This window comes from Belliella aquatica, from assembly GCF_014637795.1.
GTDB lineage: Bacteria > Bacteroidota > Bacteroidia > Cytophagales > Cyclobacteriaceae > Belliella > Belliella aquatica.
The window spans coordinates 1-115,343 of the sequence record NZ_BMFD01000008.1; the positions used below are offsets into that span (position 1 = coordinate 1).

The window sequence follows — 115,343 nt, forward strand, 5'->3', positions numbered from 1 at the left end:
TCTCTTTGTTCCTGACGTCTTGGATATCTTTATTCTTAATCTATTTCAATACACCTAAATGTATCCAATTGTCGTTTCGTCTTACAATACTTCAATGAACTTGTTCTCTGCTATTAGAGACATGTTTCAGGATACTTTCCCTGAAAGCGAGTGCAAATATCGGGAGATATTTTTAAGTTCCAAAATTGAAACACAAAATATTTTAAATATTTTTTTTCGCTCTAATTTTTAATCTTTTTTAGATCTTAGAACATCAACTTTTTGATGCGCTTCCCTCGATTGGGAATGCAAACATAGAGCACTTTTGTAAATTTACCAAACCCAGAGTTTAAAATAATTTGGAAACTTTAGTAACCTGCTGTTATCAAGCAAAATAATTTATTTTGCTGCTTTAAAAAGTAGCACTGTACTACATGGTTCTCCATACATGATTGATTTGGCCTGCGCTTGAATTAAGCTGACAACTCTACTATAAGCAAACATTGGGATCGGATATTTGCTACAACCCTTTATTACAACTGGTCTATTTTTATAATCATCAAGATCAATCTGAGAAATAGCTTTTTCAAAAAGATGTTGCTCTAATGATTGTAAATCACCTATGACATGCTCGATCTGATGCTTCGTCAAGTAAGTGCTTACTAAAATAAAAGCCCAAACAGGCACAATAGCATCTTCAGTACATTGAATAGCTACGAGCTTACCTTTATAATTTTCCCAGTTCAACTCTTTGAGCGCTGCTCTGAAATCTTTCTCTCTCAGCACTAATCCTTGAAACAAGTACTCCTTTAGATCAAAAATCACCCTTTCCTCATTTCTATAATAAGTCTCAAGGTCAATTGTGACAATGGGGCTGTTTGCTACTCTGTTAATTATTTCACTCATGACAAAAATGGATTTTTCTTTGAACTTAGAACTCTAAACTCTTTCAAGTAGTTCGGTTCAAAGTACGCCAGGTCTTCAAAATCAGAATCTACAAATTTCTGGTACGCTAATCCCCCAAGTGCATTACTAGAATTGAATTTGGATAAAAAACGTGCGTTTTGATGTTTCAAAACTTCTTTAGCTTTTTCCGCACCATCTCCAAGGAAATACACTAAACCATTCTCCAAATAACTTATAAAAGAATTTCCTTCTAAAATGACCGGGGAAGCTTTTTCCACAATCACACCATCAGAGTTTGCAACAATAGCATAAACCTCCATCCTCCGAGCGTCAATCATTGGGATAACATGCTCATTTTTCTCACAAAAAGGAATCACTTGGCTTGCTAATGCATCTAACGATGGAATGTCTATTAAAGGAATATTTAGTGCATAAGCTAAGCCTTTGGCAACTGATACACCAATCCTAAGGCCTGTGTAAGACCCAGGGCCCGAAGAAACAGCCACGGCATCTAATTTTTCAACTTCAATATTCAATTGACCCAACAAAGACGAAATCAATCCCATGATCTTTTGGGAGTGGACATTATCTAAGTGTATTTCATTCATTCCTAAAAGTATCCCCTTCTGATGAACTGCAACAGAACAGACTTTGGTAGCTGTTTCAATAGATAAGATCAATGCCATATATTCAGTCTACTTTTTCTTTGTAGATGCCGTTAGTATATTTTTTATTTCTAATGGGCTAGCCAGTACCTTTAATGATTGCTCGATATCGGGATCATTTTTCAAGGATGCTTCTATCACACCTTCTTGATAATAATATCTAGAGATCAATTCATCTTCCAACGCCTCTTTAACTTCATCTTTAAAAGTGATTAAGTCCTGCTCTTTGCTGTGAGTGACTTTCTTCTTTAGATCTTCTATTTGGTTTTTGATATCCTCGTAGTATTTCTCTTTTTCGGCATACTTCTCCAAATCCTCTATTGATTTTTCCACAAATGTGGTGTAGTCGTACTCCTTGCCTTCTAACCACGCAACAAAATCCTCATAAATTTCATCTGAGACTTCAAATTCTCTTGGGCTAGCAATTTCTTTGTTTTCAATAAAAAATTTATTCCCAAAATCAAAAATATGATTCCTTGCCACCAAACTATACGTAATTGGAGCATAAGTTTTATTTTCTGTTTTAGTGTCTGGCTCAATCCCAGCGCCATCCAGTACAATTCTACCGTTTTTTGTTTTGAATTCATTTCTCAAAGAATCGGGAATAGAACTTCCATTACCTGCAATATCTTTTTTACTGTAATCAATTGCTTGTATACATCTTCCACTCGGAATGTAATATTTCGCTGTGGTTACTTTAACCTGAGAATTATAAGATAAAGGAATGGATGTCTGTACAAGGCCTTTTCCAAATGTTTTCTTACCAATCAAAATCGCTCTATCATAATCCTGTAGTGCACCTGCAACAATCTCGGAGGCAGAAGCACTTCTTTCATTAATTAGAACCACCAATGGAATATCTTTGTCAACAGGAGATTTCGTTGTTTTGTAAACTGAATTTACACTTTCTAGCTTTCCTATCGTTCTTACTACTTCCTTTCCTTTTGGAATAAATAAATTTACGATTTCCACTGCCTCTTTCAGAATCCCTCCTGGATTATCACGAACATCGAGGATCAACCTTGTAATTCCCTGAGATTTTAGATCTAACAGAGCCTTTCTCACATCAGCAGCTGCATTTGTTGTGAAATCTGTTAATTTAATGTAACCAGTCTGATTATCTACCTTCCCATAATAAGGGACATTACTGATTACTATTTTTTTCCTGATTAAATCAACAGACAAGGTATCATCCCCCCTTTTGAATTGAACTGTAACTGATGTGTTTGCAGGTCCTTTGAGCAAAGCTGATATATCTGCTGTTTCTTTTTCCTGAACGTTGACACTATCTACCTTCAAAAATTCATCACCAATCCTCAAACCAGCTGCTTGAGCAGGAAACCCTTTATAAGGCATCAAAACCATGTTCTTGCCAGTACGATTACCAATTAATGCACCTACCCCGGCATACTCTCCGGTGGTCAGCAATCTAAAATCATCTGCATTTTCTTCAGGAATATACTCTGTGTATGGATCAAGCTCCTCTAGCATGGCATTGATACCAACTGTCACCAATTCCTCCGCGTCAATTTCATCTACATAATAAGAGTCTAATTCGCGTACTAGGGAGGCAAAAATATCAAGGTTTTTGGCGATTGTAAAAAGCTTGTCATTCTTTAAGGTGAAAGACAACATCAAGCCCGATACCAGGACAAAAGCTACTAAACCAATTAATGTTTTATTTTTGAATTTATTGATCATATTTTTTGGATTTCATTGGACAGGTGATCCAATTTAATAAGTATTTTTTGAATGACAGGTTCAATCTTCTTGAACGAAGGAATGTCAGAAGAGACGTAAATTAAAGCAATTTTTTTTTTGACTTCAGCATTTGCTAACAAATGTTTATTTAGTCTGTAAGCTTCTTTGATTCTTCTTTTGACTTGGTTCCTATCAACTGCTTTCTTGATCTTCTTTTTGGAAACAGAAAAAAGTACTTGATTAGTTTCAATTAGTTCTAGAGGAAGATCCAAGTAAAGAACCTTAAAAGGATATAAAAAAAAAGAGGAACCTTTATCAAAAAGTTCCTTTATTGACTTTTTAGAATGTAATCGTTCATTCTTAGAAAGTGTGTGATTCATCGCATTTTTATTTACGTACTCAACATACGAAATTAATGCTGAGAATTATTTCTTAAGTGTTTTTTCTGAAGAAACAGTAAGCTTATGTCTACCTTTTGCTCTTCTTGATCTTATCACTCTTCTACCGTTTGCGGTAGACATTCTTTCTCTGAAACCGTGTTTATTTCTTCTTTTTCTACGAGAAGGCTGAAATGTTCTTTTCATGACGCTATGATTTAATATTTTTTGTGCTTTCCTGTGAATCCTTTCTAGCTTCACCCTAAAAAGGACTGCAAAGATAGATAGGTTTTTTTTATTTACAAATCAGTAGATTACTTTTGTTTGAATACTGAATACAAAGATACATGCAATATTCTATTTCTCGAAACTCAAGTACTTCTCAATTCATCCAAATCACCCTGAATCTGCCTTGCAGTGCAAAAGAAAAAATAAATTTACAACTTGCTGCATGGAGACCAGGAAGATATGAATTGGCGAATTATGCTCAAAAAATTCGTGGTTTTGAAGTATTCTTTAAAGAAAATAAGGTTTCATGGGAGAAAAAGACTAAAGACTTATGGCAATTTGAATCTATAGAAGAGGGGGTTTATGAAATTCACTATGAGTTTTATGCCAATCAGATGGACGCAGGTGGAACTTGGTCGGATGAAAGTCAGCTGTATCTTAATTTTGGCAATTTTATCTTAGAAATTCTAGACCGAAAAAACGATCCTATTGAAGTCACTATCGATTTTCCTAAAGATTATCTGAGCGCGACAGCCCTACCCTATTGCGGTAAAAACCGATGGTCAGCAACATCTTATCAGCATTTGATAGACAGTCCATTTTTAGCGAGTAATAATCTTCAACATTATGATTATCAGGTCTATGATTCTACATTTCATCTTTGGTTCAATGGCGAGATTCATTTTGATGTTGAGAAATTAATCAAGATTTTCACTTCATTTTCCCAATGTCAAATTGAAGCTTTTGGAGCATTTCCAGCGCAGGATTATCATTTCATTTTTCAGTTGCTCCCATACAAACATTATCATGGAGTTGAACATCAATTTTCTACTGTGATCACATTTGGGCCAGCAAAATCCTTAGCAGACCCAAGCCAAATGAAAGAATTGATCGGAGTCAGTTCACATGAATTGTATCACTTTTGGAATGTTTGTCGAATCCGTCCAAAGGGTATTTTGCCTTACGACCTATCAAAAGAAGTCTATCTCAACACAGGCGTAGTTTTAGAAGGAGTCACAACGTACATGGGTGATTTATTCCTTTTAAAATCAGGTTTTTTCAATTTACAAGAATATTGTACAGAAATCCTTAACAAGCTACTTCAAAAAGAATTTGATAGCTTTGGGTGGCAAAACCAGAGCATAACAGCGTCCAGTTTTGACCTTTGGCTTGACGGATACAAGGCTGGGATTCCAGACAAAAAAGTAAGTATTTACAATCGTGGCGCATTGATTTCGCTTTGTCTTGATTTGCTTTTGATCAAATCAGGAGCTTCTTTATCTCAAATGATGAAAGTAATGTGGCTTCAATTCGGCGAGAAAGAAATTGGCTACGAATTGGCTGATTATAAAAATATTATTTCTTCTTACATCCAAGACAAAAGTTTGATTGAGGGGTTTTTTGATAAATACATCTTCGGTAAAGATGACTTGAAACCCATCTTGATAACTCTTTTAGCAGAATTTGGAATACAGGTCGATGAAGAATTTGACGAGAACAATCCACTTTTACATCAATGTGGTGTCCGAATTCTAGAAGGAAACATCAAACAAATTCACCCAGAAAGTGATGCTTATTTTAAATTGATGATTGATGACAAAATTCTGAATATTAGAAAAACTGATTCTATAGAGTCCTTTTCAAACACAGATGAAAGCTTATCAATCAACATAGAAAGGTATGGAAGAATACTAGAGGTAGAAATTAAAAAACAAAATCTAAATGTTTTCCCTAGATTTAAGACTTCTGTCATTGAAGTAAATAAATACACTGAATTGTGGATTGGGTAGCATAAAAAAAGAGGAGGTTTTTGATAAAAACCTCCTCTTTCAATTTGAAAAACTATTGATTTTATTTAAAATCTTCCTCTGTCAAGTCTTTGTTAAACTCAACAGACACAAACTTGGTTTCAAGTGGAAATGGAATCATTGGGCTTTGGATAATCATAGTTCTTGGCACCAATACGCCATCAGTTTCTTGATAGTCAGAATAAGTGATATCGCCAGCTGCATCTGAGCTCGTTTTGATTTTCAAACTTGAACTTACACTGTAATATTCCATTGTTTTCATACCATTCGGTAAGTTCAAAACAATTGCATAAGCTTCTTCACCATCAACATCTTCTGTCCCTCTAAGCTCTAACTCTATCCCCAATTCTTCATACTTAGTTTCTGGAAACATATATGCTTGAAGAGAAATCGTGCTTAACATTTCTTCAGGTATAGGCTGAACTTGTCCCATTACAGTCATGGTACATTTACCATCAAGCAAAATGGTTTTTTGTTGAACGTTTCCCATTACAGAAGTTTGCTGCTTCATCCTTACATTTTCAGCATCTGAAATTGAAAGCATTTCAATTTTTGTTCCTTGAAATTCCGCTTCTGCCAAAAGGTAGGCATTTCGGATTTTGTCCACATTAGCTTGACCTCCAATAGCCTGAATGTAATTCGCTAGTATTGTTTTAGGATCATTTACTAATTCTGAAATTTCAGTATTAGATTGGTTTGAAATCGTCAGCGTGTTTGAAACTGCTCCTTGAGCGATTCCAAAAGCTAGAACAGGGATTAAAAGTGATTTGATTTTCATATTATTTTTAGGTTAGTTAAAAATTAAAATAGCTAGACTGAAATTCAGTCTAGCTCTGTATTATTAATTAAAGATAGTCTCTTCGATACTTGAATTGAAAACAATATTGTTTACAATAGCTTCTAAAGGAACTGGAATCATTGGAGATTTTGTAATCATTTTCATTGGATATAGAACTCCATCTATTTCCTTATAATCTTCATACGTTACTTCTCCTGATCCTTCGCTTTCAGATTTGATTTTAAGACCTGTTGCTACACTATAATAGTTAACAGTTGCTGCTCCCATTGGGTTAGACACGATCAATTTGTAAGCGTCTTCACCATCTACATCTTTTATCCCATCTACTTCAAGAGTATATCCCATGCTTTCGAAATGTATTTCAGGGAAAATGAACATGGTCATTTTTAAAGCTTCAAATTGCTCATCAGTAAGCGGCATTGAAGCACCATTTGCTTGAACTAGACCCTTTCCATCTTTTAAAGTAGTATTTGACATGACATTGCCACCCATACTTACTTTATTTGAAAATGCTTGATTTCCTTCATCATAATAGAAATCTAAACCTAATTTCATGCCTTGAATCTCTGCAGATGACTCTACAGTAGCCGTTTTGATCGCTTTCAATTTATCCTTACCACCTATAGCGCTGATATACTTATCAAGTACAACACTAGGCGTAACGTCAGCATCCATTGCAACCAATCGCTCAGGTTCACCCATGTTGGTGAATGATTTGACCTCACCAAATGCGAGCAAACTTTCTTTGACCTGCGCACCGTTTCCGACAACAGTAATGTACATGTTTTCTGGTTTTAAGAATTTCTTTGCCGCGGCGTTGACATCTTCAACTGTAAGTGCATTTAGTCTCTTTAGATAGGTGTTATAGAAATCCTTTGGCAAGCCGTAGCGCTCTGTATTAATAGCGAAATTGGCTACAGTACCTGGATTTTCTAATGAACGACCAAAAGATCCACTTAAATTAGATTTAGCAGCTGCCAATTCTTCCTGAGTAATCCCATTTTCACGCATGTTTTTGATTTCATAAATAATCTCATAAACAGCTGAATCTGTAGCTGAACCTCTGACACTCGCACCCGCAGAAAAGCTTGCTATCAATCTATCAGATCCTACACTTGCATAAGCACCATATGTGTACCCTTTGTCTTCTCTCAAGTTCATGAAAAGTCTACCAGAACCTCCACCTCCGAGTACTTGACCCACAATTCTACTCGCCAAGTAATCTTCACTAGGCAAATGATTTTGTATAGGATAAGTGATGTTGATTACTGATTGCTGTGAAGATGATCTATCTACTAAAGCAACTACATTTTCAGATGGTGTAGTAGGTAAAGCATACGTAAAACTTGGTACATCTCCTTTTTTCCAGGTAAAAAAATGTTTTTCAACCAACTTTTTTGCTTCCGCTAAACTCACATCACCGACAATTGCTAAGTAAGCAATATTTGGCTTGAAATAAGTGCTATAATACTGCTTGATATCCTCTACTGTGATGTTTTCAATGGTAGCCTCTGTCTCAACTTCTCCATAAGGATGGTCAGATCCATAGATTAATTTACCTGATAAAATACTTGAAATGGTACTTGGATCATTCTTCGCCAATGCCAAAGCAGATTTTGACTGTGTTTTCAACTTTGCAAGTTCATCTTCTGGAAACAGAGGATTGTATAATACATCCGCCATCAATTCCAAAACCTTTTCTTGGTGCTTGGTCAATGTAGAAGCAGAAAGAGAAGTAGCGGTAGCAGAGATCCCTGCTCCTAGGAAGTCTATTTCTTCGTTGAACTTATCTTTGGATCTATTTTTCGTTCCGGCGGTCATCATCTCACCGACAAATCCTAACATGCCAGCCTTATCTCCTTCAAGGATAGGGTCTCTGTCCAAGATCAAAGAATAAGTCACCCTTGGAAGCTTGTTGTTTTCGATTACAAAAACTTTCAATCCATTTTTTAAGGTAAAAGACTCAGCATCACCAAATCTAATCTCAGGTGCAGGTCCAGGCTCAGGCATTTTCGATCTATCTATCTGTGCTATTGCAGCGGTAGAAAAAACAGAAAGAATAAAGTATATAAATAATTTTTTCATGTTGATCACATTTGAGTTTTTGAACTTATTCAGTTGCATCTGTTGGCTTTGGAAGGTATTTTAATACTACTCTACTGTCTTTGTCAAGATACTTTTGAGCAACTCTTTTGACATCTTCAGCAGTCACTTTTCTGAATAAATCTAGTTGGGTATTGACATAATCAGCACTTCCATAAAACACATGGCCTTGAGCGAGTGATTGAGAAATATTTGCTACAGAACCAAAACTGTTGATGATTTGATTTTCTTTGATGTTGATCAATTTCTGTAGGTCATTTGCATCGATTCCTTCAGTTTTGACTTGATTCAATACTTCATCAATAGCAACGTTCAAATCATCCACATCAACTCCCATATTTGCAATCGCAAGAACAAGGAACATTCCTCCATCTTCCAAGTCATTTGGTAGTGCAATCGCTTGAACAGCCTTCTGACTTTTATCAACAAGTTCTTTATACATTAAAGAGCTTTTTCCAGACAACAAATATGTACTCAACAAATTCAAGGCATAAGTATCAGGATGGTCTTTTTCAGGCATCAAGTAGCCTTGAAAAATTGCTGGCAACTGAATGTTGTCATAAACTACATCCTCGATACTTTCAGTCAATTTCTGAATTTGTATGTTAGGTCTGTAAGGCTCAATGGTTCCTTTTGGAATTTCACCAAAATACGCTCTTACCAATCTCTCAGTCTCTGCATAATCTATATCACCTGCTATAGAAAGTGTTGCATTGTTCGGCTTGTAATAGGTAGCATAAAACTCCATAAACTCTTCCAATTGAGAAGCTTCCAGATGTTCTGCAGAACCGATAATTGGAGATTTGTATGGATGATTTGGATACAATCTAATTGGGATTTCCTTTTGGAAAGAGCCATAAGGTCTTTCTTCCATTACTTCCTTCATTTCTTGTTTGATTACCTCTCTTTGCGTATCCACGCCAACTTGATCAACTTTAGCTTGAAGCATTCTTTCTGATTCCAGGTAAAGCGAAAGCTCTAATTGATTAGATGGAAGAATCTCGTAATAGACTGTATAATCTTGACTCGTTCCAGCATTTAGTGTTCCACCAGCTGATTCTACAATTTCGAAAAATTTACCTCTGGGGATATTTTCTGAACCTTCAAACATCAAATGTTCAAAGAAATGAGCAAAGCCAGTTCTTTCAGGGTTTTCATTTTTTGACCCTACATGATAGAGTACAGAAGTTGCTACTATGGGTGTTGTGTTATCCTGATGTAGGATGACATGAAGCCCATTATCCAGTGTGAATTCCTTGAACTCGATTTTGTTTTGACCAAAAACCGATAGAACGAAGAATACACCGAAAAGTGATAACAAAGCGGATTTTCTCATAAATATATAGTTAATAATTAATTGATAAATTCTCTAAATACAATAACCATACTCGATAAATTGTTTGAATGGTGATAACAATTTTCAAATGTGATCAAAAACTAGTTTAAACGGACGTGAAAGTTAATTCCAACGATGCGAAAAATCAAAACATTAACTCAAATAAATACTATTTTTAAACACAGTGATCATAATCGGACAAATTAAAATAATTAAACGTTCAAAATCGTACAGTTGGCCTCACGCTTCCATTTTCTGAATAGATATACATAAACAGCGTTTGAACATCTTTCTTGATAGACCTAGGATTGACAGTATTGTTGTCAAAATGTGTGGTTTTTAAATCTAGATCAATCAAAACTTCTTTTTCATTTAAATCATAAAGTTTATATTTTGTATAGATCCAATAATCAGGATAATTCCAAAGAGGGGGTTCACCATTCATGTTGTATTCATGGTAGAGCATAGTAGCCCCCAAATTACTTAATCGAGAATATTTCCTTCTCACAATTTCCAAATCAAGCAAATACCTCACTCCCAATTCGGTAAAAAGCTTCTCCCGATTTCTTTCAGTAGTAAAATCGCTAATCCCCACTGATTTCAATTCGATTTCATGATAATCTGTGTCCCAAACTTCCCTAAATCCATAGCTTTTCAATTCCTGCGGGAGTGTTTCTAAAAAAATCCGATAATCTCTTTGGGAAAATCCTGCTGGCAAATTCACCAAAATAATTTCACTCCTATCCAGCGGTGGTAATTCTGAATTGATTTGGACTCCTTCCACCATTTGTCGAACGGGTCTACCGCAACTTTGCAATCCGATAATCAGCATTAGGACTAGCAGAACAGATTTAAAATCAAGACGCTTCATTTTTCAAGAACTTTTGATTCAAACTTAGGAAGTAATCCTTTGACTTTAATAGTGTACTCCCATACCATGAAAATAGTTCTCCGTCTACTATTTTAACTTGTGTATTAGGAAGCTCTTTTTGATAAAAAGCCACATGTTTTTCTTTATAAGGAAAAGGCTCTGAACTGAGTAATAAAAATTCTGGGTTCAAGTTTTTGAGAACTTCTAAATCTATTTTTGGATATCTTTTTTCTTGAACGAGGTTCTCAAAACCCGCAAATGCCAGCATTTCATTGATAAATGTATTCGATCCTACCGTCATGATTGGATCATTCCAAATGAGGTAGATGGCAGTTCCTTTTTTAGAAAAAGGATTTTTAAAATCAATTTTGATCTGATTGGAAATATTTTTTGACTCAGCGACTTTATTTGTCAACTCACCAATATTCTCAATCATCTCTACAGCATCTTCAATTGTAAAAATATCGCTCATCCACACTGGATACTTTTCTGCCAACTTTTCTATTCCCTCCTGATAATTTTCTTCCTTATTACCAATAATCAAATCAGGCTGTAATGCATCGATTTTGTCAAAATGAAAGTTTTTGGTTCCCCCTATAATTTGCTTTTCCTTTTTAAGCCCTTTGGGATGAATGCAAAATTTGGTAATCCCCACAAGTTCATCCCGTAAGCCTAGATCCACCAATAACTCAGTCTGCGAAGGCACCAAAGAAATAATCCTCTTCGGATACTCGGTGACAGTCACTTTTCTGTTGAGTTGGTCGGTGTGGGTTGGCATCTTGAAATTGGAAGATTGAAAGATTGGAAAATTGGGGATTAGTTGATTGAGCGACTAGGCATTAGTTGATTGAGTGACTAGTCAACTCGTTTAACAGATAACCTAATCACTATTCAACTGATAACTTAATAACTCAATTAACTAATCCCCAAATAAACTATACGACATATCTAAAATCAAACTTTGGATCGAAGTCTTCTAGGAATCCTTTGATCAATTGAATGACTTGTTGAATATCTTCTTTGCTGGCAGTTTCCACCGTTGTGTGCATATATTTCAATGGCAGTGAAATCAATGCTGATGGTACTCCCTCGTTAGAATAAGCAAATGCATCGGTGTCTGTCCCGGTAGCTCTTGAAGCTGCGGAACGTTGGAAATTGATTTCTCTTTTCCTTGCTGAATCAATGATCAGATCCAATAATTTTTTGTGAACAGATGCTCCATAAGTTAAAACAGGACCCTTTCCTGCAACCAAATCTCCTGAAGTGATTTTGTTGTACATAGGCGCCGTAGTATCATGACACACATCAGTGATGATCGCTACTTGAGGTTTGATCCTCGCAGCAATCATAGATGCACCTCGAAGACCTATCTCTTCCTGTACAGCATTTACAATATATAATCCGAAAGGTAATTTGACTTTTGATTCATGAAGTAACCTTGCTACTTCAGCAATCATAAACCCTCCTACTCTATTATCCAAAGCTCTTCCGCTGTAGAATTTATCATTCAATTCTGTCAATTCATCCTGAAATGTGATCACACAGCCCACATGAATCCCCATTTTTTCAACTTCCTCTTTGGTCCTCGCTCCGACATCGATAAAGATATTGTCCAATGTTGGTGCATCTTCTTTCCCATCTTTTCTCACATGGATCGCAGGCCAACCAAATACTCCTGGAATGACTTTTTCATCTGTGTGAATGTTGACACGCATAGATGGGGCGATCATGTGATCAGAACCACCATTTCTTCTGACATAAATGTAGCCTTCTGGAGTAATGAAATTGACAAACCAGCTGATTTCATCTGCATGGGCTTCAATTACTACTTTGAATTCAGCATCAGGATTAATCACCCCTACTGCCGTTCCGTAATTGTCTGTAAAATGCGTATCCACAAAAGGCTTGATATAATCTAGCCAAACTTGCTGACCCGACGCTTCAAAACCTGTTGGACTCGCTGTATTGAGGTATTTGTAAATGAATATTTCTGATTTTGACATGATTTTAATTTTTAAAATGTCAACAGTCGACGGTCGACTGTCAACTGAAGACCAATTTCACTATTTAAATTGTTCTATTTAATGGCCCATTTGGATAAATAAATTTCATTAAAGATTACGTGTTTTAATACAAGTAGCCACTTAAAGTGATTAATCATTTTATTTGCAGGTACTGAGGACTGTCGACAGTTGGCAATTATCCGTATGATTAAATTATTAATTTCACGGATTTGTGCCATGCGGATAATTTTATTTTAACGAGTTCTTCAATGCTTGTATTTTTTTAATCAACTCTTCATATTGATTGTAAAGGCTTTCAAAATTACTTTCTGAAATTATTTTTCTTTTTCTTCCTAAATGCAAACACGAAACAACTTCTATAGCCGACCGAATCCCGTAATTTAAAAACCGTTTAAAATCTGGATTTGTTTGTCCTGTTGATCCTTCTGCTATATTCAATGCAACTGAATCAGCAGCTCTTTGAATCTGTGATGCAAGGATAAATTTTTCATGATTTGGAAAATCATCAATTAACAAACTCACCTGATAGGAAAGCTCTATTGCAATTTGCCATACTGTCAACTTTTCAAACTTGAACCCCATGAAACAACTATTTTAAACAAGTATTACTTTCAAAAACAATTACAACGTATATCACGAAGCGGTACCGAAACTGTTGTCTGCCGACAGTTGACTGTTGACTATAAAGGGATATTCCCATGCTTTTTCCTTGGGAGCTTATCCACCTTGTTTTCTAGCATTTTGAATCCGCGGATGAGTTTGTCTCTGGTTTCTGATGGGATGATGACTTCATCTATAAATCCTCTGTGAGCTGCTCTGTATGGATTTGCGAATTTGGCTGTGTAATCGTCTATTTTCTCTTGAAGCTTTTCTTCAGGATTTTCTGCATCTGCAATTTCTCTTTTGAAAATAATTTCCGCTGCTCCTTTTGCTCCCATCACCGCAATCTCAGCTGTTGGCCAAGCAAAATTCAAATCTGCACCGATATGCTTGGAGTTCATCACATCATAAGCGCCACCATAGGCTTTACGTGTAATCACTGTAATTCTCGGAACTGTCGCTTCAGAGAATGCATAGAGTAACTTCGCTCCGTTGGTAATAATTCCATTCCACTCCTGATCTGTTCCGGGCAAAAACCCTGGTACGTCCACTAACACCAATAAAGGAACATTGAATGAGTCACAAAATCTAACAAATCTCGCAGCTTTGATTGAGGCATCATTATCCAAAACACCCGCCATAGACTGAGGCTGATTGCCCACTATTCCGATACTTCGCCCAGCTAATCTTGCGAAACCGACCACGATATTATCAGCGAAATTTTTATGAACCTCTAAAAATGAATTTTCATCCACTATTCCATCAACGACTTCCCTGATATCATAAGGATGATTGGCATTATCAGGAATAATCTCATCCAAGACTGGTCTTGATTCGTCTTCTTTCAATTCATACGCATAGACAGGCGCTTCATCTTCACAGTTTTGAGGAATGTAACTCAGGAGTTGTTTGAGGTGATTGATACATTCCAGTTCGTTGGCACAAGAGAAATGGGTAACACCACTTTTTGCACTGTGCGTACTTGCACCGCCTAGCTCTTCGGCGGTAACGGTTTCTTGAGTCACTGTTTTGACCACATTTGGTCCTGTGACAAACATGTATGAAGTGTTCTCAACCATCAAAATAAAGTCTGTGATGGCCGGTGAATACACTGCTCCTCCGGCAGATGGACCCATAATTGCTGACAATTGAGGAACTACGCCTGAAGCTAAAGTATTTCTGTAAAAAATATCTGCGTATCCACCAAGTGATACAACACCCTCTTGAATTCTCGCACCACCAGAATCATTCAATCCGATGATAGGAGCGCCATTTTTCATGGCCATATCCATCACTTTACAAATTTTCTCCGCATGGGTTTCAGAAAGTGATCCTCCAAAAACAGTGAAATCCTGAGAATATACATAAGTCAAGCGGCCATTGATTTCACCATAACCTGTGACCACGCCATCTCCTAAATAATGCTCTTTGTCCAAACCAAAATCCTTGGCTCTATGCATGACGAACTTATCAATCTCTTGAAAAGAGCCTTCATCCATCAATAAATGAATTCTTTCTCGTGCGGTGAGTTTACCTTTTTTATGTTGTGCAGCAATCCTAGCTTCTCCTCCACCTAAAAGTGCTTCTTCGTTTTTCTTCTTGAGTAAATCTATTTTATCCTTATTGGTAGGTTGTGTGTAAACACCTTTAGTTTCGCTATCCATGTGAGTTTAAAGTTAATTTGGTTGTTTCAAATATACGGAGCACAACATTAGTGCAAAAACATTTCTGAAATTAGGTTAAATAAAATCAAAGTTAACATCCTGTTATTTTTTGTGTTTCCTTGAATAATGTCTTTATAAAAGCGCTGAATTCCTTCGCTTTTAAATAAAACTTCTATATTCGCACAAATTAATTTTGACTGGTATGATCCCAAGGAAAGCAGCGATTATTGACATGGGCACCAATACATTTCATTTGTTATTGGTGGAATTGAACGCAGGAAATTTTACCACGATCTACAAGGAAAAAGTTGCTGTCAAAGTAGGACAAGGCGGAATTAGTAAAAACACCATCACTGAGGATGCAAAGAAAAGGGCTTTTCATACACTGCAGCATTTTAGAAATTATATCGATGGAGAGGGAATTGTAGAAGTCTTTGCTTTTGCTACGAGTGCAGTTAGAAATGCGGATAATGGGAGTGATTTTGTCCAAGAAATTAAAGAGAAATTCAACATCAGTGTAAATGTGATCAATGGATCTCAAGAAGCGCAGCTGATTTATGAAGGAATAAGGTTCAGTGGCTCGTTGAACGATGAAAATCATTTGATGATGGACATTGGAGGTGGATCGGTTGAATTTATAATTGGAAATAACCACGAAGCACTTTGGAAACAAAGTTTTGAGATCGGCGGTCAGCGCTTGTTGGATCTTTTTCATTACCATGACCCGATTCTTGAAGAGGAAAAAGATAATCTCACGCAATTTTTAGAAGAGAAACTCCCTGACCTAATCGCTGCACTGAACATTTACTCCCCAAGCAAACTTGTGGGTGCTTCTGGTACATTTGACACGCTGAGTGACATGTATTATGCTTCCCATGATTTGAAAAAAGGAAAATCCGAACAAACTTTCCTACTTCCTAGAGCTGGATTCGAAGTGATTGCTGAGCAATTGCTCACCTTGAACAAAGCCGAAAGACTCAAAATACCAGGAATGATTCCCATGCGTGTAGACATGATTGTCGTGGCTTCTTGTTTGATTTCTTACATTCTCAAATATATCAACACAGATATGCTTATCTGCTCCAGCTTTGCTTTGAAAGAAGGCGTTATTTCCCAATTGATTGGAAATAATTCCTTAGCAGATGCATCAATAAATTAGATCAAATTACTATCAGTTAGTAATCATTTACTATGAAAACATTCAGTTACAAAGAACTTTTTTCATTCACCAAAAATATGCTTCTCAAGATCGGATGTCCAGATCGAGATGCGGAATTAGGAGCCAAGGTTTTGCTTTCTGCTGATTTGAGAGGGGTAGATTCGCATGGAGTTGCTAGACTTTCGGGCTATGTGAGACTTTGGGAAAAAGGAAGGATCAATGCTAAACCGAATGTTCACGTCAGTTATGAAACTCCCAGTACCGCTGTAGTAGATGGAGATGGAGGACTTGGTCTTGTAGTTGCGCCTTTTGCGATGCAGGTAGCGATTGAAAAAGCAAAAACTGTCGGTACGGGCTGGGTATCTGTCAAAAATTCCAACCATTATGGAATCGCAGGATATCATGCTATGATGGCCTTAGAACATGATATGATTGGAATTTCACTGACGAATGCCAGCCCACTCGTAAGTCCGACATTTTCCAAAGAAAGAATGCTTGGTACCAATCCGATTTCTGTTGCCATCCCGGCGAAAAACCAACCTCCATTTGTAGCAGATATGGCCACCACCACTGCCGCCAATGGTAAATTGGAGATTTTGCAACGCAAAGAAATGGATGCTCCCTTAGGCTGGGTTCAGGATGCTGATGGCATACAAACCACAGATGCCAATGGTGTGAAAAAAGGCGGTGCACTCTTGCCACTTGGTGGTGACAGGGAACATGGTTCGCACAAAGGATATATTTTGGGATCGATCGTGGATATCTTTTCAGCTGTTCTTTCAGGAGCAAATTATGGCCCTTGGGCACCTCCATTCGTGGCTTTTTTAGAACCTGATCCCAATCCAGTTGGAAAAGGGTTAGGGCATTTTTTCGGAGCGATGCGCGTGAATGCATTTAGACCTGCCGATGAATTCAAAACTCATATGGACAATTGGATCTCCAGATTCAGAGCAGCAAAGCCGATTGAGGGACATGATAAAGTCTTGATCCCTGGAGACCCAGAACGGGAACTGGAAACAGAAAGAATGTCAAACGGGATTCCTTTGATCAAACCTGTTGAAGATGATTTGAGAGCTTTGGGGATTAAGTTTGGGGTAGAATTGTAATTAAAATTTCTATTCCCCAACACAAATTGCACTGATTCAAATTTTTTCGTCTTGAAAAAGTACAATATTGGAATAATTATATGTTTTCTTGGTTTTTCGCCAAAAGTCGACGAATGGTCGGCACGGGACACGGACGGGAGGAAGACGGGGGAAAATAAGATATTTTTAGAAATTAATATGATTATTTTATAATAAATTGTATTATTTTAATATGGATAAATTGAGGGAATCTCACGGAAATTGATGTAAATTCTCGGGATTATTACCTCAGATGAACTCAAATGAACTCGGTTGATTAAAGATAATTTCTTTCCTCGCTGAATGGATTTAAAGTTACAAAGTCGTATTGAGTAATAATTATCTTTTAATTATTTCAAACTACATTTCGGTCCAACTTTAAGGACGATGACCTTGAGTTGTGAGAGCAAATAATGAAGGACATTTGAATTCTTTGCCTTACTTTTTTCATTGATAAAAAAGTAACAAAAAATCTAGGCCTGTGTTGATGCTTTTAAATTGGGATTGCGGATGTTTTGAATATTACATTTCTTGACCCAATTTAATTTTAAGCCACTTGCTTCAACCTAAAAATGAGTGGATCTCGCTGCAAGCCGCGAGCTAACTCATTTTTTTAACGGTTTAATCAATTATCTTAAAACTACCAAGGGCCGTCCTTAAAGATACCAGGAGTTATGAAAAGGCGGAAGAAAAAAGGTACTGCTAAAAGTATTTGAGGTTTTACCTTTATGTAAACCAATTCCCCTTCCGAAGTCGTCATCGAGGACTAGACAGCAATCGAACAGCTCAGGATTATCCAGCAGCTGGAGGACGAGGACAGACAGACCACCTTCAAGCTGATTGACAAGATGCTCACCTACAAAAAAAACTTCCAGAAAAATGTCGCTGCGCTAAGCAAAAATCCGGACTTATCGGTTTTTTTTTAATAAATAGCTCTAACTTTTAGGATGTCAACCATATAATCAGCTCCCTTATGAACATTATAAATCCTACTGTCATTAATGAATAGATAGTCACATTTCTTTTAATCTTATATTCAGAATTAAACTTATGAATACCTACTTTATCTCTCCGGATGATCCGAAAGTAGAGATATACACCCAATATGAAAATTAATAAACCTATAAAAATCATCATCATATTTTAACTCTACGAATTAAGCCAATCCTCAAAACACCAATCGGAACATTTAAAATGAATATACTAAAACTTGACTATTTAAATTTAATAAAACATGAAATAAAACCCCTCCAATCAATAAAGCATACACAAACCATCTATTTCTATATTTCCAAATTGCATTAAATTTATTAATAGCTACCTTAACTTTTCGGATTTCTTTGTTATACAAATACATTCCTAAAATAAACATTACCAAGCCTAATATTACTTTCATTTGTAATTATTTTTTTTGGTCGGAATACATCTACGATATTTACTGATGTGTCAAAACAAGTTTTAAAAAAACTTGACCTATCGTATTCATTTGCAAATAATTACCTAATACCATGATTTACAACCTCAGTAACTTTGTCAAATTGGCAATTGGATACTTTATGTTTTTCAAACAGATCTTTTACTTCTTCTAAAACAAACATGTAAAATGTCCCATCTGGATAGAAGAAATGGCTGCCATTCCATGTAGATACATCAAAATATAAACCTACATTAGCCTCGTAGGGATCTCCCCATGAAACAATAGGCGGCATTATTTTCTTGATGCTTTTTTCGTTAATAATGGAGCCTACCTTTGACACAATTGACAGGAGTTGGTAGCCATTAACATTTTCGTTTTTTCTATTTTTAAGAGTAATGGGCCTTAAACTAAAACCTTTAAATTTTGCTTCTTTTAGTATAATTTGTACTTTTTCTGAGACCAAATAAATACCCGGATAACCTGTTGGAACTATATCGTAAAATTGACTCCCTTGCAACCAATTGAACATAATCTCATCATCCTTACTTTCAGATGAAAACAAATAATCCTCTTCTATATCTTTATTAAGTATTTGAGCTCTAAAACTATTTCTTTTATCTGAATCTGAAAACAAGAATACTTTATTTAAATCTAACATGTTTTAATAAATCTTAAATTGTTCAAATATTTTCTGCCCAAAATTAAATACATCTTGTTCGGTTCTGGGATTTGATTTAAAGAATTGCTGCCATGAAGCGTTATTTCACCTTTGGCTTTAATTTAGGTTTTATGCGATGACTTGGTGTGGTTTCCTAAACACCCTCCTAATCCAACCAAATTATAATTGGAAAATACAAGACTATCATCACCCATAATCCACTTCAATTATACCTATAATTCATGAGTAGTTTATTGAACTAGAATAAAAATAGTCATCAGGTTTCTCAACAATTCCAGATCTCACTGGATTCTCATAAATATAATTCATTCTACTTTCGATCATTTGTTTTCTTTTGATCAGTTTTAGATTTGAACAACCTGTCATAAAGACCATATATCTGAGTCCTATTCTTCCTGTAAATTTTCACTTCATTTGGAATTTCAGACCATCCTTTCCTTGGAGGATTTATATTTAAAGAATCTGGTATAGGATAGTAAAGAAGAATTCTTGAGTTTTTTGGGTTTTTTTCTTCAAACTCAACTATAAATGAATCGCCAATTTTGGCACTGTAATCCCCTTTTCCAAATCCTGAATTAAAGAGTTTGGCTGAATAAATGAACTCATACTCAACATTTCTATCTGCTTTAAACCCTGTTGTTATATTTGTTACAATTCCTATTGTATAGTTTTTAGGTATCCTATTATAATTATATTCCCAAGCAAAATACAATATGTAGCAAGCCAAAAGGATTAATACAGCTTTTTTTCTATCACTCATCTTTGATAACTGATTTTATCCCTGTTCCAAAAGTTATTCTTAAAGGTTGATTAACGTGATTAACACGCCAATACAGGCAATCTAGCAGATTTCTTTTAATCTTCAAATTTGAGTTAATAGAACGATTCTCCTTTTTTAAAGTATCCTTATACAGACTCAATTCTTTTGTATATTGAAGTCCTCAAACCTTATTATTTTTAAACCTATGGAAAACCAACAACAAGGGAGAAGATCTTTTATCAAGAAATCCGCGGCAGCATTGGCTTTGATGGGATTAGGGTTGCCGAGTTTTGGACATATTCAAAATAAGCAAACCCTGAAAGTAGCGCTGATTGGTTGCGGTTGGTATGGGAAAATGGATCTTTGGCGCTTGATTCAGATTGCTAATGTGGAAGTGGTCGCACTTTGCGATGTAGATCAAAATCATCTTGCTGAAGCAAATACACTTTTAAAAAATAGATTTTCCGGACACACTCCAAGCCTCTACAAGGACTATCGGGATCTTCTCAAATCCCATCAATTAGACATCACCATCATTGGTACGCCAGATCATTGGCATGCATTGCAGGCTATAGCGGCCATGAAGTCGGGATCGCATATTTACCTGCAAAAACCCATTTCTGTAGATGTTATCGAAGGCGAAGCCGTGGTCGCTGCCGCAAAAAAGTATAATAAAATTGTCCAAGTTGGACTTCAGCGACGAAGTACTCCCCACTTGATCGATGCAAAACAAAGGATCATTGATACTGGTGTTTTGGGAAAAATCTCTCAAATTGAAATTTGTAGCTACTACCACATGCGCTACAATGAAAATCCTCCTTTACAGGAAATCCCAAGTTTTTTTGATTATGATTTATGGACTGGACCTGCATCCTTACGCCCTTTTGATGGACTGCCGCACAAAAGAAAGTGGAGATCTTTCATGGAATATGGCAATGGTATCACAGGTGATATGTGCGTACACATGCTGGATTGTGTGAGGTGGATGCTTGACTTAGGTTGGCCGCTAAAAATCTCCGCAATCGGTGGGATTTTCGTGCAAAAAGAAGGGAAATCAAATATTGCGGATACACAGACTGCCATATTTGAGTATGAAGAATTAAATATAGTTTGGCAGCATCGTACTTGGGGCAATCCTGAAGACCCAGAATACCCTTGGGCATTTAAGATTTTCGGAGAAAATGGCTATCTGGCAGGAAGTCCTTTTCAAGCTGATTTCGTTCCCTTGGATAAAGACCAAGAAAAAATGCATTGGGATGCAGTGTACGAAAAAGAAGCATTTCCAGAAGACGTAGATGAAAAAGACATTGAACTCCATGCCGTACCAGCAACAAGGAAGCATTTCAAGAATCTTGTTGACGCTATAAAATCAAATACTGATCCAGTTGCAAATGTAATGGAGGGCCATATTTCTACAGCTTGCTGCATTTTGGCAAACATGTCTATGGAGCTTGGAAGGCCTTTAAGTTACGACCCAAAAACAATGACAATCCCTTCTGACAGTGAAGCTTCTGCATTGCTTAGAAGACCATACAGGAAGCCTTGGATTCATCCTGAACCAGACGACATCTAATTTTTTTTAATCACCATTGTAGCATTTTTATACTTCGGTCCGTCATAATAGAGAAATGTCGCTAAAGAAATTTCTAAACCAACTATTATGATTACTACAATGAAGATGAAGCACAACATGAAAACTGTAGCCATGCTACTTCTCCTCACCTTAGGTTTTGGCCTAGCAGGATGTTTGGATGACAATGAAAGCACCCCAATTCCTCCGGCCGCATTTATTTCTATTTATCATGGTTCGCCCGATGCTCCGAATTTAGATGTTTTCGCCAACAGCAATCGTGTCACCACAAATCCCTTTCGCTACGCGGAAACGCTCCCTTATAGCAGGTATTATCTGGGAGAGCGTACATTTAAATTCTCTCCTTATAATTCCGTGACTTCACTCCTAGAGAAGACTTTTACCATTGAAGAAGATGTGGTTTATTCTATGTTTTTCACAGGTATGGAAGGTGATTTAGACGCTATTCTTCTGACTGATGAATGGGCTACGCCAAATCAGGCGAGTGCACAGTTGAGGTTCGTCCATCTTTCTCCTGATGCCGGATTAATAGAAGTTCAAGTAGAAGAAGGAGATTCTCCATTTGTGGACAATTCTGATTTTAAAACTCACTCCAATTTTGAAGATCTTGATGCAGGAACTTACAATATCAGAGTTGTGTCGAAAGTATCCGGCGAAACTTTAGTCACTGCAAACAATGTAGAATTGAGGGGAAACAGAGTCTACACTTTGGTACTTCGAGGACTACAGGAAGAAGGGACTGAAGTTGAAAAAAGGCTGAATTTGCAGTTGATTACCAACTTTATCAATTTTTAAAGTTTATTATCCGCAATTATATCAGTATACGATTTTTATAGTAAAATCTTCCGGATAAGTCAACAGTCGACTGTCGACGGACAACAGATGATTAAAATATAATGAGTTCATTATTTCAAGTGGCTACTAGTATAAAAGCGGATATACATATAATTAAACTTGTTTATCCTAAAGGGTATTCGTAGGTAATTAAAAACCTTTTAAATATTATAATCGGATTATAACGACTTAAAATAAACAAATCAGTTAACATAAATCATCAGTCGACTATGGACTGTTGGCTGTCGACAATTTGAGTTACGCTGCAATATTTAAAAGTATTATTGAGGATAATCAAATTAACTGTTTTTCAGGGTGATCCCGGGATATTTTATATCTCGGGATATTTTTTTTAGCCGAATAAGTCCGAACTCAGATATCTATCACCTCTGTCACAAGTGATGCATACGATCACTCCTTTATCGATTTCTGAGGCTATTTTCATGGCAGCAAATAGCGCCCCTCCACTGCTCATCCCTGCCAAAACCCCTTCTTCTTTTGCAAGTCTTCTTGTCATGATACTTGCCTCTTCTTCGCTAACATCGATGGTTCTATCCACTCTTTTTGGATCAAATATCTTTGGCAAAAACTCAGGTGACCACCTTCTGATCCCGGGAATACTCGACCCATCTGTCGGTTGGGTTCCTACAATCTGAATTGCTTTATTCTTTTCCTTGAGATATTTTGACACCCCCATGATGGTTCCTGTCGTTCCCATAGCAGACACGAAATGTGTCACATTCCCATCCGTATCTTTCCAAATTTCCGGACCTGTACTTTTGTAATGGGACAGATAATTATCCTCGTTAGCAAATTGATTCAGCATAAAATAACCTTCTTCATTAGCCATTTTCTCTGCCAATGTTCTGGAATACTCGATCGTCTTTGCCGCAGGTGTTAAAATCACTTTTGCTCCATAGGCTTCCATAGACAATACTCGCTCTTTGGTGGAATTATCTGGCATAATCAAGGTCATACTTACTCCAAGTAGATTGGCAACCATTGCCAAAGCTATTCCAGTATTCCCACTTGTAGCCTCCACCAACTTATCACCTCTTTTGATATCCCCACGTTCTAGAGCAGATTTGATCATGTTGTAAGCAGCTCTGTCCTTGACGCTGCCCGCAGGGTTTTGCCCCTCTAGTTTACAAAAAATCTTCACATTGGGATTTATCGGAATTGACTTCAATTCCACCAAAGGCGTATTCCCAATCAATTCTAGTAATTTCATATCTGACGTGATTATTAGTCTTTAAATTAGCTTAAAAAAAAAACTTCTATCTACTCGATGTCATTCTTGAAGATGTACATGTCTGTTGTTTCGGAAGATGCATCGTACATCTTGGCTTGATAATAAATCTTGCTCTTTGGGAGTACTGACCTAGTCAACCATACATTTCCACCAATCACGGACCCTTCACCGATCACAGTTTTACCTCCCAAAATAGTCGCCCCTGCATAAATGACTACATTGTCTTCGATGGTAGGATGTCTTTTGGTATCCGCATCTTCTTTGTGCACACTCAAGGCTCCCAAAGTCACACCTTGGTACAATTTCACATGATTGCCAATCACAGTTGTCTCTCCGATCACCAATCCTGTTCCATGATCAATGCAAAAGTGATGACCAATTTTAGCTCCCGGATGTATATCAATTCCTGTCTTGCTATGTGCAAATTCGGTGATGATTCGAGGAATCATTCTGATCCCGAGCAGGGTCATTTGATGTGAAATCCTGTAGGCAGCTATCGCATAAAACCCTGGATAGCATCTTAATATCTCAGCTCTTGATTTTGAAGCTGGATCTCCTGCAAACATGGCATCTACGTCTTGGTGAATCGCATCAAATACACCTGATAGACTCTCAAAAAACTGATCACTCAACTCCCTTCCATCACCCTGATGTAGGTGTTTATTTCTGACCAAAATATCGGAAAACTGCGCATTCAAAGCCTCCAAACTTTCTCTCACCTCCTGCTTTTCTTTGATAATATTCAAAGCATACTCTGGAAAAAGTAAGCCCAAAAGACTTTCAAAAAACGTTTGTATCAATTTGGGAGAGGGGCACTCAGGGCAATCTTTGTGAGATTTATATATTTTGTCGACTAAATTTTCCATGTTCTATTGTGATTACGAATCAAAGAACAAAACCTACTCGAATTACATAAGGTTCATTATAGGGTGATCTAAAATTATCATGTAGTAGGTTGTATAAAAATGTAAAATTCGCTCCTCCTCTAGCGCCAAAAGGAGTAAAATAGCCTGCACCCAAAAATAACGAAGGAACCCACTCTCGATTGTACTCATTTGATCTTCTATCAAACAAGTCAAAGTTCAGCATCTCATATTCTGTATGAGCAAAAACATTCGGCAGGACGTTATATCTCAGAAACGTCCGTCCACCATATAAACTTCGATTTCCTGTACCTGCGCCTACAAATCTTCTGTCGTCAAAGTATTGATAAGTCGCTCCAACACCACCTGAAAACCGATCTGTAATCATCGCCCCCACTAGAGGTGAAACATCAATCAATGTGATTGTACCAAATTGCATGGCGAAGTTACCACCGTAATATAACCTATCCTTGAGCGGTGGATTACTTTCTGTATCTATCTCTCGTTGAGCTTGAGCGACAGTAGCTAAAGAAAAAAATAGGATTGTAAGGACTACAAAATTGAAATATTTTTTATTCAGGAATGATAACATAGAGGTCTTCTGTTTTCTTTTTCATTAAGTACCTTTCACGAGCAAACTTCTCCAGAAGTTCATAATTGCTCATCAATTCCTCTCTGTCTTGTTTGATTTTGGCTTTTCTTTCGAGAAGATATTCTTTTTGATTTTCAAGTTCTCTGACCTTTGTGCTCAATTTGAATTGTGAAAAAATATCATTTGAATCAATGAAAATCATCCATAAGACAAAAAGTGCGGTAAAAACGAAATAGAAATTCTTGGTGTATTTGAGATATTTACCCATGATTATTGTGCTAGATTCAAAACAAATATAGAAAAATCAATTGCATTGGGAAATTGATTTTTAATGAAACTTTTCAGCTTACGTAAATTTCCAAACGAAATTTTCTCCAATTATCACTTAATGAATGGTTTTATGGTTTTGTTACTCTAGTTCCTGTAGCCTTTTTATATATTGTGGTGAGAAATCTATAACAAACTATGCATAAAAATTTACGTCAACTCAGCATACTGACTGCAGTCTTCCTTTTCGAAGCTGGCATCATCAGTACAAATGCCCAGCAAATCAAGCCAAGCAGCTCCAAAGAGATGCAAGAGGCTTTCCAGAAACATCAAGAGATGTTTGCAAATACCCCTTTCAAAAACTACCCTTTACGGAATATTGGCCCAACAAATATGTCTGGTCGAGTGACGGATATAGAGGTAAGTTCTGATTTTAAAACTTATTATATCGCTGCTGCTTCAGGTGGTGTATGGAAAACAAGCGATAATGGGCAAACTTTCGATCCTATTTTTGATCATCAAGGAGCTTTAGGCATGGGTGATATGGCCCTTGCCCCTTCAGATGACAATATCATTTGGGTAGGTACAGGCGAAAACAACTCAAGTAGATCTACTTATGCTGGCAATGGTGTATATAAATCTACTGATGCAGGAAAGACGTGGGAGTTTATAGGATTTCCACATTCACAGCATATTGGTCAGATTCAAATCCACCCGAGCAATCCAAATATCGTTTGGGTAGGTGTGATGGGTTCTTTATACAGTAAAAATCAAGAAAGAGGACTTTACAAAACTACTGACGGAGGAAAAACGTGGAAAAGAACACTTTTCGTAGATGACAACACCGGTGTGATTGATATCAAAGTTCAGCCAGGAAACCCGAATGTAATCTTAGCGGCAACTTGGGAGAGAATGAGACAAGCGCATGATTTTATCGGAAATGGTAAAGGTTCGGCAATCTGGAGATCAGAAGATGGCGGGGACACTTGGAGTAAGTCAATGGCTGGATTCCCACAAGACGAATTTGTAGGGAGAATTGGATATGACTTTAGCTTAAGCAATCCTAACATTGTCTACGCACTACATGATTATCAAAAAACAGAGGAAACAGAAAGAAGACCAAACAACAATTCTAATTCTGATGCACTGACTTTCGAAAAGTTCGAAAGTATGTCAGCGACTGATGTCATGGCGTTAGAAGATGATGCTTTGAATCAGTTTTTGAGAAGAAATAGATTTGCTTCAAAATATGATGCCAAGTCGGTTAAGAAATTAATTGAAAATAAGAAAATCACTCCAACAGATATCGCTACTTATAGCAGTGGTGGCGTAGATGCTAACTCAGCGATTATTAATTCATCAGTGATCGGCGCAGAAGTTTATAGGTCTGAAGATGCTGGAAAGTCTTGGAAAAAAGTCAATGAAACCGCCTTGGGAAGGGTATATAATAGCTATGGTTATTATTTTGGGGAAGTAAGAACAAGCACCCAAGACCCCGATGAATTATTTATCCTTGGTGTACCTTTGATGGTATCTAGAGATGGAGGTAAAACTTTTGCGAATACGGATTCAGTAGGGAATGTTCACTCTGATCATCAATCAATGTGGATCAATCCAAAAGATTCTAAACATATTCTATTAGGAACTGACGGTGGATTATACGTTTCTTATGGAAATGGTGAACGATGGACACACCTCAATGATCAATTGACAATCTCTCAATTCTACTCTATCATGGTAGATGAAGCGACGCCTTACAATGTCTATGGCGGTATGCAAGACAATGGTGTTTGGTATGGCAAATCTACTGGTAGGCCTGCTGAAAGATGGAATTCACTATTTGGTGGAGACGGAATGGTCGTAGCCGTGGACACAAGGTCTAATGATATTGTTTACACAGGTTCACAGTTTGGTAACTACTATAGAATCAATACTTCAACCAATGAAAGAAAGTATGTTACCCCTGGCCACGATATTGGGAATAAGCCAAACAGATGGAATTGGAGAACTCCAGCTACCTTGAGTAAGCATAACCAAGATATCTTTTACATGGGTTCTCAGTATGTTTATAGAAGTTTGGATAGAGGTGATACATGGGAAACAATCTCTCCAGATTTGACCAAAGGCACAAAAGAGGGCAATGTCCCATTTGCTACGCTAACTGTTGTTGAAGAGTCTCCTTTAGAGTTTGGAACCTTATATGCAGGAACAGATGATGGAAATATCTGGAGCACCCGTGATCATGGGAAATCTTGGATCAACATTAGCAAAGGTCTACCACAAAATCGCTGGGTAAGTAGTGTCACACCTTCTCAGCACGTAGAAGGACTTGTGTATGTTACTTTGACAGGGTATAGAAATGATGAGTTCACACCTCACATTTACAAAAGCACCAATTACGGTAGTACCTGGACAGCTATCATAGGTAATCTCCCACTCGAGGCGATGAACATCATCAGAGAAGATCATCATTACCCTGAGATTCTTTACATTGGTTCAGATCATGGATTGTACATCACTTTGGATGGTGGAAAAAGTTATGACCTAGTCCAAGGAAACATCCCAAATGTCTCGATTTATGATATGGCTATTCAGAAAAAAGAAAATGACCTTGTCATTGGATCACATGGTAGAAGTGTTTACATCATGGATTTGAATCCTTTGTATGAAATGGTCAAAAATAAGGAAGCTAGCTTAAGCATCTTGAGCGCTTCAGATGGGCAAATGTTCCAAAGAAGGGGCACACCAAGCATGAACGCGCTTTTCTACGTTTCAAATTCAGGGGAAGTGACGATCAACATTAAAAATAATAAGGATGAAATCGTCAAAACTTGGAAAGAAAGCTTTGGAAAAGGGTTCAATCAGGTGATTTGGGATTTGAAACCAGAATCAGGAAATGCTTCTCGAGGAAAATACAAAATAGAATTGAGTAGCAACGGACAATCAAGTATAAAGGAATTTGAAGTCAAATAATATGATTATCCGCAATGAGACTAGCATGAGATTTTATCATGAATAATCTTGCAGATAATTGTTATTAGTACATCAATTGCCTTTAAGTACACCATTTTGTATGGCTACTTGTGTGAGAGCAGATATACTTATCAAATAAAACAGGGGATCGAAAATCGATCCCCTGTTTTTATCTTACGAATCTCCATTCTGATCCATCGCCAAAAAGTTCGTAACCTTCTTCACTGAAGGTCTTGAGTTGCTCAGGGTCGTTGATTCTATTTTTGATAATATAGTCGGTCATCAAGCCTCTAGCTTGCTTGGCGAAGATTCCGATAATCTGATATTTGCCGTTTTTGTATTCTTGAAAAACAGGAGAGACAACCTTAGATTTCAACGCACTTTGATCAACAGCTTTGAAATATTCTTGAGAAGCAAGGTTTACTATCGGCTCACCTTTGGCTACTTCATTAATTGCTTTGGCTATTCTCGAACTCCAAAATTCGTAGAGATTTTTTCCTTTATTATTTTCAAGTTTGATCCCCATTTCTAATCGGTAGGGTTGAATCAAATCCAATGGCTTCAAAAGTCCATAAAGTCCAGATAAAATCCTCAAATGCTCTTGTGCAAACTCAAAATCTTCTTTTGAGTAATTATCCACATCCATCTTAGTATAAACATCGCCTTTGAATGCCAACATCGCTTGCTTTGCATTATTAGGATCAAAGGTTTTTTTAAATTCCTTGTACCTTTTCTCATTTAATGAAGCAATGTTTTCGCTTACTCCCATTAGCTTGCGGATATCATCAGAGCTCTTTTTCTTCATGATGGAAACCAACTCAAAAGTTTCCTTTTGAAAGTCAGGAGTAGTGAAAATATCCACATCAGTACTCGTCAAGTCAAGTGTTTTTGCAGGTGATATTAAGGTTATCATATTATTTCAATTATTCAATTACTACTATCGCCTCTCTGAGGGTTTTGGTTATGTTTTGATTATTACTTCTAAACCTCACTACGACCGGATATGTTCCAATCGGCACCATTTGACCATTGACTGTCCCATCCCAAGGGCAATATCCTTCAGTGACATCTCTTGGCAAATTCACCTCTTCACAATAAAAAATCAATTCTCCCCATCGATTATAAATAAATACCGAAAGCTCATCTATAAAATCGTTGGTGTAAACCACAAATTGCTTGGTAGGATCACTTGGTCGCATAGCATTTGGGAATCGCACCATCAGATCACAGTTTTCTTCTACCACAAAACTGATCTCCTCAAAGCACCCTAAATCATCAAATACGACAAGTCTATAATTTCCTTTTTCGGTTGGAGTGAAAGTAGGATCTGTAGAAATAGGCTCTTCCTCCCCTTCTATATACCACTCGTAGTTGTCGTAAATCCCAGGATCTAATTCTACAACCACATTTTCAATGGCACAGATGGTATATGAAGGCTCCAAAACTGGTGCTACAAGATTTGATTGTCTGATTGCAACCTGTTCTTGGCCAACAATACATCCAAAATTATTCCTGATCACAAATTCATAAATACCATTTTCCAAGACAGTAATCACATCCAAATCAGTAAAATCTGGTAGAGGTGTTCTTGTTCCTCCTTGAACAAAAGTCCATTCGATATTGGTATCAGTCAAATCGCCAATGATGCTGATAGTTGTGAAAGGATCTTCCAAGCAAAATGGTAAAACCTCTACATCGTATTCCAAATCAGTCACAAACTCACCAACAGTAAATTCAATTGGAGGAGTTGGACAAGCAGATCCAGATCTAGGCTGCACATCTAAAGTGTAAATCCCTGCAGTTGAAGGATTAAAATCTTGACTTCTACCTACTACCGTCCCAGACTCATTTCTCCAAAAGAAAAACACCTCTTCAGGAATTACTCCTCCATTCAATACCGCTTGATAAGTCACTCCATCTACACAATCCACTTGGCTTTCTATCAGGTCGTAATCTATTGCGTCATTGATATTAACTGTAATCGTTCTTGTTCTTGGACAATCGTCATTATTTCCATCAAACCCTGTGATGGTATACACCCCAGAAATAGTCAGTTCATAATTTGTCCCATCTGCGGAATTGATAATATTTCCATTGGCGTCTTCAACCAAATAAGATAAGTTATCATTTGCAGATAAAGGAGCAAAAACAAAGGCTTCACAGGCTTCAACATTTGAAGGCACTGTAAAATCAACTAAAAATTTTCGATCAATCGTGGCTGTACCAACCGAAAGTGCACAATTATCAGCAACATCTTCCACTTCAATAAAATACTCACCGTGCATTGCCTCCACTATTGTAGTCTGATCAGAAAGGGGACCTGTTAGCACTTGTCCATCACCTTGCCTTGTTATTGTGTAGATATAATTTCCTGTTGGTGGATTACTTAGCGTGATTGTAATAGATCCAGGAAGGATCTCATTATTCCCACAAATCTCGTTTGTCCTTTCCAAATTGATATTCTGTAATTCAGCAGGTGGATCAGTGTTAATTATGAATGCTGTCTCCGTAAACTCACAACCAAATGCTGTCTCCGCGCGAATCGTATAATTTCCCGGCGCCAAATCAGTGAATACTGGCAAAACCGTTCCTGCCGACACATTGGTAAAAGAGTCACCTGTTTCCAATATTTCAATCAATGCAACATCTACCAAGACAGTAATCTCAAAAATTCCATCAGGAGTATTACAATCAGCTGTAGGATTTAAATAAACGATATCAAAATTAGGAAGTGGGAAAACCTCCAATTCTAACACTTTTTCGGCTAAACAACCTTCTAAGATTGGGTCTTCGGTAACAAATATAATCTCATATTGTCCCGGTCCTGGCAAATCCAAAGCAGGCTCTAATTCCAACTCGAAAGCAAGTCCAACTGGAAACTGAACTCTAGTAGGATCACCTATTCTCTGATAGAACCATTCTCCTGCTACAGGCGTATCCGGTGCAAAAACCACAATCGTCTCATCATAACAAACCTCCTCAGCTGTTTGCGTAAGTTCAAACTCAAAGGCAGGACCTACAAAAACTGATTGAGTAGCAGGGCAAGTGTCAAAAAACTCTGATCCCTCTGGAACTCGGTAAGAAACTGTTACCGTATAGATACTTTCTTCATCTACTGTAATCGAATTTGAATTTTCATCTCCAAACTGAAACCCTGCTGCATTTCTCCACTCAAAATCATATAACCCTTCAGCAGGATCATACCCATCTATCGCAGTCAATGTCACGGGAGTTCCGCTACAAAGCGTCACATCATCTTCTAAAGTAAGCTCAGGTGGGGCTACTACTAAAACCTCTAAAGACCCTCTGAAATATTCTGGATCTCCACATCTATCCACACGAAGTGAAACTGTAAATACGCCCTCTCTATCAAAGAAGTGTGTCAAACTCTGAAATTCTTCTCCTGGACCTCCAAATTCAGTAAGTACTTCTTCACCATCTTCGTGGACAATTGTCCAAAAATAGCTATCAATATCTGGTTCTCCAGCACCTTCAAACAAACCTTCTGCACCAACTTCTGGATCCAAACACAATCTTTCAGGACCTGATATTTCTGGCTCAGGAATACTACTTCCAGACTGTTGTATAAAAGAAGGAAGTCCGAGATTCGAGGTAGTTCCAGCTTCTAAAAACACCCCATCAGTGACCGCTGTACTTGGTGAGCAATTTTGCCCTGGAGAAATTGTACCCAAAGAACCCTGCCCTGGTCTTGCTACATAAATCTGCCCGTCCGGCCCGATTTGAATCGCTCCTATTGGGCCTTCTATATCCAGTTCATTTCTAGAGTCTAAGATACATTGCTCTCTCGCTGCACGACTGCCTGCATTGTTAAGACAACTTGCGCATTCCAAATCAATATCCTCGTCATTTGAAGTCGGGCTTTGAAAAATAAACTCTTCTACTTTTCCGACACCGCCAGTATATGTGACAAACAACCTATTGCTGTCGTTGGAAAACTCAATACCATAGACATCTTCGCTGTTACACCCCAAATCGAGTAGTGCATACTCAGTCAAACTTCCTGAGCTGCCGTCGAAATCAAATATCTCGACTCTGCTGCATGCTCCATCTCGAATAGTCACCGCTACTTTTGTCCCATCTGGGCTGAATTTCATACTTCCTACCCCGGTTGCGAAATTATGAGCTGAGCCTACGGAAGAAAATACAGGTTGCCCTATTCCAAACTCAGAAACAGGATATGCTCTGAAAGTATTATTCCCCAATTCATGGAAAAGAACCCAAGTGGTATCTCCCGCAGCGAGTGCAGCAGAATGCTCTGTCGATGGACTGAATAAGAAGTTGTCTTTTGTCACCACATTGCCAACCCCCAGTGGATTTTCAGCTTTAATGTCTACCAAAGAGAATTTAACCTGATTACTCCCATCAGCAGCTCTTTGTGTAGTAAAAAGATAAAATATGGTCTCATCTTGTGGAATGGGAACAGCTAGTACACTTTGAGAAGATTGATTACTCCCTCCAATATTTTCGCCATTTTCCATTACATCACCATTGAGATCCCAAACGGTCTGCCCATCCGTATAAAACAAAACTTGACCCGTTTCATCAGAAATGGTAGTTGTTCCGGCAGGGATATTATTTGGATGGGAAACTGGCCTTGGGGTAGGCCCATCAGGATCATCAGGGTCAGGATTGAAATCTAAACCAGCGCCATCTCCAAAATACCAAACATTATTACTTTGATCCGGAAGATCCCAAATTCTCACTCGAATACTTGCATAGGCATAACAAGAAGAACCTTCCTCTCTTACCAAAACCCAATATAATCCAGGCCTACATACCTCATTAGGCGCCTCTGGTCCCCATCCCTCATCACGTTTATTAGACCAGAAATATTCATAATTACCTCCTTGACCTCCGCCAACCCCGCCTGGAGTTTCACCACCTTGCTGACCACCACCCGCCTGTGCTTCCAAAAGAGGCATTAAATCAATACAATTTGGTGCACATATGGTCGTGTCTTGCGGAGTAAAATTTGCCTCTATATCATTCTCTGCCAGATTAATGGTTTTTGTAACCTCCCTTGTAGTCCCATCTGCAAATGTTACCAGCAAAGTAGCGGTTACACTTTCATCGGAAGTAGCTTCCTCTGGTATTAAAAGATGTTCTTGATTGAAGTCTATTTCTAATTCATTCCCCTCTTCGTCTGTAAGTGGTGGATTGAAACTCCATTCAAAACTTACTGGTCTATAATTCTCTGGAGTAATCGAACTGGTCAATTGCACAGGATTGTTGGCACATGGCTCCTCAGGCTGCCATGTGAAGTCTACTTCTGCATCTATGTCTGCATTTGGAGCGAATTGTGGGAAAATCCTTCCACAAAAATCCACCCCATCAAATGGGTCTTCTTCAATCTCTAATTCTCCAAGTTCTTCTTCATCAGGATTTGTCAGACGACCTATCAATTGTGGACCTCCTTCTACTTCTTCATAGATGTAATAAAGGCTACCGTCGGGACCTACTTTGATGTCATAAATTCTAAAAATATCATTTTCTAATGGAATAAGTTCAGGCTCCGCATCCAATTGATCTGCTGGAACTCTGAAGAGTTCATTTCCTCTCGAAAAATACACAAATGCTCCGTCGGGACTAAAAGCAACACCTTCTAATGCATCAGCACCACCCGATTGGGAGATTGTTGATATATTCCCAAAATTGCCTGTAGCTGTGTCATAATCTATCAAGATTATATCTTCATTGGGGTTTTCAGGAATAAGAGCTAATTGTCCATTTTCTTCATTAAAAATTATCGCTTTTGGCGTAAAAGGAATACTTATATCATCTGTATCGGTAAAATCTCCTTGTGTAGCTTCAATCCTTCGAGAAATCAAGCTTCCACCAGAAAAACTTATTAAATAGGACGGGGACTGTGATGATTTAACTACTGCTATTGCGCCTGTAGCTGGGCCTATATTTTGATCTAAAACAGTAACTGCCCCTAGAGGAGGCTGATTCCCAGTAGCTGCTCCTGGCGCATTCATATCAATTACTGAATATTGAAGCTGGCCTCCTGGAGTTATGTGAAAGGTGTAAAACAACTTGTCTCCATCTGTATCATAGCTGAGCGCACTAATGGCCACTTGTTGGCGTCCATCTATATTTCCGTTAATACCATTAGGAGCACCTTGAATGATATCATCATCATAATTATAAACAAGTTCACCATTGGTATAAAACAAAATTTGACCTGTGATTGGGTCAATAGCAATCGCGTTATTATTTTCCCCTACGACGATTGATCCTGGTAAGGTTCTAACAATAGGCTCCCCACCTTTACCAAAAGACAAATAATTGTTTTCTACGTTTGGTCCACAATACCCAAAAATCCACTCATTGTTATTAAAACCTTGTGAAAAACTTTTATTTGGGTTCAAAACGCAGGAAATTAAGCAGATTGCTGCAAAAATCAGATAAAACTTAATACATTTAAAAGTGCTTTTCATAATTTACGCTTAGCGAAATAAAACAACCAAATTAGCGAATCGTTTAGCATTTAGATTGAACTCCTTAATTAACGAATAAACAATTGAATAGGTCTTATTTATACTGTCTTTTTTTTGGCATCACTTTCACATTATTATCTGGAAAGACTTATGCTCAAGATCCGCAATATAGTCAATATTATGCAGCACCTTTATATTTGAACCCGGCCTTTACGGGAGCTGAACAAGCTACTCGAATAGGTGCAAACTATAGGAATCAATGGCCAGGATTGAATGCACAATTCACAACATTCTCAGCCTATGTAGATACTTACTTAGAAGATTACAATAGTGGTGTAGGGTTCTTGGTTATGAATGACGTAGAAGGAGCAGCACAATTACGTTCCACTACAATTTCTGCGCTATATTCTTATGAATTGAGATTGGGGGAACGGGCCTTTTTCCGTCCAGGATTTCAGGCTTCCTACATCCGAAGAGATATTGGTTTCTATGAAAGTTTGCTTTTTGCTAATCAGATAGATGCCTCAGACCCTTTTGGTCCCTTAATAGGCACAAATGAGATAGAAGGATTTGGTGAGGCAGTGAATCTGCTTTCCCTTTCATTTGGTGGCCTTTTTTTTACAGAAAAATTTTGGTTCGGAGCTTCTGCCCATCATGTCAATCACCCCAATCAATCCTTTATTGAAAATGGGACGAGTAACCTTCCAATGAAATTCTCCTTTCATACAGGATATAAAATTTCGCTTGGTTCTGGTGGATATAGAAATGACTTCACTCACATGTATAAAGAGAGATACTTTGTCCCCACTGTTAATTTCAAAAAACAAGGACCTTTTGAGCAATTAGATGTAGGTGCATATTTATTCATGGAACCTATCATTTTTGGACTTTGGTACAGAGGCCTTCCTTACAAACCTGTAGAGCAACAAAGCAATCGCGACGCCATCGTAATGATGGTGGGCTTTAACCTCCTATCAGGACTGAATATGGGATATAGCTACGACTACACAGTTTCCAACTTGGGTATTCAGTCAGGTGGAGCACATGAAGTCAGCCTTTCTTATGTTTTCCCAAGTAACAATCAAGGAAAACCAAGAAGAAGAGACACAATTTTACCTTGTCCTAAATTTTAAAGATTTTCATCATGGATGCTGTATCGATCAAATATCTTTTGGTAGGGGTAGTTGTGTTTGGCTTTCTATTTGAAAAATCCCTCAGCTTCTTAAACAGCAGAAGGAATGTTCCTGCTATTCCAAAAACTCTAGATCAATACCTTGATGAAAAGAAACTAAAAAATGCAAAGTTGTACCAAAAAGCTAATTTTAACTTTGGATTAATCTCAGGAACATTCAGCTTCATCTTGACGATTCTTATGATCTGTTTTGGAGTATTCGGATGGATAGATGAATCGTTGAGAGAATATATTGAAAACCCCTTGCTACTCTCTTTGATTTACTTTGCAGTGATTTTTATCGGTTCTGACTTGATTTCTATTCCTTTTGATTATTACCATACTTTTAGAATTGAAGAGCATTTTGGTTTCAACAAGTCAAATAGAGCGACATTTTTTACAGATAAATTGAAAGGCTACCTGCTTTCCATTGTGGTCGGTGGTGGGTTGTTAGCATTACTGCTATGGCTTATACATCAGATTGGGAAAGATTTCTGGTGGCAATTTTGGATCTTGGCGTCTATTTTCATGGTATTTGTGAATCTATTCTATACTGCATGGATTCTTCCAATTTTCAACAAGCTTACCCCGCTGCAAAGTGGTGAGCTTAAGGAAAAGCTTATAGCTTATATAGCAAAAGTAAACTTCCCTTTAGAAAATCTTTTTGTGATAGATGGGAGTAAAAGGTCATCAAAAGCCAATGCATTCTTTTCTGGATTTGGAAAACGAAAAAAGGTGGTCCTTTATGATACGCTCATTGAGCAACATACCCCTGACGAAATTGTGGCAGTTTTGGCCCATGAAGTAGGTCATTACAAAAAGAAACATATTCTTATCGGAATGCTCAGCGGAGTGATTCAAGTGGGGATTCTGTTGTTTATCCTCTCCCAATTTATCCATAGTCAAAATATGAGTATGGCACTTGGAGGAAGTGAAATGGCTATCCATCTGAACATCATTGGATTCACCATGCTCTTCTCCCCGATTTCAATGATCTTAGGAATATTTATGAATATGATTAGCAGAAAACATGAATTTGAAGCTGATGCATATGCTAAGGAAACCTTCGCGGGCGAACCTTTGGCGGAAGCCTTAAAAACGCTATCAATCAATTCGCTGAGTAATATCAATCCGCATCCTTGGTACGTTTTTGTGAATTACTCACATCCTCCTTTAATAGAAAGATTAAAAAAATTAGAAGGCTAACGAGTGAAAAAAAGCAAGCCCTTTTTGAAGAAATAGAAGATAAATCACAGACCGAATTCTACTTATTTGCCTCTTTTTTAATAAATTAGCTTTATGGAAACCAAAGACCAAAAAAACTTCTTAAACGAACCTGAAGCCCTTTATGGCACTTATTCCTATGCAGATTATCTTTCATGGGATTTGGAAGAAATGGTTGAGCTGATCAAAGGCAAAATTTTTAGACAGGCCGCTGCACCCAGGAGGGTTCATCAAGAAGTTTCATCAATTGTCTCAAATAAAATCTTCAATTTTCTTGAAAACAAAAAGTGCAAAGTATTTACAGCCCCATTTGATGTTCGACTACCTGTTCACTCAAAACGGAATGAAGAAATATTCACTGTCGTACAACCTGATATTTGCGTTGTCTGTGACATGGACAAGCTTGATGAAATGGGCTGTGTGGGAGCACCGGATCTGATTATCGAAATTCTCTCCCCAAGCAACAACCAAAAAGAGTTGATCAATAAATACGAAGTCTATGAAGAAAGTGGTGTCAAAGAATATTGGATCATTCATCCTTCTGAAAAAACCCTTTTTATCTACACCCTAGTTGCTGGGAAATACATCCCTTCCAAACTTTACACCATCGGCCATCAAGTAGCCTCTACTGCCATTGAAGGTTTTGTTTTGGACTTAGAGCAAGTTTTTGAAGGATTGGAGTAATGAGTTTATGGTTTTATGAAATTAGTGTCGATGTAGTCGTAAACATCTTACTGCTTAACAACCTCGTCTAAATCACTTTGAAAACTTGGTATACTCGGATTTGATAATTGCATAATCCGATTGCTTTTCACAATAAAAGCTATTGAACTTACTTTATCAACGATGTTCTCATCATAAAATGTTTTTTCGGGGTCAAAAAGAATTGGATGTTTGAAGTCATTTTTCTTCAACCAACTTTCTAATTTTTCTTTGCGCTTACCCGAGTAGTAAAAGATAAATTTGTATTCAGGATTATTTTCAATTGCAGTTTCCCAATCAAAGTTTAAAATAGAATATTCGCCAAGATTTGAAGTGTATGTTACTACTTGATGCTCACTATCAAACCAGTCTTGTGAAAATGAAACATCTTCAAAGGGATTGACCACTTCTGCATTTTCAAAATGAACAATTTCTCTCCCTTGTGATTTTTCAAGGTTTGAAGACCACATAAATACAACAATAATTATCGCTATCAATAGCAAAATAATTTTATTTAAAGTCAGGTACTTTCGCATAGATTATAACGGGGTTTCCATCTTTTTCAAATTTTAAATTCTCTTTTACTCGATCAGAAATACTATCCATAAACTTTTCGGCGATTCTAGAGTATGCATAAAATAAAACATTCCCACTTTCATCAAAACCAAAAGGAGAATAAAAAAAAGCTGATTGATCTTGATCAACTTTTACTTTAATGCGTTTTCCACTACTTTTTTCAATAAATAATAATTCCTTTCGAGGAACACCATCCTCTTGGATTTGAATTTCAATTAAAAAATGCTTTTCACTTTCAGCAATGAAACTGATGTTGGCAAATCCATTTTCATTGATCATCTCAAACCCTTCAAATGGATCTTTCTGCCAAAACAAATCAGGTACTTGGTAGGATCCGAAATCAATTTCATAAACCAGCTTTAAATCCTGCTCTCCCAATTCATATACTTCTGACAATAAGCTTTCCTTGAATAATGTTCTTCTATATCCTTGAAAGAAACTTCTTTCTAAAAACGGCAAAATTTCATCACCAAAATCATTTTCTAAATATTCTTTGTCTTTGTTAAAGTCTTTATCATATCGATTCAACCTGTATTTTCCAGCCACTTTATTATAACCAGAATATAAGTACCATTTATTTTTAATTTTATCATCAATGAAGGTATAGCCGTTAGCTTCTACTCTTCGTTTGTCAAGTAAAGAATTGTGTTTATTCCATTTAGAAATTTCAACTTGATCACCAAGATTGCTCAAGACTATAATTGTATCATTAGAGACTAAAAAGTCTCTAATATTTAAGATTGTGTTTGGCCCTTCTCCAACTTGTGCAACATAACCCAAAGATCTTCCTTCTGAATCAAAACCAAAAATACTATTTGAATTATTTAAATCTAAAACCCAAAAATTATCTCTACTAAACCTGACATCAAGATACATTCCCAGAAGATTAGATTTAGTTGCCTCAAACTGAATCATTTTATTGATTTCTAAATCCTTAAAGTCATATTCTTCAACAGACTTTAGAATAATTATTTTGTCGGAATTTTCACTTTTCCCACAGGATACAATCAATAAAATGAAAGCAATTAATGAAGCTATATTTATACTTTTACTATTCATATTATAGGGTCACTTACTTGTAATTTGCTAGTGTTGTATCTTAGAATAATTAAATTACGCTGTCGTATTTGTAATTATTTTTTCATTACAATAGTATCGATAAAATCAATTCCAACTTTTTTCTTCTTGTCAGGCTTTTCATTAGTGTGTTCATGAAAAACCAACTTTGCTTTTACCCTTTTTGAGCCTAGTTCGGGGGAGATACCAACCCTCTTAAACTCATTTATTTCAACTTGCTTGACATAAGATAGGCCATCTACCAAAAAATAGTCAATTCTTAAATCAATATCCCCTTTTGCATAACCATGAACCTGATGTGTAAATTCAGAAGTATTTCTAATTATTTTCCTTTCAATCGTTTTTATTTGATAAGTATTTATATTGACCCAATAGATTACATGTCCGTTTGTACCCTTTTTGACTAATTTTACAAACTTTTCTCCATCAAGTTCTTGCAGATCTTCAAAACTCCAATTTGAAACTTTTTCTATATCTGGTTCGTAGAGCAACCGCTTTTCAATTCCATTTTTATTTATCATGAAACTATATAAATATGTGTCATGGGTTAATCCAAGCCTACCATTTAAAAAGTCAAAATTCAATAAATCCCCAACAGATTCATGTGAATATTTTTGCTCCCCTTCTAGATTGTTGAGTTTTTTAAAATAAACATCATCATTGTTGGTAAATCGATTTTTTCCTGTGGCTTTTCTAAATCCTTGAGCATCATATAAGACTTCCATTTCATAATTAAAAGTCGGGTCGCCATCTTCAATCACTTGCTCAGAATAACTTGCCAATCCCGTATAACTCTTCGTGTAGAAAGTTATATCCACCATCTCCATAGTCTTGAGATAAAAATCAGATGGGCTGATGCCAATATCCACGACTGAGACTCCGCTCAATTCCATATCATTTTCCTCTAACAAGACTTCATTGATTTGATCAGATTTAAGTTGCTTGATTTGTAGCACTTTGACTTCATACCCCATAAATGATATCTTGACCTCATCATCTGAATATTTGGAAGGTACGGTAAGGGTGCCAAGACCATTTGAATTGGTCACAACGCCCTGAAGTGTATTACTGATTTGAATATGGGCATAACTCACAGGTTCAGCATCTGCAGCCCGTTTGACTGCAAAAATGAAGGTTTGTGCCGTCGCTGTCCAAGAAAGTGACAACAGTAGGATCAAAGAAAAAAAACTTTTCATATCTATTCCAATTTAAATTTATAAACTACAATCTCTTCATTGTCAGGATTTCCTCCAGATCCATCTGCATAAAAGTATTCACCGATTTTCCCGATTACTTTAAAATAATTTGGGATCTCAACATCGCCAATCAAGACCTTACTTTTATAAATCTGCATGCGAAGTGGATTATCTTCATATTCCGTTGACGACCTGTCTTTTGAACCTGTGTTATAAGTTCTAAATAACAAGTCATCTTCAGCAATGAATTTGATCTGTCTATAAAAGCCATTTCGCGCTCTATTTCCCTTCCAATAATCATCATAGTCATCCAATTCACTCACTTCAATATACTCTTGAATCATCCCTTTTCCACTTACTCCAAAAGCTTCTTTAAAATTGAAATCTTTATCTGCGATGTAGATAAGAGAGTCAGGTTCGAAGCTGATATAAATCTCATCATCTGATAAGTCATGATAATAAAAATCAAAATGAGGGATGTATTTGTATTTGAGATAAATTGGAGGCTTTTTTCCCAAAACCCTTAAAATCTTGCCTGTCTTCAAATCAAACTCTCCATAATTTGCAGATTTCTTATAGTACTTTTCATGCATCAAGAAATTAAGTTTTGGATTAGATGTCTCAATCTTAGAATAAAATTTTCCATCCCTTACAAATATTTCATTATTAGAATATTTCACTTCATAAATGCCTGGATCATCGGGTTGGGGATTGGATTCGATTTCTTTCATAGAACTCCCGTGATAGAAATCCAAAACTGTTCTATTGGAGAGTTCATTTTTTTGATCAAATTCATAGATCGTATAACCACTCAAGAAATATTTGAAATCACCTGAAATAATGAAATTCTCAAATCTCTGAATTTCAGAGGGCCCTTCTCCTTTTGAGATGGGAGTTTCAAGGTAATTCCCTTCAGCGTCAAACTTTAATAATTGCGAATTGAGCTTATCAACGAAATAGATGTTCTCGTTAGAAATAACAGCCTCACCTCTCCCGATAAGATCTTCGATGTCAAATTCTAGCTTTTCAAGCTTGATCTGATTGATGTCTTCTTCAGAATTATTTGAGATTATAGTCAATTCTTTACTTTCTGATTTTTCCTGCTTGGAGCATGCCATAGCCACCAAAAGAAAGAGGCATACGGTCAAAAACTTATTTTTCATAAAAAAGGAGTTAAAAACAACATCTAAAAATTAAGGAATTAAGACGTAAAAAAAATATTAGTGAATGAAAATCCATTTCCTTTTACAAATTCATAAACTGTTTTTGATACATTACGTATTTTTATGTCATACTCCTCTTGTTGTGCTATGAAAAAACTCTTAATTATTTTCTTCACACTTTATTTTTCAAGCAGTTCCTTTGCGCAAGATCTACTTTGGGGCTTACAACTCAAAAGCGGTATTGCTACACAGGATTTTTATCAAGAGTCAGGAAGATTGGTGGTGCCTGAATTGGCCTTTTTTACCAATTATCAAATCCCTAATAAACCGATTGAAGTAGGCTTCAGTCTTGGCTATGGCCTCTATGGTACAGAACTCGAAAAACGCAATGATCTTTATGTAGGATTCAATGACGAATTGAGATTGAGAAGAAATAACAATATGCTGAGTATGGCTGGCGTATTCAGGTTTTTCCCTCAGGTTTATGGAAAAGTTTTTCCATTTGTAGAAGCACAATTGGGTGCTATATATGCTTATTCTCGGTTTAAGATTAGAGAAACTGCCACCACAGAACCTATAGAAGAGGACCGAGACATGGGAGATTGGGCAAGGATGAATCAGCTGGGTGGAGGCTTGCTCATTCCCTTAGGTAAGGATATTAATGGAAACCTTGAAATCAGACTGATGTATCAAAATACAAGTAGATTGGATTACCTCAAAAGTGGAGACACCACATTTCGTCCTGACCCAGATGGGCAAGTCAATGGAGTTTTTGAGTACAATATCCGAAGATCAACTTTGAATATGATACAACCATCAATTGGAGTTAGTTTTTACTTCGATTAGCCTTTTTTGGCATGGAGTTTGAAAATTGATTCATCAGAATACTAAACCAACTATTACAATCCCAAAAACAGCCGAGGGAGAAATACCCCGGCTGTTTTTTTATGCATAAATCTTGCTCTAAAAGATCATTTCATCAATCCACAATTTTCACTTTATAGAAGACATTGTAATCGCGTTCCTCTTCTGGATTTGCATTGTCATTGATGTAAATCACCCCATTTTTATCCATAAACTCAACTGAACCATTGACTGGTAACTCATTGATTATCCCTATTTGCTCCTCATTCTTAACAAGGATAAAATAAGGTTTTACGTATTGTTTATATACTTCTTTGTATTCATCGCTAGTCCAATACTGCTCAGAAATTGCTCTTAATTCGCTCATTTTTGATTCAGGGATAGTAGAGAAAAACTGAATCAGGCAATACTCTCCTGCATATAGCACATTACTGAACTTTGGATATTCACTGTATCCAGTCGGATTATCAGGGGAGAAGATTGGGGCAGTATCAGGTCTATTGGGATGCTGCACTTGGATTTCTTTAGTAAGCTTTATTTCATCTTCAATTTCATAAAAGAACAATTGTGAGCCATGTAAAGGAAGCATTGCGTAAGACTTTTTGGTGTCATGAACGGAAACAAAAGACAAATCATTGCCCACATACCTTCGATTGACTCTAGGTTCCCAAGTGGGGGGATAGGTCTCTAAGATTTCATTTTCTTCTGTGTCTAAATTATACCTATAAATCGCACTGATTTTATCGTAGTACTCCACTGGCGGAACATCTTCATCAAGTTCTTTCACTGAAAATAAATTTTGCTCCTCTCCTATCATCATCATCTGACCATCTTTCATATAAGGATGAAAAGTTGTTCTATTATTATAAATACTTAACCGGTAAAGTTCTTTCGTATTGAAAGGGACTTTTTTGAGCTGATTTCCTTCCAAATCATAGATAAAGTAAGATGTGAAAAAACCTTGTGCAACAAAACGATCTTCATCCAGAAACTTATATCCCATTGCTCCATTTTTACCCACACCATTGGGTCCATCATCGGTAAATGAAAATTCATTTAGTTTCTCTCCTTTTAAATCTGTCAAAAAGACATTTTTGTTTTTAGACACAAAAAGCGCCTTCCCCGCTTCCAAATTAATATCTTGAAGACGAAGAATTGACAACTCATCCACAACCAAGGAATCTATAAGTTCCAATTCAATGATTTTGGACGGATTGACATCAATATTTTCCTGACTTTGGTTACAACTATACAGAACCAAACAAAAGATCAATGAAGGTAAAAGTTGCTTGTACGTTTTTCTCATAATGTTAAAGTAAGTGATTATCCGCAATGGCATCAGTAGGCCATTTTTCACTTGTAATAATGCGGACAATTGTTATTGGTAGATTAGTTATTAGTGCACCAATTGATTTAAAACACACCATTTTGTTTGGCTACTGAAATGAAAGTGGATATACAAATTTTATAATACTCCTATTAGTGTCTTTTACGACCAATTATATGACCTGATAACCAAAAAAGATTCGGAGTCACCCGAATCTTTCATTTAATTATTTATGCCTTCTTTACTTTCCTCCACAAAAACACAGGCAATCCTAAGAATACACCAACAACACTGAAAACCAATCCGCCGATAGTTCCTATTGCTAGAGAGAACCAAAACACTTCATTTTGTCCTTCGATCACAAAGGGGATCAAACCAAAACAAGTGGATAGAATAGTCAACATGATCGGAATAGCCTTTCCAGCTGCTGCTTTGATGACGTTTCTATTGTAATTGCCCACACTGACCGATGCTCTATTGTTGAGGTCATTCACGATGAAAATAGCTGCATTCACCGCCAATCCGCCGAGCATCACAAAGGCTGCCCAACCTCCTTGGTCGTAAAAGAAGTCAAACAAGGAGAAAATCAAAAACAAGCCAATAAAGGAAAGAGGAATAATGGCAATGATATAAAAGGGCTGTCTGAGATTTTCAAATAGCACTGCTGTGATAAAGAACACCCCAATGATCAAAATCCCCATCAAACCATATTGTCTTTTGGCTTTGCCAGATCCCCAAGCCCACGATTGCTTGCTTGCGGAGTAACCGATAGGCATAGAAGTCTTCATCTCCTCTAATACCTCGTCTAAGTATTCCTCTCCAAACTTCCTAGATCCCATATATTCGAAGGCTACTGACCTGATGTATTGTCGGTCTTCTTTGTTCAGGGCATTGGTGGTAAATTCCTTGTTGAGTGTTCCAAAATTGCTGACTTTGAAAATATTATCTTCTCCAGTAATCAGGCTGTTTTCTTCCAAGTCAAACTTAGAGAAACTATTTGCATCTTTTTCCCTAACGATAACGACATAATTCTTTTCGTCCAAAGCTACATAGGCAGACGGCCCTGAAGGTTTGGAAACATCATTAAGAGAATTGATCAATTGGTATTGATTCACACCACCCAAAGCTAGACTCGCTTGATCCAGTCTCAGCACATATTCTTCTGTCTTGGATTCGTTGTAGTTCAGCCGCTCGTTGGTATTGACCTCCTGAATTCTTTTATGCTGCAGCAGCTTTTCAGCTAATCTTTCAGATTGCTTTTCGAGTTCATCAAAATTGTAGCCTTTCATCGTCACATTGAAAGAAGGAATTCCCTCACCTCCACCACCTGTGTAGAAACCTTGTCCTACTCCATAAATATTCCACCTCGCACCAGACCAATCCGTGGATTTGACAGAAAGTCGTCCTTTCAGTTGGTAGGGTAAAGCTGATTTTTCGTAAGCTTCCTTAAAAGTGATGGTGATATTTGCATACTGACCAGATTGCACTGAAGTGACAAACTGATCAATCCCTTCTACCCCTTTTAGGAAGCCTTCGAATTCCCTCATGATGAAATCCATCTGATCCAATGTGTTCCCAAAAGGCAATCTTGCAGTTACGTATAATCTTGTTTTTTCAGCTTCTCTATAACCAGATTTTTCATACACCCCCCTTACAAACATCCTCAAAGATCCACCCAATGCCTTGTCCACATAAGGTCGGATTTCTTCTTGATAAACCGTGGACCCGATTGTCTTATTGTACCATTCTTGCCCTTCCCATTTGGCAGGAAGGAAGAACACAGGAAGTCCAAAAAGTAATATAAGCAGTGTGACAAATGTCTTTCTATATTTAGCTGTAAAAGCAATGCTTTTGCTGTAAACACGAAAAGCTTTAACGCGCTTTCTCAACTGAGCTACAGAAAGTTTTCGACCTTTTTGACCCTTATTTCCGAATAGTACAGCATACATAGCTGGTGTAAATAGTAAGGCTACAACCAAGGAAACCCCAAGCATCGTGGCGACAACTATGGAGAATTCGGTGAGGTTTTTTCGATCTTCTTCAGGTAGGAAAAACACAATCATCAAAGCCGCGATAGTCGTTAGCGACGCTGCTAAAAGCGCTAAAAACACCTTTCGGTTTCTATGCTTATGTAAATGATCAATCATGATAATGGCATTATCCACTATCAATCCAAAGGAAATAGTCAATCCAGCGAGTGAGTAAAGATGAATGTCCACCTTAAGGAAATAAAGAATAATCCCCGTTACACTCAAATTGATCACAATACCCAAAAATAGAATGCTGAGGTATTTTAGGTTTCTATTGATGATAAAAATAAAGACAATCAAAATCAGAATAGATAAACCTGATCGCTTATAAATTTTATTCAATTCCTTTTCTAAAAACTCCGTATCATCATTTTCCAACCTTACTTCAAATCCTGCCGGTAACAATACCTTAGAATCCTCAATAGCTTGTTTGATGTTTTTTGCCAATAGCACCTTATTGATTCCATCTCGATTGATGATGGCAAGTGTGACCGAGTTATTGCCATTTATTCTATAATAATTATTGGCCTCTGCTTCTTCCAAAGTAAGCTTTGCGACATCTTTTAGGTAAATCTCACTGCCATCTTTGGTAGTAATTAAGAGATTCTCAATTTGATCCAAAGAGGACAAAGAGCGATCAACCTGAATAAAAAGGGTTTCTCCTCTACTGTTCACAAGAGAACCTGGGAAATTCCTTCCAAAAGCTGAAGAAATAGCTGCTCCAATGTCTGATCTAGAGAGACTTAGCGCTTGAGGTTTTTTGATATCATAGGTCACATATAGCTGCAGATCATTTGCTCCACGAATCGTGACTTCTTCTATTTCCTCAAATCTATTTAAAGCTGTTTTAATGACATCTTCCGCAATTTTTTTGATCTCAAAAGAAGCAAATGGACCGTTGACACTGTAAGTTAGAATTGGTGTCTTCAGATCTGTTCTCCGTGCTGAACTTTGCGTTACAAGTGGATAGCTTACATTTTGATCAAGTGATGGATATACCTGACGAATGATAGATGCAACTTCAAATTTCTTGAACTCCATATCCGTCTCCTTGTCAAACCGAAGCGTAATCGATCCTACATTGTAATTGGAGATAGAGTTTACTTTTTTGAGTTCTGCAAGCTGAGATAAGGCCCCTTCCAAGGGAGATGTTGCGAGTTTCTCAACCAATTCAGGAGAAGATCTTTGGACCGAATAACTGACCGTCAGTACAGGTTCCTGCTCCCGAGGATTAAGATCTACCGATAGTTTTGGTACCAATGCAAATCCAATGATAGCCAAAACAATAAACGATATGATAATTCTAAATGGAGTCATACTTGCCTATTCCTTTTCCTTGATACTCACTTTCCCTCCGATAAACCAATATGCCAAAGGCACAAAATACAAAGCTGTAAATGTACCAATCGTCAAACCACCAATCACAGAGAAAACCAAAGGTCTCTGTAAATCTGCCCCAAGTCCAGAACTGAATACAACAGGAAGCAATGCCAAAATAGTCGTGATAGAAGTCATCAAAATAGGCTTCAGCCTAATCTCTCCTGCTTCGTAAAGCGCACGATCCAAGATTGCCTTGGGATCCATGTTTGTGTTTTCTGAATATCTAATTCTCAATCGGTTGACTGTATCGATCTTCAAGATTGCATCATTCACCATGATCCCCAACATCACTACTAGTCCGATTGCAGACATGACATTCAAGGATGTTCCTGTCAAAAGAAGCACGATAAATGCCCCTCCAATTCCCAGAGGAAGTGTGAAAATCACGATCAAAGGCTGCACAAAACTCTCAAATTGAGCTGAAAGAATGAAATACAGCAGCAAAACGGCAATCATCAATATACTCACCAATTGGCTGATTGTCTCTCTGTCTTTAAAGTATTGTCCAAAAAAACTGACACCCAAATTCTTATCAGATCCCCAAAGACTGATTTCTCTGTCAAACTGTGTAGGGTTTTCTTCATTCAGCAAAACTGATTGGTAAATCCCTCCTTTATCAGCGGTGACATACTTATAATGATTTTCATAATCAAAATTGATAAAATTACTCAAGGCATATTCATTCCCATCTTTCCCAATGATATTGCTCGTTCTGAGAATTTGCTCAAAGTCTGAGCGCTCACCTTTCATTCTGATTGGGGTAATTTCTCCAAATCTCTTGATTTCGGTAATTGGGAAAGTTCCAAAAAGCTTTTGGATTTGCTCTTGAACAGCTGAGGAAGAAATTCCATAAAGCGCCATTTTTGCCCCATCGAGTCGGAAAATTACAGAAGCTTCCTTTTGAAGTCCTGGACCTCTTTCAAAATCCTGTACCGGGAACGTCGCCAACCAAGTATCCATCTTGGCTTCCTCCACTGGTCTTTTTGTGGTCAAATCCTTCCATCTTACTTCATAATATGAGAGATTTGAAGAGAAAAGCTGATCAAATGCATTCGGTGCATCCATGATATTGATATTCGCTTCAGCATAATTTTCTTCCAAAATCTTTCTGAACCGATCCATTTCAACGGTCTTCTTCTCTTGCGTTTCAAACAAGAAATAAACACTGGCTTGCTGAATGGAATTTTCTCCGTCGAATAATAAAAACTGTCGTACGCCGACGTCAGACTCAGCTTTGAGATAATCTCCATCTAAAGACTCTAGCATAGCGATTAACCTGTCTCTGTTTTGCTCTACTCCAATTGGTTCGTTCCAGTCGATCTCCACCAAAGCATCAAATTTCTCAATTGGTGGAAGCCCTTCAGTTTTCAACAATTGACTCACCAAAAGTGCTAATGGAATAAAAACCAAGAAAATGACGAAACTCAGACCTCGCTTTTTGAAAATGATTTGATATAGTCGCTTGTAACCTCTTAAGACTACTCCAAAAAACTTGCTGTCTTCTTTTGCCAACTCTTCCGCTGATTTGTTGTGGAAAAAGAAATGATACAACATCGGCAATAGAATAAATGCTACCAACAAGGAAACAAATAATATAGCTGCTACTGAAACTGCCTGATCGTAAAATAAAGCTCCCGAAATCCCACTCAGGAAAATCAAAGGAATAAATACCGCCAAGGTAGTCAATACGGAACTGATCAAAGCAGACATCACTTCATTTACCCCTTCTACACAAGCTTCAAAAATCGCTAAGCCTTCTTTTCTTTTCCTCGTGATATTGTCCAATACGATAATCGAATTATCAATCAACATCCCAAGTCCCAAAGCCAAACCACTCAAAGAAATCACATTGATAGAGATGTCGAAGAAATAAAATACCAGAAAACTAATGATCAGCGAAGATGGTAAACTGATTCCTATAATAACCGGCGTTCTATAATTGCCCATGAAAAGGAACAATACTCCAAAAGCAAACAAACCACCAAATAAAAGCGAGGTTTGCAGATTGCTGATTCCAGCATTAAGGAGCGTGGATTGATCTTGTGTCAGTTCGAAATCTACCTGAGGATAGTCATTTTTGAAGTATTCCAAAGATTCGTAGATCAATGGCATCATTTCATTCATCTTAGCCGAAGCCTGCTTGTGAACAGTGATAACCAAACCTTCTTTTGTACCGAAATAATGGTAACCCAGCACATCTTTGTTTTCATATTTCACTTCTGCAACTCGTCCCAAATCTACGGTGAGTCCATCCTGATTCGTAACAGGAAGTCGCATGATATCATCCGGCGTATCTACTCTCGTCGCCAATCTAAGGTAGTAGCGAAACTGTCCATCCTCCACACTAATTCCTGGCAATTCTTCATTCCCAAATTGAATGGCTCGGATAACATTTTCCTCCGTCATTCCCAAAGCCCTCAAGGCAGGTTTATTAGGAGTAACAGTTATACTGCGTTCTTTTTTCCCATTGATATCTACCAAAGAAACCCCTTGCAGTTGCTCCAATCGCTTTTTGAGGACATTTTCGGCAAGTAAACTCACCTCTGTGTAATCTATCCCTTCTTTGGGAACGACTTGCACGCGAGCTACAGGAATATCGTTTGTGTTGATTCGAATGACCTGAGGGCGATCAAGGTCCGAAGGGAGGGAATTGGTAATTCTATCTATTTTTTCATTGACATCGATGTAAGCCAATTCCATTTTGGTTCCATAATCGAAAGTCAAGCGGATCGTACCCACTTCACTTCCTGACTTACTTTCCATGTCTTCCAGCCCATTGAGTGTCATCAATTCATCCCGAATGCCTCTCAGTACATTTTGTTCAATAGCCTCGGGAGAAGCATTTGGATAATTGACTTTGATGACAATCTGTGGAACATCAATTGGTGGCAGCAAAGAGATCGGCAGTGTCCTAAAGACAATCACACTGAAAACCATCAGTGCCAAAAACGTCATTAAAACTGCAATAGGTCTCGCTAATAAAAATCTAACCATAGCGACTACTCTTTTACGATTTGAATTGGTGCTTGATGGGCAAGCTGTAAGTTATTGGTAGTGATCACCGTGCTGTTAGGCTCGATTCCGGAAAGTATTTCTACTTCTTTACCGTTGTCTTTGCCTACCTCTACATAGTTCCACTTAGATTCGTTATTTTCAATGGTAAACACCACCGCTCTACTAGATCGATAGACCAATGCTTGTTTTGGAACCACGATGCTATTACTCTGAGGAGCTCTGATAATAGCTCTTGCATTCATTCCTGGCAGCAGGCCTTTCGATCCACTTACCAGTAAACTCACTTGGACTAAGCCATTTTCATCTACTTTTGGATTGATACTTCTGACAGTTCCCGTAACATCCATACTTGATCCACTCACGGGATAAACTTCTGCTTTCTGTCCAATTGAAATTAGGTTGATGTCTGACTCCAATACTTTCACCTTCAACTCAAGTGTGTTTGTATTAATAACCTCCATAAAATCTTCTCCATTGGATACCAGACTTCCTTTTTTAATCTTTAGATCTGCTACTCTTCCTGAGATTGGTGCTTTGATTGTAGATTTTTCGATTTCTAGTTCCGCTTCTCTCAAATCTATTTCAGCGGAGAAAAATCCACTTTTTGCTTTGAGTTGGTCCACCAAACTTGTTTTCCTTAAAGTATCTGCTGAACTCATGATTGAGTTAAAACTCAAAATTTCTGAATCAAAAGTCGCTTGGGCATTTTTTAGAGCAATTTTGGCTTTCTCAAGTCTAAACTGTGCTTCAGAATCATCTAGCTTGGCCAAAATTTTACCTTTCTCCACCATATCACCCTCTTTCACATTGAGTTCGCTAAGGATACCACCTCTTTGCGTTACAATTTTAACTTGATCGAGCGCATCTATTTTACCTGTCGCATTGATCAAGTAATCGAAAGTTCGCTGTTCGGCTTGAGCGACCCTCACTGGGGTGGCTGCTACTTCTCCTCTAAAGGATTCTGTGGGAATTTCTTGGCTTTCTACTTTTTCCTCTTCACAGGACAATGTTGTGGTCAACAGTACAGCCGCAATAAAAAACAATCTTAAATGCTTCATAGAATAACAGAAATGATCTAACAAGCCAACAATAAACTAATTTATTAAATACGATCAAAGTATCATGGTGTTAAAAAATGAAAAAATGTGATGAAAGCGAGGAGAGAATAGTTAATGATCATTGGTTGAATGGGTTAATTGGTTAAAAAGTTGGAAGGTAAGAAAGTTGGAAGGTTGAGCAGGGTAACTTAGGTTCTTTAAAGATTAAAGGTTAAGCGATTAGGAGTAGTGTTTTTAAGAGGATTGGCTAATATTCCTCATTTTACTCTCGAAAAAATCAACTCCCCGGGAAGAGTCAGCATCAAATCAAATATTTCGATTTCTGGTCTAAAAAATTCTATGGGCTCGGGATATAATCTTAAGCGCATCCCCGAAGGTTTGTTTTCTTGATAATAATCAATTAGCGACATGATGGTTTCTTGATCGGGAACTTCCAATCTTACAGGAACAACCCCATCTCTAATCATTTCTAATTCTCTGGCAGCACCTTTGGAAAGATCAATCACTCTTTTGGAAGATTTCGGTAAGCGATCATTGACGCGGACCCAAACTTCTTTTTCATTTTTTAGATTCACCACACGAAGCATCGTACCAAAAGGCAAATGCTTATGCGCCGCAGTAAGCTGCTCCATATCATAAACTTCCCCATTGGCTGTTTTCCGCAGATGGAATCTCGTCCCATAATAACTAGCCACACCTTCTTCAATCAAGAAAGTAGAATCTGCAACATGGACATTCTCTAAGAGAATACTCTCGTCTTGAGCTTGAACGCTCGTCAAGCCAAAGAATAAAAATAGACCTATGATTAAGCTGATTTTTTTCATCTACGAAAACTTGGCAATTTATATGCCAATTGCTGTCATTAATTAAAATCTCACTTGGAAAGGATGTCCCAAGCTGATAACTTTAAATTCCTTATCGAATAAAGCTAAACTATTTTCATTAAAATCTACACAAGACTTTTCAGCTATGATCAAAATCCTTCACACCGCAGATTGGCATTTGGGCAAAAGATTGCAGGATTTTTCCAGAATGGAAGAACAAAAACTCGTCCTAGAAGAAATCATTCAAATCGCAGATGATCAAGAAGTTGATCTAATTTTGCTAGCAGGTGATATTTTTGACAGTTTTAACCCTAACCACGAAGCTGTCGAGCTTCTCTACAAAACCTTGCGGAGATTGTCTAAAAATGGAGAAAGACCGATCATCGCCATCTCAGGAAATCACGATAGCACGCAGTTTGTAGAAGCTCCCGATCCTTTAGCTAGGGAAATGGGCATTTTCTTCTACAGCAGATATGACTCGATCATACCAATAGGAAAACTAGACAATGGTATAGAAATTCTCAATTCTGAATCAGGTTTTGTAGAAATCAAACTCCCAAAACATGCTGACCCTATCCGCATCATTTTAGCTCCATATGCCAATGAAGTCCTACTCAAAACCTATCTTGGCGAAGAAGACAGAGAAGCGGAATTGAGGAATATTCTTGCAGCAAAATGGCGTAATCTTGCTGACCGTTATTGTGACGAGAGCGGCATCAACCTATTTGCAGGGCATTTTTTCTTTATCAAAGAAGGTGAAAAACCAGAGCCAGAACCTGAAAGTGAACGGCCCATCCTACATGTTGGCGGAGCACAGGCACTTTATACCTCCAATATTCCTACACAAATTCAATATGCTGCCTTGGGACACTTACACCGCTATCATGCGGTGAGCAAGTCTCCTTTTCCAGTGGTATATTCAAGTTCTCCCCTAGCCTACTCTTTTAGCGAAGCGGATCAGGAAAAAAGAGTCGTGATTATACAAGCAGAAGCCAATAAAGAAGTTTCCTACGAAGCTATCCCCCTCAAAGGAGGTAGACCTTTATTCAGAAAACGCTTTGAAAATTTAGCTGACACCTTGGCTTGGCTGGAAGAGAATCCTTACTGTTTCGTGGAAATCACCTTCGCTACCGAGCATGCCATTGACGCAGCGACGAGAAAAGCCATCATGAAAGCTCACGATGGAATTGTCAACTTGATCCCCGAGATTCTTCATATCAAAGGTCAGGAAAGCTTAAGCCTCAAAGTAGAAGATTTGGGAAAAGACATGGTGACACTTTTCAAGATGTATTACAAAAGCGAAAAAGGTCAAGATCCCAATGCTGAATTGATCGATATTTTTAATGAAGTAATCAGTCAAAACGAAGATTTATGATCCCAATTAGACTAGAAATACAAGGGCTTTATTCCTACAAGGAAAAGCAAGTCATAGAGTTTGATCAACTCACGGCAGCTGGACTTTTTGGGATTTTTGGAGCTGTAGGAAGTGGGAAATCCTCCATTTTGGAAGCTGTCCTGCTTGCACTCTATGGAAGCACCGAGCGACTTTCTGATCGTGGAGAAAAAAACAGCATGGTCAATCTGCAAAGTGAAGAGTTGCTGATCAATTTTGAATTCAAGGCAGGGAAAAACAACAGCAATACCTACCTCGGCAGATATGCTGCAAAGCGAAATCCGAAAAATTTTGATGATGTAAAACCCGCTGAGCACACCTTTTACCTTAAGACAGCATCAGAACTTCAACCATTAACACTTCGAGGTGAGGAGATTTTGGGGATGAAAAAAGAGCATTTCAAGCAAACTGTCATCATTCCTCAGGGAAAGTTCAAGGAATTTATCGACCTCACACCTGGCCCGAGAGCCGAGATGATGAAGGAGTTGTTTGGCTTAGAAAGATTCGATTTGAGCTATAAAACTGCCGGACTGCTCCGAATTGTCAAGGATGAAAAAATCAGACTTGAAACACAGCTGGCAAGCTTAGAAATCTATTCCGACGAAATCTTAGTGGAAAAAGAAAAGCTATTAGATCAAATCGCCCATCAAGCAGGTGATTTGGAAACAGATTTTCAAAAAACAGAAGCTACCTACAAAAAGCAAGAACAGATTCAGGCGCTTTTCCAATCTCTCCAGAATTTCGAGAAAGAATGGACTCAGCTGGAATTGAAAAAGCCATCAATTGAAAATCAGAAAGCCATTTATAAGGATTTTCTGACAGCCAAAACCTACCTCAAACCTATCTATGATCAAATCAGTGAAAAGAAGCAGGAGATCGAAAAGCATCAGGTAAGCGTCACTGACTGCGAAAGATTTAAGGAGAATTTTGTCACAGAAATCTCCAAAAAAGAGGCTGAAGAAACTGACCTCAAAGAAAAAGCAAATAAGAAATCAGAGAGAGAATCCAAAATCAGAGACTTAGAGAAGGTCAAAGAAATCCAAGAGCTGCAACAGAAGATTCAAGAAGCAGACAAGGAAATCGAATTTATCCAACCTCATCTTGAAGCCAAGAAATTAGCTCAACAAGCTCTAGAATCGAAAATCAAATTGCTTGAAGATGTCCTAGAAGCAAACCAAACACCCAATGCGAATCAATTGGCCGAGCTGAAAAGTGCAGTAAAAGATTGGGAAACATGGACTTCTTCTAAGGAAAAACTGATTACAGAAATCAAAGATTATAAAGCTTCTATTGATCAAAGTGAAAAAGATATTGCCATACTTCAAGAGCGTATCCCTAGTAATGAAACTTCATTTGATTCTTGGGCCTTTACACTGAAAAACCAAATCAAAGCTCTTGAGTCAGACAGAGATAAATTGATCCAAAAAAGTGGATTGAGTGCACATATACATTTATTGGAAAATGGTAACCCTTGTCCACTTTGTGGCGCGATCGATCATCCCAATCCACTCCAAGGAGAAGAGGAAAACAAATTCTTGTTGGAAATCGAATCTAATATCGAAAAGACAAAGGCTACGCTAGAAAGCAGCTTTGATTCCTCCAAAAAACTATCAGAAGCCACCTTCAAAAAAGACACTCTGACTCAACAATATAAATCCAAAAAAACTGATTTGACTGCGATTGAGAAGCAAATCGCAAATCTGGAAACCTCACTCAAAGAGCAGAATTTTGAAAATATAGATGCAGTAAAGGCTTTCCTTCAAACCACAGATGAGGCTATTCTGAAAAGTGAGCATCAAAGCAAGCAACTCAAAGAATGGAGGAAAAACTTGCAAGAAGGGAAAGTAAAACTAGAAGAAGAAGATCAGAAACTCCGAAACTTGGAGCAGGGGCTAAGAATGCTCCAAGCCACCCAAAATACCAAAAGAGATGACATCAAAGATTTAGGTTTTTGTCAGCCATTTTTTACAAAAGATGCAGAAAATATCCGTCAAACAATCCAAAAGGTTCAAGATGACATCGACAGAACTGCTGATCTGCTGAGCGGAATTCAGAAGGTAATGGTAGAACTCAGAGCAAAGCAAGCTACCAATTTGGCAAATCTGGAAAATTCAAAAAAAGCCTTGAAAGAAGCGCAAAACAAAATTGAAGAACTGAACACCCTTTATGCTCAGCGCAAAGAGGAATATCATTTTACGGACGAATCACAGCTTCAGGAACTCTATCACAACAATATGGATGCGGACAAGGTGGAGATAGAAATCAAGAACTTTGAGCAAAGAGCACATTTGGTAGAATCACGCATCGATGAAATCAAAAAGACAGAAGGAATAAACAACTTTAGCCAAGAGAACTTTGAAAGCCTGAAGGATTCTCTACAAGTTAAATTCAAAGCCTTAGAAGAAATCAAAAAGGAATTCACCTTGCTCGATCGAGAAATCAAAGACAGCCGAGAAAAGCTCAAAGAGAAAAAAGAAGTTCGCACGATCTACAGCAAACTAGAAAACAGAGAAAGCAATCTCAAAGAGTTAGAAAAGCTCTTTAAAGGCAGTGGATTTGTGAAATATGTGAGTTCCATCTACCTCAAGGAACTCTGCAATACCGCCAACATCAGATTCAACAAACTCACCAAAAATAGTTTGAGCTTGGAAATTGACGACAACAACACCTTTTGGGTGATAGATTATCTCAACGGAGGCAAAAAGCGTCTACTCAAAACCCTTTCCGGTGGTCAGACATTTCAAGCATCATTATGTTTGGCTTTGGCTTTGGCAGAGAAAGTCAAATCACTTAATGAGGCAGATCAGAGTTTCTTCTTTTTGGATGAAGGTTTTGGTGCCTTGGATAGAAATGCCCTTCGAGTCGTCTTCGAAACCCTCAAGGCTCTTCGACACGAAAACAGAGTTGTCGGTATCATCTCCCACGTCGAAGAACTCCAACAAGAGATTGAAGTCTATGCAAAAATTGAGTTGGATGCAGAAAAAGGCAGTCAGGTGAGGTATTCTTTTTGAGACGTGAGATGTGAGATATGAGAAGGGGATCTCGCAAAGATTTCCAAGGAGCAGAGGCGTCTTAAGAAAGTTGAGAATGGGGATTGGTTATTGATTATTGAGGGATACGGAGGGGCTTAGAGAGAAAAGAAGCAAGAGATAAGACGCAAGAGTGGCTCGGAGAGAATTCAAAACAGCGAAGATGTACTAAGAAGAATTCTTTTAGGAGGATTAGCCTCTATCATATCAGCGACTATCTGCCTAATCAGCGTCATCTGTGTTCCATAAAAGTAGCCTATACTTCCCTTGCAATTGAGGAGTGAGTTATAAGCTACTTATTCTATTGAGTAATTTTACTCAGTATATTGAGTAAAATATTAAAAAGTGATACAATATATTATTAATCAATGTTTTACAAAAGTATTTTTAAGCAAAAAAGACAGTCAAATTGACTGTCTTTTTATTTGAATAAGGAGACAATATCCATCTCCAAAAACTCTTGCCAAGGAATTCCTCCTGGACCTATCAGTAGAGATTTTTGGGGTTTGTATTTTTTAATTGTATTTTTTACACTTATTTATTTATATTGCTTTTGAATAAATAAACCTTAAAATCACAACCATTGAGACTATGAAAAATTTCAGAGGAAGAATCGATTTGTCATGTGCAGGATTGCTTCTGGCAATTGCAGCATGTTCTGAACCGGCAGTTGAAAGCACAAATATAGCTATGCCAACAACTACTTCAGAAAGAATAGGCAATCCAATCATCACCCACAAATACACTGCAGATCCAGCGGCGCTTGTACATCATGACACCGTATTTCTTTATGTAGGCCATGATGAAGCGCCTGCACGAAAGGAGTTTTATGAAATGCATGAATGGCTTATTTTTTCCTCCACTGACATGGTCAATTGGGAGGAGAGAGCGGCTTTGAATGTAATAGAAACATTTGATTGGGCATCTGGCGATGCTTGGGCAGCCCATACGATTGAAAAAGATGGTAAATTCTATTGGTTTGTGACTGTCACGCACAAAGAAATCCCTGGCAAAGCAATTGGGATTGCAGTAGCAGATTCACCAATCGGCCCTTGGAAAGATGCGCGAGGCTCAGCATTGATCACCAACGACATGACTACGGATACCGAAATCAGTTGGGATGATATTGATCCAGCTGTATTCATTGATGATGATGGAGAAGCTTATGTTTTTTGGGGAAATACAATCGCTTATTGGGCCAAATTGAAACCAAATATGATTGAGTTGGATGGCCCAATTAATCAAATTCCACTTCCCAACTTCACAGAAGCGCCATGGGTTCACAAGAAAGGTGACTGGTATTATCTAACATACGCGTATCAATTTCCCGAAAAAACAGCCTATGCCATGAGTAAGAGCATCACAGGGCCTTGGGAATACAAAGGAATCTTAAATGAAGTTGCTGGAAATTCCAACACCAATCATCAAGCAATCATAGAATTCAAAGGAAAAGACTATTTTATCTATCACAACGGTAGTATCCCTACAGATGGAGGAAGCTTTAGAAGGTCTGTTTGCATAGACTACCTCTACTACAATCCCGATGGTACTTTGAAAAGGATGGTGATGACAACTGAGGGAGTTGACCCGGTTTGAGGATTTTAGATTTTAGATTTTAGATTTTAGATTTTAGATTTTAGATTTAAAAGGAGTAGCTTGATTTGGACAGTCAGTCAGCCTTTAATAAAAAATAGAAGATGGATTTAGAGTTGGCGTAGCGCCCACTCCAAAACCCACCTTCTAAAGTCTTAATTTCATCTATACAATTAAAGAATCAGTCAACTTTTAATAAGAATGAAGATAGATTCAGAATTGGCGAAAAGCCCAATCTAAAATCTACCTTCTAAAATCTTCAATTATTTAACTCCAAAATGCAGCTCAATCTTGTGGCTGTATTTTTCGCCGGGATTAAGTCTTGCAGAGGGGAAAGAGGGCTCATTTGGTGCATTTGGAAATGTCTGCGGCTCAAGACAAAGTCCCATATATTGCGAATATGTTATGCCATTGGTCGTCAAACCACCATCTAAGAAATTGCCAGAATAAAACTGTACAGCAGGTGAATCCGCATAAAGCTCCATCACTCTTCCTGAACCCGCATGATACAATTCAGCCATTTTTGTCAGCTGACCATCATGCTGCTCTTTTACCACATAATTATGATCGTATCCACCTTTTATTTCTGAGATTCTTGCTCCAATAGTCGTTGGTGTATTAAAGTCAAATGGAGTTCCAGCAACAGCTTTCAGTTCTCCTGTAGGAATTAATTCATTATCTACCGGCGTGTATTTCGCGGCATTAATTTTCAATTCATGTCCAAGAATATCCTCTTTCATTGCACTTAGATTGAAGTACCCATGATGCGTCAAGTTTACGATGGTTGGTTTATCTGTTGTCGCTTCAAAGCTGATCAATAGTTTATTATCCGCCGTCATTTCATAGATGACTGTAGAAACCAACTCCCCTGGAAAACCCTCTTCACCATCAGGACTCGTATAAGTCATTTTGACTTTCATAGACTCTTCGCCTTCAATAAATTCAGCGTCCCAATTCTTCCGATTGAAGCCAAAATTTCCTCCATGAAGGTGATTGTTTCCATCATTGGTAGTTACTTGGTAGCTAGTTCCATCGATTTCAAATTTACCTTTAGCAATCCTGTTTGCATATCTTCCAGCAGTTGCTCCAAGATAATAATCATTTGTGTCATACCCATCAATTAACTCGTAACCTAAAACAATGTTCTCAGATTTTCCATCTCTATCCGGCACGACCAACTTCGAAACTACAGCTCCAAAACTTGAAAGTTCTACTTCCATTCCGTTTCCATTTTCTAGATGAAAAACCTTGGCTGTCTGATCTCCAACTGGAACTTCCTGTACTTTAACTTTAAATTTGATTTCTTTTTTCATTTCTTCTTTTTCCTCAGTTTTTGGCGAAGAACAACTCCATATCCCGATTAAAAGGGCGGAGAACAAAATGGTGATTGATTTGAAATTCATTTTTTTCATGTGCTTTAGGTGTTAACAGCCTTGACCATAATATGCATCTTTACCATGCTTACGTTCGTAGTGCTTCTTGATCAAAGCATCTTTCAGTCTTGCTGCATTTGGGTTGATTTGGAGTGTAAGATATGCCATTTTAGCAACCTCTTCTAGTACTTTGCTATTGTAAACTGCTTTTGAAGCATCTTTTCCCCAAGCGAAAGGACCATGACTTCCTACGAGAACCATCTCTACCTCTTCAGGACTCAGGTTTTTCTCCTCAAAACAGTCCAAAATCTGCTGTCCTGTATTGTGTTCATAATCTCCTTCGATCAGTTCGTCTGACATCGGTAGAGCACAAGGAATGTCTGCGGTCAAGTGATCTGCATGGGTCGTTCCAAAATTCGGAACATCCATAATCGCCTGTGCCCAAGAAACTGCATAAGTCGAATGCGTATGACAAATCCCACCAATATGCTTCCAATGTTTGTAAAGAAAAGCATGGGTTTTGGTATCAGAAGATGGCCGCATCTCACCCTCAATGACATTATTATCAAAGTCTACGATGACGATATCTTCCACTTTTAATTCTTCATAAGGCACACCACTTGGTTTGATAGCGAAGACGCCTTTTTCTCTATCGACTGCACTTACATTCCCAAAAGTATACACCACCAAATCCAATTTTGGCAATTGCATATTTGCGTCGTAGCAGGCTTGTTTTAGTTCTTTGTACATTTGATTCTAGATCTTAGATTGTAGATTTTAGATCTGAAATCTGAAATCTACAATTATTTTAGAGGATTGTTTTCTTCATTATTTTTTGAGTTTGATCTATTTTTAATGGTTTTCAAACTCGAGACAAAGATCGCTGTTAATTCATTTGCCTCTTGTAGTTGTCTTGAAACATCAACCCAGCCTTTAGCTTGAATTAATTCTAACCAATAGCCACTTTCATCTGCCTCTTCTAAGACAATTTGAAGTTTTGAAATAAACTCATTATCACTTCTTGCCCTGCAGACAGCTCTGTAATTTGTGCCTACTGAAGTCGCAGATTTGACAAGTTGATAGGAAATCACTTTTAATGAAACTGAATTTGGAAGTGATTCAATAAGATCAATTACATCGAGAGCAAATCTCTTTGTTCTTGTTTTAATTAGACTTTGCATAAATGTAAAAATTAGAAGTGAAAAATGTTGAAAGCATAATAAATCTACACAATCTCCATCTCAATCTAAAATCTACCTTCTAAAATCTAAAATTAATCCCTCCTTCATCCTTCACCCTTCCCAATTCATCCTTCTTGACCTATCCTTCTCAACCTATCCTTCAATTAGTTTCCCGAACGCCACATACTCTTTGTAAAGCTTTTCGTAAACAAGGACATTGGCTGGGATTGGTTCGTAGATTTTGTCAAAACCGTTGCTCATGGCTTGTATGGCGGATTCTGTATCAGCATGAATGCCTGCAGCAACTGAAGCATACATGGCTGCACCCAAAGCTGGGGCTTGGTCGGAAGTAGCTACTTTGATCGGCATATTCAGTACGTCTGCTAGTGTCTGCATCACCAAAGTTGACTTTTTGGCAACGCCTCCAAGACCAATTACTGCATCAATCTTGACGCCTTCCTGACGGAATCTTTCTACGATGCTTTTTGATCCAAAACTGATTGCTTCTACCAAGGACTTAAACACCCGAGCAGCATCTGAACCCATATTCAAGTTTCTGATTGCACCTTTGAGTGCTTGGTTAGCATCTGGAGTTCTCCTGCCATTGATCCAATCCAAGGCTACAATTTTAGATTCCTCAACAGGTATCGCTAATGCTTCTTCAGATAATTTGACAATCAATTGATCATCAAGTTCTGTTTTTAATTTCTCTTTTTGCTCTTGATTTAAGATTTCACTTGCCTCAATCAATTCCAGAGATGGTTTAAGCAGGAGATTTTTGAACCATGCCAATACATCACCAAAACCAGACTGACCAGCTTCCAAGCCAATTGTACCAGGAATTACAGAGCCATCTACCTGTCCACAGATTCCTGGAATCAATTTATCTCCAAGCTTTTCTTTATTGGTAACCATGATATCACAAGTTGATGTTCCCATCACCTTGATCAAGGTGTTTTCTGTAATCTCTCCTCCTACTGCTCCCGCATGTGCATCAAATGTACCGACAGAAATTACTGTTTCTTCAGAAAGTCCAAGCTTATCCGCCCATTCTTTACTCAGATTACCAGCAGCTTCATCTGAAGTGTAAGTTTCAGTGTAAAGCCTGTCCTTCAAATCAGCTAAATACGGATCAAATTTGCCAAGAAATTCTTTTGGTGGCAATCCGCCCCAGCTTTCATGCCATAGCGCTTTGTGTCCTGCTGCACATCTGCTGCGCTTCAATGCCAAGGGATCTTCGCTTCCAATCAACTGAGCAGTGATAAAATCACAATGCTCCATCCATGAAAAGGCTGCATTTTTTACCGCTTCATCTTCTCTTACAACATGGAGAATTTTGGCCCAAAACCATTCGGAAGAATAAATCCCTCCTTCGTATTTTGTGAAATCTTCACCTCCCCTTGTGCGGGCAATATGATTGATTTCATCTGCCTCTTTGATGGCAGTGTGATCTTTCCAAAGCACCATCATGGCATTTGGATTTTCAGCAAATTCAGGCGTTAAAGCCAAAGACTGCCCTTTATTATCTACAGGTAAGGGTGAAGAGCCAGTTGTATCCACACAGATGGCTTTTACTTGGTTTTTGTCAATTCCCGACTTTGATAAAACTCCTTTGATCGTCTGCTCTAATCCTTCCAAATGATCTAAAGGATGTTGCCTAAATCTATTGGATACAGGATCACAATATTTTCCTTCTTTCCATCTCGGATACCAATAGACATGGCTTGCAAGGCAATTCCCATCTGCTGTATTTACCAAAACAGCTCTTACGGAATCAGAACCATAGTCAAGACCAATTACATATTTATCATTCATATTTTCACCTGTTTACTTTACTCTTACCATCAAAACTGCATTGGCTGGTACAGAAATTTTAAGATTTTCCTTGTTCAGTTTGAAATCTTTGAAAGCAGCTTTTTTCACCACTTCTTTATTTTCAAAAGTATTATGTGAATTGATCGCAGGGGCTGTGATGTATTCAGCAGTCACCGTTTTGGCATCAATTCCTCTCAAGACCACATCCAAGTCGATTTTCTTATCCGGATTGATATTAGCAATACTGATATTCACAGTTCCGTCAGCAGATTTAGAAGTAGAAATATTCAATGCTTCCATTTTTTCCTTACCGAAACTCACTTCTTCAGACTTCAAATCGTGAGAAATCAAAGTCGCATCTTTGTGAGGCTTATAAAGATCAAAAACGTGATAGGTTGGTGTCAAAATCATGTCCGTTTCATTGGTCAAAATCACCGCTTGCAAAACATTGACAGTTTGCGCAAGATTGGCCATATGAACACGGTCTGCATTTTTATTGAAAATGTTTAGAGAAATTGCAGCAACATGGGCATCACGCATGGTGTTTTGTTGGTAAAGGAATCCTGGATTTGTTCCCGGCTCTACTTCAAACCAAGTTCCCCATTCGTCGATGATCATTCCAATTCTTTTCTCAGGATCATATTTGTCCATGATCGTACCATGACGTTTGATCAAATCATCGATAAATGCAGCTTTTCTTAGCGTCTCCAAATAAGTTTCTTTGTCAAAATCTGTCGCTGACTTTTTGTTTTCCCAAGATCCAGCAATGGTATAGTAATGTAAAGAAAGTCCATCCATCATCCACAAAGGAATGTTTTTCATCAAGACTTCAGTCCAATTGTAATCCCAGTTATTCGCTCCACCAGCAATTTTATAGAGCTTATTCCCTCCATAATTTCTAGCGTAGGTTGCATATCTTCTATACTCGTTGGCATAATACTCAGGAGTCATATTTCCTCCACAGCCCCAACTTTCATTTCCAACACCCCAATATTTGATGCCCCAAGGTTCGTCTTGACCATTTCTTTTTCTCAATTCAGCCATTGGACTTACTCCATCAAAATTGATATATTCAATCCATTTGGACATTTCCTCAACGGAACCACTACCCACATTTCCTGTGATGTAAGGCTCTGTGCCAATTTTCTTCGCAAAATTCATAAACTCATGCGTACCGAAAGAATTGTCTTCCGTAACACCTCCCCAATGGGTATTAACCATTTTCGGTCTATCTGCAGGATTGCCGATTCCATCTGTCCAGTGATATTCATCTGCAAAACAACCTCCCGGCCATCTCAAATTTGGGATTTCCAAGTTGATCAATGCTTGCATTACATCTTTTCGGTATCCATCTTCATTTGGAATATCAGAGTCAGGACCTACCCAGATACCTCCGTAAATACTTCTTCCTAGGTGCTCTGCAAAATGACCGTAGATATGCTTGTTGATCTTAATATCACCTTGATCCGCATTTACGATCAAACGATTTTGGGCTAGGGAAAAGAAAGAAACCAACATCGCTGTTAGTAGCATGATCCCTTTTAAGCTTTTTGTTTTCATAAGTTTATATTTATAGGTTTATTTTTTTTGATCTGCTTTCAATAATCTCACAAAGTGGATTTTCTCTGTTTCTCGACCATCGATACTGACGAATTTCACTTCTATTTCTTCTGATTGGAAAAGGGAAATGTCATACTCCCTGTCTACTATTTTCTTTGATTCTTCAGAGTCAAAATGTTCCTCGGCTAATACTTCACCATTGATCAGAATTTTGAAAGGATTGCCATTTTTGATGGGTAAATAAGAAATCCTCAAAGTCTTTGCTTCCAAGGCTGGATTTTTAAGGTCATATTGAAAAGCAGTTGTAGTGCTTCTCCAAAAAAGTCCATTATCTTGTCCAGATTGACTGCTGACAGCTTTAAAATTATGCTCAGATTCTGGCTGCTGCTCTCCAGGTGCGACTTGGTCGATGGTAATGGATTCCAATTTCAGCATCAATTCATCCTTCCCGCTCCATTGTTTTCTAAAATCATCAACTTCATCTGCCTTTAAAACCGGCCAATAAACCTGATAGCGGCTTTCATGAATATTGAAAAATGGAACGAGACTTACAGATTCATTTTGATTATAAAATTGATTTTCGGCTAAATAGAAATTGAAATTATCATTGCTTTTCGCGGGTAAGATTTTCTCTTCTGTTTGCTTGAGAATTCCAGTTTGAAAAATCGGGACCATTTTGCCTGAAGCAACATGCCCCATTCTACTATTATCCGCAAAAATCCCCTTAAGATCTTCCTTTCCAGTCTCGGCCGCCAATACAATCGGTCCATGAACAAACGATGCCCATGGAGAACCATCAGCCAAATATTCTACCTGAGTAGACATCGGCAAGGTGACAGAAACTTGGTCTTTTGATTTCCACTTTCTGTCAATCTCAACATAGCCATCTTTCGACAGGCTTATAGGAAAAGATTTCCCATTCACCTTAACCTCCATTGCTCCTCCTTTAACCCAATCTGGATATCTGATTTTTAGCTTAAACCCCTTTTTGCCTTTATGGTCAAATTGAAGCGTTGTGCTTTCTGAAAAAGGAAAATCTGTTTTCTGAGTGAGTTTGATGCCTTTTTCTTCCCAACTCAATTCCGAAGCGATAAAGAGATTTACAAAAAGTTCATCTTCTTTATGGGCATATATAACCTGACCATATTTGGCGTGATTCTCTAAACCCGATCCTACGCAACACCAAAAATTCTCGTGGGGCTGTGAATAAACGCGATAATGCTGTGGACGCATGGGCGTGAAATAGACAAATCCACCTTTTGTCGGATGCTGAGATGAAAGGATATGATTGTATAGCGCTCTTTCGTAATAGTCGATGTATTTTCTATCCGGGCTACTTTCAAAAAGCTTCTCAGATAAACGCATCATATTGTAAGTATTGCAAGTCTCAGGGCCTTGATCAGAAGAAAGCATTGGCGAAAAATCATCTTTTGGATGAAAATGCTCTCTCACACTATTCCCACCGATGGAAACTGATCTTTGATTGGTGACATTTTCCCAAAAATAGGTGGCGGAGTTATTCCATTTTGCTTCATCTGAAAGTTGAGCGATACGCTGAAAACCAATCACTTTAGGAATTTGGGTGTTGGCATGCATTCCTGTAAGTTTATCTTGGCGATTTGTAAGGGGATCCAAGATCAAATTATGAGACATTTTTTTTGCAAGCGTTAGGTATTTTGGATCTCCAGTGATTTCTGCCACATCAGCAAAAACTTCATTCAACCCTCCATGCTCGCTGATTAGTATTTCTTGAAATTGTGCTTCTGAAAATTCTTCGGTCAAGTCATAAAACCAATCTGAAAGCTCGATCAACATTGGTTTTGCATCAGCTATTCCTGCAATCAAATAAGCATCTTTTAGCCCTGCGTAGATTTTGTGAATATTGTAAAGCGGTACCCATCTGTCATTGAGAGAAAAACTACCTGCTTTGATATTTCCAGTTCTGATTTCTTCCCAGATTTTTTGTCCGTTAGGAATACCACCGATATAGCCATTTGCATTTTTATTCTGAGCTAACTTCAGTTGCTCAATCATATAATCCAATCGGCTTTTGATTTCAATATCTCCAGTAGATGCGTACATCATGGCTAAGGCAGAAAGATAATGACCACCTATGTGGCCATCTAATCCTGTATTTTCCCAATTTCCGTAATTCTCAGCAGTCCATTCTATTCCAGCATCTTTCATGTATGGAGCCAAAAGTCTGTCAACATCCATCTCAAGAATATATTTTTTATCCACTTCTTGAGCATTTTTGAATGGACTATCCAACAATTTTACCTGATCCAATTTAAAATATTGAACACGGTTAGATTGTGCATACGAAGCTGAACTTAATGCAAGAATGAAAGCAAAACAAATAACTTTAAGAGTGCTGGGCATGTAATTTTTATTTCTTTTTGGCCCAAATGGCCGTTCCTTCATTATTCAAACCGGTGTAAATAATTGTTTCCTTCTTTTTCTCCCAGTCATATTCATTGTCAACATAAACTTTGTCCACAAATGCACCATTTCCATAATTTAGCGTAAGCCAAGGCTTTTCATAAGTCCAGACATTTTCTTCATTATCACCAATAGTTCCGTCAGCATTAAGAGTTAAATCGGCTGAAACTTGAAGATCTGGTAAGAATTGCTCTTCCGCATAACCTGGTACTATTCTATAACCAAGAATGATTTGCTCCCATGTTCCTACGAGTTCATCTCTTTGAATATCTTTGGTAGGAAGATTAGCGAAGCGTTGAGGCGAAGCCACTGGCCAACCGTCTTCTGTCCAATATAATTTTCTAACATGTTTGATCATGTAAAACCTATCGGCAACTGGTCTTCCCTGATGCGCAATGTAAAACTGATCTCCTTCTCTAAAGACCGCATTGTGAGCTACACCCTGCCAACCTGCATGATCTTGAAATTTGTAAGGAGCTACGATCATGGGAACATTATCTTGTTCACCATTCATGTCTACCCCATTGAAATCTAAAAATGGACCTGTCGGACTTGTAGATCTACCAACGCGGATATTGTACTTTGATTCCAACCAATCGTAGGATAAAAACATGTAGTAGAAACCTGTGGCCTCATTGTAAATCACTTCTGGCGCTTCAATATTTCCATTGATCCTACTTCCTGTAAAACCTCTTTGAACTACTCTAAAGCCCTTATCATTATTCGTCTTAGCCAAACCAGTTTCAGAATTTAATTCCATCACATAAAGTCCGTCAAAAGCAGATCCATAATACATCCAATGTTTGCCATCTTTATCTATAATCACAGCAGGATCAATGGCATTTGTCATAGGAATATTGGTATTAGATGTTACTGCCAAACCTTTTTCTTCCCATGGCCCATCTATATTATTAGAAGTTAAAAGACCAATTGCGCTGAGCTTAAATATTTGAGAAGATTGAGAGTAATAAAGTCTGAATTCATCCCCAACTTTGATGATGTAAGGAGCCCAAACATTATCAAAAGGTTCTCCCCCATTTTGTCTAATATAATTGACAGCTTGTGTAGGCCTTCCATTAAATGCCCAACCTCTGAACTCCCAAGCTACTAAATCTCGGGATCTTCTGACCTGAATCCCTACTCTAGACAAAGACTGTCCATACGCCACATCAGTTCCAAAACTGTAATACCATTCTCCTTCTTTAATCACAGATGGGTCATGTGAATTGTAGGGTCCCCATTGACTTGCAAACTGAAAAGACGCAATCTGCCCATAGAAATCCTGAATTTGTGAAAGCGGTACAGGGATACCCTGCACAGGAGGGTTTGAGTTTGAAGGTGGTGGATTTGTGACTGTAGGTTCATCTTCCATGCCATTATCACAGGAGAAAAAAACTCCTGAAAAGATTATAGCTATCAGTATAAAAGTAAATGGTGACTTGAATTTCATAATCAATTAATTTTGCGTTCGTTATTGCTTGATCTTTGCTTTGATCATCGTAAATGAATGCGCTGGGAATGCATAAGTAACTTTTTCTCCTTTACCTTTCAATGTTTTAGTTTTTGTATCCACGTTTGTTTTGCCAAAATCATTCATTGCTTTAATATCCGGTCCATTGACTTCAAAAACTTCAAAGTCACCAGTAAACTCACCTTCGATTGCCAAAATATCTGTTGTAATAGCTTTGTCTTTGTGTCTGTTGACTACATTGATGATCAATTCATCTCCCAAGACTGTCGCTGACACATCTAGAAAAGGAACATCTTTCAAATCTGCTCTTTGCTCTCCAAGACCCAAGGCAAAACTTCCAGTATCATATTTTTCAGAATCCACAAAAACATCCAAAGATGTACCATGTGCATGTTGTGCAAAAAGTGCCAAAGGATGATAGATAGTTTGTAAGAAAAGGCCATTTTCATTGGTGAAAATCGGTGCAATTACATTTACTAGTTGTGCCATATTTGCGATTTTTACCACATCAGCATTTCTGATAAATGCATTTAGAAATGAAGAAATTACCAAAGCATCTTCCAAATTGTAGCGTTCTTCCAAAGCAATATCTCCAGACATGGTCTCAGAAGATCTCCATCTGTACCAAATGTTGTATTCATCCCAAGCAATGTAAATCGGATCACGATCACCTCTATCTGCTCTTGACATCGCTTCGTCAATTATGCCAGAAACCAGTTTAGTTCTCTCTTCCAAAACCAAAGGAGAAGCTACAAATGCATAATAATTGTCATCGACATTCCCTACATACATGTGAAGTGCAAGGTAATCGACCACGTTTTTCAATTCATCAATGACTGTTTTATTCCATGCCATTGGATTTGATCCAGGGTAGAAATTAGAAGAACCTGCTGCCACCAACTTGATCGATGGATCAGTTAGCTTCATCAATTTCCCAGCTTCCCTTGCTTTTTTGGCGTAATCTTCAGCATTCAGATGCCCCATTTGCCAAGGTCCATCCATTTCATTACCCAAACCCCAATAAGTAATCTTATGTGGTTTTTCGTATCCGTGTTTTTTTCTTAATTCAGCATAATATGGGCCTGATTCTACATTGGTATATTCTACCCAATGCTGTGCTTCTTGGATCGTACCTGTTCCTAAGTTCACTGCGAAATAAGGTTCGGTATCCATTAATTTGGCGTAATCCATAAATTCGTTGGTACCAAATTGATTAGATTCTAATCTATTCCATGCCAATTCCAATCGAGCAGGTCTATCTTCTTTTGGTCCAACACCATCAAGCCAGTTGTAATTCGAAACAAAATTACCTCCAGGGTAACGCGTCAAGGTAACATTCAAACCTTGCACTGCTTCAAGGACATCTAATCTAAATCCATTTTCATCTGAAAGGGGATTGCCTAGATCATAAATCCCTCCATAAACACATCTTCCTAGGTGCTCAACGAAGTTCCCGTATATTTTTTTATCAACTTCACCAATCTTCCGATCCAAATCAATTTTAATCCTTGCGTTTTGGGCAAACACTTCGCCAGAGAATCCAAGTAAGGTTCCTGAAATAGCTAGTGCTGTTGTTATCTTTTTAATATTCATATCTAGGGTTTATTTATTTCTTGTTTTATTTTTCTAAAGTGACAATCGGCCAACCTTCATTATCCCAATCCATTTCGCGAATCAATAATTTTGATCTGCCATTGTCTTTGGCATCATAACCGTGGAAAATCAAATAATCTGTTCCATCAAAAGTATAAGCGGAATTATGACCTACACCATGCCAATTTTCATTTCCTTCCAATACCAAAGTCCCTCCACCTTCAAACATACTTTTTCCATCACGATCAAGGTATGGCCCTGTTACATCTTTGGACCTTCCGACGACCATTTTGTAAGTACTATTCACCCCTCTGCAGCAATAGTCAAAAGAAACAAATAGATAATACCAGTCATCTTTTTTAAAAATAAATGGTGCTTCCACAGCGCCATCTCCTGGATTGCGATCGTCTAGTTCAAAAGTTCTTGCTCTTCTGGAAATCGTGTACCAATCATCTGGACCATTCTGAACTGTTTTTAAATCATCCGCCAATCTGACCAATTTCATTCCATTCCAAAAAGAGCCATAGCTGAACCATGGTGTTCCTTCATCATCAAAAACTAAATTCGGGTCAATGGCATTCCAAAGGTCCCTTCCTGGAACTGATTGCACGACTATTCCCTGATCTTCCCATTTATAATCTGGAGAATCAGGATTTAATGTTTTGTTTTTTACCAAACCAATTGCAGAGGTGTTTTTCGCAAAAGATGATACGGAATAATACATATAGTATTCTCCTTTATGATATGTGATGTCAGGTGCCCAAATGTGGTTTTTGAAATCAGCGGCTACACTGTTCGCCCAAGTAGGTGGATCGGTAAAAACAGCCTTTTCTCTTTTCCATTGCACCATGTCTGGTGAAGACCAAAATGCAATGCCTGGTCCTGTACAAAATAAATAGTAAGTGTCGCCTTCCTTGATCATGACAGGATCATGTACAGGTATGTCGGTTCTATATTCTTGAGACCAAGTAGTAAGGGAGATTAAAAAAGCCAAGAATGTCAATAGTATATTTTTCATTTTGGGTCATGTTTAGGGATGAATCATCTCGATAAAAGCTGAGATTCCTTTGCAGAGTAGTCAGATAATTCTTTATTAGTGAAAGTGCTTTTCCGGAATTATTCAATCGGCAATTTTAGAAAAATGAAAAGGTAAGAAAGTCTCTATGTTTGATATAGAAAACCCACTTTCCTTTTCATTTGACAATAGGTTTAAGATTTTATAATAGATGAATTTGATAAAGGCAGGTTCGAGGTGAAATCCAAGAACCCGCTTTTATAAAACTACTTACCCTATTAATTATTTGCACTGTTAGGAGACAAGTTTGGATTGTTGTCCAACTCACCTTGTGGTATTGGCATCCACTGATTCCCTGGAGTGAAAGTATTGAATTCTGAATCTCTGCTTCTTAAGAAAGCTAATTTCGCTGGATCTTCGAACCAACCCCATCTTACTAAATCATTGATTCTTTGTCCTTCGATAGCGAATTCTAAGAATCTTTCGTGGGCGATTTGATCTCTCATTTCAGCTTGAGACATTCCTGGTTTTACAGTCGCCAAATCTGGTAAATTAGCTCTGTTTCTTACTTGCTGAATGAAACCATAGGCCTCAGCAGTTCTACCCAATTCATTCAATGCCTCAGCATGAAGCATTAGAATATCTGCATATCTCAAGATACGATAGTTGATTCCAGATCTAAACTGATCTTCAACTGAAGGCCCAAACCCATCATTGGTATATTTTCTTGGATAGATTTCGGTTGGAGAATAGGGCCATTGATCATTATATAATCTTGTGCTATTCTCTGTAGGTTCAAATGAAGCAATAGTTGCCAAAAGACGCGGATCTTTTCTACCATCAACTGTCAATTCTTTATGATAATCATCATACAAAGCCCTAGTTGGCAAGAAATCATTGAAACCATAACCTCTAGCAGCATAGGTCACAGCTTGTGCCGATACTTGTGTCCAGTTGGCATTTGGATTACCTCCCCAATTCAAAATAGAACCACCAACTTCTGCTGGAGTAGCAAATTGAACTTCGAAAAGAGACTCCGCATTATTTTCTGTTCTTGGATCAAAATTATCTCTATAATTTTCCATCAATCTATATGGCCCATGTTGACCACCCACAAGCTCAGCGAACTGAGTCGTAGCTTCTGCCCATCTTTTTCTGTAAACAAGTGCTTTACCAAGCATTCCTGTAGCAGCTCCGCTTGTAGCTCTACCAATATTTCCTCTGTCAGGACCTGTTACATTTTGATAGTTTGCAGGAAGATTTGCTTTAGCATTTGTGAAATCAGATATGATTTGCTCCCAAATAGCTTCTTCAGTGGCTGTCGCAGGGTAAAACTCTGATCTGTCAGCAGGAAGGGTTGTAATCAAAGGAACTTCTTTATAGAAATTCGCTAGGTTAAAATATGCTAAACCTCTTAAGAAATAAGCCTGACCTAGTACTCTTTTTTTCAAGTCTTGATCCATTTCTATATTTGGCACATTATCTAAAACTTGATTTGCTCTCCAAACCATTTGGTAATGTGCTTCCCAAACCCATGCAACAGGTCCGGAAGTAGTAGGGATTGTAAAATTTGCAACTAGCATCAAATCAGGCCAAGGACTGTCACCTTGAATATCGTCGGCTCTTCCGTCCATCAAAGATGGAAACATTCTCATGTAGGTTCCATCAATCATTAGACTGTTATAAATTGAATTTACTGCAGCAACAGCATCAGCTTCTGTTTGCCAGAAAGTACCTGTTGTAGCGATATTAGGGTTAGTTAGGTCCAAATTTGACTCGCAACCAGCAGTTGCTAACATTGCTCCAGCCAAAAGAGAATATATATATTTTTTCATGATTAGATTATTTTGGTTGTATTACTTGCAATTAGAAAGAAACTTGAAGACCGAGCATCATTGTTCTTGGTCTTGGAAATGATCCAAAGTCAAATCCTGGGTTGAATACCCCCGAAGTAAAATCTGGGTTGTAACCTTTGTAAGCTTGGAAAGTAAATGGATTCTGTACAGAAGCGTATACTCTAGCTGATTGGAATTTGGTCATAAACCCAGTGACTCTTGGGATTTTGTATCCAACAGATATTGTCTGTATTCTTAAGTGAGTTCCATCTTGCAACCAACCTTCTCTATTTGAATCTCTTTGGTTTTGGTTTGGATCACCTGCTACCAATCTAGGCCATACGTCACTTGGATTCTCTGGAGTCCATCTTTGTAATATATCTTCGTGACGGTTGGTGAAATCCTGCGTCAACATGATATCTCTATATTGTCTGCTGTTGATCAAATATCCACCTGCACCCGAAGCGAAGACTGTGAAATCAAAGTTTTTATAAGCCCCTGAGAAATTCAAACCATAATATATAGTTGGTAAAGCATTTCCAAGATTCACTCTATCTCCCGCAAAATCAATTACGCCATCTCCATTGATGTCCTCGAATTTTACATCACCGGGAGCTGTACCTGCATTTTGGAATGCATGATTATCGATTTCTTCTTGTGTTTGGAAAATCCCAATCGCTTTGTGTCCAAAATGATGTCCGATAGGTAATCCGACAATCGTTCTAGCGCCTGCACCAAAAATTGGCTGGTTATCTCCACCTAAGGCAAGGACTTCATTTTGAAGGGTTGTGGCATTTGCTGAAAGATCAAAAGTGAAATCACCAGTCATTTTTCTATATGTTAACTGGAATTCAAATCCTTGATTTCTCAAGCTACCAGCATTCACAACTGGACTACCTGCTGCACCTGTAGACGCAGGAATTGGAACAGACACCAAAATATCTGTCGTTTTACTGTTATAGTATTCTGCAGAAAACTCGATTTTCCCATCAAACAAGGCTCCATCAAATCCAATATTTGAAGTTGTTCTTGTTTCCCATCTGATATTAGGATCTACTTGTTGCGTTTGAATCGAACCTCTTACTACATCACCCCCAAAGTTGTAAAGTACATTCGGATTGATTGTAGCAAAGTATAAATAGTCACCAATATTTGCATTACCCAATTGACCATAACTTGCTCTCATCTTCAAATCAGAAATGAAAGAAGGAAGTGTAATAAATGATTCATTGTGAATATTCCAACCTAATGCTACAGAAGGGAAGTTACCAAATCTATTGGTTGGAGAGAATTTAGATGAACCATCTCTCCTCAATGTAGCTGTTAACAAATACCTGTCATCATAGTTGTAGTTCACTCGACCAAGAAATGAAGCTATAGCACTCCTAAATTCGTTTCCAGAAGCTTGCTTATTCACCCCGTTATCTAATACAGGAAAGTTAACATCAATATCTTCTGAGTATCCATTTCTGTTGATTACGCCTGTTTCTTGGTACATTTGACCAGCTAGAACATCTAGACTATGCTTGCCGAAAGTGCCTTTATAGTTGATGGTATTCTCTATCAAACCTGTGGATAAAATTCTGTGTCCATCATCCATTCTAGAAGTTCCATCATTGAAGAAAAAGCCTAATCTAAATGCTGGAAGGTATGCAAGATCTCTTGCATTTGTTCTGTCATAGTTTAAGTTTAGCTTATATGACAATTTGTGGTTTTCCTGATCGATCAGTTGATATTCTCCAAAAGCAGTAGCAAACGTTCTATCAACAGTGGTATTAGCAGTAAACAAATTATTGACACCAATCACATTGAGTGAAATGGCTCTTTGAAGATCTGCTTCTGTACCGCCATAACCTCCGAGATTATTTGGATCAAAAATCGGCATCGTTGGGATCGCTTGTACCAAATCTGCCACTAACGGCGGCCTGTTACCAGCAAGTACATCTGGACGATAAGTCAGAGCATCTTCGTAAGAATGTGTATAATACAATGAAGTCCCAACTTTCAATCTTCCTTTCTCCGAAAGTGTATTCATTCTCATGGAATATCTTTCGTAGTTTGGTCCATTTCCCACAAGTGTTCCTGTGTTTTCAAAATAATCTACAGATGCATTATACTGTGTGTATTCACCACCACCAGAGAAATTCAAATTATGATTTTGTCTAAAACCATTTTTCAGACCTTCTTTTTGCCAATCTGTATCAATATCAGTGATATATCTTGGGTTGTTTGGATCATTAGCTGGAACCAAAGGCTGATTGCCATTTCTCTGAACTTCGTTGATGATCATTTGATAATCTTCTCTTCCCAATACAGGAATTCTCTGCCATACCTGATCTACCCCTACATAAGTATTGTATTCCACCTTCAAAGGAGAATTTTTCTTCCCTTGTTTTGTTGTGATGATTACCACGCCATTTGCAGCTCTTGAACCATAAATCGCGCCTGCAGAAGCATCTTTCAACACCTGCATAGTCTCAATATCATTTGGGTTGAAATCTCTAGGTGTAGTACCTACAGGAACTCCATCAATCACATAAAGTGGCTGACCATTTCCAAAAGTAGAAATACCTCTGATTCTCACACTTGGAAAAGCTCCAGGTTGACCATCTGATGTCACCTGAACACCTGAAACCCTACCTTGAAGCATTTGAGCAACATCATTGGTAGAGAATTTCTTGATTTCGTCAGTATTGACTACAGATATTGCACCTGTAATATCAGATTTCTTTTGTGTCCCATACCCTACTACAATCACTTCATCCAGATTGCTAATATCTTCTTGCAGTGTAATATTAAGTACAGATTGATTTCCTACAGTCACTTCTTGTGTAGTATATCCAACAAAAGAAAATACTAAAACTGAAGTTCCATCAGGAACAGAAATAGAAAAGGAACCATCAAGATCAGTGGCTACACCTCTTGTAGTTCCTTTTACCAAAACGGTTACACCAGGAATCGGCAATTGATCTGAAGCAGATTTCACAACACCTCTTACCGTAATGTCTTCGGCTGCCATGTCGAGTCCTCCATGAATGCCTTCACTAGCTATAGCATTACTAAAATTAAATGTATAATTTACACCTAAAAAAAGTAGCATGGCTATCTTTAATCGTAAACACTTTAAGTTCATAAATTTTAGGGTTTATTGAATTTGGAATATTTTTTCTTATTCTAAATAGTTTAAAGTACAATTTTAAAATATTTAAACAATTGATTTTCTATCATTTAAATATTCACCAAGCCATACTTATCGCTATCATGAACGAATATTAGAGAATAAAATTTAAAGTCACAAATATTAATTGTCTTTTTTACACTATTAAAAAAATTTTATCAAAATTACAGTTCAATCCGCTTAGAATTTGAGTTCATAAAATGGCTGCAAGTCAAAATAAAAATATTGCATCTATCAATATTAATTGTTATTAGCTCACCCAACTTTGAAAAAAGTGTAGTTTAATGAAATTGATTAGCTGCAATGACATCAGCATTTAAATACATTACTCAATGTAATATGGATAAAAGTCTTCAGTCAACTACGCAGCGGCGCGCAAGTGTAAACAGACAATAGCTGATTGAAATAAACTTCATACAATATTGCCAAAGGCTACTGATGTAAAAACCGATAAATATAAATTCTTTTAAGATTACTAGTTTTTTCATCAAATAAGAAAAAGACAAATTTATGATAAATCAGTCTAGCAGCTTCCTGTTTATTTATGGAAGAGAAATATTAAGTGTCAGTATTGGATTTATATGTAGAAAATAACTAACTTTCAAAATAAATCAAGCCTAAACCCATAACATAAACCAAATATGAAGTATTCAAATCAAACCAGGCTACTGGTGGCCGTGGATTGTATAATTTTTGGCTTCGACGGTGTCGATTACAAGTTACTACTGATTCAGAGGGGATTTGCTCCAGAAAGAGAGAAATGGAGTCTTATGGGTGGATTCGTGCAAACTGACGAATCATTAGATGAAGCCGCAGAGCGTATTTTGAAGCAACTTACTGGCTTACACGATGTTTATATGGAAGAAATGCAGGCATTTAGTCAACCTGACAGAGATCCCATCGAAAGAGTCATCGCAGTGGCTTATGTGGCATTGATAGATATAGAAAAATATCAGGCACAAATTAATGATGATTTTCATGCCAGATGGTACTCTATCAAAGAGCTTCCAAATCTGATTTTTGATCACAAAAACATGGTGGAAATAGCACTTACAAAGTTGAGATACAAAGCTGCTTTTCACCCTATTCTATTTGAATTGTTACCTGAAAAATTCACACTGCCTCAACTTCAGGCGATGTATGAAGGATTATATGACACAAAAATCGATAAAAGAAATTTCACTAGAAAAGTATTGTCAACCAAACTATTGAAAAAAGAAACTGATAAAGATAAATCAAGCTCAAAAAAGGGAGCATTCTATTATTCTTTAGACGAGGAGCATTACAAGGAGAACTTCACTAATATCCATAATTTCATTCCCAGAAATGAAATCCCTGGCGGTCTAGATTAAATTTCCCTCCTCATATTTTTTTTATTCAAATTTTAGGTGTAAATATGACACTTAATTGCTTTATATGGCAATTCATGTTGTTCAATTAACATTTTAAACCCTCTAAAACTCAGTTTCTATATGAATGCTGGATTCTCTACTTTAGATTACATTGTTTTTTCAGCCTACGCGGTCATCATCGTTGCTGTAGGTCTTTGGGTCTCACGATCCAAAACAGGTGTCCAAAAGACAGCACAAGAATATTTTTTGGCGGATAAATCACTCACTTGGTGGGCCGTTGGTGCATCTTTGATCGCAGCCAATATTTCAGCTGAGCACTTCATAGGAACTTCAGGCTCTGGATTTGCAATCGGATTGGGTATAGCAGCTTATGAATGGATCGCAGCGATCACCTTAATCATTGTAGCCAAGTACTTCTTGCCCGTATTTCTTAAAAATGGCATTTATACCATGCCTCAGTTTTTGGAATCCCGATTTGATAAAAGGGTCAGTACAGCATTTGCTGTATTTTGGCTTTTAGTCTATGTATTTGTAAATCTTACCTCTGTAAGTTATTTGGGCGCACTTGCCATGGAAAAAATCATGGGTGTTCCTTTACAATATGGAATCATTGGACTTTTGGTATTTTCGGGAGTCTACTCTATTTATGGAGGACTCGAAGCTGTCGCTTGGACAGATGTAGTGCAGGTAATTGTGTTAATTGCAGGTGGTTTGGTAACCACATTCTTGGCACTAGAGGCAGTTGGAGATGGCGCAGGTGTATTTGCTGGTATGGCAAACCTGTATGAAGCAGCTAGAGAACATTTTGTAATGGTAGTTCCCAAAGGAGAAATCATGATCCCTGATGGTGTCGGTGGATTGAAAGACGCTTATCAAGATTTACCGGGAGTAGCTGTAGTCCTAGGCGCCATGTGGCTGACCAACATTGGCTATTGGGGATTCAATCAATATATCATTCAAAAAGGCCTTGCTGCAAAAAGTATAGAAGATGCGAAGAGAGGATTGATCTTCGCAGGTTACCTAAAAATTCTTATTCCATTATTAGTGGTAATTCCAGGTATTGCGGCTTGGGTATTGATCAATAAATCAACTCCGGAAGAATTGTCAGTGATGTTGAATGTTCCATTTGACCAAATTGGAACAATTGACAAATCAGATGAAGCATACCCTTGGCTTTTGAAAAACTTTGTTCCTGCTGGAATAAGAGGATTGGCATTTGCGGCGCTAGCAGCAGCGATTGTTTCATCCCTTGCATCGATGATCAATAGTACTTCGACCATTTTCACTATGGACATCTACAAAGTATACTTCCAACCTGAAGCTACCAATAATCAGTTGGTGAGATCAGGTAGGTTAGTCGCTATTGTATCACTTTTCATTGCTATGCTTGTCGCTCCACAGTTAGCATCTCTAGATCAAGTTTTCCAATATATTCAAGAATATACAGGATACATTTATCCTGGGGTCGTTGCCGTATTCTGCATGGGTTTGTTTTGGAGACAAATCACAGGGAATGCTGCGCTTTGGACAGCTATTGCTACAATTCCAGTAGGTATTGTATTTAAAGTATTGTATCCCGAAATGCCTTTCTTATTGAGAATGGGATATGTATTTATCATCCTATTGCTTATTGCCTCGGTTATAAGTTTCACGGAAAAGAAAACACACGTCAATCCGGCGTTCAAAGAAAAGGGAATTGGTAGTAAGTCCTTGACTGCTTCTTACATCTTCTTTGCATTAGGATTAATTTCTACTATCCTCGGCATTCTTTTCCTTAATGACTTCGAATCAATCGGATTTGAGTCCATATTTATGATGGCCTCTTTATTTATGATGCTAGGAGTAATTTTATTCACAAATGTCAAAATGAAAACTGCAGATCCAAAATCTTTAACTGTAGACCCTGTACTCTTCAATACTGCCACACCATTCAATATTGGTGCTGCCGGAATCATATTGATTGTGGGTCTTCTTTATTATTTCTTTTGGATGTAATCAAAATCAAACCTTATAAACGAAAAACTCATGAATAATCTCAAACAAAACGAAGTATGGTTTCTCACAGGAAGCCAGCACTTATATGGAGAAGAAACCCTTCGTCAAGTTGCGGAGCATTCTCAAGTCATAGCCAAAGAGCTAAATGAATCTGAAGGAATCAGCGTAAGTATCATTTACAAACCAACTGTAAAAACTACAGAAGAAATCTATGCGGTCTGCCAAGAGGCAAACCAAAATAAAAACTGTATTGGTGTCATTGCATGGATGCATACTTTTTCTCCTGCCAAAATGTGGATTGGAGGATTGAAAATTCTTCAAAAACCAATGCTTCACCTGCACACTCAGTTCAATCGAGATATTCCTTGGGCTACCATTGATATGGATTTTATGAATCTCAATCAAAGTGCCCACGGAGATAGAGAATTTGGGTTCATGGTTTCGAGAATGAAGATCGAAAGAAAAGTAGTTGTCGGCCATTGGCAAGATCCGAATGTAAAGTCACAAATTGACACTTGGGCAAGAGCAGCTTCAGGATGGCATGATTGGCAGGGAGCAAAATTCGCAAGATTTGGAGACAACATGCGTAATGTAGCCGTTACAGAAGGTGACAAAGTAGAAGCTGAATTACAATTTGGGTTTGCTGTTAACACATTTGCCGTAGGCGACTTAGTCCAACTCATCAATGCTGCTTCTGAGTCTGAAATCAAGGCACTTGTAGAAGAATATGAAGCAACTTATACCATGGCAGACAATTTAAAAGCCAATGGGGCAAAGAGATCCTCTTTGATCGATGCTGCGCAAATCGAAATAGGAATGCGTAAATTTTTGAAAGAAGGAGGATTCAAAGGCTTCACCAATACCTTTGAAGATCTTCATGGTATGAAGCAATTGCCAGGAATCGCAACGCAGCGATTGATGGCCGAAGGCTATGGCTATGCAGGTGAAGGTGATTGGAAAACAGCTGCCTTGGTAAGAGCAATGAAAGTGATGGGAACAGGACTTGAAGGAGGTAATGCATTTATGGAAGACTACACTTACCATTTTGATCCGAGCAACTGCATGGTACTTGGAGCACACATGCTAGAAGTTGATCCAGTTTTGGCCAATGGAAAACCTACTTGTGAAGTTCATCCTCTTGGAATTGGCGGAAAAGAAGATCCTGTAAGATTAGTCTTCAATGGAAAAGCAGGTGCATCTCTCAATGCTTCACTTGTAGATATGGGAAATAGATTCAGACTTGTCGTGAATGAAGTCGATGCAGTAGAAGTGCCTCATGCACTTCCAAAACTTCCTGTGGCAAGAGTAATGTGGAAACCGCTTCCTGACATGAATACAGGTTGTGCAGGTTGGATTTATGCCGGCGGTGCCCACCACACATGTTTTAGCCAAAGTTTGACAGCGGAGCACCTAACAGATTTTGCGAAAATCGCAGGCTTGGAAAATATCATAATTGACAAAGAAGCAAACCTTCGACAACTTCAAAACGAAATCAAATGGAGTGACGCTTTCTACCGATTAGGGTTTTAAATTCATGAATCTTAATTAACTTAAAAAGGGAGATTGGCAGTGTTCAATCTCCTTTTATATTTTCAATTCATTCCAAATTTTTTCATTATTTCAATTTCGAGAAATCAAATACTTCTATTCTAATTTCATCCTCCTTGGAATTAGGATCATCCGGGTGATTCAAAAACAAATTCAACCCATCTTCACTAACAAAATAATGATGTGCTAAGTATTTATTTTTCGGTAAATCGAATTCCACCAACAGCTTTAATGTTTCTGAATCGTATACACTTACCACAAATTGAGGTAAAAATTCAGAGAATTTCATAATGTTCAGATTTCTTTCTAAATCATCTCCTTTCCAACCCATTCTATAAACCAAATTTCTATATGGATCATGCAATAAGCCAATGTTTGATGCATATTTATACATTAATCTAAGGTTCTCATTAGCTGAATTGTTTCTAGGCTCAGATTTAAAATAACTGTCCGAAAAATTTTTGACAAGATTAGATTCTAATGTATGTAAACTTACTATGTCTTTTTGAACATCATATTTATGTAAAATATTATTATATCTAGTTAGTACAAATAATTCATCTCCACTTCCTGAGAAACTACTTCCTATTAAATTAGGTCCATTATTAAATAAAAAAGGGTCAAATTTAAAATTTAGAATTTTTATTTGTTCATTTCGTGGATTGAAAACTAAAAAAGGATAATAACGATTTAAAAAATCTTTATTCAACAAATTTTTAGATACTAGTCCTGGATTAAGACTTAATAAAATTCCATTGGACAGATTAACAAGTTGATTAGTATATCTTGATTGCGAAGTTAAAGGACCCAATAAATCAAAACCTGAAAAATCATACACATTTTGAACCTTAGCATTTTGATTAATTAAAGACAATTTGAATCCTGTTGGAAAGAAAATTGAATCTAAATTATGTAAATAAAATCCTAAAGGACTTCCTAGTCCATCTGGCCCTTCTTCCTGATACTTTAAAAACAGTTTGAATTTCTTTTCCTTAAAATCAAGCTGATGAATTGTCCTTCGATCTCGATTCATCCAATATAATCTGCTGTCAAAATACTGCATCGCAAAAGTGCTTGGAAAGATTGAATAATCAATTGGTAACGCTATTACCTCAGATCTGTAATTAAGAATATCTAAATCTTCTACCGTTTCATTTTTACAAGCAAATACGAGGAATAAACTTAAGGTGAAAAATAAATAATGAATTTTAAACATTTTTTATTGAGTTGAATATAACCATGAGAAATAATACCACCGAACCTGACCTTGCAGTTCGGTGGTATTATATTTTAATTACCTGAACCTGTGACAATTATTGGTTTACAACCATCATCAAGGGCACAATGACCGTCTACAAATGTAGGATCACAGCTAAAAAACTCATCACTCCACATACAGTCACTTGAAGATGCCTGAGAAGCTTCTGGGCTAAAAGTTGTAAAAGCAACTAATGACATGAGCCCAAATGAAAACATAATTAATTTACGCATATTATATAGAAATTTATACCCTTAGCAATATGCAGACAGGGCAAAAGCCTAATCAAACTATATTTGATTTGCTCAATAATAATAATAATAGATAATCGCAAACTTAATAAAATCAAATATTGATATATAAATAAAAAAATATTATATTATTTCTAATATTAACTCTATTTTCAAGCAACTTTAAGATGGAGTGATTTATTTTATAAATTAAGAATTAAAATTCTGAAAAAATAAAAAAGCTGGCAAATTGCCAGCTTTTTTGATTAATTATTAGAAACAAACTATCATCATTTTTTCAAAATATTGTTATTAACCCAATCAATTTCTTCCTCTCTGATGGTATGATTGGTGTCTTGGAAAATCAGAGTCTTGGTTGCTGCACCCATCAATTCAAATACCTCAGCAGAATCTTGGATCCTTGTCAAAGGAACGTGCATATCCTTGTGACTTGAGCCAATAAAGATTGGAGTACCTAAGAATTTTCCTGAATACTTTTCTGTATCTAATACTTCTCCAATTAATCCACCAGTAAAGGCAATCACTCCTCCATATTTATTTGCATTTCTAGCAGCATATTCCAGAGAAAGACAAGCACCTTGTGAGAATCCAATGAAATAAATTTGATCAGAAGTAAAGCCATTTTCTTTGGCTTCTTTGACAAGCTCGTCTATTATTTGAATTGCTTGGGTTAAAGAAGGCTCGTTGCTATGATCAGGAGCCATAAAGCTATAAGGATACCAAGTGTTGTTGGGAGCCTGAGGTGCTAGAATTGCAAAATCTTCTAAGTTGAGATAATCCTTCAAGCTGATTATACTTTCAGCAGAAACTCCTCTCCCATGAATCATAATAGCGACTTTCTTCGCGTCATCAAACGACTTTCCTACTCTTTTGGTATCAGACATATTTCTCTACGTTTAGTTGAACTTTAGCTAATTTAGGCTCGATTTTGTCTCGATGCTGCTCAGCCCAATCAGGTAATTTGAGCAACTCTCCCAAATGCGCTTCATCTTCATCAATAGCAAAACCAGGTTCATCGGTTGCGATTTCAAACAAAACTCCTCCCGGCTCTCTAAAGTAAATGGATTTGAAATAGTTTCTATCTTTCACTTCCGTTACCTGATAACCATTGTTCATTAAGATTTTCTGAATTTCTAACTGTGTTTGGGTATTGGCTGTCCTGAATGCAATGTGATGAACTGTTCCAGCACTTTGAACTCCCTGACGTCCGTTTTTGTCCAAGACTATATCTACGATATCTCCAGGCTTACCTGCGGTTCCATATCGGTATCGACCTTCTTCCTCAGCTATGAATTGATAATTCATAAATTGGGTGAGCAACTTTTCTGTAAGCTCTTTTGCTTTGAGGTTGAGGGTCGCTCCGTAAAAACCTTTAATCACATGTTCAGCAGGAATAAAACCATAAGTCCATCCTTTTCTTTCATCATTATCGTTGGCTATTAATTCAATCCCCATCCCATCATGGTCTTCGAATCGAATTAATTTTTCACCAAATCTGGTTAAAATATCAGACGTAGGAACTCTGTATTTTTGAAGTCTATCCACCCAATACTGCAAAGAAGCTTTGGATATCGAAAAGGCAGTGTACGTCATTTCACCAGTTCCCTTGGTTCCTTTCTTAGCTCCATCAAAGGGAAAAGTAGTAAATACAGTACCCGGCGTACCAAGTTCATCTCCAAAGTAAAAATGATAAACATCGGGAGCATCGAAGTTGATTGTCTTTTTCACCAATCTTAACCCAAGGATTCCTGTATAGAAATCCACATTTTTTTGCGCATTTCCCGCGATAGCCGTGATGTGATGAATACCTGTGATAAGTGCTGACATGATCTTGAAATTTTATTGTTTTTTTATAAGAGGCTGAAAGTTTTAACACCTTCAGCCTCGATATTATTTGTTCCTAATAATAGAAATTACTGCTTTACCAACTGAATACTCAAGATGATTCTAACTGCATCAGATACCACCACTGAACCAGCTTCTGTTATTGCATTCCACTTCAAGTTAAAATCTTTTCTGCTGATTTTACCTTCAATTTCAAATCCTGCTTTTGTTTGACCATAAGGATCACCTGCTACTCCACCAAAATCAACATCCAATTCAACTGCTTTCGTTACTTCTCTGATAGACAAATCACCTTTCAACTTATCACCTTCGATGATTCCTGAAAAAGACAATTTAGGATACTGAGCTGCATTGAAGAAATCATCAGACTTTAAGTGCCCATCTCTATCCGCTTGGTTAGTATCTATACTGTCGATGTCTGCTGAGAAAGATACTTTTGCTCCTTGGAAGTCTTCAGAAGAAGATTCTGCAGAACCTTCAAATTTTCTGAAGTAACCAGTCACAGTGGAAATCACTAAGTGTTTTACTTTAAAAGATACTTCTGAATGTGTTGGGTCAATTGCCCATTTTGTTGCTGTAGTGCTCATAATTTTAAATTTTGATTTGTTTTTAATAGTTATTTATTGTTTTAACATTGAATGTCTATACATTAATGAAGGTAAAAAAATTTAACCTCTTAATTTATCTAACAGCGTGTTAAGTTGTATTGTTTCTTCCTCTGAAAGATGAACAATTTGCTTATTAAAATCATAAACAGCCGATTCTAACTCCTTTAAGATTGCTAAACCCTTATCTGTAATCATAATATCTACCTGTCTTCGATCACTAGGACACTCTTCTCTTACAACGAAATCTTTTTGCTTTAACTTTTCTACCAGACGAGAAGCATTTGACATTTTATTCAACATTCTGTCCTGTATCGAGGAAACCGTTATTGGTTTACCATTTTGACCACGAAGAATTCTTAACACATTGTATTGTTCGGGCGACAAGGCAAGCGGCTTGAACAAAGAGCTTTGATTAGAAACAATGTAACTACTTGTATAGAGCAAATTCACGACCACTTTGTTAAATGGATCTTTAAATTCCTTTTGCTTAATTGCTTCTTCTATTCTCATTTGTATTTATTGTATTTGTATTAAATGTATATACATACAAATGTACGAAAAGGTTTAGAAGAATCAACATATTTTTAAAAAAACTTATTGGTGACCGTTATTTTATTTGAATTGGCTAAGCCATTCTAGAAGAAGCTTATTAATTTGTTCGGGCTTTTCTATACTGCTGCTGTGACCTGCTCCTTGGACGATGTGAAGACTTGCGTTAGGAATGGACATTTGGATAAACTTTGCTTTTTCGGGTTTGGTTGCCACATCCTCATCACCTACTACAATCATGGTAGGGCAATTGATTGCTCGAATCTCCTCCTCAACCCCTTTACGATAAATGACAGCCTCAACAGATTTAGTAATTGACCTTTTATTTGATCGCAATTCCTTTCTCCATTTTTTAATAAGACCATCGTTCTCTTTATTTTCAAGCCAAGATTGTGCAAACATGATTTTCATAACCGAATTTGCTACTGGTGGAACGACTCCAAACAATCCTACAATTCCATTCAGCATTTTATATTTGGGTAGATTTTCTACGGGTTCAGTATTTGCTGAAGTCTCCAATAAAATCAAACTTTTAATTTTCTCTGGATACCGTGCTGCTAAACGCATCCCAATAAATCCACCCATTGACAAACCAACAAAATGAACAGGCTTTCCTGCAAGATTATCAATAAGTTGTAGTGCATCTAATGTCAAGGTGTCCAAATCAAATGGAACTGAATTTTTTTCTGAGCTCCCTTGGCCTCTATGATCGTAAGCAATTACAATGAAGCTCTTTTTTAAAAAATTCACTTGATCAGCGAACATTTTATGACTCCATAATAGTCCATGAGAAAAAACGATCACTTCACTTCCAGACCCTTCCTTAATGTAGTGTAATTCTATGTTGTTGATAATGATACTAGGCATGGCTTTGAATTTAATGAAACTGAAAAATTAAAATCTCTCTTCTTTCATTTACGTCACATCTTTAAATTAAGATAAAGCATCAAGAAGAATTATTGAACTATCCCCATTTTTACCAAAAACTCTCTATTCAGAAGATGTCATAAATCACTCTGTCGGACCTCCTGTACCTTTATTCGTCTTCCCTTTTTCAAACTCCTCCAATTCTTCTATTGATTTAACTTTTTCATGAAGGACATTTGGAAATTCTTTCAAATGCAAGTCTCGCTGTGGGAAAGGAATCTCAATTCCATTTTCTTTAAATGATTTAAATATCCCACGCATCACAGTATTCCGGATATCAATCCACAAATCAAAATTCTCTACCCAAAACAAAACCCTAAACTCAACCGCGCTATCAGCAAAACTCTGCAAAAACACCTTTGGCGGAGGATTTTTCATGATCTCTTCAAGCTCTATTTGTTTTGTCAAGATATCTGAAACCAAATCCATATCAGAACCATAACTCACTCCAATAATCAATTCTACCCGCCTTTTTTGGTCAGATAGTGTCCAATTGATTAAATGTTGAGATAACAAATCACCATTTGGAATAATAATTTCTGACCCATCATAGGCTTGAATTTTACTTGACCTTATGCCGACATCTTTTACCGTCCCTGATCTTCCACCCACTTCTATGGCATCACCAATTTGGATAGGTTTTTCAAAAGCAAGAATAACACCCGATACAAGATTGTTCACAATGGTTTGAAGACCAAAACCAATCCCCAAAGAAAGTGCACCAAGTATAATCGCAATTTTATCAAAACCTATTCCTGATGCTCCAACAGCCAATAAAAACCCAACTGAAAGAACACCAAGTCTAATTAAAAGAATAGAAGATCCTAACCTCTTATCTCTAGACTCACCTTTTTGTTGATCTTTGATCGAAGCAAAGTAGGCAATGTTATTTGCTAGAATGCTAGATACATAAACGACTAAAAAGAATATTAATATATTTCCAAATGTGAATGAAGAGTTGATCAATGATCTTTCTGAGGTAAGAAACACCCGACTTTTATCCAAGAAAATATCTAGAAGAGATAAATTGTCAAGGAAATAGTAAGTCCAAATAAGCACTGCTATTCCATAAAAAATCTTTTTTATTCGCTTTTGGATGCCATGGAAATCTATATAGGAGGTAAAATCAGTTTCTTTTTTTCTACCTACTTCTATTTGAAGATAGATCACCTCCATGATGATTAAAACAAATAAATATAGACCAACAGCTTGTGCAAAACTCATCGTTGAAGCGACTCCAAGTAATTTGCTAAGTGTAAACCTCCCGAAAATATTTGCAAGAATAGACAAACCTTGCATGGCAATGTAAAATTTCACTAAAACCTCAATGAATGTAGGGAGCACATCTGGATTTTTATTTTGAAACTTCACTATCCGTATTGCCAAATAAATACCAAAAACACTAAGGACCAAAAGGTAATATCTTTCAGAATAATTGATGTCTCGATATAGGTTACTTACAGTATAAATCAAAAACATAAATGCAAATGCGAGCCAAGTTCTGAATAATGATTTGGGGAATTTTCCGTACAACAGAACCGTCACAGCTACCACAATTATCCAGTTCAAGACGGTAAGAAAGGAAATTGGTGGATTTGAAAAAATAAATGGAAATAGAGGGAGGAAAATAACAATCACACTTAAGAATGCATTACTCGGAACATACCTTGCTCTGTCTAGAATAATTTTTGAGAATTCTTTCTGAGATTTAATTACCTTTAAAATGTTCCTGACCCAAAAGTAAAAAAGGAAGAAGACCACACTTAAAAAAACACATAAGCTCTGATTGTTTTTTACATATCGCGAAAAAATCACCTCATTAAGCTTAAGAGAATCAAAAAAAACACCACTCAAATTAAGGGAGGAGTCGTAGTTTTTTGCTTCCCATGGATAAGACATATCTTTTGAAAGCAATGCCTTTTCAGCTTTTCTTTTTTCAATATCAATCTCCTCTGAGAGTTCAGAAATGTTAATCATCATTCTTGAGATTCTCGATTGATAATACGCTGTAAACACTCTTTGTTCACTAAGCAATTCTTCCGTTTTTTCGACTTGCTCCCTTAGCTGCGAGATGGCTGTTTGATACTCTCTTAAGATTGAAGGATCTCTCACATCTAATCGAAAGATCTGATCATCTTTAATTTCTTGCAATTGATCTCGCACAAGAACCAATTCTTCTGTTCTTAAAGTGACCTTTTTTTCTGCGATTTCTACCTGAGCACGGATATTTCTCAGCAAAATATCTAATTCATTTATATAGCGAATACTTATTTTGGAGTTTCCATCATTGAGCCTCTCTCTTACCACTCCGCTTAAAAGTTCTGCCAATGGAATTCCCTCCATGATTTCAAGAGTATCCAATTCTTTACTCAAAGTGAAATTCATTCTATTCAGCTGAATTGTATATTCTTGACCTTTACGGATACTTCCCTCTAAAGACGGCTTTTCCTCTTTGATTTCTTCTTGAGGATTTATTTCATCAGAAACCTTTAACAAAGTATCCAAACCTTGAGCTTCTGAATAATTCGCTGGGGCAGAGAACACTAAAAATAATATTGTGACAAATATTCCGTAGAATTTCATATTTTAATCATCATTTTCAAAACAAACTCAATATACATCTTAAAATCAAAAATCTTAAGCGAAATTAAGCTCATTGAAATATGTATATTAATCTAGGAAGAGAATTAAAGAATTTGTTTGAAACAAATAAATTGAATTCCCTCAACATTTCGATCTTTAAAAGCTGTGTTTTGTAAACTGAAACTGAAAATATTTGTTATCTAGGTGTAAAGTGAAATAAAATAAGCAATTCTGTTAAACCATGTTAAAAAGCAGGATATATATGATCATGAAGCTTGATTTTTGATAACTGATCACTGTAAATTTCGTGACAACAAATAAGAACTTAAACTCAAGATGAAATGAATAGAAAGCAATTTTTCCTCGGTATTATCTTAGCCTCCTTGATAGGTGGCGTGGTTGCATTAGCTGGAGCTAGTTACCTTGCGAATCAAAACACCGCCACAAGTTTCTCTGAGAAACAAGACACAAGTTTTGTCAATTGGCTATCGGATGACAAATTTACTGTCCCTGATGGTATTAATTTTGTCGCAGCAGCACAATTGGTAACTCCCGCTGTCGTGCATGTCAAAAGTTCAGTAACTGTAAGCCAAAGGCAAAGAGGAGCAGATCCACTAGAAGAATTATTCGGTTTTAGATCCCCCGATAGAAATCAAATGCCAAGGGAAGCAAGAAGCTCTGGGTCTGGAGTAATAATCTCAAAAGATGGATACATCGTTACAAACAACCATGTGATCGAAAATGCGACAAAAGTCGAGATCTCTCTCGAGAATAATACAAGATATACAGCAAGAGTTATTGGAACAGATCCAACTACTGATTTGGCACTTCTCAAAATCGAGGCCGATGGATTGCCATTTGTTAAATTTGGTAATTCTGATCAGACTAAAATCGGAGAATGGGTCCTTGCAGTAGGTAACCCGTTTGATTTAACTTCCACGGTAACTGCTGGAATTATTAGTGCAAAAGCTAGAAATATTGGGATCTTACGCTCTGCTGAAAACAACCTTTCTATAGAATCATTCCTTCAAACAGATGCAGTGGTCAATCCTGGTAATTCAGGAGGCGCATTAGTGAATCTTGCAGGTGAGTTGATAGGAATCAATACGGCAATCGCATCAAGAACAGGAACTTTCAACGGCTATGCGTTCGCTGTACCAAGTTCTATTGTGAATAAGGTTGTGGATGACCTGTTAGAATACGGAGCTGTTCAAAGGGGCTTACTTGGCGTAACAATCGTTGACGTCTCACCAGAATTGATAGATCAACTTAAACTTGATATTAAAGTTTCGCAGGGAGTTTACATCAATGGAGTTAATGAAGGAAGTGGTGGAAAAGAAGCAGGACTTCAAGAAGGTGATATTATTGTTGGTGTTGACGGAGTTACCACAAACTCTGTAGCGACACTACAGGAAATGGTAGCTAGAAAAAGACCAGGAGATCAGGTAGACATCAAATTCCTAAGAGATGGAAAAGAGATCGAAGCAAAGGCTACATTAAAAAATCTTTCGGGAGACACTAAAATTGTAAAGAAAGAAGTGCCAGTTGTCGCTAGCTTTAGTGGTGTCACGTTTGAAGATGTGAAACCTAATATTAAAGACAGATTGAATATCCAAGGTGGGGTTACTATCGTTTCTGTAGAGAATGAGGTATGGGCAGAATCGGGAGCAAGAGCAGGTTTTATTATCACATCAATTCTTGGTCGTGACGGAAGATTTAGAATAAATAGTGCCAACGAAGTTATCCAAATCCTCGAAGAGAATCGAGGTGAAGAAATAGTAATTCTTGGGATATATCCTAACGGACAAGAATACTACTTCGAAGTAAGCATAGAATAAAACGTAATTTAGTGTTTGAGTTGTTTGAAAAAGACTGGTCAATAGATCAGTCTTTTTTTAGCTTAATTGCTAGAGCATTAAAGTGTGTTTTTTAAGCTATCAAATAATATGTTTGAAAAAACCTCACCACCTTCTCTGTCCAAATGATCCATATCCCGAAAGAGGGAATCCACCTCTATTAATCGGTTATCAAAATCAAAAACTAATATATTATTCTTTAAAAATAAGCTATCGGCATGATAACTATTTTTTTCTAACATAGCAAAATACACTTTGGATACTGGAAATCTCACACCAATCAATTTAATATTATTTGATTTGCATGTTGAAATGATTCGCTGAAGTGCTGTAATCATCTTCTCAGAAGCAATTGGCTTTTCAAAATAATTTTTAAATCTCGATCTACTCTTCTCCTTTTGAACTTCAATAGGTAAGTCTTCCCACTGTTTTCTTGAAATTCTCCCACCCCATTTAGAAAAAGTAAACAATTCTTCTTGAATGAAATTTTTTATAACCAAACTGTATCGATCATTCAAAAAAATCAAGTAATATTTTAGATACTTATCATTGATAAAATCAAAATAGTTTGAATAATCTTCTTTTGATGTGTAAAATGCTGAGCGATCCAAATTATTCTGATTTTCCCTTGTTGGAGAGAGTGTATGGTCATCCACACTTATGTAAATAGTAGACACTTTTGAGTTTCTAATCAAATATTTGAGCTTTCTTTCCATATCAAGATAAGAGTCACTTTGACCAGAAAAATTATGCACATCGTATTTTTCTGAAAAGTCTCCAATTGGAACACCATGTGAATCTGCTAAAAGAAAAGAGGAAAACTCAAGATCAACATCTTCATAATCTTTGATATAAAAAGCTTTAATTAAAAAAAACAATAACACATTGAGGATCAATAGTATAATAAAAAAAAACGATAATTTATTCAAAAATGACTTCATAGTTATCCGTTTAAAATTGGAAATAAATAAACTCAATTTCTTCAGACGTATTTCCAAAAATATCTATCGCAAGAATGATCAATAAATACATAGACCACCTAAACACCCTGCTTCTCTTGATCCCAAATTTTGAAATTGCATATTGCCCCCCTCTACCTTTCCATTCTATGATGATAAATCCAGCAATCAGAACCAATAACGTAACGGCTCCTTTCAAATTAGTGAAATTTGGAATTGAAAATAAGTCTTCAGAAAACATCCCTCCGATATAACTCATAGCATGAGTCATATTTTCTGCTCTAAAAAAGATCCAAGCGAATACTGTCAACATAAAAGTGCTCAATATGGAGACTGTTTCTTTGAAACTTGGCAATCGACTTCCTTCTGCTGGTACATTTAGATTTTTTCTGTTTTTACCCGAGATCAAAGATGGAAGAAAATAAAGTGCATTCAATGCTCCCCAGACTATGAAAGTCCAGTTGGCACCATGCCAAAATCCGCTCACAAGGAAGATAATAAATGTATTTCTTATTTTTCCATACAGACTTCCCCTACTTCCTCCCAATGGGATGTAGACATAATCTCTAAACCAAGTCGTCAGTGACATGTGCCATCTTCGCCAAAACTCTGCAATATCTCGAGAGAAGTAAGGAAATGCAAAATTTTGCATTAAACTGAAACCAAACAATCTTGATGTACCAATGGCAATATCTGAATAACCAGAGAAATCTCCATAAATCTGAAATGCAAAAAAGAATGCTCCTAATACCAACATGCTTCCTGAATATTCTGATGAATTATTAAAAATTAAATTGGCATATTCAGCACAATTATCTGCGATCACCATTTTCTTAAACAAGCCCCACAATATTTGTCTCAAACCATCTATAGCCAATGAAGAGTCAAAAACTCTTTTCTTATAAAACTGGGGCAAAAGATTGGTAGCTCGCTCTATTGGGCCTGCCATAAGTTGTGGAAAAAAGCTAACGAAAGCAGTAAAGGATATCCAATCCCGAGTAGGTTCCAACTTTCTTCTGTACACATCAATAGAATAACTTAGCGTCTGAAAAGTGTAAAAGCTAATACCAACAGGAAGAATAATATTCAGAGAATTGACCTGAATAGGCATCCCTGCGATTGAAAAGGCTGCTGTAAAATTATCAAGAAAGAAGTTGTAATATTTGAAAAACCCTAAAAACCCTATATTAACTAATACACTAACAATCAGCAACCCCCGTCTTTTTAATTTATCTCCTTCCTTCCCTAATTCTATTCCTATTAAAAAATCAATAAGTGTGCTGAAGGCAATCAGAGCTAAAAACCTCCAATCCCACCAACCATAAAACACATAGCTAACTACAACGATTAAGAGATTTTGGGATCTTAAATTATTTTTAAAAACAAACCAGTATAAAAAAAATACGATAGGCAAAAAAACAGCAAAATCAAGAGAGTTGAAGAGCATGATTGAAATCGTGAATTATCTTTTTTAAAGAAAATAAATATACTGACTAACTCACAAACATATTAAAAATGTCAATCGATAAAAAAATAAATTTAAAACATACGAAATCACTTAAAATTCAATGGCCAAACGACTTAAAAAAGAATCGGTATAACAAACTACTTATCAATATGTTATAAATATTTGACACCACGGAAGCCACACTGATACAAACTATATAAAATATATGTTTCTAATGTAGATTTAGATTCTTATATTAAGGTAGTTTATAATTAAAATCACTCATGGGAAAATTTATCGAATCCAAACAGAAGGGTATTTGCCTTCAAACAAAAAAGGCTATTAAAGTTGGAGACTCAGTATTTTACTTTCCTGGAAGAGGGATGTTTTGCATAGATTCTCAAATCTATCAAGAACATCTAAAGAATGGCGCTTACTCAGAAAACAATGAATCAGAGACAAGAGAAGATATTGCAGATATCTTTGTTGAATAGTAAAACTTCAATTATCCAATTGTAATTTATTCAGCCCTAGTTTGACTACTAAGTCTGAACTCTTTATTGAAAGTGACAAAAAAAAGCAGCTCGAAAGCTGCTTTTTTAAATTTATTAAATTAGAATATACTTATTTCTTTGGGAAATATGCTGTTTCGCCTAGTTGCTCTTCGATTCTTAGCAATTGATTGTATTTTGCCATTCTATCTGATCTAGAAGCAGAACCAGTTTTAATCTGTCCACAGTTCACTGCCACAGCCAAATCAGCAATTGTTGAGTCTTCTGTTTCACCTGATCTATGTGACATCACAGCGGTAAAGCCAGCTTTATGTGCAAGAGATATTGCATTCAAAGTCTCTGTCAAGGTACCAATTTGATTCACCTTGATCAAAATAGAATTTGCAGATTTCTCTTCAATTCCTCTTTGAAGGAATTTAACATTTGTCACAAACAAGTCGTCACCAACCAATTGTACTTTGTCTCCAATCTTAGCGGTTAGCATAGCCCAACCTTGCCAATCCTCTTCTGCAAAACCATCTTCAATAGAATCTATTGGATATTTTTCAGTAAGCTCTGCCAAATAAGCAACTTGCTCTTCTCTAGATCTGATTTTACCTGATTCCCCCTCAAACTTTTTGTAGTCATATTGACCATCTTTGAAAAACTCTGAAGCCGCACAATCCAAAGCAATAGTGATTTCTTCACCTGCTTTGTAACCTGCCTTATCAATAGCTTCAAGGATACAAGCTAAAGCTTCTTCAGTTCCTCCGGAGAAATTTGGAGCAAAACCACCTTCATCACCTACTGCAGTACTTAGACCTTTGTCATGTAGAATCTTTTTCAAATGATGAAAAATCTCAGCACCCATTCTAATTGCTTCCGAGAATGTCTCAGCACCAACAGGTCTTATCATAAATTCTTGAAATGCGATAGGAGCATCTGAGTGAGAACCACCGTTGATGATATTCATCATTGGTACAGGAAGCGTATTTGCATTTACACCGCCTATGTATCTATATAGAGGCTGACCAGCTTCCATAGCTGCTGCTTTAGCTACTGCCAAAGAAACACCAAGGATGGCATTAGCACCCAATTTACTTTTATTAGGAGTCCCATCAAGATCAATCATGATATGATCTATAAGGTTTTGCTCAAAGACATCTAGTCCTAGTAATTCTGGAGCTATGACATCATTAACATTAGAAATAGCCTTTAATACACCTTTTCCAAGGTACTTTGATTTATCTCCATCACGAAGTTCTACTGCTTCATTGACGCCCGTCGATGCACCACTAGGTACCGCAGCCCTTCCAAAAGCTCCATTTTCAGTAAACACATCTACTTCTAAAGTTGGATTACCTCTTGAGTCTAAAATCTGTCTTGCGTGGATTGATTGAATTAATGTCATAATTTTTAAATGGTTTAAATAGGTTTTAGTTTTTGTTCATTAAAGATACAAAATCATCAAATAAATACCTCGAATCATGAGGTCCTGGAGATGATTCTGGATGATATTGCACAGAGAATGCAGGTTTGTTTTTTAGTTTGATCCCTGCAATTGTCCCATCATTGAGGTGAATATGCGTAATTTCAAGCTGATCATTATTCTCTACATCCTCTCGTTTCACAACAAATCCATGGTTTTGAGAAGTGATTTCGCTCATTCCTGTTAAAATATTTTTTATTGGGTGATTCAAACCTCTATGTCCATGATGCATTTTGTAGGTAGAGACACCACATGCTTCTGCAAGTATTTGATGTCCTAAACAAATCCCAAATACAGGTTTACCAGAATCTAAAATTTCTTTTGTAGTCTTTACAGCATAATCCATTACAGCAGGATCACCGGGCCCATTAGATAAAAAATATCCATTGGGATTCCATTCTTGAATTTCACCAAAAGAAGTTTTAGCAGGAAACACTTTACAATAAACTCCTCTATCGGCGAGATTTCTCAAGATATTTTTCTTTATTCCAAAATCCATACATGCTACCTTCAATGGAGCGTTTTCATCTCCAAAAAAGTAAGGTTCTTTAGTACAAACTTTAGAAGAAAGTTCTAAACCATTCATATCAGGAACAAGATTCAACTGACCTTTAAGACCTGCTAAATCATCCTCAAATTCGGAGCTGATAATGGCATTCATAGCCCCCTTAGAACGAAGGTGTCTCACCAACATTCTAGTATCTATATCAGCAATACCAGTGATATTATGATTTACTAAATAGTCTTGGAGTGAGCTATCGGCATCAACTCTACTGTAAACATTTGAAAAAGAATTAACTACTATTCCGGCTACAGTTGGTGAATCAGATTCGACTTCTTCATCAATCACACCATAGTTACCAATATGTGAGGTGGTAGTAACTACAATTTGACCAGTATACGAAGGATCGGTATAGATTTCTTGATATCCTGTCATACCTGTATTGAAACATATCTCGCCACCATTAGTACCTGGCTTTCCGATTAAAGTACCGCGGAAAATAGTTCCGTCAGCAAGAAGGAGTGTTGCTTTTTGTTTGTTCATTTTAACTAGAAGATTTGTCAAATTTAAGAAATTTCTGAAGATAATTTTTCTTATAAGGGAAACGATATAAAAAAAGGGATTGAACAAAAGTCCAATCCCCTTATATTAAGATCATCGCAACATATTATTCTGCAGCGTTATCATCTTTCTTTTCATCTTCTGTAGCTGATTCCCCAGTTTTAGCAACTGTTTCAGTAGCAGCAGAACCAGAACCTCTTCTACTTCTTCTAGTAGTTTTCTTAGCAGGTTTAGCATCTTTCAACATCAATTCATTGAAATCAACTAATTCGATGATACACATTTCAGCATTATCACCAAGACGATTACCAGTTTTAATAATTCTAGTATACCCTCCAGGTCTAGTTGCAACTTTCTCCACTACTTCACCAAAAAGAGTCTTGATAGAATCTTTGCTTTGTAGGTATGAAAATACAATTCTTCTGTTGTGTGTAGTATCTTCCTTAGCTCTAGAGATAAGAGGCTCTACATATTTTCTCAATTCCTTAGCCTTTGCAAGCGTTGTAGAAATACGCTTGTGAAGAATTAGTGAGGAAGCCATGTTAGAAAGCATTGCTTTTCTATGACTTGCTGTCCTTCCAAGGTGGTTAAATTTCTTACCGTGTCTCATTTTATTTACTCTTCATCAAGTTTATACTTAGATAAATCCATTCCGAAGGTCAAACCTTTTTCTTGGATTAATTGCTCCAATTCAGCAAGAGATTTTTTACCAAAATTTCTAAATTTCATCATGTCAGAAATTTCTAATTTGGCAAGATCACCTAGCGTCTTTACGTCTGCAGCTTTTAAGCAATTGAATGCTCTCACTGACAGATCCAAATCACCGAGAGAAGTTTTCAACAACTTTCTCATGTGAAGGAATTCTTCATCAATAGGCTCAGGTTCTGAAACTCCAGTAGAGTCAAGTACCATTGTCTGATCTGAAAACAACATAAAATGCTGAATAAGAATCTTTGCAGACTCTTGAAGTGCCTTTTCCGGATGGATAGAACCATCTGTTGTAACTTCAAGAATCAATTTTTCAAAGTCAGTTTTTTGTTCAACCCTTGTATTTTCAATGCTATATTTTACATTTTTAATTGGTGTAAAAATCGCATCAATTGGGATAACACCAAAAACTTGCTCTTTTGGTTTGGACTCTTCAGCAGGTAAATATCCTCTACCTTTTTCTACTGAAAGTTCAACTTCTAGACTTTTTGACTCATCCAAGTGGCAAATCACCAAATCGGGATTCAAAACCTCGAAAGAGGAAGTAAATTTCGCGATATCTCCAGCAGTGAAAACAGACTGATTTTTAACTTCTACGGTTATTTTACCGTCGATAGCTTCATGTACTTTTTTAAATCTAACCTGCTTTAGGTTAAGAATTATATCAGTAACATCTTCTACAACTCCTTCGAGCGTGGAAAATTCATGAACCACCCCTGGAAGTTTCACAGATGTGATGGCATAACCCTCAAGAGAAGATAACAAAATTCTCCTCAAGGCATTACCAATGGTGACCCCATAGCCTTTTTCAAGTGGCTTGAAGGTAAATAGGCCGTGAAAATCATCCGCCTTTTCCATCACCACTTTTTCGGGCATTTGAAATGCTAGTATGGACATATCAATAGTTCTTTTTAAGTCTGAATTAATATTACTTAGAGTAAAGCTCGACAATCAGTTGTTCTTTGATATTCTCAGGAATATCATCTCTAACTGGAATGCTTACGAACTTACCTGCTAATGAAGTGTTATCCCACTCTAACCATGAATAACGCGCTGTACCTTTACCTGCTAAACTAGCAGTGATCGCTTCAAGAGATTTAGATCTCTCTCTAACCGATACAACATCACCAGGTTTTAAAGAATATGATGGAATATTTACCAATTCACCATTTACAAGGATATGCTTGTGAGATGTAAGCTGTCTAGCAGCTCTTCTTGTAGGAGCAATACCTAATCTGTAAACCACATTGTCTAATCTTGCTTCTAACAATTGTAAAAGGTTTTCACCAGTGATACCTTGTTTTCTAGAAGCAATATCAAACATTTTGGAGAATTGTCTTTCCAAAATACCGTAGATGTATTTCGCTTTTTGTTTTTCAGCAAGCTGAATAGCATATTCAGACTGCTTTTTTCTTCTACCTCTACCATGTTGTCCTGGAGGGTAGTTTTTCTTTTGAAGTGCCTTGCTTTGTCCTTCAATAGGCTCACCGAATTTTCTAGCAATCTTTGCCTTTGGACCTCTATATCTAGCCATTCTATATCTTCTTTAATGAATTAAACTCTTCTACGTTTCGGAGGACGACAACCGTTGTGCGGAAGTGGAGTCACATCAATAATCGTAGTCACATCAAGACCTACATTTTGTAAAGTTCTAATAGCAGATTCTCTACCTGCACCAGGACCTTTTACAAAAACCTCAATTTTTCTCAATCCTAAATCATATGCTACCTGACCGCAATTTTGCGCTGCCATTTGTGCTGCATAAGGTGTATTCTTCTTAGAACCTCTGAATCCCATTTTACCGGCAGAAGCCCAAGAGATCACCTGTCCAGAATTATTGGTAATAGAGATGATGATATTGTTAAAAGAAGCTTTGATATGTACTTGACCTACCGCTTCGACTTTAACTACTCTTTTTTTACCTTTAGCTTTATCGTTTCTTTTCTGAGCCATAATCTAAATCAAGATTTATTTAGTTGCTTTCTTTTTGTTAGCAACAGTCTTTCTCTTACCTTTTCTTGTTCTGGCGTTATTTTTAGTCTTCTGACCTCTCAAAGGAAGACCTTTTCTATGTCTAAGACCTCTATAACAACCAATATCCATTAATCTTTTTATATTAAGCTGGATCTCAGATTTCAAAACACCTTCTGTTCTGTATTCTTCAGCAATAATATTTCTAATAGCGGTAGATTCTTCATCGTCCCACTCACCCGCTTTCTTGTCAAAGGAAATGCCTGCTTTCTCTAGGATAGCTTTAGCTGCACTTCTACCTATACCGAAAATATAAGTAAGGCCGATTTCTCCTCGCTTGTTGTCTGGAATGTCAACTCCTGCAATTCTTGCCATAATTATTAACCTTGTCTTTGTTTAAACTTAGGATTTTTCTTGTTGATCACGTAAAGCTTTCCGTTTCTTCTGATCACTTTACAGTCAACACTTCTTTTCTTGATTGATGTCTTTACTTTCATGACAGTTTATTTGTATCGATAAACAATTCTACCTTTAGAAAGATCGTAAGGAGAAAGCTCTAACTTCACTTTATCTCCTGGAAGGATCTTAATGTAATTCATTCTCATTTTTCCCGAAATATGAGCAATTAACTGATGCCCATTCTCAAGTTCCACTTTAAACATTGCATTGGACAATGCTTCTACTATAGTCCCATCTTGTTCAATAGATGTCTGTTTAGCCATATTTAGAATTTATAATTATCTTCTATATACTGATGTGTAGTCAGAATCTCGGTTCTATCCTTGAAAATGGCTACAGTATGCTCATAATGCGCTGATGCTTTTTTATCAGCTGTTCTAATTGTCCAACCATCTCTTTCCTGAACAATATTTCTGGTACCAAGATTAACCATAGGCTCTATAGCGATAACCAAGCCTTCATTAAGAAGTGGACCACTACCTCTTTTACCATAATTAGGAACTTCTGGAGATTCATGGAGGTGCTTACCTAAACCATGACCAACCAACTCCCTTACCACAGTATAACCTTTGGATTCAACATACTTTTGAATCGCATGACCTATGTCGCCAACACGATTTCCGAAAGTTGCTTTCTCAATCCCAAGATACAACGACTCCTTAGTAGCCTTGAGTAATGATAAAATATCTGAAGAAACTTCACCGACAGGGTAAGTATAAGCGCAATCGCTATGAAAACCTTGGTGAAAGACTCCACAATCTACTGAGATTATATCGCCATCTTTCAATATATAATTACTCGGAAAACCATGTACCACCACTTCATTTACTGAAATACAAAGTGAAGCTGGAAAACCATTATATCCTTTGAAGGAAGGAACACCATGATGATCCCTTATAAACTCCTCCGCAATTTTATCAAGAAAAGAGGTTTGAACACCTACTTTTACATGTTTGGCAACTTCCCCATGGGCTTTGCCTAATATTTGAGCACTTTCTTTTATTAACTGAACTTCCTCAGAAGTCTTGTATTGAATCATATTGCAGGAGCGTAATTAGAAGGATCATTTTTCATATTCCCACTTTTCATCATTCCTTCGTAATGTCTCATTAACAAATAACTTTCAATCTGTCTCAATGTATCCATGATAACCCCTACCATAATTAGTAATGAAGTACCACCATAGAATTGGGCAAACTCTCCACCAACACCAGCTATTATAGCAAAGGCTGGTAAAATAGCTACTAATGCTAAAAGCACAGAGCCAGGAAGCGTAATTCTAGAAATGATATTATCAATAAATTCTGATGTCGGAGCACCAGGCTTTATGCCAGGAACGAAACCACCATTTCTTTTCAAGTCCTCTGATATCTGCTCAGGATTAACTGTAATCGCAGTATAAAAGAAAGTGAATAGAATAATCATGAGTGCAAATACTAGGTTGTACTGCCATGATGTGAAATCAGAGAAAGTAGCGCCAATGTAATTGGCAATATCATTCTCACTTGACCAAATCTGAGCAATAAGTGCAGGCAGAAACATCAATGATTGTGCGAAGATAATTGGCATAACACCAGAGGCATTGACCTTTATAGGTATATATTGTCTCTGACCACCATAAACCTTACCACCTACTACTTGCTTAGCATATTGAACAGGTATCCTTCTGGTAGCCTCTGTAAGAGCAACAACTCCATAAACAACGAAGAATAATACTGCGGCTTCAATTATTAATAATAACAAACCCGAAGTTCCCTTAGACAACCCTTCAGCTATTATTGCTCCAGGGAATCTAGAAATGATACCAATCATGATAAGCATGGAAATACCATTACCAATACCCTTTTCGGTAATTTTCTCACCAAGCCACATACAGAACATAGTACCTGCAGATAGCAAAACAAGCGAACTGAACATGAAGAGTGTTGTACTCACCATCACAGCACCTGTTGGTAAAATAGTAGCAGTAATATAGCCAATACCTTGCGCAACAGTGATTGCAATAGTTAATACTCGCGTAATCTGGTTGATTCTTTTTCTACCAGACTCACCTTCCTTTTGTAATTTTTGAAAATAAGGTACACCAACAGTTAATAATTGCAACACAATGGAAGCAGATATATAAGGCATAATTCCCAAACCAAAGATAGAGGCATTACTAAACGCTCCACCAAGGAATGTATCTATCAAACCGAAAATCCCTTCTGGTGCATCATCCAATTTGGACGGATCAACACCAGGTAATACGATAAAAGAACCTAACCTGAATACAACCAGAAATCCGATTGTATTCCAGATACGGATTCTTAGATCTTCAATAGAAAAGATATTCTTAACTGTTGAGATAAACTTTTTCATTTATTAAATCTTGTTAACTGTTCCGCCAACTTTTTCAATTGCCTCAACAGCGGAAGCAGAGAAATAGTGAGCACTTACATTTAATTTCGCTGTAAGTTCGCCCCTACCTAGGACTTTTACAACATCTTTCTTAGAAACTAATCCATGCTCAACCAAAACATCAAAAGAAACAGTATCTAAACTGTATTTTTCTGACAACTCCTGCAATGCAGCTAGGTTGATTGGTTTACACTCTATTCTATTTAGACTTTTGAAACCAAATTTAGGTACTCTTCTTTGAAGAGGCATTTGACCACCTTCAAATCCTAATTTAGATTTATAACCAGATCTAGATTTAGCCCCTTTGTGACCTCTAGTAGAAGTACCACCTCTACCAGAACCAGTACCACGACCAATCCTCTTTCTATTTTTAACAGAACCTTCAGCAGGTTTTAATGTATGTAATTTCATGATTAAGCTTCCTCCACTTTTACAAGGTGACTTACTTTTCTTACCATTCCAGCAATCTGTGGCGTGTTTTCAACTTCCACAGTTCTATTGATTCTACCCAAACCTAAAGCAACGATTGTCGCCTTTTGATCTTTAGGTCTTTTGATAATGCTTCTTACTTGCGTTACTTTAATCTTAGCCATATCCTTAACCGTTAAAAACTTTTGACATTTTTACTCCTCTTTGCTGAGAAACGGTTATCGCATCTCTCAACTGAGTCAAAGCATCTATTGTAGCTTTGACAACATTGTGAGGATTAGATGAACCTTTAGATTTAGCTAAAACGTCTGTTACACCAGCACTTTCGAGAACAGCACGCATTGCACCACCTGCAATAACCCCAGTACCTGGAGCCGCTGGCTTGATCAATACGAAACCTCCACCATATTTACCAAGTTGCTCGTGAGGGATAGTCCCTTTTAGAATTGGAACACGAACAAGATTTTTCTTTGCGTCTTCGATACCTTTAGTAATTGCATCAGTTACTTCATTAGCTTTACCTAATCCGTATCCAACAACTCCATTGCTATCACCTACTACAACGATAGCAGAAAAGGAAAATCTTCTACCACCTTTTACTACCTTAGCAACACGGTTGATAGCAACTACTTTCTCTTTTAGTTCTGTATCTGTTGCCCTTATGGGTTTTCTTTTAACTTGAGACATAATATCTATTAAAATTTAAGGCCACCTTCCCTTGCACCATCGGCAAGAGCTTTAACATTACCATGATATAAATAACCACTTCTGTCAAAAACCACAGAAGCAACACCATTAGCAACAGCTCTCTCTGCCAATTTCATACCTACCTCTTTTGAAACAGAAATAGTATTGTTTTTAGCACCAAGTTCTTTGGAAGAGGCTTGCGCAAGAGTATGACCCTTAAGATCATCAACTAATTGAGCGTATATACCAGTATTGCTTTTAAATACTGACAAACGAGGTCTAGAATCTGTTCCATTGATTTTTCTACGGATACTTTTCTTGATTCTAAGTCTTCTTGAATTCTTATTAAAAGCCATCTTAATTATTTTTTACCTGCGGTTTTACCAGCTTTACGTCTTACAATCTCACCAACGAAACGTACACCTTTACCTTTGTAAGGCTCTACTTTACGTAGTGATTTGATTTTTGCTGCTACTTGTCCAATCAATTCCTTATCAATACCTTCCAAAGTCACCAAAGGGTTCTTACCTTTTGGAGTTTCTGTTTTCAATGAAATTGAATCAGGAAGAGCAAAGAAAATGTTGTGCGAGTAACCTAGTGCCAATTCAAGGATTTGTCCTTGGTTTGTAGCTTTATAACCTACACCGACCAATTCTAATTCTTTCTTGTAACCATCGGAAACACCGATAACCATATTGTTTAACAATGATCTATATAAACCATGTAGAGATTTGTGTCTCTTTGATTCAGTAGGTCTTGTCACTACAATTTGATTACCTTCAACCGCAACGGTAATATCGGGATTCACATCCTGAGTTAGCGTACCTTTGGGACCTTTAACAGTGACAACATTGTGTGCTGACACGTCTACAGTAACACCCGCTGGTAGATTTATTGGTTTTTTACCTATTCTAGACATAACGGTTAATTAATAAACGTAACAAAGTACTTCTCCGCCTATACCTTCAGTACGGGCCTCTTTATCGGTCATTACACCTTTCGAAGTAGACATGATGGCAATACCTAGACCGTTGATTACTCTAGGAAGTTCGTCATGTTTAACATATTTTCTTAGACCAGGCTTGCTAACTCTAGCAAGACTTACTATTGCATTCTGCTTCGTAGCAGGATTATATTTCAAAGCAATTTTGATAGATCCCTGAGGACCTTCTTCTTCAAATTTGTAATTTTGAATATAACCTTTATCATGAAGAACTTTAGTAAGCTCTTTTTTCATGTTAGAAGCGGGAATCTCAACGATTCTGTGAGATGCCTTGATGGCGTTTCTCAATCTGGTCAAATAATCAGCTATTGGATCAGTCATATTTATATAAGTCTAACTGCACACCCGTTTCGGGCGTGCAAAGTTACACAATGATTTTAAGAATAAAAACTTTTGTCCGATTTTTACCAGCTTGACTTAGTAACACCAGGAATCTTTCCAGCAGAAGCCATTTCTCTGAAAGTTACTCTGTTGATACCAAATTTTCTCATGTAACCTTTTGGACGACCTGTCAATTTACATCTATTATGAAGTCTGACAGGAGAAGAATTTTTAGGTAACTTATCCAAGCCTTCGTAATCACCAGCAGCTTTCAATTCTGCTCTTTTTTTAGCGTACTTGGCTACAAGACGTTCTCTTTTTCTCTCACGAGCTTTTAATGATTCTCTTGCCATAATTATTCAGGATTATTTTTGTTGATAAAAGGCATTCCAAAAGCTTTCAACAAAGATAAGCTTTCTTCATCTGTCTCTGCAGTAGTCACAAAAGTGATGTCCATACCAGAGATTCTGTTTACTTTTTCAATGCTGATTTCTGGGAAAATAATTTGCTCAGTAACCCCAAGCGTGTAATTACCTCTTCCATCAAAACCTTTATCACTGATACCTTTAAAATCTCTTACTCGAGGAAGAGCTACAGTAGCTAATCTATCAAGGAATTCGTACATTCTATCACCTCTCAAAGTAACTTTAGCTCCGATAGGCATTTCCTCTCTCAACTTAAAGTTAGAGATAGAATTCTTTGCCTTTGTCGCAACAGCTCTTTGTCCTGTGATCAAAGAAAGTTCTTCAACGCCTTGATCTACTAATTTCTTGTCAGCAACAGCAGCACCGATACCTTTGTTCAACACAATTTTGGTCAATTTAGGTACTTGCATTGTTGACTTATACTGGAATTTCTCCTTTAATGCTGGAGCAATTTCAGTAAGATACTTGTCTTTCATTCTAGGATTAGCCATTGATCACCTCCCCAGTTTTCTTAGAATATCTAACTAATTTTCCGTTTTCACCTTGTTTTCTACCGATTCTGGTAGCTTCACCTGATTTAGGATCTACCAACATAAGGTTACTAATATGTACAGCTGCCTCTCTCTTTTCAATTCCACCTTGTGGATTAGTAGCAGTTGGCTTTACGTGTTTTGTAACAGTATTTATACCTTCTACTACTGCTCTCCTTTTTTCAAGGTTTACAGAAAGTACTTTACCTGTATTACCTTTATCATCACCAGCTAATACTTTAACAGTATCACCAGTTCTGATGTGTAACTTGGGTTGTTTATTGAATTTTCTTTCCATGATTACAATACTTCTGGGGCCAAAGATACAATTTTCATAAACTGCTTCTCTCTCAATTCTCTCGCGACAGGACCGAAGATCCGAGTTCCTCGAGGTTCGTCGTTGTTGTTAAGGAGTACAGCAGCATTATCTTCAAATCGGATATAAGAACCGTCTTTTCTTCTAATTTCTTTCTTTGTTCTCACGATGACCGCTTTAGAAACGGTACCTTTTTTCATGTTACTAGAAGAAAGTGCGGATTTAACAGTCACTACAACCTTATCCCCGATAGAAGCATATCTTTTCTTGGTTCCTCCCAATACGCGAATCACAAGCACTTCTTTAGCACCTGAATTATCCGCTACGCTTAGTCTGGATTCTTGTTGTACCATGTTATTTAGCCTTTTCTATAATTTCTACTAATCTCCAACGCTTATTCTTACTCAGCGGACGAGTTTCGCTTATCCTAACGAGATCACCAGATTGGCATTCGTTATTCTCGTCATGAACCATAAATTTGGTAGTCTTGGCAACAAACTTACCGTAGATAGGGTGTTTAACCCTTCTCTCCACGGCAACAGTAACGGATTTATCCATCTTGTTGCTGACTACTTTTCCTATTCTTTCTTTACGTAGATTTCTCTCAGTAGTAGCCATCTTGATTCTTATTTAGCTAATTGTGATGCCGTCAAAGCGGTTTTCAATCTCGCGATTGTACGCTTTGTCTCTTTTAATTTATTAGGATTCTCAATCGGAGAGATTGCATGGGCAAAACGCATTTTTGTCAAATTTGATTGCTCAGCGGCGATTCTCTCGATTAGTTCACTTATTGAAAGTGCGTTGATTTCTGAATTTTTCATAGCTTTTCTTATCCTACGTAATCCCTACGTACTACAAAATTTGTACTTACAGGAAGTTTCTGTTGTGCTAGTCTTAATGCTTCTTTAGCAACTTCAAGACTTACTCCAGTCGCTTCGAAAAGGATAGTTCCTGGCTTGATCACTGCTACCCAGTATTCAGGAGCTCCTTTACCTTTACCCATACGAACCTCTGCAGGTTTTTTGGTGATAGGCTTATCAGGGAATATTCTGATCCAAACCTGACCTTCTCTTTTCATCGCTCTCGTCATCGCAATCCTTGCTGCTTCTATCTGACGAGAGGTTATCCATCCAGCTTCAAGGGACTTGATGCCAAAGTTGCCAAAAGAAAGCGTGTGCCCTCTTTGTGCAATGCCCTTGACTCTGCCCTTGTGCATTTTTCTATATTTAGTTCTTTTTGGCTGTAACATGATTTCTCACTTAGGGTGAAAATTAGTTATTTCTCTTTCTTCTTTTTGGACCGCCTTCTCTTCTCTTTCCTCTAGCGTTATTTCCACCTTTTGGCTCGTTAGCTGCGCCTACGTTTGGAGAAAGATCTCTTTTCCCGTAAACTTCACCTTTGAATATCCAAACTTTGATACCAATGATACCATAGATAGTGTTCGCTTCAGAAAGAGCGTAGTCGATGTCTGCTCTTAATGTATGAAGAGGAATTCTACCTTCTTTATACATTTCAGATCTTGCCATCTCAGCTCCACCTAATCTACCAGAAAGTTTCACTTTGATACCTTCTGCTCCTACTCTCATTGTAGCAGCTATAGATTGCTTCATTGCTCTTCTGAAAGAAATACGAGCTTGTAGTTGTTGAGCAATTGATTCTCCAACTAATTTAGCATCCATTTCTGGTCGCTTAATTTCAAAAATGTTTATTTGAACATCTTTGTTGGTCAATTTCTTCAACTCCTCTTTAAGCTTATCAACCTCAGCTCCACCTTTTCCAATTACAACTCCCGGACGGGCAGTGTGTATTGTAAGGGTGATTCTTTTCAAGGTTCTTTCGATTATTACCTTAGAGATACCACCTTTTGGGATTCTAGCATTTACATACTTTCTGATTTGTTGGTCTTCATAAAGCTTCTCAGCAAAATCCTTACCTCCGTACCAGTTAGAATCCCAACCTTTGACTACACCAAGTCTAAAACCAATAGGGTTTACTTTTTGTCCCATAGTCTAATCTTAATTAGAGTTTTCTTTTGTTTGTACTTCATCAGCGGTAACAGCAGTGCTGAATGCATCAACTACTAAAGTCACATGATTTGATCTTTTACGTATTCTGTGCGCTCTTCCTTGAGGAGCAGGTCTTAGTCTTTTCAACATACGACCACCATCAACTTGAATTGTCTTGATAAACAAATCAGCGTCTTCAAGTTTTTCATCTGGATTTTTTGCTTGCCAGTTGGCCACAGCAGAAAGAAGAAGTTTCTCTAATTTAATAGCACCATGATTAGGTGTAAACTTCAATATACTTAATGCATGCCCTACTCTTTTACCTCTTACAAGGTCAGCTACCAATCGCATTTTGCGAGTAGAAGTAGGAACGTTGTTTAATCTTGCTATTGCTTCCATGATTATCTCTTTCCTTTATCTTTTTTGGCAATGTGACCTCTAAAGTTTCTTGTAGGAGCAAACTCTCCTAATTTATGACCAACCATATTGTCTGTTACAAAAACTGGAATAAACTTGTTTCCATTATGCACAGCAAAGGTATGGCCTACAAAATCCGGAGAAATCATTGATCTTCTCGACCAAGTCTTGATGACTGATTTTTTTCCGGACTCGTTCATTACATCCACTTTTTTGGCCAAGTGATGCTCTATATAAGGACCTTTCTTTAATGAACGTGCCATATTTATTTAGATCTTTTACTGATAATGAATTTATTTGAATATTTTTTAGGAGATCTAGTCTTCTTACCTTTTGCAAGCAAACCAGTCCTAGATCTTGGATGACCACCTGATGAACGACCTTCACCACCACCCATAGGGTGATCGACAGGGTTCATAGCAACACCTCTTGTTCTAGGTCTTCTTCCTAACCAACGGTTTCTACCAGCTTTACCTAACACTACGTTCATGTGGTCTCCATTAGAAACAACACCAATAGTCGCCATACATACACCAAGTACAAGTCTCATTTCCCCTGAAGGTAATTTAACAGTTACATACTTGCCATCTCTAGCCACTACCTGAGCGTAACCACCAGCACTTCTTGCCAATGCTCCACCTTTACCAGGCTTTAATTCTAAATTGTGAACAATGGTACCCAAAGGGATATTTACCAAATGCATTGCGTTACCAACTTCTGGAGCTACACTTTCACCGGAAATCACTGTTTGTCCAACTTGCAAACCTTCCGGGGCAATAATGTAAGCCTTTGCACCGTCAACATAATATAATAGCGCTAGACGTGCTGTTCTGTTTGGATCATACTCAATAGATTTAACTACTGCTGGTATACCAAACTTAGTTCTCTTAAAATCAACGATTCTAAGTCTTCTCTTATGGCCACCTCCAATATATCGGGAGGTCATTTTACCTACATTATTTCTACCGCCTGACTTCTTCAAAGGAGCCAATAAAGATTTCTCTGGCTTTGATGCTGTAATCTCATCAAATGCAGGAGCGACTCTAAATCTGGTTCCTGGGGTTACAGGCTTTAATTTTTTAACTGCCATGATTTTGATTCAATTAAATTTCTCCGTAAAAATCGATTACCTCTCCTTCAGCAACTTGAACAATTGCTTTTTTGAAGGAATTAGTGAATCCACTTACAACTTTAGCTTTCGTGTATCTGGTCTTTGATTTACCTGCATATCGCATAGTTCTCACATCTACCACTTTTACACCATACATTTTCTCTACGGCTTTCTTGATTTCTGGCTTCTTCGCAGTTTTTTCAACTATGAATCCATAAACACCATTTTCGTTCATCGCAGAAATCTTTTCCGTAATCAAAGGTTTTTTTAGTATATCCATTGTCTTACTTCAATAATAAAGTTTCTAACATACTTACTGATCCTTCGCATAACATCAAATTGTCTGCATTAAGTAATTCGTAAGTATTTACATCATTTACTGAAACCACCTTTGCTTTAGGTAAATTTCTGCTTGATAGATAAACATTCTTGTTATCTTCAGGAAGAACCAAAAGTGTTTTCTTATCTGTCATAGAAAGTCCATTCAAGAATGCTATATAATCCTTTGTCTTTGGAGAATCAAATGATACATTTTCCAAAATCATCAGGCTATTTTCTCTTACTTTATAGGTTAAAGCAGACTTTCTTGCCACTTGCTTCAATTTTTTGTTCAGTTTGAAGGAATAATTTCTAGGTCTTGGACCAAAGATTCTACCTCCTCCTCTGAACACTGGAGATTTGATTGAACCGGCTCTAGCTCCGCCAGTACCTTTTTGCTTTTTGATCTTCTTAGTAGATCCAGCAATTTCATTTCTCTCTTTTGATTTATGTGTACCTTGTCTTTGGTTTGCCAAAAACTGTTTTACATCAAGGTAGATAGCGTGATCATTTGGTTCTACACCAAATATATCTTCCGAAAGCGTTACTTTTCTACCTGTCTCTTCGCCGTTATGTTTTAATACTGCTAATTCCATTGTCTTACTTCTCTAGGATAACGAAAGAATTTTTTGGACCAGGGACAGAACCACTTACTAAAAGCAAGTTTTTCTCCGCGTAAATCTTCAACACTTTCAAGTTGATAACTTTAACTCTATCACCACCAGTTCTACCTGCCATTCTCATGCCTTTGAATACTCTCGATGGCCAAGAACATGCACCAATGGAGCCAGGGTGTCTACCTCTGTTATGCTGACCGTGAGTTTGTCCACCCACACCCGCAAAACCATGACGCTTAACTACACCTTGAAAACCTTTACCTTTTGAAGTACCGATAGCATCAACGAAGTCACCTTCAATGAATACTTGACCAGCTTCAACAGTCTTTCCAAGATCAACCTGACCTTCAAATTCGACCCTGAAGTCTCTGAATTCGACAACTTTCTGTTTCGGAGTTGTACCGGCCTTTTTAAAGTGTCCGATAAGTGGCTTAGGAGTGTTTTTCTCCTTACGCTCACCGTAAGCCAACTGAACAGCGTTGTAACCGTCTGTTTCTAAATTTTTTACTTGCGTCACTACGCAAGGACCAGCTTCTATTAGCGTGCATGCGACGTTACGTCCATCGGCACTAAAAATGCTAGTCATTCCTACTTTTCTACCTATTATTCCAGACATCTTCTGATATATAATATAATTACACACATACGAATTGACGCATGTGCCTTTTTTAAAGGACTGCAAAGTTAGGAATTTAATTCCACCTTACAAACCCCAACTTTAATATTTTCAATTATTTACGAAAAAATATTTGGTAAACTGAAACTTATTTTTCGTTTTTCAGTACCAGACATCTTTTCTTTGATAAAGGCAAAAGAAAAACCCATCCGCCGGAGCGGACAGGTTTTCATTTTATTTTATCTATTCTGTCAGACTTTGATTTCAACATCAACTCCACTAGGAAGTTCTATTTTCATCAAAGCATCAACAGTTTTAGAACTATTGCTATAGATATCAACCAATCTCTTATAAGTACAAAGTTGGAATTGATCTCTAGCTTTCTTGTTAACGTGTGGAGATTTCAATACAGTAAACTTTTCCTTTTTTGTTGGCAAAGGAATAGGACCTACTACAATTGCTCCAGTTGCTTTTACAGCTTTCACGATCTTCTCAGATGACTTATCCACCAGGCTGTGATCGTATGATTTTAATTTTATTCTGATTTTCTGATTCATTTTCGATTAGAATTTAGGCTTTTTCACCTTTAACCTTCGCAATCACAGTTTCTGCGATATTGTTAGGTACAGGCTCATAATGTGAGAAGGTTAATGAAGCTGTTGCTCTACCTGAAGTGATTGTTCTCAAATCAGTAACGTAACCAAACAACTCCGAAAGAGGTACATTAGCTTTGACTACAGTGGAAGTACCTTTTGTATCCATACCTTTCATCAATCCTCTTCTTCTATTCAAATCACCTGTAATAGGTCCAGTGTATTCATCTGGAGTTACTACATCTACTGCCATGATTGGCTCCAACAAAGCTGGCTTACACTTTTTAGCTGCTTCCTTAAATCCAATTCTAGCTGCTAATTCAAAAGACAATGCATCTGAATCGACATCATGGAAAGAACCATGGAACAATCTAACTTTCATTGACTCTACAGGGTAACCTGCCAAAGGTCCATTTTTCATAGACTCAGCAAATCCTTTCTGAATAGCTGGTATAAATTCTTTTGGAATCACACCACCAACGATACCATTTACAAAATCTAAACCTGCTTTGATTTCGTTTGTCTCAGGATCTGGATCTTTTGGTCCAAGTTCGAATACAATATCCGCAAATTTACCTTTACCACCAGACTGCTTTTTATAAACTTCTTTGTGCTCAACTGCACCAAATAAAGCTTCTTTATAGGCCACTTGAGGAGCACCTTGGTTAATTTCAACCTTAAATTCTCTCTTCAAACGATCGATGATAATATCTAAGTGAAGTTCACCCATACCTCTCAAAATAGTTTGACCAGTTTCGTGATCAGTATTTACTACAAGTGTAGGATCTTCTTCTACGAGTTTAGCGATAGCCATACCCAATTTATCAACGTCAGCCTGCGTTTTAGGCTCAATAGCATATCCAATAACTGGCTCTGGGAACACCATTGACTCAAGGACAACTTTGCGCTTTTCATCACAAAGTGTATCACCCGTCTTGATATCCTTAAAACCAACTACCGCACCAATATCACCAGCTACCAATCTTGGAATCTGATTTTGCTTGTTTGCATGCATTTGGAACACTCTTGATATACGCTCCTTGTTTCCTGAACGGCTATTGAATACATAAGATCCTGATTCAAGAACACCTGAATAAGCTCTTACAAAACATAAACGACCAACAAATGGATCTGTCGCAATCTTAAATGCTAAACCAGTGAATGGCTCTGATTCATCTGGAGCGATTTTAACTTCTTGATCTTCATTATCTAAAGAATGAGCTATAATATCATCTTTATCCAATGGAGAAGGAAGCAATTCCATCACAAGATCAAGCATGGTTTGTACACCTTTATTTTTGAAAGATGAACCACAAACCATAGGAACTACTTTCATTGCGATAGTAGCTTGGCGAAGTGCATTAAGTATTTCTGCCTCAGTGATTGATTCAGAATCCTCAAAGAATTTCTCCATCAAAGATTCATCGAATTCAGCTACTGACTCTAAAAGATACTCTCTATACTCAGCGACTTCTTCTTTCATATCTTCTGGAATTGGAACTTCTTCGAAAGTCATTCCGAAATCATCCTCATTCCAAACGATAGCTCTGTTATTGATCAAATCAACAACTCCTCTAAATTTGTCTTCAGCACCGATAGGTAATTGCAATGGAACTGCATGACTACCTAACATTTCTCTTACTTGCTTACAAACTTCGAGGAAATTCGCGCCAGCACGGTCCATTTTGTTAACGAAACCAATACGAGCCACTTTGTAATTATCAGCTAATCTCCAGTTAGTCTCAGACTGGGGCTCTACACCATCAACTGCACTAAAAAGGAATACCAACCCATCCAAAATTCTAAGGGAACGGTTTACCTCTACGGTAAAATCCACGTGTCCAGGAGTATCGATGATGTTGATTTGGTACTTGTTGTCTCTATAATTCCAAAAAACAGTAGTCGCAGCAGAAGTGATGGTAATCCCTCTCTCTTGCTCTTGCGCCATCCAATCCATGGTAGCTGCTCCATCATGTACTTCACCTATTTTATGGCTTACACCAGAATAAAATAGAATACGTTCAGTTGTAGTAGTCTTACCTGCATCGATGTGTGCAGCAATACCAATGTTTCTTGTAAATTTTAAGTCTCTTGCCATTTTAATTAAAATCTAAAGTGTGAGAATGCTTTGTTTGCTTCTGCCATTCTATGGGTATCATCTTTCTTCTTCACAGCAGCACCTTCGCCTTTTGCGGCAGAGATGATTTCTCCAGCTAATCTATCCATCATGGTCTTCTCACCTCTTTTTCTGGCATAAGTGATCATCCACTTAATTCCGAGGGACAACTTTCTTTCAGGTCTAACTTCCATTGGGACCTGGAAAGTAGCACCACCAACTCTACGACTCTTCACCTCAACAGCGGGAGTTATATTGTTAAGCGCTTTTTTCCAAACCTCAAGACCGTTCTCACCTACTTTTTGTTCAACTTTCTCGACTGCGTCGTAGAAAATTCTGTAAGCAATACTCTTCTTACCATCCACCATCAGACAGTTAACAAACTTTGTTACCAAAGTGTCATTAAACTTCGGATCAGGAAGAATATATCTCTTTTTTGGTTTCGCTTTTCTCATTTTTTCTAAATGTTTTTGTAATATTATTTCTTAGCGGCCTTAGGACGCTTAGCACCATACTTGGAACGACCTTGCTTACGGTCTTTAACTCCTGCTGTATCTAGTGCACCTCGGATGATGTGGTAACGTACACCTGGAAGATCTTTCACACGACCACCTCTGATCAATACGATCGAGTGCTCTTGCAAATTGTGACCCTCTCCAGGAATGTAGGCGTTAACCTCTTTTCCGTTCGTCAATCTTACCCTAGCCACTTTTCTCATTGCTGAGTTAGGCTTTTTAGGCGTGGTAGTGTACACTCTTGTACAAACCCCTCTTCTTTGAGGACATGCGTCCAAAGCTCTAGACTTGGACTTAGTCTCAAGGGTAGTTCTACCTTTTCTTACTAACTGTTGTATAGTAGGCATTAACTGATAAAATTTATTTTGTTCCTTGTAAACTTGTGAATTTTGGACTGCAAAGGTAAACAAATAGGTAAAACAAACAAAATTAAGATGTTATATTTTTCCTATGCCTCTCCAGGAGTCCCTCCGAAATTCAAAGGGAAAGTGGGGCCTTCGTCGCCACCTTGTATCTTCCCAAATGAATTTTCAAACTTATTGATATTATCCTTTAGTGCTGCAAGCAATCTTTTTGCATGATCAGGAGTCATAATGATTCTTGATTTCACTTTTGCTTTTGGTACTCCAGGCATGAGTCGTATAAAATCAATCACAAATTCTGAATTCGAATGTGCTATCATGGCCAAATTGGAATAAGTGCCTTCTGCCACTTCTTCAGAAAGTTCAACATTTATTTGCTGATCTTGATTGCCTAATTTATCGTCTTTCATCTTATATTTGGATTAAAAAAGGCCTGCTTTTCAACAGGCCCTTTTATGAAATTATATTTTGAGATATTATTTAACTACCTCTTTTGACTTTTTCACTGATCTTTCTTTCTCTGTAGAAAGTTTTTCGTATTCGTCCAAAGAACCTACAATGATGTCTTTGAAGTTACGCTGACCCGTTCCAGCAGGAATCAAGTGACCAACGATTACGTTCTCTTTCAATCCGAGAAGTTCATCACGCTTACCTCTGATAGCGGCCTCACTCAAGACTTTAGTAGTCTCTTGGAAAGAAGCTGCTGAGATAAAGCTTTCAGTACCCAAAGATGCTGCTGTAATACCTTGCAAGGTTGGTCTAGAAACTGCTGTTTCAGCATCTCTTACCTGTACCAATTTAAGATCTTTACGCTTCAAGCTTGAGTTTTCGTCTCTCAATCTTCTTGCAGAAATAATCATACCTGCTTTCAATGTGCTTGAGTCACCAGGCTCCATGACAACTTTCTTATCCAGAATATTGTCATTTTCCTCTCTGAATGCCCATTTATCAACAACTTGATTTTGAAGGAATCCTGTGTCACCAGCGTCAAGTATTTCTACTTTCTGCATCATTTGACTTACGATTACCTCAATGTGCTTATCGTTGATTTTCACACCTTGAAGTCTATATACTTCCTGAATTTCAT

107 protein-coding genes (1 of these 107 running past the window's edge) are annotated in these 115,343 nt (G+C 37.3%); 18 read left to right on the forward strand and 89 right to left on the reverse strand.

Annotated features, from left to right (window positions below; all coding sequences use genetic code 11):
- Positions 1–378: 378 nt before the first annotated feature.
- Genes IEV57_RS11955 through rpmH form a run of 5 tightly spaced genes read right to left on the reverse strand, consistent with a single transcriptional unit; the run spans position 379 to position 3,835 of the window.
- Positions 379–885 (reverse strand): DUF2480 family protein, encoded by a 507-nt coding sequence (locus IEV57_RS11955; protein WP_188443112.1) that lies wholly within the window; start codon positions 883–885, stop codon positions 379–381.
- Entirely contained in the window at positions 882–1,571 is a 690-nt protein-coding gene (gene tsaB, locus IEV57_RS11960) for a tRNA (adenosine(37)-N6)-threonylcarbamoyltransferase complex dimerization subunit type 1 TsaB (protein WP_188443114.1), read from the reverse strand. The genes IEV57_RS11955 and tsaB overlap by 4 nt, the downstream gene beginning before the upstream one ends.
- Positions 1,572–1,580: 9 nt before the next feature.
- Positions 1,581–3,251, reverse strand: a complete 1,671-nt coding sequence (locus IEV57_RS11965; protein WP_188443116.1) for a S41 family peptidase — start codon at positions 3,249–3,251, stop codon at positions 1,581–1,583.
- Complete coding sequence (rnpA, locus tag IEV57_RS11970) at positions 3,248–3,631, reverse strand: ribonuclease P protein component (protein WP_188443118.1); 384 nt, start codon at positions 3,629–3,631, stop codon at positions 3,248–3,250. The genes IEV57_RS11965 and rnpA overlap by 4 nt, the downstream gene beginning before the upstream one ends.
- 45 nt (positions 3,632–3,676) lie before the next feature.
- A complete protein-coding gene (rpmH, locus tag IEV57_RS11975; RefSeq protein ID WP_014772384.1) occupies positions 3,677–3,835 on the reverse strand; it encodes a 50S ribosomal protein L34 in 159 nt (52 codons plus the stop codon).
- Positions 3,836–3,975: 140 nt separating this feature from the next.
- Between rpmH and IEV57_RS11980 the strand changes: the two genes are divergently transcribed.
- Positions 3,976–5,646, forward strand: a complete 1,671-nt coding sequence (locus IEV57_RS11980) for a M61 family metallopeptidase (protein ID WP_188443120.1) — start codon at positions 3,976–3,978, stop codon at positions 5,644–5,646.
- A 61-nt stretch (positions 5,647–5,707) separates the two neighbouring features.
- Here IEV57_RS11980 and IEV57_RS11985 read toward each other — a convergent pair whose 3' ends face one another.
- From IEV57_RS11985 to IEV57_RS12020, 8 genes are all read right to left on the reverse strand, one after another.
- The gene (locus IEV57_RS11985; RefSeq protein ID WP_188443122.1) at positions 5,708–6,442 is read right to left on the reverse strand and encodes a LolA-like protein; all 735 of its coding nucleotides are present in this window, start codon (positions 6,440–6,442) and stop codon (positions 5,708–5,710) included.
- 63 nt (positions 6,443–6,505) lie between these two features.
- Positions 6,506–8,548 (reverse strand): M16 family metallopeptidase, encoded by a 2,043-nt coding sequence (locus IEV57_RS11990; protein WP_188443124.1) that lies wholly within the window; start codon positions 8,546–8,548, stop codon positions 6,506–6,508.
- Between the two features lie 25 nt (positions 8,549–8,573).
- Positions 8,574–9,902: a M16 family metallopeptidase gene (locus IEV57_RS11995; RefSeq protein WP_188443126.1), complete on the reverse strand. Its 1,329-nt coding sequence runs from the start codon at positions 9,900–9,902 to the stop codon at positions 8,574–8,576.
- A 220-nt stretch (positions 9,903–10,122) separates the two neighbouring features.
- Positions 10,123–10,773, reverse strand: coding sequence for a hypothetical protein (locus tag IEV57_RS12000; protein WP_188443128.1), 651 nt, complete (start codon positions 10,771–10,773; stop codon positions 10,123–10,125).
- Positions 10,760–11,551: an ABC transporter substrate-binding protein gene (locus IEV57_RS12005; RefSeq protein ID WP_188443130.1), complete on the reverse strand. Its 792-nt coding sequence runs from the start codon at positions 11,549–11,551 to the stop codon at positions 10,760–10,762. Before IEV57_RS12005 ends, IEV57_RS12000 begins: the two co-directional genes overlap by 14 nt.
- Positions 11,552–11,708: 157 nt before the next feature.
- Positions 11,709–12,776, reverse strand: a complete 1,068-nt coding sequence (locus tag IEV57_RS12010) for a M42 family metallopeptidase (protein WP_188443132.1) — start codon at positions 12,774–12,776, stop codon at positions 11,709–11,711.
- A gap of 249 nt (positions 12,777–13,025) precedes the next feature.
- The gene (locus IEV57_RS12015; RefSeq protein ID WP_229744432.1) at positions 13,026–13,358 is read right to left on the reverse strand and encodes a four helix bundle protein; all 333 of its coding nucleotides are present in this window, start codon (positions 13,356–13,358) and stop codon (positions 13,026–13,028) included.
- Positions 13,359–13,477: 119 nt separating this feature from the next.
- Positions 13,478–15,061 carry an acyl-CoA carboxylase subunit beta gene (locus IEV57_RS12020; RefSeq protein ID WP_188443136.1) on the reverse strand — a complete coding sequence of 528 codons (1,584 nt, stop codon included), beginning with the start codon at positions 15,059–15,061 and terminating at the stop codon, positions 13,478–13,480.
- Between the two features lie 202 nt (positions 15,062–15,263).
- Here IEV57_RS12020 and IEV57_RS12025 point away from each other — a divergent pair, with 202 nt between their 5' ends.
- On the forward strand, positions 15,264–16,220 hold the full coding sequence (locus IEV57_RS12025; protein WP_188443138.1) for a Ppx/GppA phosphatase family protein: 957 nt from the start codon (positions 15,264–15,266) through the stop codon (positions 16,218–16,220).
- Positions 16,221–16,252: 32 nt separating this feature from the next.
- The gene (locus tag IEV57_RS12030) at positions 16,253–17,326 is read left to right on the forward strand and encodes an Ldh family oxidoreductase (protein WP_188443140.1); all 1,074 of its coding nucleotides are present in this window, start codon (positions 16,253–16,255) and stop codon (positions 17,324–17,326) included.
- 1,207 nt (positions 17,327–18,533) lie between these two features.
- On the opposite strand, the gene IEV57_RS12035 is transcribed toward IEV57_RS12030, so the two are convergent.
- From IEV57_RS12035 to IEV57_RS12045, 3 genes are all read right to left on the reverse strand, one after another.
- The gene (locus IEV57_RS12035; protein ID WP_188443142.1) at positions 18,534–18,740 is read right to left on the reverse strand and encodes a hypothetical protein; all 207 of its coding nucleotides are present in this window, start codon (positions 18,738–18,740) and stop codon (positions 18,534–18,536) included.
- 100 nt (positions 18,741–18,840) lie between these two features.
- The gene (locus IEV57_RS12040) at positions 18,841–19,419 is read right to left on the reverse strand and encodes an imm11 family protein (protein WP_188443144.1); all 579 of its coding nucleotides are present in this window, start codon (positions 19,417–19,419) and stop codon (positions 18,841–18,843) included.
- Between the two features lie 331 nt (positions 19,420–19,750).
- The gene (locus IEV57_RS12045; protein ID WP_188443146.1) at positions 19,751–20,200 is read right to left on the reverse strand and encodes a hypothetical protein; all 450 of its coding nucleotides are present in this window, start codon (positions 20,198–20,200) and stop codon (positions 19,751–19,753) included.
- 205 nt (positions 20,201–20,405) lie between these two features.
- On the opposite strand from IEV57_RS12045, the gene IEV57_RS12050 reads away from it, so the two are divergent.
- The gene (locus IEV57_RS12050) at positions 20,406–21,773 is read left to right on the forward strand and encodes a Gfo/Idh/MocA family protein (RefSeq protein WP_188443148.1); all 1,368 of its coding nucleotides are present in this window, start codon (positions 20,406–20,408) and stop codon (positions 21,771–21,773) included.
- Between the two features lie 87 nt (positions 21,774–21,860).
- Entirely contained in the window at positions 21,861–22,586 is a 726-nt protein-coding gene (locus IEV57_RS12055; protein WP_188443149.1) for a DUF4397 domain-containing protein, read from the forward strand.
- A 391-nt stretch (positions 22,587–22,977) separates the two neighbouring features.
- Here the strand turns inward: IEV57_RS12055 and cysM are convergent, their stop codons facing one another.
- From cysM to IEV57_RS12075, 4 genes are read right to left on the reverse strand one after another with little or no spacing between them, the layout of a single operon-like run.
- Entirely contained in the window at positions 22,978–23,856 is an 879-nt protein-coding gene (gene cysM, locus IEV57_RS12060; RefSeq protein WP_188443151.1) for a cysteine synthase CysM, read from the reverse strand.
- Between the two features lie 50 nt (positions 23,857–23,906).
- Positions 23,907–24,743, reverse strand: coding sequence for a serine O-acetyltransferase (locus tag IEV57_RS12065; protein ID WP_188443153.1), 837 nt, complete (start codon positions 24,741–24,743; stop codon positions 23,907–23,909).
- 19 nt (positions 24,744–24,762) lie between these two features.
- Positions 24,763–25,332 carry a hypothetical protein gene (locus IEV57_RS12070; protein ID WP_188443155.1) on the reverse strand — a complete coding sequence of 190 codons (570 nt, stop codon included), beginning with the start codon at positions 25,330–25,332 and terminating at the stop codon, positions 24,763–24,765.
- Complete coding sequence (locus IEV57_RS12075) at positions 25,313–25,600, reverse strand: FtsB family cell division protein (RefSeq protein WP_188443157.1); 288 nt, start codon at positions 25,598–25,600, stop codon at positions 25,313–25,315. The genes IEV57_RS12070 and IEV57_RS12075 overlap by 20 nt, the downstream gene beginning before the upstream one ends.
- A 197-nt stretch (positions 25,601–25,797) precedes the next feature.
- Between IEV57_RS12075 and IEV57_RS12080 the strand changes: the two genes are divergently transcribed.
- Positions 25,798–28,572 (forward strand): WD40/YVTN/BNR-like repeat-containing protein, encoded by a 2,775-nt coding sequence (locus IEV57_RS12080; RefSeq protein ID WP_188443159.1) that lies wholly within the window; start codon positions 25,798–25,800, stop codon positions 28,570–28,572.
- A gap of 169 nt (positions 28,573–28,741) precedes the next feature.
- Here the strand turns inward: IEV57_RS12080 and yaaA are convergent, their stop codons facing one another.
- A complete protein-coding gene (gene yaaA, locus IEV57_RS12085) occupies positions 28,742–29,485 on the reverse strand; it encodes a peroxide stress protein YaaA (RefSeq protein ID WP_188443161.1) in 744 nt (247 codons plus the stop codon).
- A gap of 10 nt (positions 29,486–29,495) precedes the next feature.
- Positions 29,496–34,964 carry a T9SS type B sorting domain-containing protein gene (locus IEV57_RS12090; RefSeq protein WP_308419878.1) on the reverse strand — a complete coding sequence of 1,823 codons (5,469 nt, stop codon included), beginning with the start codon at positions 34,962–34,964 and terminating at the stop codon, positions 29,496–29,498.
- Positions 34,965–35,116: 152 nt separating this feature from the next.
- Between IEV57_RS12090 and IEV57_RS12095 the strand changes: the two genes are divergently transcribed.
- The 3 genes from IEV57_RS12095 (at position 35,117) to IEV57_RS12105 (ending at position 38,112) form a co-directional block, all read left to right on the forward strand.
- Complete coding sequence (locus tag IEV57_RS12095) at positions 35,117–36,166, forward strand: PorP/SprF family type IX secretion system membrane protein (protein WP_188443179.1); 1,050 nt, start codon at positions 35,117–35,119, stop codon at positions 36,164–36,166.
- Between the two features lie 11 nt (positions 36,167–36,177).
- Complete coding sequence (locus IEV57_RS12100; RefSeq protein WP_188443181.1) at positions 36,178–37,410, forward strand: M48 family metallopeptidase; 1,233 nt, start codon at positions 36,178–36,180, stop codon at positions 37,408–37,410.
- A gap of 93 nt (positions 37,411–37,503) precedes the next feature.
- Complete coding sequence (locus IEV57_RS12105) at positions 37,504–38,112, forward strand: Uma2 family endonuclease (RefSeq protein ID WP_188443183.1); 609 nt, start codon at positions 37,504–37,506, stop codon at positions 38,110–38,112.
- A gap of 47 nt (positions 38,113–38,159) precedes the next feature.
- Here the strand turns inward: IEV57_RS12105 and IEV57_RS12110 are convergent, their stop codons facing one another.
- From IEV57_RS12110 to IEV57_RS12125, 4 genes are all read right to left on the reverse strand, one after another.
- On the reverse strand, positions 38,160–38,627 hold the full coding sequence (locus tag IEV57_RS12110) for a hypothetical protein (protein WP_188443185.1): 468 nt from the start codon (positions 38,625–38,627) through the stop codon (positions 38,160–38,162).
- Between the two features lie 13 nt (positions 38,628–38,640).
- Positions 38,641–39,765 (reverse strand): DUF4934 domain-containing protein, encoded by a 1,125-nt coding sequence (locus IEV57_RS12115; RefSeq protein WP_188443187.1) that lies wholly within the window; start codon positions 39,763–39,765, stop codon positions 38,641–38,643.
- A 74-nt stretch (positions 39,766–39,839) separates the two neighbouring features.
- Positions 39,840–40,979 carry a carboxypeptidase-like regulatory domain-containing protein gene (locus IEV57_RS12120; protein ID WP_188443189.1) on the reverse strand — a complete coding sequence of 380 codons (1,140 nt, stop codon included), beginning with the start codon at positions 40,977–40,979 and terminating at the stop codon, positions 39,840–39,842.
- Positions 40,980–40,981: 2 nt separating this feature from the next.
- Positions 40,982–42,142 (reverse strand): hypothetical protein, encoded by a 1,161-nt coding sequence (locus IEV57_RS12125; protein WP_188443191.1) that lies wholly within the window; start codon positions 42,140–42,142, stop codon positions 40,982–40,984.
- 147 nt (positions 42,143–42,289) lie between these two features.
- Here IEV57_RS12125 and IEV57_RS12130 point away from each other — a divergent pair, with 147 nt between their 5' ends.
- Positions 42,290–42,988, forward strand: a complete 699-nt coding sequence (locus IEV57_RS12130) for a hypothetical protein (RefSeq protein ID WP_188443193.1) — start codon at positions 42,290–42,292, stop codon at positions 42,986–42,988.
- 133 nt (positions 42,989–43,121) lie between these two features.
- Here the strand turns inward: IEV57_RS12130 and IEV57_RS12135 are convergent, their stop codons facing one another.
- The 5 genes from IEV57_RS12135 to IEV57_RS19465 form a co-directional block, all read right to left on the reverse strand.
- Positions 43,122–44,312 carry a DUF4221 family protein gene (locus IEV57_RS12135; protein WP_188443195.1) on the reverse strand — a complete coding sequence of 397 codons (1,191 nt, stop codon included), beginning with the start codon at positions 44,310–44,312 and terminating at the stop codon, positions 43,122–43,124.
- 251 nt (positions 44,313–44,563) lie between these two features.
- On the reverse strand, positions 44,564–47,680 hold the full coding sequence (locus tag IEV57_RS12140) for an efflux RND transporter permease subunit (RefSeq protein WP_188443197.1): 3,117 nt from the start codon (positions 47,678–47,680) through the stop codon (positions 44,564–44,566).
- Between the two features lie 6 nt (positions 47,681–47,686).
- Complete coding sequence (locus IEV57_RS12145) at positions 47,687–50,737, reverse strand: efflux RND transporter permease subunit (protein WP_188443204.1); 3,051 nt, start codon at positions 50,735–50,737, stop codon at positions 47,687–47,689.
- Between the two features lie 5 nt (positions 50,738–50,742).
- Complete coding sequence (locus tag IEV57_RS12150; RefSeq protein WP_188443206.1) at positions 50,743–51,816, reverse strand: efflux RND transporter periplasmic adaptor subunit; 1,074 nt, start codon at positions 51,814–51,816, stop codon at positions 50,743–50,745.
- A gap of 257 nt (positions 51,817–52,073) precedes the next feature.
- The gene (locus IEV57_RS19465; protein ID WP_188443208.1) at positions 52,074–52,640 is read right to left on the reverse strand and encodes a septal ring lytic transglycosylase RlpA family protein; all 567 of its coding nucleotides are present in this window, start codon (positions 52,638–52,640) and stop codon (positions 52,074–52,076) included.
- A 145-nt stretch (positions 52,641–52,785) separates the two neighbouring features.
- On the opposite strand from IEV57_RS19465, the gene IEV57_RS12160 reads away from it, so the two are divergent.
- The 3 genes from IEV57_RS12160 (at position 52,786) to IEV57_RS12170 (ending at position 58,658) form a co-directional block, all read left to right on the forward strand.
- Positions 52,786–54,015 (forward strand): metallophosphoesterase family protein, encoded by a 1,230-nt coding sequence (locus tag IEV57_RS12160; protein WP_188443210.1) that lies wholly within the window; start codon positions 52,786–52,788, stop codon positions 54,013–54,015.
- Positions 54,012–57,044 carry an SbcC/MukB-like Walker B domain-containing protein gene (locus tag IEV57_RS12165; protein WP_188443212.1) on the forward strand — a complete coding sequence of 1,011 codons (3,033 nt, stop codon included), beginning with the start codon at positions 54,012–54,014 and terminating at the stop codon, positions 57,042–57,044. The genes IEV57_RS12160 and IEV57_RS12165 overlap by 4 nt, the downstream gene beginning before the upstream one ends.
- A 609-nt stretch (positions 57,045–57,653) precedes the next feature.
- Positions 57,654–58,658: a glycoside hydrolase family 43 protein gene (locus tag IEV57_RS12170; protein ID WP_188443214.1), complete on the forward strand. Its 1,005-nt coding sequence runs from the start codon at positions 57,654–57,656 to the stop codon at positions 58,656–58,658.
- A gap of 260 nt (positions 58,659–58,918) precedes the next feature.
- Here IEV57_RS12170 and IEV57_RS12175 read toward each other — a convergent pair whose 3' ends face one another.
- From IEV57_RS12175 to IEV57_RS12225, 11 genes are all read right to left on the reverse strand, one after another.
- A complete protein-coding gene (locus IEV57_RS12175; protein WP_188443216.1) occupies positions 58,919–60,067 on the reverse strand; it encodes an aldose epimerase family protein in 1,149 nt (382 codons plus the stop codon).
- 12 nt (positions 60,068–60,079) lie between these two features.
- On the reverse strand, positions 60,080–60,778 hold the full coding sequence (locus IEV57_RS12180) for an L-ribulose-5-phosphate 4-epimerase (protein ID WP_188443218.1): 699 nt from the start codon (positions 60,776–60,778) through the stop codon (positions 60,080–60,082).
- A 53-nt stretch (positions 60,779–60,831) separates the two neighbouring features.
- Positions 60,832–61,209, reverse strand: coding sequence for a four helix bundle protein (locus IEV57_RS12185; RefSeq protein WP_188443220.1), 378 nt, complete (start codon positions 61,207–61,209; stop codon positions 60,832–60,834).
- A gap of 153 nt (positions 61,210–61,362) precedes the next feature.
- The gene (locus IEV57_RS12190) at positions 61,363–63,024 is read right to left on the reverse strand and encodes a ribulokinase (RefSeq protein ID WP_188443222.1); all 1,662 of its coding nucleotides are present in this window, start codon (positions 63,022–63,024) and stop codon (positions 61,363–61,365) included.
- A 12-nt stretch (positions 63,025–63,036) separates the two neighbouring features.
- Entirely contained in the window at positions 63,037–64,584 is a 1,548-nt protein-coding gene (locus IEV57_RS12195) for an alpha-N-arabinofuranosidase (protein WP_188443224.1), read from the reverse strand.
- 18 nt (positions 64,585–64,602) lie between these two features.
- Entirely contained in the window at positions 64,603–66,966 is a 2,364-nt protein-coding gene (locus IEV57_RS12200; protein WP_188443226.1) for a glycoside hydrolase family 127 protein, read from the reverse strand.
- A 7-nt stretch (positions 66,967–66,973) separates the two neighbouring features.
- Positions 66,974–68,476, reverse strand: a complete 1,503-nt coding sequence (locus IEV57_RS12205) for an arabinan endo-1,5-alpha-L-arabinosidase (protein WP_229744434.1) — start codon at positions 68,474–68,476, stop codon at positions 66,974–66,976.
- 21 nt (positions 68,477–68,497) lie between these two features.
- Positions 68,498–70,090 carry an alpha-N-arabinofuranosidase gene (locus IEV57_RS12210; protein WP_188443228.1) on the reverse strand — a complete coding sequence of 531 codons (1,593 nt, stop codon included), beginning with the start codon at positions 70,088–70,090 and terminating at the stop codon, positions 68,498–68,500.
- A 25-nt stretch (positions 70,091–70,115) separates the two neighbouring features.
- Positions 70,116–71,108, reverse strand: coding sequence for an arabinan endo-1,5-alpha-L-arabinosidase (locus IEV57_RS12215; protein WP_188443230.1), 993 nt, complete (start codon positions 71,106–71,108; stop codon positions 70,116–70,118).
- 275 nt (positions 71,109–71,383) lie between these two features.
- The gene (locus IEV57_RS12220) at positions 71,384–72,940 is read right to left on the reverse strand and encodes a RagB/SusD family nutrient uptake outer membrane protein (RefSeq protein WP_188443232.1); all 1,557 of its coding nucleotides are present in this window, start codon (positions 72,938–72,940) and stop codon (positions 71,384–71,386) included.
- Positions 72,941–72,971: 31 nt separating this feature from the next.
- Complete coding sequence (locus tag IEV57_RS12225; RefSeq protein WP_188443234.1) at positions 72,972–76,073, reverse strand: SusC/RagA family TonB-linked outer membrane protein; 3,102 nt, start codon at positions 76,071–76,073, stop codon at positions 72,972–72,974.
- Positions 76,074–76,759: 686 nt separating this feature from the next.
- Between IEV57_RS12225 and IEV57_RS12230 the strand changes: the two genes are divergently transcribed.
- The 3 genes from IEV57_RS12230 to araA all read left to right on the forward strand — a co-directional run bounded on the left by IEV57_RS12230 (position 76,760) and on the right by araA (position 80,995).
- Positions 76,760–77,470, forward strand: a complete 711-nt coding sequence (locus IEV57_RS12230) for an NUDIX hydrolase (RefSeq protein WP_188443236.1) — start codon at positions 76,760–76,762, stop codon at positions 77,468–77,470.
- Between the two features lie 120 nt (positions 77,471–77,590).
- Positions 77,591–79,465 (forward strand): sodium/sugar symporter, encoded by a 1,875-nt coding sequence (locus tag IEV57_RS12235; protein ID WP_188443238.1) that lies wholly within the window; start codon positions 77,591–77,593, stop codon positions 79,463–79,465.
- Between the two features lie 30 nt (positions 79,466–79,495).
- Positions 79,496–80,995, forward strand: a complete 1,500-nt coding sequence (araA, locus tag IEV57_RS12240; protein ID WP_188443240.1) for an L-arabinose isomerase — start codon at positions 79,496–79,498, stop codon at positions 80,993–80,995.
- An 85-nt stretch (positions 80,996–81,080) separates the two neighbouring features.
- Here the strand turns inward: araA and IEV57_RS12245 are convergent, their stop codons facing one another.
- The 8 genes from IEV57_RS12245 to IEV57_RS12280 all read right to left on the reverse strand — a co-directional run bounded on the left by IEV57_RS12245 (position 81,081) and on the right by IEV57_RS12280 (position 89,034).
- Complete coding sequence (locus tag IEV57_RS12245) at positions 81,081–82,229, reverse strand: DUF4221 family protein (protein WP_188443242.1); 1,149 nt, start codon at positions 82,227–82,229, stop codon at positions 81,081–81,083.
- A gap of 74 nt (positions 82,230–82,303) precedes the next feature.
- The gene (locus tag IEV57_RS12250) at positions 82,304–82,504 is read right to left on the reverse strand and encodes a hypothetical protein (protein ID WP_188443244.1); all 201 of its coding nucleotides are present in this window, start codon (positions 82,502–82,504) and stop codon (positions 82,304–82,306) included.
- 287 nt (positions 82,505–82,791) lie between these two features.
- Positions 82,792–83,406, reverse strand: a complete 615-nt coding sequence (locus IEV57_RS12255; protein ID WP_188443246.1) for an alpha/beta hydrolase — start codon at positions 83,404–83,406, stop codon at positions 82,792–82,794.
- A complete protein-coding gene (locus tag IEV57_RS12260; RefSeq protein WP_188443248.1) occupies positions 83,399–84,349 on the reverse strand; it encodes a ring-cleaving dioxygenase in 951 nt (316 codons plus the stop codon). Before IEV57_RS12260 ends, IEV57_RS12255 begins: the two co-directional genes overlap by 8 nt.
- A gap of 86 nt (positions 84,350–84,435) precedes the next feature.
- Complete coding sequence (locus IEV57_RS12265) at positions 84,436–84,954, reverse strand: YceI family protein (protein WP_188443250.1); 519 nt, start codon at positions 84,952–84,954, stop codon at positions 84,436–84,438.
- Between the two features lie 81 nt (positions 84,955–85,035).
- Entirely contained in the window at positions 85,036–85,485 is a 450-nt protein-coding gene (locus IEV57_RS12270) for a MarR family winged helix-turn-helix transcriptional regulator (protein ID WP_188443252.1), read from the reverse strand.
- A gap of 102 nt (positions 85,486–85,587) precedes the next feature.
- Positions 85,588–86,391, reverse strand: a complete 804-nt coding sequence (locus tag IEV57_RS12275; protein ID WP_188443254.1) for an alpha/beta fold hydrolase — start codon at positions 86,389–86,391, stop codon at positions 85,588–85,590.
- A gap of 144 nt (positions 86,392–86,535) precedes the next feature.
- Complete coding sequence (locus tag IEV57_RS12280; RefSeq protein WP_188443256.1) at positions 86,536–89,034, reverse strand: mechanosensitive ion channel domain-containing protein; 2,499 nt, start codon at positions 89,032–89,034, stop codon at positions 86,536–86,538.
- Positions 89,035–89,375: 341 nt separating this feature from the next.
- On the opposite strand from IEV57_RS12280, the gene IEV57_RS12285 reads away from it, so the two are divergent.
- Positions 89,376–90,872, forward strand: coding sequence for a trypsin-like peptidase domain-containing protein (locus IEV57_RS12285; protein ID WP_188443258.1), 1,497 nt, complete (start codon positions 89,376–89,378; stop codon positions 90,870–90,872).
- A gap of 77 nt (positions 90,873–90,949) precedes the next feature.
- On the opposite strand, the gene IEV57_RS12290 is transcribed toward IEV57_RS12285, so the two are convergent.
- Together IEV57_RS12290 and IEV57_RS12295 are read right to left on the reverse strand one after the other, a co-directional pair.
- Positions 90,950–91,831, reverse strand: a complete 882-nt coding sequence (locus IEV57_RS12290; RefSeq protein ID WP_188443259.1) for a hypothetical protein — start codon at positions 91,829–91,831, stop codon at positions 90,950–90,952.
- A gap of 10 nt (positions 91,832–91,841) precedes the next feature.
- On the reverse strand, positions 91,842–93,296 hold the full coding sequence (locus IEV57_RS12295; RefSeq protein ID WP_188443261.1) for an MBOAT family O-acyltransferase: 1,455 nt from the start codon (positions 93,294–93,296) through the stop codon (positions 91,842–91,844).
- 284 nt (positions 93,297–93,580) lie between these two features.
- Between IEV57_RS12295 and IEV57_RS12300 the strand changes: the two genes are divergently transcribed.
- Positions 93,581–93,790, forward strand: coding sequence for a hypothetical protein (locus tag IEV57_RS12300; protein WP_188443264.1), 210 nt, complete (start codon positions 93,581–93,583; stop codon positions 93,788–93,790).
- Between the two features lie 130 nt (positions 93,791–93,920).
- Here IEV57_RS12300 and eno read toward each other — a convergent pair whose 3' ends face one another.
- From eno to rpoC, 37 genes are all read right to left on the reverse strand, one after another.
- Entirely contained in the window at positions 93,921–95,198 is a 1,278-nt protein-coding gene (gene eno, locus IEV57_RS12305; protein WP_188443266.1) for a phosphopyruvate hydratase, read from the reverse strand.
- A 25-nt stretch (positions 95,199–95,223) separates the two neighbouring features.
- A complete protein-coding gene (gene carA / locus IEV57_RS12310) occupies positions 95,224–96,321 on the reverse strand; it encodes a glutamine-hydrolyzing carbamoyl-phosphate synthase small subunit (RefSeq protein ID WP_188443275.1) in 1,098 nt (365 codons plus the stop codon).
- 124 nt (positions 96,322–96,445) lie between these two features.
- Positions 96,446–96,949, reverse strand: a complete 504-nt coding sequence (rplQ, locus tag IEV57_RS12315) for a 50S ribosomal protein L17 (protein ID WP_188443277.1) — start codon at positions 96,947–96,949, stop codon at positions 96,446–96,448.
- 5 nt (positions 96,950–96,954) lie between these two features.
- Entirely contained in the window at positions 96,955–97,944 is a 990-nt protein-coding gene (locus IEV57_RS12320; protein ID WP_188443278.1) for a DNA-directed RNA polymerase subunit alpha, read from the reverse strand.
- Positions 97,945–97,975: 31 nt separating this feature from the next.
- Positions 97,976–98,581 (reverse strand): 30S ribosomal protein S4, encoded by a 606-nt coding sequence (rpsD, locus tag IEV57_RS12325; protein WP_188443286.1) that lies wholly within the window; start codon positions 98,579–98,581, stop codon positions 97,976–97,978.
- Positions 98,582–98,601: 20 nt separating this feature from the next.
- Complete coding sequence (gene rpsK / locus IEV57_RS12330; RefSeq protein ID WP_014772316.1) at positions 98,602–99,000, reverse strand: 30S ribosomal protein S11; 399 nt, start codon at positions 98,998–99,000, stop codon at positions 98,602–98,604.
- A gap of 15 nt (positions 99,001–99,015) precedes the next feature.
- Positions 99,016–99,393 (reverse strand): 30S ribosomal protein S13, encoded by a 378-nt coding sequence (gene rpsM / locus IEV57_RS12335; protein WP_014772315.1) that lies wholly within the window; start codon positions 99,391–99,393, stop codon positions 99,016–99,018.
- 5 nt (positions 99,394–99,398) lie between these two features.
- Positions 99,399–99,515: a 50S ribosomal protein L36 gene (gene rpmJ / locus IEV57_RS12340; protein WP_113924123.1), complete on the reverse strand. Its 117-nt coding sequence runs from the start codon at positions 99,513–99,515 to the stop codon at positions 99,399–99,401.
- A gap of 6 nt (positions 99,516–99,521) precedes the next feature.
- On the reverse strand, positions 99,522–99,740 hold the full coding sequence (gene infA, locus IEV57_RS12345; protein WP_009034195.1) for a translation initiation factor IF-1: 219 nt from the start codon (positions 99,738–99,740) through the stop codon (positions 99,522–99,524).
- A 2-nt stretch (positions 99,741–99,742) separates the two neighbouring features.
- A complete protein-coding gene (gene map, locus IEV57_RS12350; protein ID WP_188443288.1) occupies positions 99,743–100,516 on the reverse strand; it encodes a type I methionyl aminopeptidase in 774 nt (257 codons plus the stop codon).
- A complete protein-coding gene (secY, locus tag IEV57_RS12355; RefSeq protein ID WP_188443290.1) occupies positions 100,513–101,835 on the reverse strand; it encodes a preprotein translocase subunit SecY in 1,323 nt (440 codons plus the stop codon). The genes map and secY overlap by 4 nt, the downstream gene beginning before the upstream one ends.
- A gap of 3 nt (positions 101,836–101,838) precedes the next feature.
- Positions 101,839–102,285 (reverse strand): 50S ribosomal protein L15, encoded by a 447-nt coding sequence (rplO, locus tag IEV57_RS12360; protein ID WP_188443292.1) that lies wholly within the window; start codon positions 102,283–102,285, stop codon positions 101,839–101,841.
- A 2-nt stretch (positions 102,286–102,287) separates the two neighbouring features.
- Positions 102,288–102,467 (reverse strand): 50S ribosomal protein L30, encoded by a 180-nt coding sequence (gene rpmD, locus IEV57_RS12365; RefSeq protein WP_014772310.1) that lies wholly within the window; start codon positions 102,465–102,467, stop codon positions 102,288–102,290.
- Positions 102,468–102,471: 4 nt separating this feature from the next.
- A complete protein-coding gene (gene rpsE / locus IEV57_RS12370; protein WP_188443294.1) occupies positions 102,472–102,990 on the reverse strand; it encodes a 30S ribosomal protein S5 in 519 nt (172 codons plus the stop codon).
- An 8-nt stretch (positions 102,991–102,998) separates the two neighbouring features.
- Entirely contained in the window at positions 102,999–103,346 is a 348-nt protein-coding gene (rplR, locus tag IEV57_RS12375; RefSeq protein WP_262916533.1) for a 50S ribosomal protein L18, read from the reverse strand.
- 5 nt (positions 103,347–103,351) lie between these two features.
- On the reverse strand, positions 103,352–103,909 hold the full coding sequence (rplF, locus tag IEV57_RS12380) for a 50S ribosomal protein L6 (RefSeq protein ID WP_188443296.1): 558 nt from the start codon (positions 103,907–103,909) through the stop codon (positions 103,352–103,354).
- 9 nt (positions 103,910–103,918) lie between these two features.
- A complete protein-coding gene (gene rpsH / locus IEV57_RS12385; RefSeq protein WP_188443298.1) occupies positions 103,919–104,314 on the reverse strand; it encodes a 30S ribosomal protein S8 in 396 nt (131 codons plus the stop codon).
- A gap of 83 nt (positions 104,315–104,397) precedes the next feature.
- Positions 104,398–104,667 carry a 30S ribosomal protein S14 gene (gene rpsN, locus IEV57_RS12390; protein ID WP_009034204.1) on the reverse strand — a complete coding sequence of 90 codons (270 nt, stop codon included), beginning with the start codon at positions 104,665–104,667 and terminating at the stop codon, positions 104,398–104,400.
- 2 nt (positions 104,668–104,669) lie between these two features.
- The gene (gene rplE / locus IEV57_RS12395; protein WP_188443300.1) at positions 104,670–105,230 is read right to left on the reverse strand and encodes a 50S ribosomal protein L5; all 561 of its coding nucleotides are present in this window, start codon (positions 105,228–105,230) and stop codon (positions 104,670–104,672) included.
- On the reverse strand, positions 105,223–105,567 hold the full coding sequence (gene rplX, locus IEV57_RS12400; RefSeq protein ID WP_188443302.1) for a 50S ribosomal protein L24: 345 nt from the start codon (positions 105,565–105,567) through the stop codon (positions 105,223–105,225). Before rplX ends, rplE begins: the two co-directional genes overlap by 8 nt.
- Positions 105,568–105,569: 2 nt before the next feature.
- Complete coding sequence (rplN, locus tag IEV57_RS12405; RefSeq protein ID WP_009053184.1) at positions 105,570–105,938, reverse strand: 50S ribosomal protein L14; 369 nt, start codon at positions 105,936–105,938, stop codon at positions 105,570–105,572.
- Between the two features lies 1 nt (position 105,939).
- Positions 105,940–106,203: a 30S ribosomal protein S17 gene (rpsQ, locus tag IEV57_RS12410; protein ID WP_188443304.1), complete on the reverse strand. Its 264-nt coding sequence runs from the start codon at positions 106,201–106,203 to the stop codon at positions 105,940–105,942.
- Between the two features lie 8 nt (positions 106,204–106,211).
- Entirely contained in the window at positions 106,212–106,406 is a 195-nt protein-coding gene (gene rpmC / locus IEV57_RS12415; protein ID WP_188443306.1) for a 50S ribosomal protein L29, read from the reverse strand.
- 8 nt (positions 106,407–106,414) lie between these two features.
- On the reverse strand, positions 106,415–106,834 hold the full coding sequence (rplP, locus tag IEV57_RS12420; RefSeq protein ID WP_010611207.1) for a 50S ribosomal protein L16: 420 nt from the start codon (positions 106,832–106,834) through the stop codon (positions 106,415–106,417).
- A 22-nt stretch (positions 106,835–106,856) separates the two neighbouring features.
- Positions 106,857–107,591 carry a 30S ribosomal protein S3 gene (gene rpsC, locus IEV57_RS12425; protein WP_014772300.1) on the reverse strand — a complete coding sequence of 245 codons (735 nt, stop codon included), beginning with the start codon at positions 107,589–107,591 and terminating at the stop codon, positions 106,857–106,859.
- Between the two features lie 9 nt (positions 107,592–107,600).
- Entirely contained in the window at positions 107,601–107,990 is a 390-nt protein-coding gene (rplV, locus tag IEV57_RS12430; protein ID WP_014772299.1) for a 50S ribosomal protein L22, read from the reverse strand.
- Positions 107,991–107,992: 2 nt separating this feature from the next.
- The gene (rpsS, locus tag IEV57_RS12435; protein WP_009034213.1) at positions 107,993–108,271 is read right to left on the reverse strand and encodes a 30S ribosomal protein S19; all 279 of its coding nucleotides are present in this window, start codon (positions 108,269–108,271) and stop codon (positions 107,993–107,995) included.
- Positions 108,272–108,273: 2 nt separating this feature from the next.
- A complete protein-coding gene (gene rplB, locus IEV57_RS12440) occupies positions 108,274–109,098 on the reverse strand; it encodes a 50S ribosomal protein L2 (RefSeq protein ID WP_188443308.1) in 825 nt (274 codons plus the stop codon).
- A gap of 13 nt (positions 109,099–109,111) precedes the next feature.
- Positions 109,112–109,399, reverse strand: coding sequence for a 50S ribosomal protein L23 (gene rplW / locus IEV57_RS12445; RefSeq protein WP_188443310.1), 288 nt, complete (start codon positions 109,397–109,399; stop codon positions 109,112–109,114).
- A gap of 4 nt (positions 109,400–109,403) precedes the next feature.
- Positions 109,404–110,033, reverse strand: coding sequence for a 50S ribosomal protein L4 (gene rplD, locus IEV57_RS12450; protein WP_188443312.1), 630 nt, complete (start codon positions 110,031–110,033; stop codon positions 109,404–109,406).
- Positions 110,034–110,037: 4 nt separating this feature from the next.
- Entirely contained in the window at positions 110,038–110,670 is a 633-nt protein-coding gene (gene rplC, locus IEV57_RS12455) for a 50S ribosomal protein L3 (protein WP_041779291.1), read from the reverse strand.
- A 251-nt stretch (positions 110,671–110,921) separates the two neighbouring features.
- Positions 110,922–111,227 (reverse strand): 30S ribosomal protein S10, encoded by a 306-nt coding sequence (rpsJ, locus tag IEV57_RS12460; protein ID WP_014772294.1) that lies wholly within the window; start codon positions 111,225–111,227, stop codon positions 110,922–110,924.
- Between the two features lie 13 nt (positions 111,228–111,240).
- Positions 111,241–113,361, reverse strand: coding sequence for an elongation factor G (fusA, locus tag IEV57_RS12465; protein WP_188443314.1), 2,121 nt, complete (start codon positions 113,359–113,361; stop codon positions 111,241–111,243).
- A gap of 5 nt (positions 113,362–113,366) precedes the next feature.
- Complete coding sequence (rpsG, locus tag IEV57_RS12470) at positions 113,367–113,834, reverse strand: 30S ribosomal protein S7 (protein ID WP_014772292.1); 468 nt, start codon at positions 113,832–113,834, stop codon at positions 113,367–113,369.
- 23 nt (positions 113,835–113,857) lie between these two features.
- Positions 113,858–114,241: a 30S ribosomal protein S12 gene (rpsL, locus tag IEV57_RS12475; RefSeq protein WP_014772291.1), complete on the reverse strand. Its 384-nt coding sequence runs from the start codon at positions 114,239–114,241 to the stop codon at positions 113,858–113,860.
- A gap of 101 nt (positions 114,242–114,342) precedes the next feature.
- Complete coding sequence (locus IEV57_RS12480) at positions 114,343–114,666, reverse strand: DUF3467 domain-containing protein (RefSeq protein WP_188443316.1); 324 nt, start codon at positions 114,664–114,666, stop codon at positions 114,343–114,345.
- 66 nt (positions 114,667–114,732) lie between these two features.
- On the reverse strand, positions 114,733–115,343 hold the 3' end of the coding sequence (gene rpoC, locus IEV57_RS12485) for a DNA-directed RNA polymerase subunit beta' (RefSeq protein ID WP_188443318.1). The gene runs 3,697 nt beyond the window's last position; only the last 611 of its 4,308 coding nucleotides appear in the window; its start codon lies beyond the right edge, outside the window; its stop codon occupies positions 114,733–114,735.

Coding starts and splice junctions, on each gene's coding strand:
- IEV57_RS11955 (WP_188443112.1), bottom strand. CDS start 885: ATGAGTGAAATAATTAACAGAGTAGCAAACAGCCCCATTGTCACAATT.
- tsaB (WP_188443114.1), bottom strand. CDS start 1,571: ATGGCATTGATCTTATCTATTGAAACAGCTACCAAAGTCTGTTCTGTT.
- IEV57_RS11965 (WP_188443116.1), bottom strand. CDS start 3,251: ATGATCAATAAATTCAAAAATAAAACATTAATTGGTTTAGTAGCTTTT.
- rnpA (WP_188443118.1), bottom strand. CDS start 3,631: ATGAATCACACACTTTCTAAGAATGAACGATTACATTCTAAAAAGTCA.
- rpmH (WP_014772384.1), bottom strand. CDS start 3,835: ATGAAAAGAACATTTCAGCCTTCTCGTAGAAAAAGAAGAAATAAACAC.
- IEV57_RS11980 (WP_188443120.1), top strand. CDS start 3,976: ATGCAATATTCTATTTCTCGAAACTCAAGTACTTCTCAATTCATCCAA.
- IEV57_RS11985 (WP_188443122.1), bottom strand. CDS start 6,442: ATGAAAATCAAATCACTTTTAATCCCTGTTCTAGCTTTTGGAATCGCT.
- IEV57_RS11990 (WP_188443124.1), bottom strand. CDS start 8,548: ATGAAAAAATTATTTATATACTTTATTCTTTCTGTTTTTTCTACCGCT.
- IEV57_RS11995 (WP_188443126.1), bottom strand. CDS start 9,902: ATGAGAAAATCCGCTTTGTTATCACTTTTCGGTGTATTCTTCGTTCTA.
- IEV57_RS12000 (WP_188443128.1), bottom strand. CDS start 10,773: ATGAAGCGTCTTGATTTTAAATCTGTTCTGCTAGTCCTAATGCTGATT.
- IEV57_RS12005 (WP_188443130.1), bottom strand. CDS start 11,551: ATGCCAACCCACACCGACCAACTCAACAGAAAAGTGACTGTCACCGAG.
- IEV57_RS12010 (WP_188443132.1), bottom strand. CDS start 12,776: ATGTCAAAATCAGAAATATTCATTTACAAATACCTCAATACAGCGAGT.
- IEV57_RS12020 (WP_188443136.1), bottom strand. CDS start 15,061: ATGGATAGCGAAACTAAAGGTGTTTACACACAACCTACCAATAAGGAT.
- IEV57_RS12025 (WP_188443138.1), top strand. CDS start 15,264: ATGATCCCAAGGAAAGCAGCGATTATTGACATGGGCACCAATACATTT.
- IEV57_RS12030 (WP_188443140.1), top strand. CDS start 16,253: ATGAAAACATTCAGTTACAAAGAACTTTTTTCATTCACCAAAAATATG.
- IEV57_RS12035 (WP_188443142.1), bottom strand. CDS start 18,740: ATGAAAGTAATATTAGGCTTGGTAATGTTTATTTTAGGAATGTATTTG.
- IEV57_RS12040 (WP_188443144.1), bottom strand. CDS start 19,419: ATGTTAGATTTAAATAAAGTATTCTTGTTTTCAGATTCAGATAAAAGA.
- IEV57_RS12045 (WP_188443146.1), bottom strand. CDS start 20,200: ATGAGTGATAGAAAAAAAGCTGTATTAATCCTTTTGGCTTGCTACATA.
- IEV57_RS12050 (WP_188443148.1), top strand. CDS start 20,406: ATGGAAAACCAACAACAAGGGAGAAGATCTTTTATCAAGAAATCCGCG.
- IEV57_RS12055 (WP_188443149.1), top strand. CDS start 21,861: ATGATTACTACAATGAAGATGAAGCACAACATGAAAACTGTAGCCATG.
- cysM (WP_188443151.1), bottom strand. CDS start 23,856: ATGAAATTACTAGAATTGATTGGGAATACGCCTTTGGTGGAATTGAAG.
- IEV57_RS12065 (WP_188443153.1), bottom strand. CDS start 24,743: ATGGAAAATTTAGTCGACAAAATATATAAATCTCACAAAGATTGCCCT.
- IEV57_RS12070 (WP_188443155.1), bottom strand. CDS start 25,332: ATGTTATCATTCCTGAATAAAAAATATTTCAATTTTGTAGTCCTTACA.
- IEV57_RS12075 (WP_188443157.1), bottom strand. CDS start 25,600: ATGGGTAAATATCTCAAATACACCAAGAATTTCTATTTCGTTTTTACC.
- IEV57_RS12080 (WP_188443159.1), top strand. CDS start 25,798: ATGCATAAAAATTTACGTCAACTCAGCATACTGACTGCAGTCTTCCTT.
- yaaA (WP_188443161.1), bottom strand. CDS start 29,485: ATGATAACCTTAATATCACCTGCAAAAACACTTGACTTGACGAGTACT.
- IEV57_RS12100 (WP_188443181.1), top strand. CDS start 36,178: ATGGATGCTGTATCGATCAAATATCTTTTGGTAGGGGTAGTTGTGTTT.
- IEV57_RS12105 (WP_188443183.1), top strand. CDS start 37,504: ATGGAAACCAAAGACCAAAAAAACTTCTTAAACGAACCTGAAGCCCTT.
- IEV57_RS12115 (WP_188443187.1), bottom strand. CDS start 39,765: ATGAATAGTAAAAGTATAAATATAGCTTCATTAATTGCTTTCATTTTA.
- IEV57_RS12120 (WP_188443189.1), bottom strand. CDS start 40,979: ATGAAAAGTTTTTTTTCTTTGATCCTACTGTTGTCACTTTCTTGGACA.
- IEV57_RS12125 (WP_188443191.1), bottom strand. CDS start 42,142: ATGAAAAATAAGTTTTTGACCGTATGCCTCTTTCTTTTGGTGGCTATG.
- IEV57_RS12130 (WP_188443193.1), top strand. CDS start 42,290: ATGAAAAAACTCTTAATTATTTTCTTCACACTTTATTTTTCAAGCAGT.
- IEV57_RS12135 (WP_188443195.1), bottom strand. CDS start 44,312: ATGAGAAAAACGTACAAGCAACTTTTACCTTCATTGATCTTTTGTTTG.
- IEV57_RS12140 (WP_188443197.1), bottom strand. CDS start 47,680: ATGACTCCATTTAGAATTATCATATCGTTTATTGTTTTGGCTATCATT.
- IEV57_RS12145 (WP_188443204.1), bottom strand. CDS start 50,737: ATGGTTAGATTTTTATTAGCGAGACCTATTGCAGTTTTAATGACGTTT.
- IEV57_RS12150 (WP_188443206.1), bottom strand. CDS start 51,816: ATGAAGCATTTAAGATTGTTTTTTATTGCGGCTGTACTGTTGACCACA.
- IEV57_RS19465 (WP_188443208.1), bottom strand. CDS start 52,640: ATGAAAAAAATCAGCTTAATCATAGGTCTATTTTTATTCTTTGGCTTG.
- IEV57_RS12160 (WP_188443210.1), top strand. CDS start 52,786: ATGATCAAAATCCTTCACACCGCAGATTGGCATTTGGGCAAAAGATTG.
- IEV57_RS12165 (WP_188443212.1), top strand. CDS start 54,012: ATGATCCCAATTAGACTAGAAATACAAGGGCTTTATTCCTACAAGGAA.
- IEV57_RS12170 (WP_188443214.1), top strand. CDS start 57,654: ATGAAAAATTTCAGAGGAAGAATCGATTTGTCATGTGCAGGATTGCTT.
- IEV57_RS12175 (WP_188443216.1), bottom strand. CDS start 60,067: ATGAAAAAAATGAATTTCAAATCAATCACCATTTTGTTCTCCGCCCTT.
- IEV57_RS12180 (WP_188443218.1), bottom strand. CDS start 60,778: ATGTACAAAGAACTAAAACAAGCCTGCTACGACGCAAATATGCAATTG.
- IEV57_RS12185 (WP_188443220.1), bottom strand. CDS start 61,209: ATGCAAAGTCTAATTAAAACAAGAACAAAGAGATTTGCTCTCGATGTA.
- IEV57_RS12190 (WP_188443222.1), bottom strand. CDS start 63,024: ATGAATGATAAATATGTAATTGGTCTTGACTATGGTTCTGATTCCGTA.
- IEV57_RS12195 (WP_188443224.1), bottom strand. CDS start 64,584: ATGAAAACAAAAAGCTTAAAAGGGATCATGCTACTAACAGCGATGTTG.
- IEV57_RS12200 (WP_188443226.1), bottom strand. CDS start 66,966: ATGCCCAGCACTCTTAAAGTTATTTGTTTTGCTTTCATTCTTGCATTA.
- IEV57_RS12205 (WP_229744434.1), bottom strand. CDS start 68,476: ATGAAATTCAAGTCACCATTTACTTTTATACTGATAGCTATAATCTTT.
- IEV57_RS12210 (WP_188443228.1), bottom strand. CDS start 70,090: ATGAATATTAAAAAGATAACAACAGCACTAGCTATTTCAGGAACCTTA.
- IEV57_RS12215 (WP_188443230.1), bottom strand. CDS start 71,108: ATGAAAAATATACTATTGACATTCTTGGCTTTTTTAATCTCCCTTACT.
- IEV57_RS12220 (WP_188443232.1), bottom strand. CDS start 72,940: ATGAAAAAATATATATATTCTCTTTTGGCTGGAGCAATGTTAGCAACT.
- IEV57_RS12225 (WP_188443234.1), bottom strand. CDS start 76,073: ATGAACTTAAAGTGTTTACGATTAAAGATAGCCATGCTACTTTTTTTA.
- IEV57_RS12230 (WP_188443236.1), top strand. CDS start 76,760: ATGAAGTATTCAAATCAAACCAGGCTACTGGTGGCCGTGGATTGTATA.
- IEV57_RS12235 (WP_188443238.1), top strand. CDS start 77,591: ATGAATGCTGGATTCTCTACTTTAGATTACATTGTTTTTTCAGCCTAC.
- araA (WP_188443240.1), top strand. CDS start 79,496: ATGAATAATCTCAAACAAAACGAAGTATGGTTTCTCACAGGAAGCCAG.
- IEV57_RS12245 (WP_188443242.1), bottom strand. CDS start 82,229: ATGTTTAAAATTCATTATTTATTTTTCACCTTAAGTTTATTCCTCGTA.
- IEV57_RS12250 (WP_188443244.1), bottom strand. CDS start 82,504: ATGCGTAAATTAATTATGTTTTCATTTGGGCTCATGTCATTAGTTGCT.
- IEV57_RS12255 (WP_188443246.1), bottom strand. CDS start 83,406: ATGTCTGATACCAAAAGAGTAGGAAAGTCGTTTGATGACGCGAAGAAA.
- IEV57_RS12260 (WP_188443248.1), bottom strand. CDS start 84,349: ATGTCAGCACTTATCACAGGTATTCATCACATCACGGCTATCGCGGGA.
- IEV57_RS12265 (WP_188443250.1), bottom strand. CDS start 84,954: ATGAGCACTACAGCAACAAAATGGGCAATTGACCCAACACATTCAGAA.
- IEV57_RS12270 (WP_188443252.1), bottom strand. CDS start 85,485: ATGAGAATAGAAGAAGCAATTAAGCAAAAGGAATTTAAAGATCCATTT.
- IEV57_RS12275 (WP_188443254.1), bottom strand. CDS start 86,391: ATGCCTAGTATCATTATCAACAACATAGAATTACACTACATTAAGGAA.
- IEV57_RS12280 (WP_188443256.1), bottom strand. CDS start 89,034: ATGAAATTCTACGGAATATTTGTCACAATATTATTTTTAGTGTTCTCT.
- IEV57_RS12285 (WP_188443258.1), top strand. CDS start 89,376: ATGAATAGAAAGCAATTTTTCCTCGGTATTATCTTAGCCTCCTTGATA.
- IEV57_RS12290 (WP_188443259.1), bottom strand. CDS start 91,831: ATGAAGTCATTTTTGAATAAATTATCGTTTTTTTTTATTATACTATTG.
- IEV57_RS12295 (WP_188443261.1), bottom strand. CDS start 93,296: ATGCTCTTCAACTCTCTTGATTTTGCTGTTTTTTTGCCTATCGTATTT.
- IEV57_RS12300 (WP_188443264.1), top strand. CDS start 93,581: ATGGGAAAATTTATCGAATCCAAACAGAAGGGTATTTGCCTTCAAACA.
- eno (WP_188443266.1), bottom strand. CDS start 95,198: ATGACATTAATTCAATCAATCCACGCAAGACAGATTTTAGACTCAAGA.
- carA (WP_188443275.1), bottom strand. CDS start 96,321: ATGAACAAACAAAAAGCAACACTCCTTCTTGCTGACGGAACTATTTTC.
- rplQ (WP_188443277.1), bottom strand. CDS start 96,949: ATGAGACACGGTAAGAAATTTAACCACCTTGGAAGGACAGCAAGTCAT.
- IEV57_RS12320 (WP_188443278.1), bottom strand. CDS start 97,944: ATGTCCATACTAGCATTTCAAATGCCCGAAAAAGTGGTGATGGAAAAG.
- rpsD (WP_188443286.1), bottom strand. CDS start 98,581: ATGGCTAGATATAGAGGTCCAAAGGCAAAGATTGCTAGAAAATTCGGT.
- rpsK (WP_014772316.1), bottom strand. CDS start 99,000: ATGGCTCAGAAAAGAAACGATAAAGCTAAAGGTAAAAAAAGAGTAGTT.
- rpsM (WP_014772315.1), bottom strand. CDS start 99,393: ATGGCAAGAATTGCAGGAGTTGACATTCCAGACAACAAGCGAGGAGAA.
- rpmJ (WP_113924123.1), bottom strand. CDS start 99,515: ATGAAAGTAAAGACATCAATCAAGAAAAGAAGTGTTGACTGTAAAGTG.
- infA (WP_009034195.1), bottom strand. CDS start 99,740: ATGGCTAAACAGACATCTATTGAACAAGATGGGACTATAGTAGAAGCA.
- map (WP_188443288.1), bottom strand. CDS start 100,516: ATGATTCAATACAAGACTTCTGAGGAAGTTCAGTTAATAAAAGAAAGT.
- secY (WP_188443290.1), bottom strand. CDS start 101,835: ATGAAAAAGTTTATCTCAACAGTTAAGAATATCTTTTCTATTGAAGAT.
- rplO (WP_188443292.1), bottom strand. CDS start 102,285: ATGAAATTACATACATTAAAACCTGCTGAAGGTTCTGTTAAAAATAGA.
- rpmD (WP_014772310.1), bottom strand. CDS start 102,467: ATGGCTAAGATTAAAGTAACGCAAGTAAGAAGCATTATCAAAAGACCT.
- rpsE (WP_188443294.1), bottom strand. CDS start 102,990: ATGTCTCAAGTTAAAAGAAAACCCATAAGGGCAACAGATACAGAACTA.
- rplR (WP_262916533.1), bottom strand. CDS start 103,346: ATGGCTTTTAATAAGAATTCAAGAAGACTTAGAATCAAGAAAAGTATC.
- rplF (WP_188443296.1), bottom strand. CDS start 103,909: ATGTCTAGAATAGGTAAAAAACCAATAAATCTACCAGCGGGTGTTACT.
- rpsH (WP_188443298.1), bottom strand. CDS start 104,314: ATGACTGATCCAATAGCTGATTATTTGACCAGATTGAGAAACGCCATC.
- rpsN (WP_009034204.1), bottom strand. CDS start 104,667: ATGGCAAGAGAATCATTAAAAGCTCGTGAGAGAAAAAGAGAACGTCTT.
- rplE (WP_188443300.1), bottom strand. CDS start 105,230: ATGGCTAATCCTAGAATGAAAGACAAGTATCTTACTGAAATTGCTCCA.
- rplX (WP_188443302.1), bottom strand. CDS start 105,567: ATGGAAAGAAAATTCAATAAACAACCCAAGTTACACATCAGAACTGGT.
- rplN (WP_009053184.1), bottom strand. CDS start 105,938: ATGGTACAACAAGAATCCAGACTAAGCGTAGCGGATAATTCAGGTGCT.
- rpsQ (WP_188443304.1), bottom strand. CDS start 106,203: ATGGCTACTACTGAGAGAAATCTACGTAAAGAAAGAATAGGAAAAGTA.
- rpmC (WP_188443306.1), bottom strand. CDS start 106,406: ATGAAAAATTCAGAAATCAACGCACTTTCAATAAGTGAACTAATCGAG.
- rplP (WP_010611207.1), bottom strand. CDS start 106,834: ATGTTACAGCCAAAAAGAACTAAATATAGAAAAATGCACAAGGGCAGA.
- rpsC (WP_014772300.1), bottom strand. CDS start 107,591: ATGGGACAAAAAGTAAACCCTATTGGTTTTAGACTTGGTGTAGTCAAA.
- rplV (WP_014772299.1), bottom strand. CDS start 107,990: ATGGAAGCAATAGCAAGATTAAACAACGTTCCTACTTCTACTCGCAAA.
- rpsS (WP_009034213.1), bottom strand. CDS start 108,271: ATGGCACGTTCATTAAAGAAAGGTCCTTATATAGAGCATCACTTGGCC.
- rplB (WP_188443308.1), bottom strand. CDS start 109,098: ATGGCAGTTAAAAAATTAAAGCCTGTAACCCCAGGAACCAGATTTAGA.
- rplW (WP_188443310.1), bottom strand. CDS start 109,399: ATGGATATACTAAAAAAACCTTTGATTACGGAAAAGATTTCTGCGATG.
- rplD (WP_188443312.1), bottom strand. CDS start 110,033: ATGGAATTAGCAGTATTAAAACATAACGGCGAAGAGACAGGTAGAAAA.
- rplC (WP_041779291.1), bottom strand. CDS start 110,670: ATGTCTGGAATAATAGGTAGAAAAGTAGGAATGACTAGCATTTTTAGT.
- rpsJ (WP_014772294.1), bottom strand. CDS start 111,227: ATGAATCAGAAAATCAGAATAAAATTAAAATCATACGATCACAGCCTG.
- fusA (WP_188443314.1), bottom strand. CDS start 113,361: ATGGCAAGAGACTTAAAATTTACAAGAAACATTGGTATTGCTGCACAC.
- rpsG (WP_014772292.1), bottom strand. CDS start 113,834: ATGAGAAAAGCGAAACCAAAAAAGAGATATATTCTTCCTGATCCGAAG.
- rpsL (WP_014772291.1), bottom strand. CDS start 114,241: ATGCCTACTATACAACAGTTAGTAAGAAAAGGTAGAACTACCCTTGAG.
- IEV57_RS12480 (WP_188443316.1), bottom strand. CDS start 114,666: ATGAAAGACGATAAATTAGGCAATCAAGATCAGCAAATAAATGTTGAA.